Origin of the sequence: Bradyrhizobium sp. SZCCHNS3002, from assembly GCF_032377435.1 — a bacterium.
Lineage (GTDB): Bacteria > Pseudomonadota > Alphaproteobacteria > Rhizobiales > Xanthobacteraceae > Bradyrhizobium.
In genome coordinates, this window is record NZ_JAUHHY010000023.1 from 1 (window position 1) to 102,836 (window position 102,836).

The following is a 102,836-nucleotide window of genomic DNA, read 5'->3' on the forward strand; positions in this document are numbered from 1 at the left end:
TCCCTCTTGCTGCCACAGGTCATCCTCGGAATGCCTGTCACTGAGATTATCGTGTCTCACTTGAGGGGTGCAGTCCATTAGAATCGCGAGGCATTCGGCGAAAACCACAGCAAGTGGAAACCGCCGCTGAAAATCCTGATCGTCTGCGACCGGCTACTGACTGGCTTCGATGCGCCGGTCGAGCAGGTCATGTATCTGGACAAGCCACTGCGCGACCACAATCTGTTGCAAGCCATTGCCCGAACCAACCGCCCGCTGCCAGCGATGAATAAGCGCACCGGCGTTGTAGTGGATTACTTCGGCGTGTTCAGCAATCTCACCAAGGCGCTAAACTTCGACGAGAATATCCGCGAAGAGGCGCTGATCGACTGGGACAAGCTCAAGGCCACGGTCCCAGGCGAGGTAGAGCGCTGCATAGAAAGCTTCAAGGACATCACAATTGCGGACACGCGCGAATGCCTGCTGGCCGCCCTGCGAGCGATCAAAGACCCGGACGCGGCCAAGATTTTCGAGCACAACTTCAAGAGCCTGGAACGGCTATGGGAGGCGGTGTCGCCCGATCCCGTGCTGTACGAACACCGCTACACCTACAACTGGCTATGCAGCGTCTATATCGCTCACCGCCGCAGACAGAGGGGCGCGAGCAAGCAGGGTACCTATGGCGAGCTTTCGGCCAAGACGCGGGCGTTAATCGAACAAAACACCCAATTCATGGACCTGGCCGACTCGTTGCCTGTGTTCAAGATCGATAAGGATTACGTCGCCAAGCTTGAGGAGCTACCCAGTCCGGCAGACAAGGCCGCGGCGCTGGAAGCGATTTTGACGGCGGAACTCGCCGAGGACGATGGTGGCGGCTTCACCTACCGGCAGCTTGGCGAGCGGCTTGCGCGTTTGAAGACGAGAAAGGACGCGGCTGACAAGGCCGCCGAGGAACGCCTCAAGGAATTGCAAGCCATCGCCGACGAAAAGGCCACGGCCGACGAGGAGCCCGAACGGCTGGGTCTAACGCAGCCGGGCGAATATGGCCTGTTCACGGTGCTCCGTGAATACTCCGCCAGCAAAGACGAGGCATACCTTGCCGATTGTGCGCGGCGCATGGTGGCGCATTTGCGGGGCAATCAGTTGCTTCCCGCTGGCTGGAGCAATTCCAAGGGTGGGCGGATGCGCGTGGAACAGTCGCTATTGGCGGAATCATGGAATCCGACCTACACCGCGTTGGGCTTTGATGCGGACGATGCAAATCCGCCGTTCCTCGGGCCTGCGATCGAAGAACTGGTGAATAGCGATGGCCTTGGCTGAAAATGGCCGTACGGTCGCACTCCACCGCCTTCTGCTCGACGGGCAGGTGGTGGAGTGGAAGCTCGTGCATTCCCCCACGGCCAAGAAACTTCGCATCAAGGTGGGCCCTGATGGTGTCGTAGTCGTCCTGCCTGAAGGGCGCGACGACTGGGAAGCCACGGCTTTCGTTGACAATCAGCGCGCGTGGTTGTCTGGGCAACTGATGCGGGTTCGTCAACTGCATGCCTTGCGCCGACCATTAGTGCGGGATGATGAACACATTCTGTTTCAGGGCGATAAGGTGGCAGTGCGAGTCGTGCGTTCGCAGAATTGGCGCGCCCCGAATAAAGTCGCGATCAAGCACGACGCAATAACGGTCACTTGTAACCCGGGTAGTAGGACGGCCCCCGCCCGATCACTCGAAAATTGGTTGCGCAAGCAGGCGCGCGAACGCATCGAGCAACACATCACCAATGTAGGCAAACGGTTGAAACGCGCGCCGAACCGCATCTACGTGATGGGCCAGCGAACCAAGTGGGGCAACTGCTCTGCGCTCGGCAATCTATCGTTCAACTGGCGGCTTGTGATGGCTCCGGAATTTGTCATGCGCTACATCGTCACGCACGAAATGGTTCACCTGGCCGTTCCCGACCACTCCCGGAAGTTCTGGCTGACGGTGCAGAGCCTGTGCCCTGAGACAGAGCGCGCACGTCAGTGGCTGGTGGCAAATGGCCCACGGATTCAGTTGATGCAACCAGCAGCAGGGACCGACTAACGTAGGCAGAACCGCAAGCGGTCTATCAAGGCGGCGTGTGCGCTACGCTTGCCCGCCCCCTGCGTTGGTGAATTCGGCGCTCTCCAAAGCGGCCTTCCGCGCCCCCATCCTCAATCTGCCCGTCGTGCCAGTTTGTCGCATTCCGTCGGGCAAATCCGGCCTTGTGTCGTCGGGCAAATCAGATCGACACTCTTCGCCGTCTCCTGCTCACAGAAGGGGCGTTTCGCGATCGTCACGGACCGTGGAGCGGGAGATGCGGTGGCCGCCTGGGGTCGCAGTGCGCGTTTCGCGTGCGGACGAACGAACCCTGGACGGACGGTCAAGCCGTGTGGTCCCGACACCCCGACGCTGGTGTCTTGGTCGGTGACATCCCGATGACGGGGGCAAGCAAGCCCGGTCCCCTGGGAGAGCACGGAGCAGCCGTAACCCATCGCGCAGGGAAGGCCGGTTGTTCGGCCAATCCTGTGGTGACTGCCGCCTGCTTTTCTTTCTGCAGGCGGGCCATGGGTGCGGCCTGCACCCGGCCTTCCCTGCGCCCTTCTTTATGAAGGGTGCCTCGATGAGCAAAGCTCGGACGCGAATGTGCGCCGCGAGGCCGAGGAGCCGCGCGCGCAGGTCGGAGAAATTTGTGTTGAGCGTCGGTAATGGCGCTCCCCAGTGGGGCTTTATGACCTTAGCTTTGCAACAACTGAAGAGTGCCGCCATGGCAAAGCTGGGAGGCTGGACATGAGTAGTGACGATAGTCTCATTCCAATTCCGGACGAGCAGGCAAAGCTCGGCCAGGAGGCGCTCAAAACACTTCAAGGTGTGGGCGGGTTTTTGAAAGAGACGTTCGGAACAACCCCGCAGGACATCGTTGCGCTGCTGGGTGGCAACTACCTCAAGGTCAAGCGCACAGAGAATCTAATACGCACAATCGACAAGGCGAAAAAGCGCTTGGAAAGGGATGGCATAAAGGAGCCTGATGCGTCGCCTGCCCTAAGCATCCCGATCATCGTTGCCGCGGCGGATGAGTCTCGCGATGAGCTTCAGGATATATGGGCCGCACTTCTCGCAGCCGCCGCAAGCCCGGAGGGCAGCCGAAGGTTCCGCCTGAAGTTCATCGAGATAGCAAAGAAGCTGGATGCCGTGGATGCGGGTATGCTCCGAGAGATTCAAGCAAATGGTGGGCAGGAAAACGGCGCGACGCGTGGCAACGCCAAGGTAAAGCTGGGCATTGGAGAGGATGAGGTATCGATCTCCGTGGCCAACCTCCTGGACTTGGGCATCCTGGCTTCACCTAGCGGGTCGATATTTCTGACGCCACTCGGGCGAGAGTTCCTAAAAGCGGTGAGCTAGGGTTGGACCAGAACACAGGCGGTCCCACTGCGGCTCGAGGCGGGACGCCACTGAGAAAAGCCGCTGATTAATCGACGTGAAAACTAATGGCGCTCCCTAGGGAAGAGTAAAAATGCCAACAATTCAAAACGTTTGCCAATTTTTTCAGCCAGAGTTCCGCCACTGAGCCACAACGACTATTTCGGCGATTGGCAAACAGGTTCGCTCGGCGATCTCACCCGGTTTGCCGCACCTCCGGCCCAGGCGCAGTCAACCTGCGACGCCGCGGGTCTCCGCAGACTGCTGTGCCCTCAGCCTTCTTCTCGGATCCACGGATCTTGAGCCCTTCCGGCGCCTCTTGGGGCTTCAACGGAGTTTGGCGGCCCAAGACCACCCGCCAGAGCCGCTTCAGTCTCCTCGGCCCGCGCTACGGCTTTAGGGATATGGTCAGGGGCGTTGAGGCGAAACACCAAGTCGGATGAAATTTCGTTTCAGACTCGACGGCCTCGCCCCGCGCTCTGCCTGGCGTGGATCATCGGCCGACACCGCAACGGTCAGAACCGGTCAGGGGCTCTGGAGCCGACAGCAGCGATCACCTCTTACCCCGACGGCCACCCAGCACATGCAGGTATCGGTTCCGGAGCTCAATGATCGCCGCCCGATCGAGCTCACCCCGTCTGAAGCGTTGGCGTAGCTCAGCCCGCTCTTGATCCGGAAGCGCGGCTATCAATTCCCAACCTTCAGCGACGTCGTCGAAAAGCCCCACGATCGCCGGATCGAGCCGAGCCTCGTCGTCCTGGAGCTGGTCAAGCCGATCTTGCGTCACGCCGATAGCGTTCGACCAAACGTCAGGTGCAAAGGCCGCCGGTGGAGAGGGTCTGTTTTTATCTAGTTCTTTATAGGCAGGTCCCTTAGGGCCCCGCGGCGAGTCTTTATACGCAGGTCCCTTTTGGACCCGCGGAGCCGCAGGTCCCTTTCGACCCCGCGGACGCAACGACTTATCCACAGGCACAGGCACGTCATGGACGACATAGTCGAGCTCGCCGAACCGGTGTCCGTCGACGAAGCGTTGCGCTTCGCGGGCGACATAGCCGGCGGCGATTAACTCTCGAAAGATGCGCTGCAGCTTCTTGCGGCCAACGACCAGGGTCCGCCCGACGTGATCCAAGCGGACGTGCCATTTGTGGGGACGCGACAGCAGATAGCCGAGCACGCCCTTCGCCTCGACAGATAGGCGGGGATCCGCGAAGACAGCGTTCGGTACAATGGTGAATTGCGCCCTGTGCTCGCGACGGACGATCGTCACTGGCGGTCGACCATCCAGGGGTGTGCGTCCAGATCGCTGCAATCTTCAGCCGGCCGGAGGGACCCCTCTCTCCCTGCAGGATGGCGTGCGAGGCTTACACGAGTATTCGCCTCTTTCAGGAGTTTGCCGGATCTCGCATTCCCGGATATACGCAACTCACTCCTGCGATGGCAGCCCGGCAACATAAGCCGATTGTGCCATATCAATTGCGGGCTGGCATATCGCCGAGTATTCGCTGTGCTCCGCCGCTATGCGATTGGGCTGTCAACGTCCAACCGAGGGATACGAACAGCATCAGCCGCATTGAAGGCAGTCGGGACGAGGCCCGTGCATAGAAGGTGAGCGGACAGACGAATAGCCGCGTCAGTGGCCGTACAAGCCTCAAACTACGGCGCGTGTACCGCTCGGAGAGGGATCCACTTGCTGCCTAGCCGGCTCGTCCACCGCAATTCCAAACGTTCTCGTCTAGGAAGGCGGCTTCAGCAGATCGGAGGGCTCAACGCCCAGCGCTACGGCCAGCGCCTGGACGTTATCGAGGGTGAGATTAATCAGCCCTGCCTCAATTTCGCTGATGTGCGGCTGGTCGAGCTCGGTCAGCTCTGCCAAGCGTTCTTGGCTAAACCGTTTTGCTTTGCGAAGCCGCCTAACATTCTCGCCGAGAACGCCGCGCGCCGCCTTTGGGTCCGACCAGTTCATCTGGACGGTAGGACCAAAGCAGGGCTGGAAATTCTATAGGTTATAACCTATAATACGAAAATACCGCCGCCTCTTTTGGATTGGTGGGGCGAATTCCGATGGGCCGCATGCCCCCTTTGAGCTCGGAGGCAGAGCGATGATGCAGAGGCGCGAAGGTCAAAAAGCTAGGCTCACGAGGAGACCGGGGGTCGGCACAACGGCCCAACAGCAGCAGGCAACAGCAGCCTAAGCGAATATTAGCCACCATCGGAATCGCAAGGGCCCAACGGCTAGGGCGATCCACGACTGTGAGGGCGTGCGCCGCCCGCGACTTTTCCGGAGCTCAAATGGACACGCGAACATCGTTTAACAGTCTTGATTCTGGAACTTCGTCGGACCCTGATGCTAGTCTCAGGGCTCTTGAAGAACAGCTTATTGCGCTGGCGGCAGAACTCGATCGCAGCGTTTCCGACCTGTCGAAGCGAGCTGACGAGTACGTTACCGCACATGACGAGGCGTTGCTGGCCCGCCTTGATCCCGTCGAACGAGCGATCATGGAAACGCCCGCCAGCACTTTGAAAGGCCTGAGCATAAAGGCGCGCCATTTGGCCTACGTCCTATCAGAGTATTGGGAATCTCCGATCGATCAAATTGATTGGCAAGGGCGAGCGGTACGTCTCCTCGTTGAGGAGATCTGTAAGATTGCGCACGTGCCCGTAGACATTCGCCAACCGAACTTCGGCGAATAGCGCCGCCTTCTCCTCGTCTTTGGCTAGCCGCGGCATAGCGAACATCCGCAAGGCGGCTAGTTGTTTATGAGGAGGGCGGATTTGTCGGCGGCGGCTCGCCTGACGTTGCTCCCCGCAGGTCGGCCCTGCCCTGAGACAATCTCTACTCCGCTAATCGCCTTGAAGACGACCACCCCCTCCGATTTCGGATAGTGTGATCTTCGTTGCCAACTCCTCAAACCGGCAGAAGCCGCTCGCCCAGGCCATCTGCTCGGGCGTGCGGCAATCGGGTTCGAAGAGACGTGGATTCGCAACAACAATGACTATGCCGCGCGCCCGGCTAGTCGCCACATTGTACCGATGCGGGTCGTAGAGGAACGCCATTCCGCGCGGTGCGTCCTCAGGTGAGGAACTTGCGCATGAATAAATTACTACTGGCGCTTGCTGACCCTGAAATTTGTCGACAGTCCCGACGCGAACTACATTAAAGCCGGCGAGTGCACGCCTCAGCGCACTTACTTGAGAATTGTAGGGAGCGACGACTAGGATGTCTTCCGGCTCCAAAAGGCGGCGTTCTCCGTCGGCGTTTGTCCACGTGTTGCCGGGTTGCAGCAACGAACGAGCGATCGCAACGACAGCCTCAACCTCTTCAAGAGATTGGGCTTGGTTGCCTTGATGGGCCACCTCCACCAGGAACAGCCCTGCACCGGCGAACAGCGTGGCGCCATCGATACATTGGCGCTCTAAACCGCGATGAGACTGCAGCCGCCCTTCGTAATAGGCCTCCGACGTGAACGCGCAAATGGCGGGGTGTAGCCGGTAAGTGCGGTCGAGGAACAGGCCTTGGTCGGGGCGCAGGGTCGCCTGCCCGGGACCTAGCAGGTGCACCAGTGCGGCAACGTCCGCGCCGTCTTCGTGGGCGCCCCGCGTGGGCTGTTCAAGCTGCTGCGGGTCACCGAGCAACAGCAGATTTCGGGCCGCGCGCGCGGCCGCGAGCGCCTGTGCAAGAGCCATCTGTCCAGCCTCGTCGATGACCAGCACGTCCAGGCGGCCGATAGCGTCAGGATGCGCCCACAGCCAAGCGGTGCCGCCGACGATGGTGCCCGGGGCAATGCGATCGAGCGCCTCGCCTGACGATTTAGCAAATTCAATGCCGTCCACACCGTCGTGCTCATCATCCTTGTGCACCAAGTGCAGATTTTGGAGGCTGTGCGATCCGCGGTTAGCTTCGCCCACGGCAACCAACAGGTTGTCAATGACTTTGTGGCTGACCGCTGTAATACCTATCGTCTTGCCCGCCGCGGCAAGCGCCAGGATGGCATTGGCACCTTGCGTCGTCTTGCCGGCTCCTGGCGGCCCCTGGACGGGCAGCACGCCGCCTTCGATTTCGTTACACAGGCGCACCAGCGCCCGGCCAGCCTCTTCCTCGGCACCGCGGAGCTCGTAACCGACGCCAGCGATCCGGCGCGGCGGACGCGCTCGCAAGAGTTCACCAGCAACGGCGTAGGGGCTGTCGTGATCGAACCCGCTGTTGCAGACATACTCAGCGAAGGCCAGCACCGCTTCCTCAAGCGCCTTGGCACCGACCACCGGATCTTTGAAAACCGAAATAGGGAGGGACTGCATGGCCTTTTCGCTGATACTCAGCACGATGGTTCGGTCATCAAGATCAACCGCTTCGACCGCGGCCCTGATTGTTTCGGGTTCCCGACCCGGCTCTGCTGGGAGCGGCCATACGACGTTGTCTCCGGGCTCGACAGCGGTTTCCTGGATGGGGAAACGGAAACGGCATCGCGCATTCCGCTCGCGCCCTTTTTTCGGAAGACGTTCGACGAACTCAAGCCCGGAGAGCATATGGCGCTCGTCGAGGTGTTCATCGTCGGGAAGATCGCGAAGCCGAAAAAACTCCCACCAGGCGTTCTTTTCTTCCTGACGGAAGTACCCGAGCATCGCAGCGAGGAGCGCTCGCGCCCTTTCGTCCGCCGTCCAGGTTTCGAGGTCCGCCGGCAAGCCCTGCCGCAAGACGTCCCTGAGCGCCGCAATGCGCTGATCGCGGGCGCTGACGTCCTCACTTGGCGCCAGCGTGCCGGGCACCGGCCGATCAATGTACTGGCCGCGCGCGAGACAATCGTCGCGCTGGCGCTCGAGCCAGCCACGCAGGCTCTCCGTCGAGAGGCAGTCGTCCGCGTTGTACGCAGCGACGCGGTCACGAACTTCGTCTGGGAGGACTTCGATATTGCCCAGTTCAAGCGCTAGTTCGAGGTCACGCCGTGCGATGCCGGCGTCTCGAAGGTCCAGCCGCCGCTGAAAGCCATGCAAGGCTTCCAGCTCCTTGAGACCGTAGCGCTCCACGCCTATGCGAAAGCTCTCGCGCACGACGGCGTGCAAGTCCACAAATCGCCGGCCGCGCAGCAATTGGTCCAGCTCAGATCCCCGGGTCGCATGACGGGCTGAGAGCCTTTTCAGGGCCGCGGGCTCGTAAGCGCCGTAGTGATAGACATGGGTCCCGGGGTGCTCCTGCACGCGAGCCAGCGCAAAGTCGATGAAGGCCTCAAAAGCAGCCTTCTCCTCGCCCGTCTGTAGCGCCCACTGTTGGTTGAACTCGACGTTTCCGGCCTTATTGGCGAAACACACCCCGGTGAGGTACTCCAGGCCGTGCGGGGCGACGAACGGATCGCCCTCAAAGTCGAGGAAAATGTCGCCGGCCGAAGGCTCTGGTAATCTTGCCAGCCCGCGGCCTGGCTCAAGCGCAAGCGCCTCGATCTGAGGCATCTCGGCACCTCGGCTTGCCACTTGCAACCGGGCTTGTTGTCCGAGCCGTCGGTAGGTTTCTTCAGCGCCTCGCTTGGGCTTGTCAGGAAGCCGCCCCTCTCCTTCGGCAATGGCAGTCACCGTGAGAAGTCCCTGCTGCTGGAACTCACGCACTTGAGCGCCGCTGATGCCTGCGACCAAGGAAGGGTGGTCGTCAGCACGCCTCTGCTGGTCGCAATAGCGCCAATAGGTGCAGACGTCGCAGTGAGCCACAGGTTGCGGATACGTGCTCGGCGCCGGAACTGCGCTTACTGCGGTCAACAGGCGGGTACGTACCAGACGGTAGTACGCCGCAAACTGCGCAGTGCGGTAGGTTTCCTGCTGAAGCGGCGTGATGACGTGGATGGATTCGGGTTCCAGCCCCTGCATCGGCTTCAGCAACTCGGCGTAAGTGCACAGTTGGAGAATCGTGCCTGGCTTGGTCTGAAGTGAAAGCTTAGTGTCGGCCGGCTCGTAGGCGTAGCCGGGCAATGACGAAGTCGTGCTGTCGACGCGCAGCAACACGTCCGCAATGCCGCTGAAGACATCATTGGCTAATGTCGCCTGCACGATAGCGTCGAAGCCGGCCTCCATCGCTCGCTGGGTTGCCCTGGGATCGCGCTCGTCACGCAGGTCGCAGATCGAGCGGCCAGCACTCCGCAGCCGCTCGACATAGGCCCCTTCGTGCTGGCGGCCTCGCTCACGGAGGGACTCGAGGCGTGGGTCGGGGCTGTACTCGACAGACAGGAGCCCCTCACGCCTCTGGCGCTCGAGTTGAGTGAGGTGGGGACAAGCCAGATGGGCCGCGAGTTGAGTCGGGGTAAGGTGGCCGGGGCGTCCCTTTGCCGACGGATTAAGGATGGCGAGCTGGTCCTCCAGCTGGTTCTGTGCCGGTGCTGTTCCTTGAGCGTCCCGCGTCTCTTCCATGGGCTTTCCCGGCCACAGTTAGGGCGCCAATCAAACTACAAAGGCGCTGATAGACTTTACCTCAAGCTCACTGCTCTCGACACTTTCCAGTCGTCAACAGCACCGCAAATTCTGCGCGGCCTCGGCCCGAAGTCGGACCAATAGAAATTGAGCCGCCGCCGGGATTGCTGGCCTCGGCCGGCACAGAAGGAGCCCTGCTATGCCGGAGAATCGCCCTGACCAGCTCACGGATGAAGCACCCAACACTGCTAGGGACCGAAGTTTTGAACCAGCGCCTTGGACATGGCAACGATGGCGTCTGCAGTTTCGGCCGGACTGAGAGTCGGGTGAAGATGCGTCCCGTCCAGCCGTACGACCGGCCAATCGCGATGCCGGGCTTCAGCAGCCGAATGATTATGGATTGCTGATGTTTGAATGAACCCAGCCGGGATGTGGTCCCACTCGGAAAGCTCGATGATATCGTCGAACTATTTGATCGAAAGCTCAGGCAGGTCGCTTTCGAAGGCAGCTAGCGCGGAGGGGTCGCGCCCTAAAATATCGAGCCCAAGGAGAGCATCTCGTCGTTGATCCCCCTGCCACCTGGACCAGATCGGAAGCGTCCCATCTGGTCTTGCGAACCTCTCGATGAGCTCACGCAATGCCGGTCTAATCGGGGCGGCCGCTCCCTTCGACGGCGGCACTTCGCCGTCGACCATGATCAAGCAGCGGCACGGCAGTCTCACTGCCAGATCGGCGATCAATGCGGTACCGGAGCTGTGCCCGACAAGTACGGACCTCGGGCTCAGGTCCAAGAGGGCCGCCAAATGGAAGGTCCACTCCCTCCAGGCGGGTGGCGTATGCCGATGCGCCAGAACATCGGGCAGCTGAATACGATGTCCCAGTCCCTCTAAATGGCACGCGGTTGGCTCAAGGCTAGACGCACGAACCATGGGTCCTGGCACAAGAACAAATTCCATTGGCATAGACCTCGGCGGATTGCATTCGGCGTGCGGAAAAGCTCCAATCATACCACAGAAAGCGAGCGTGACGCACTGCCCGCTCGGCATCGGCTGCGGCCCCGTTGCGCCGGTTACGTCAGAAGGCAAATGGGCAAGCAGACTCCTTTTTCATTGCTGGTGAGCCCTTGTGACGGCTCGGTCGTCACAGCCTTCAATGAGCCGTGGCCGTTGAACGTCCGCCGCTCGCGCTGAAGATCCGCACTATGAACGATCTATATGAAATTTGAACGGCCGTTTCGCGCGCCAATGAGCGATCTGCACCAACGTACGCCCGACTTCGCCAATCTACTACGAGTGCCGTTCGGGAGCTTGAATCCTCATCGCTTTCTTCTGTTAGCAACACCGCCATTCCCGGAATGGTGCCACGCTGTAAGAAAACGAGACAAGAACTTACGACCGCCGATTCTACGCCGCGGAGAGGCGCTTTTATCTTGCCGGGAGTAATCGGGCGCTTCTCCGCGTTCTGCTCCGACATGATCGTCTCCTCTGCTTGATATTATACGGCTGCACACGAGCGGTCGACAACGTGGCATTGGTCCGGCTTTCGTCATGATCTCGGGGTGATGACATCTGGTGGTCCATCCAGGAGTTCGTGCTCAGCCCCACTAGCCATGCGGGCGCACATGTCGTCGTCAGGATCGCGGGGCAACACAGACACAGTAGCGCGCTCGACGTCTCAATCGAGCTGTCGTCGCCGGCAAGATAACGTGCTCTCCGCATCCGCTTCGATCCACCAAACGCCTCTCCGCCGACCGGCGGAAGCTCAGCCAATCTTCTGTCGTCGCACTGTCTGTCAGACGGCGCTCGCCAGAGCTCTCACATAGCGGCGGCGAGCGCCGTCGGGTTGCTAAAACTCGGTTCGGCTGCACTTTCATCTTCGGCTGCGAACCGGAACACAGATCCATCGATCCACATGCGATGCATGACCACCGCCAGCTTACGCGCGACGGCCACCACCGCGCGTTTGTGGCCACGTTTGGCTGCGATCCGAACACCCCAGGCCTTGATGCCGCACCATTTCTTGGAGCGCACCAGCATCGCGCTCGCAGCCTCGTAGAGCACGGTACGAACCTCCCCATCCCCGCACTTCGAGATGTGCCCTTCGATGTCGATCGATGTGCCCGTCTGTATGCGGCGGGAGGTCAGCCCAAAATGCGCCCCCACGGTCTTGGACTTGCTGAACCGGTGCGGATCGTCGATCGCTGCCTTGAAGGTCAAAGCAGTCACGGGACCAACGCCTGGAATGGCGCAGAAGCGCCTGCAGAGCTCGTCCCGGCCGACCATTTGAACCAGCAAGTCGTGCAGCCTCTTGTACTCGGCCCATAGTGCTTCCCAGGCCCGCAACATGCATTCCGTTATGCCCCCAATCAGACTGTCATGAGCCACCAGGTCTCGCACCCGCGCTGTAAACGAGGCCCGCTGAACCCGCGGTCCAACCAACAGACCGAACACCTTCAGCGACTGTCTGATCTCGTTTTCGATGTCGAGCAGCTTGCGCTTGAGCGTCCGGCGGTGAGCGAGGAGCAGCCGTAGTTTATGGCTCTCCGGGCTCTTGACGTGGACCGGCCGATACCATCCCGCCCTCACCAGATGCGCCAGACCGCGCGCGTCATTCTTGTCGGTCTTGTTGCGCTGGGCCTGCAGGGCAGCCGCTGCCTGCCGTGCTTCCAACAGCACCATGGGAAGGCCCAGGGACACGAGCTCACGGTGCAGCCAAGGTGCTACACTGCCTGCTTCATGACCGACCTTGTCGAGCCGCGGCAGATACGGCGCAAGCGCTTCAAAGATGATCGCCGGATCTGTCAAAACGCTGGATTCGAACACGATGTTGCCGTCGCGGCTGTTCATCACGCAGATCGCGGTCTTGGTGCTCGAGGTGTCGAGTGCTGCTGAGAGTTTCATCGGCGGACGTCCTCTTCGGCGAATCAATGTTGATTCACCGCAATGCTGCGCCTTTGCCGCCAACACTGTCTCGTCTTGCGCGCGCCCGATTACGCCGACAGAGTAATCGGGCGGTAACCGTCCGGTCTCTGCACATCTTCCCCCTCGTGTGTTGTCGTTCCATTTCGAGTTCTCTGCTGCTGTGGAAAATCTCCGGTGGGATCCAAACATTTCGAGAACAGAGCGCGCCGCGAATGGTGGTCGCTGCACATCGAAGCGTGGCGTCGCAGTGGTCTCGGGATCCGCAAATACTGCCAGCAGCAACGTCTCACCGAGAACACGTTGCGGCGTTGGCTGAAGCGGCTGGCCGGCAACGAGACTGCGCTTAAGCTCAAGAAACATCAGACAGAATTGCGCCGCGAGCGCGCCCGGGAAGAGCGAGAAAAGGCGCTCCGAAAGGAGAAGCAGCGCAGGTTCACGATCACCTCGGATGTACGCAATCGAGCGTCCCAGGCGTTCTGGGCGATGCATGTCGAGGCGCTGAACTGGAGCGGGATGGAGCTCCGCGCCTACGCCGCGGCGATGCAGCTGTCGCCGCATTCGCTGCGCAAATGGCGCGACCGACTGGCGGCCGGCGAGATCACGATCGACTGGTGCGCCCATCTTCATCCCTCCGCCCGTCCGGCCGTTAGCACTAGTGCTAGGAACTCACAGCCCGAACGCCGCTTGACAGCCGCCGAGATCGGCGATCCGACCGCGCCAAAAATGCCAGCCCGCCGCTTCTTCAGCGACGAGGAAAAGCTCGCGATCGCCAAGGAAACCGAGCTACCAGGCGCCAAGGTCTCTGCCGTCGCCCGCAAGCATGGGATCGTCACCGAGTTGCTGTTCCGCTGGCGCGCGCAGTTCGGCATCGCGCAAAAGAAGCGATCCAAGCTCGCCCGTGTCGTGCTGCCCGACGACATGCCGGCCGCACGCGCCCTGCGCGATCTCGTGCGTCCACCGGAGGGCATGATTGCCGTCGACCTCGCTGACGGGCGGCGTGTCTTCGCTCCCGCCGGCAGCCATCCGGACGCCGTGCGAGCGCAGATCGAAAGCGGAGAGACAGCATCATGATGTTCGTTCCAGCGGGCGTGAAAGTGCACCTGGCGCTCGGCTAGGCCGACATGCGCAAGGGCATGGACGGACTTGCGATTCTGGTCCAGGACACGCTGAAGAAGGATCCGTTCTCCGGTCATCTGTTTGCCTTCCGCGGCAAGAAGGCATCGATCCTGAAGGTCCTGTTCTGGGATGGAATCGGACTTTGTCTGTTGACAAAACGCATCGATCAGGGCGGGTTCGTGTGGCCAGTGATGACTGGCTATGACGGCTCGATAACGCTCACCGCGCAGCTCGCAAGGGCATCGACTGGCGCGCGCCAGAGCGTGTCTGGAAGCCAGCGATTGCAGGCTGATCTGCAAAATCCAGTGCTGAACTGAGTTGCGATTCTTCTCCGAATCAGCATGTCCGAGTACCATCGGACATGCAGCTCGATCTCACCAACCTCCCGTCCGATCCTGAGCTTCTGCAGCGCTTGGTGCGCGATATTGCTGCTGCGATTGATCACCGTGACACCGAGATCGAGCGCCTCAAGTCCATCATTAAGCAGCTGCAACGAATGCAGTTCGGCCGCAGCTCCGAGCGCATCGACCCCGACCAACTCGCACTCGGTCTCGAGGACCTCGACAGCGACATTGGTCGCATCGAGGAAGCGCAACCGAAGGTCACTCGGGAAGCCAAATCTCCGCCGCGACGTCGTGTGCTGCCCGATGACCTGCAACGCGAAGACGTTCTACTTGATGTGGAGGGCCGGATCTGCAGCTGCTGCGGCGGTGCTCTTCATTTGATTGGCGAGAGCGTCAGCGAGATACTGGATTGAAGCCCGGCGCAGCTTCGCGTTCTGCGCACCACGCGTCCGAAATACGCTTGCCGGACCTGCAATAAGGTGGTGCAAGCCGATGCACCGGAACGGCTGATCCCTGGCGGCCTGGCGACGCCCGCGCTGCTCGCGCACGTGTTGATCAGCAAATACTTCGATCACCTTCCGCTCTATCGACAGTCGCAGATCTTCGACCGTCACGGATCGATCTTTGCCGCTCGACGCTCGCGGGCTGGGTTGGTGATGCATGCTGGTGGCTCGAAACTTTGCACGGGCGGCTGTGCAAGAACGTGTTCGCCTCCAACCATCTCTTTGCTGGCGACACGCCAATCCCGGTGCTCGATCCTGGCCGCGGACGAACCAAGATGGGACGGCCCTGCGTGTACGCCCGCGACCAGCGGCAATGGAGCGGCCCGAACCTCCGGCTACCATCTATCTGTTCGCGCCGGATCGCAGGGCGGAGCGACCGGTCGTACACCTTGCTGCCTTTAAGGGCATCCTGCATGTCGACGGATGCGCTGGCTTCGAACAGCTGGCCGACAAGGAGGGCATCACGCTCGCAGCGTGTTGGAGCCACTCGCGACGGAAGTTCTACGATGTGGCCGAAGCCACGACGTCCCCTGCAGCAAAAGAAGCCCTGCGCCGGATCAGCGAGCTCTATGCGATCGAGGCGCGGATCCGCGGTCGGCTACCTACCGACTTGCCGAGCACAGGACGTTCTCCAAGCCAATCATCGACGCACTGAAAGTCTGGCTCGATGCACAGCTCCGCCTGGTCTCCGGCCGCAGACGCTTGCCGAGGCGATCCGCTATGCGCTCTCGCGCTGGCATGGCCTGACGCGCTTCTTGAACGATGGCCGCGTCGAGCTCGACACCAATCCAGTCGAGCGCGCGATCCGTCCTGTCACCCCTCGGCCGCAAGAAGCACCTTTTTGCCGGCAGCGACGGTGGTGGACATCGTTGGGCGGTCGTCTCCTCGCTCATCACGACGTGCAAATTGAACGACGTCGAGCCCCACGCCTAGCAGCGGGGCGTCCTGCAGCGGATGATCGACGGATACGCCGTCAACCGCCTCGATGAATTACTGCCGTGGAGCTGAAAGCTGACTGATCATGTCAAGAGCTGGGCCACGTGCAGTGGCGGGACGCTCACGGGCATTCGTAAGCGTTCGACTTCTGCAAGTCTCAAGTTTGATCCGCCGGGGGCGCTTCATCTGCTGAGCGCTGACGATCTGCGCAGGCGTGCGGAAGATCTACGGAACTTGTGCTAGAAACAGCCTCGACAGCTGCCGAAGAGGCGCAGTCCAACAAACCCAAGGGGCGTTAGCGCAATCGCTACAGCATGCGGAAGGATATCAGTAGCTGTCCAGGCGTTCTGGGTCTTCATTGTTGAAGCGATGAATTGGAGTAGCATGGGGCACGCCAATTATGCCGCAACGCACCAAATGATGGCGGCCCCGAGTACGAGTGTCTCCGGGCGATACTCTATCGTGCGAGGGATCGATGCCGGAAGCCGGGACGCGCGACAGCGGCTCGGTCAAGTCAGTGCTATCGCCGGCCAGCGGATGAGCCATGTTAACCTACGGATTTTGAGTATCCAGAATACTCCTTTCGCAAGAATCGCTTGACCTATCGAAGGTTGTATAAAAAGATCGACTATCTCTGGGGGGAGCTGCAATGGACCACGTTCGCCTGGGTATTGAAGAGGTTGGCTTTGGACCTAAGCGACTCGAATTCCACTTCTCGCTGCCTGACGATAGGAAGCAGTATCTGAAGGATATAGTACTCTCGATCGTAACAAAGCCTGGCCCCAATTTCAACGGAGCCGGTGCCGATAATGTTCGTTTCTACATTGATGGCCACGATCTCACCGACGCGATTATCGCCGAGATCAAAGATCTCATCGATTCATGGGACCAAACTGTGGCACGGCAAAGTTATCGAGCCGCGATGTCTCGCTGGCTCAAATTCGCCGACGCGCTTGGCGCGGGAGAATACGGAACAGCACTTCAGCCTGAACATGATCGCGCCAATGTGCTGGGTCAAGTTACGCCTCTATCGTCGCTAGTAACTAGAATAGGCGATGACCGCCATGGCTGGAGTGGCCATCTGCACATCCTGAACTTTGTCGATCAGTTCGGCTTACCAGCGGATATAAGCCTTGGAAGCGTTCTGCGACGCTATAATTCTAGTTCAGGCCAGCCACCACTGACGGCCGTCACAGTCAAACAACTAACGATATCGTCAGGGCCATCGCCCAGTTTCGACCCGGCATTCAGTGCTCATCCCGCCGCACCCCGCGGAGCAGTTCTGATGCGGTTCGAAATGATTTATCACGACCCGCTCGAAGACGAGATAAAGGCACTGCGCGAGCAATTCGAGCAGCTCAGAGACAGGATCGACCAACAACTCGCTCTGATTGCTCAAGCCGTATCTTCCGGCGGACCAATCCAACGCAGACTCAATTCCGTGGAGCAACAAGTTACAGCAGCAAGGCAATTGGTCGAGAAGGCTGGAAGAGACGTTATTAGCCAGGAGCAACACATGACCACCCTCGAGCATACACTAACCGAGATAAAGAATACCGTTCAAGGGCTCTAGTTTTGGTTAGGATCGACCGTGGATTTTCCCGATTGGCTCATCAACCTTGGCCAGAAACTGGATAGCATTCAGACTTCGTTGACTGAGTGCGAGAATCTCGCGGGCGCCGAATTGACGGCAGCCCAGGCATTTCGAAATACCGCCATCTTGATCGCAGCAACCACGACGGCCGCGGAAGGCCGCGATGGACACCTATATGCTTGCAACACGCTGGCATTAGCTAGTCTGATCGATCTGTTCCAACTGTACCATGACGTGGAAATGGTGGCGTCCTGGGACTACGTGCTCAACAAGGCCGGCGTTAATCCCGATCGCGTTATAGCGCCAATCTCCGGCAATATCGGCGGCGGGATGGGCTACAAGCTCGAACAGAGTGGTCGATTGAGCATTTTTCCTTCACCAGGAACAGCCGGTGATGTCGTTTCACCCGGAGAGGCCGGGTTAGGCGTTCCAATAGACCTTCAGATTCTCAGCCGCAACATGCAGGCACGACTGAGTATCTCCTGCGATATCTTCACGGCGAATGCATCGCCGGCGATTGTGGCGCTTGGTTTGGGCCGATTACCCCGCCTCTCATCCAGTGAAACGCTTGCGCCTGCTTTGGTATTTCAGATCGAGGATCGGGCGAAAACTGAGATCGAGGGATCCTTAGCCCGGGCTCGAATGATAACACCCATGCTCGATATTCTCCCGAGACAGCCTCAGTTCTGGGGAGCCTACAATGACGGCCTTATACGCGTCGTCGGGCATGTTGGAAGGCGCAGCAAATCTCGCCGTCCGTTCATCTCGGCCCTTCCTACGGGCTTTCCGATCGCTCTCCGATTTGACCTTTCGATTGTTACCAATCTGATCTCGCAAGAGATTTCCTCGCTCGGAGTTAGCTTGTTTGCCGGGCCTTTCGTGACTTCCGACAAAACATTTCGCTTCGTCGCGGGCATTCGAGAATCCATCAGCCTCAAAATCGGCTGTGAGGTTGCATCGGCCACGGTAACGGTCAGAGTTACGGTTGACACCTCTCTCTCCGTTCGGTTTGGCACCAGCCTTGTAATCGAAGCGCACCCTGTCGGAACTCCCGACATCGACGTCGACATCAGTCCGCGCATTCCATTTCTGACCCACTGGGTCGAAGGCCAAATTGCACGCATCGTCAACGGATTCGTTCCCAGCATCGACGGGTTCAGCCGGCACTTCTTTGTTTCCGGCGTCTCAAACTTCGACGTATGGCTTTCGTCCGACCACACTACGTTTGGGATCGTCCCGACTGCCTAGGATTTCGATATGCCCATTGTTTACGAGATCAAAGTACCCGGGAGGCCTTTCAAGGAATCGATGGATGCGATGCGCCATCGCATGATAGAGAGGACCTCGGTTCATGATCCCATCCCGATACAGATATTCTTCGACTATTTTAGGCTCACGGCCAGCAACCAATCCCTGGGCGACAAGCTTCGGGCACGTGGTACTTTTGTTCCGACCGCGAGAGCCTACCGAAACCAAGGAAATCTGGTCGATGAAATCATCCGCGATATTGGTCCGGAGCGGCGTCAAATGACGCTCTACATAGGGCCGATTCTGAACGTTGAAACAACGCTCTCGCCGATCGCCTCGCCCGACACATTGACGTTCGAGTTCACACAAGCCGACGAGAATGACGGCAACAATATCGTGCTAGGCGTCGACGAGTTGCCGCCCGAATTGGGATTCGGCAACACCTTTGTCTTGCGCAGGATCATATGGGATCCGACTGGCACGCGATACATCGCGATCGAAGATGGTGTTTCGGACCACCAGCTGGAGATCTTCGTCGATGCCGCGCTGGAGGACATGATCTTTCTGTCCGGCATTCGCGGGTTCACAGGCGCGATCATCAATCCGGTCCGAATGGTTCCAATGGCACTCGCCGGACAATGTGGGGGTTGTTGTGGAGGTTTCTGTGCCAAGCCTAAGCCCGCCCCTCAAGGCGAACTATGCGTCAATGTTCATGCCAAGATACTCGTCCCCCCCTACCATTCCATCCAGGAGCAGGTGACGGCGACCAATGGCGTCTATAGGGCTGGGAAGCTGACTATCCATCTCGCCTCTGTCGAAACTCTTCATCTGCCTCAATTCGAGGACTTGGACGTGGGAACCTGCGTGAGCAACACGGTCACGGCCGAGCAGGACGCTCTCTTCAGACAGTTCAGGGCCAATGCAGGGCCAACCGATGTTTGCGCTTACTGGGTGCGGACGATGACGAGCAATACTGGAAACACGATTGGCTGCGCCGCGCATCCTCCAGGGGTGCCTGCGGTAGCGCTGATGGGGGCGAGTTCAATGACACCTTGGGTACTGGCACATGAAATAGGCCATGTACTAGGCCTTTCGCACGTCGACCCTTCCGACGGTAACAATCTCATGCGTCCGATCGACTCCTTCTCCAATCCACCGCCGGTTTTGAATGGTGGCCAAATCGACACAATGCGGTGGAGCGAACTGCTCTTTTCATGCTAGGGTAGAACGATGTTAACTCAAGCCGCGATAATTTCCGAGCTCAACGCGATTGAGCCGAATCTGTCCCGCCTTGCCACGACCGCTGATCGTTCGGACGCTTCGACCGTGGAAGCCCTGACCGCGCACGGCGAGGTGCGAACGCGTGCAAACGCGGTGACGCTTATTTCACTGATCGATCCCATGACGTTCTGGAGAGTTCTCCCTCGAACGCTTAAAGATCCCGATGTACTAGTTCGACTTCAATCCGTAAGAGCCCTGGAGAATTTTACTCTCGCCGAACTAGAGCAACACGCCGATCTAGTCGAGCTCGCGCTTAAGGACGCCGATTCCGGCGTCCGAAAATACATTGCGCGCACAGCCGTGAATCTGTCAGCGAGTTCGGTGCGGCAAGCCCTCGAAAGCATGGCAGCTTCCGATCCGGAGCAATTCGTTCGCGACGAAATCTCGCGTTCCTTGAGACCGAATCGTTGATGCTAAGCTCTACATGGTTTAGACCTCAGTCCAATCCTCGGGCTGCGGCAGCTCTCCTCTCCGCGTCGGTGACCGTAGCGTTACTCGCTCTTTCGCCGATACCGACGGCTGTGGCGGCCCCGGCAATCCTGGTTACCGGAACCGCTCTTGCGATCGGTAGTTCGCTTCCTCTCTTCTTGCATCTCTACGTTCGGTCGCTGCTTCACCGCCCAGAACCTAGGCAATGGCGTTGGGGAGTATTCCTCGCGGCCGCTTCACTGCTCTTTCTCGCTGCGTTGGACGGCGCCGCAGACCAGACCCTTGCGGTGGGAGCCATAAGTATCCACGGCTTCTATGCCGCAGGAAAACTGGGATGCGCCAAGTTTGGCTGCTGTCAGGCAGTACCCTACCGGGTTGTAAATGCCACTGTATCTTTGCCCGCTTTTGAGACCGTTACCGCGATCGTTATTTTCGCATATTGTGCGCTGTTTTCGATGCTTGGCGATTACCGGATGGCGATCGCCAGCGGCTTCACTTGCCACTGCGTGACGCGCGCCATCTCCTATTGGGCGCGAGGTACCAACGTGAGCCTTCAGCACCCGTTTCGGACACCCGACGTGTTTGCACTCGGCGTGCTGGTCTTGACTTCCGCAAGTAATATCACTTGAACAAGAAGTCATTCAGTCAATCATCCGAAAGACCGAAAGGGGCTTGTGCGATTCGGGCATTATTGGGTTCGCGCCCCTACCAGGTGGAGGGCCGCATGCTGCTGGCCGGCGTTTAGGAAATCGGCAGCTCGGGCATTCACGGCGGCGTGGAGATCACGCGCTTTGATCGCGACGAGGCGCACCGGCTGCAGCCGCTCGGCGGGCGGGCGTCGTTCGGCATGCTGCGCGAGCTGACGCGGAGCGTCGGCAACGACTGCGCCGTCGAGGTCGACACCAACAGCTACTCGGTGCCGTGGCGGCAGATCGGCGAGCGCGTGGCGGTGACGGTCGCGGCCGGCAAGGCGCGCGTTGACCTTGCCCTCACCAAGTTTTATCTAGGCCTGAGTTCGTTCGGGCGGTTGGATGTGCCCATGCGGGCGGTGGTGGCGGCGGGAGCTGGCGCGGAGCGCTCGACATAGCGCAGCGCCAGATCCCGACGCGGATTGCAGGTGGCGGCGAACTCCGCTGGCGTCTTCCATCCGAGCTGGGAGTGTGGCCGAGCGTCGTTTTGGCTGCAGTATCAGCGGACGATAGCGGGTCGGGACCGCCATCGCGGACACGTTCGAGGCGAAATTCCCCATCATCACGGGTCGCACGGTGACGATCCTGTCGAGCGGCGAAGCACCTGATCGCGTCGCGTTGATCGACGGGATTGAAACAAGGCTTGAGCTTACCTCGGTCAAAGCCGACGGAGCCGAACAGATCATTGAAGAGCTTTTGCGGATCGCGTCCCAAAAACACGAGAGCTACGAACGCCGCGGAATTTTTCGCTCCCGCCCGATAATGCTTTTGTGAGCTTTGGATTGGCTGGCGCAAGATGTTGAAGGCGCTGCGCTTTACGAAGTGCGCGACGATCTCGCAGATGCGCTAAATGCAAGCTACTTTGCCGGCCTCGGCTTTTCCGAGATTTGGCTGATGGACGGTGGCGCCAAATATACCTCGCGAACCGACCCGCGCGCTCCCGCGGGCTTCTTCTGTTTCGCGCCGGCCGGCAAGATGGGCTTCTGGGAGCGCGAAAGAAAGCGGCGCCCCTATTTCGGTCTTGTCAGAGATTTTCTGACCTAGCGATCAGGGCTAGGCCTCACCAAAATCGAACTTCACCAGCTAGGAAATCCGGCTGACGGGACTATATCCAGGGGGCTGCTTGCCGGAGCGAAGGCATGTGCAACGCCCAGAATCACTCGTTAGATTGTCCTTGCGGATTTGGTGGCGACACGGGAGGTGGCGGCCCGCGAGCCGCAGCCCGCGCGCGTTGGTACGCCGAGGAGGTGCTTGAACGCCCGCTGTCTGCCGGATGGACTAAAGACGGCAGAGGGACGGTCGAGAGCTACGTTAACCCAAACGCACACTGTCCGGTGTGCGGGAAGCTGGTCTATTTCTATCGCTCGCCTTATGACGGCCGCGTATTCTTCGACGAGTTGGGCTGGCCTTGGCCGAAGCATGGTTGCACGGACAACGGCCGCCCGCCGCGGCGTGTAACGCACGATTCTGCTGAAGCGAAGGCGCCGAGGCTCGTACCGCAATGGCGGCTTGAAGGCTGGCGGCCGCTTTTGTCGGCAAAGGCCTACGCGACCGCGGAAGGTCAACGCGTGACCGGCGATTTTGGCGATGCGTTTCTCGAGCTACGGGTCGCACGCGCGGAGAAAATCGACGTCAAAGGTCCTGTGCTCCTGCGCGCGGCGAGACCGTATCTGTTCGAAATGACGTTTTTGCACGCGACGGCGCACGGTGTCCTAGAGCGGGTTACGTTCGCCTTCGACCCCAAAATCGCGCCTGTCGGTGAGGAAGTGATCGCCGAAGCCGCGGAAGGCAATCCCACCACAAGTTACGCGGTCGGCGCCTACATCCTATGGCAGCTCGACGATCCTGAGAATGCACGCCCTTACTTAGAAATTGCTGGCGAGGCTGGTGTGCCGGACGCGCTTATCGATCTCGCGGTCCTTGAGCTGCTTTCCGCATAAGAATTCGCTGCGGGCATCGTACTGCAGGCGGCGTCAGATAGCGTTTTTCCCCATCCCACCGCACCTATCGTGTCCTTCTCCGGCCTTATCGCGCCGGTCATCGGCTCATGAATGCAAGTGCCGTTGGCACTCCTCCACTGCGCTGCGGTCGCGCGCGATGCATCCGCCTCCTCCGTCGCAGGGGCCTCCGTCAGAAGGCGGCGATTGGCGCGGTCAAGCGATGGAGGAAGCGATGCTTTACTGGACGATTGCCGAACTGATGCACAAGACCGGGAACGAACTTTGCGATCTTGCCAATTATATCGAACATCTGCTGCCCGATCTCGAGGCAGGTTCGGTCCTGAGGCACTACGCGCTGCTGAACCTTGCCAACATCCGCAAAGTGCTGGCTCTGCGACATCGTGCTCCGAGCGCGCGTCCCCAGTCGCGCGTGGCCTACAACTTGCACGATCCTCGGCGTGTTCGCGTCGGCTGCCGCGGCGATGCCTCTGCAGGCGATTCGATTCCGTCCGGTGCTAATCTCTAAGCCTTCAAGAGCTGAGTGATGAGCTGGTCTATGTTAGCAGCGTCGATGCTACCGTTTTCGCCATCGCGCGTAACAATAAGAACACCGCGCGTGCCCCCGCCCTGATCGCTTGGCAGAATGTCGTTGGCCCGGTACCAGACTAGCTTCTCCTCCCAACGCTTGCGGTATTGAGGGACATGCAGCATGCCGCAATGCTCCCAATAGTAGTTTTCGCCACTTTCCATATCTTCGATCGTGAAGTCGGGATATTTCGTTGTGTTGCCGATGGTGAGGGGTTGCTCGTAAATGTAGTCAATGCCGTTTGCCGCGAGGCGATCTGCGATGATAACCTCAGATTTTGAGCGGACCATTTCGCGGCGCGACGTGCGGTGAATGAGCTTTTCTTCGTAGAAGCGCCCCTCAATCTCGATCGGTTGCGGAACCTCGAATAGGTTTGTGAGGCGCCGAGCCGTCTCCGACTTGTCGTCTGATGAATACTTACGCAATTCGGATCGCGGCCCCTGATGAAGGATAACAACGCGCTCAGTCTGGCGCGTGAGCGCCGTATAAAGCAGCTCACGCGAGAGCAATCGGCACGGGTTAGGCAGTATGAAAAACACCTTCCCGAACTCGCTTCCCTGCGCCTTATGAACCGTCAAAGCGTAGGCCAGTTCGAGAGCTGGATTTCCCTCTTCCTTGAAATCTCGGCTGAGGAAATCGTATTTGAACCCCGGTTGAGAGGAAAATTCCGCCTCAAGCTTCCAGCGGAAGTCAGCCGCTCCATTGCGCCAGAAATAGCCGACTACCATGCCAATCTCGCCATTGGCGATGTAGGCATTGTCTTTGGCGGGATAAACGCGACGATGCTTGTAAAGCCAGATGGACGGATCGGTGTTGATGAGGTTTATGATCTTGTCACCGTAGACGATTTCTTCCGTACCCATTGGCTTGGTGTATTTTCGGTTGCGCTGTTTGCGCGAGACGTCGACTTGTTGCGCGCGAAAGTGGCGATGGATCAAGCGGTTCAACGCGGGAACACCGTGAGGAGCGGTTCGCAGAGGAGATAGAATTTGCCAGCCCTCGGCGATTTGAGCTGCTCCCTTCGTTCCCACGTTGCCGTTCCACGGATTGAAGAAAGAGAGCTCCTTCCACCGCGTCCCGCCGAGCGAGGCATCGAACCCGGCCATGTCGCTGGGGCCGCTCAAGCCAAGCTCTTCAGTTAAAACAACTATAAGCTTCGAGTTGAGGTCGTCCGGCCCCGTCCATTCGACAAAGCGCACATGCTTGCTCGCGCCTTCGCGCACCACTTTATCGAAAACATCGTCTTCACCAGGGGCAATCGGCGAGCCGCTGAACCATTCGGCTAATTGCAGGTCCTCTCGGTCCGCTCCGCCTTGCCGGCGCCGGACGGTTAGCTCGGCGTACCCAGGACCTACGCGCGGAAACTTGGCTGTTACGCCTTCTGGGGTTAAATGCTTGACGATGTCCAGAAATGGACGACCGGCGCCGATTGGCGGCAATTGCCGAGGATCTCCAATCAGGATGAGACGTTGCACGCTCTTGAGCGCTTGAATGAGCGCCGCGAGCATTTCTTCGGTAAGCATGGAGCATTCGTCAACAATAACGGTACGCGCTCCTGGTTCGGCTGGTTTGTCTGACAACCTATATCGGCCTGTCGATCCGTCATACCGATGCGGCTTGAGGAACTGGGCGATCGTCTGTCCTGAGAGAAACGCGGCGGATTGCTCCATTCTCACGCGCGCCTTGCCTGTCGGCGCGAGCAATAAAATGCCGGCCGCCGATATCGTCGGATGCGAGCACAAAACAGACAATAGGGTTGTCTTGCCCGTGCCGGCTGGCCCGATAAGTACCGAAACTCTAGCCTCCGCCAGTTCCTTCAAAGCAGCTGTCTTTTCCTGCCGCGCGCTCTCCTCGAACTCGTCAATTTCTTTGGTGCCCTTTTGCTTCAGATGATCGTCGAGCAATGCCTGCCAGTCGGCATTCACCGCGAGGCGTTTGCCTTTGAGGCGCTTGTCAATCGCATCCCGGATGACGTCAGCGGTCTCCACCAACCGCTGCAGCTGTAAGGCTGGAGCACCATTGGCAAGCGCCGTTTCTGCTATCGTGCCCGGAAGGATATCCTTCGCGACATTCAAAAGATCGCCGTCGACATCGCAAGCAGGCTGGAGGCTCGCACCCCGAATTTTGAGCACGAGCTGGCTTTGCGGCATAAGCGTGCTTCCGTTCGCTGCCGCGTCTTCCAGGACGTTTATGGCCAAAGCGCGAACGCGTCGCGCGTCGGTCCCGGCGTCGAGTGCGCTCGGCTTTGGCAAGGGGTGCTTCTTACGAATGATCTCTTCCGGAAACACCCCGCGGTCTACAGTCCAAACGCTAATTGGATCGGCCGAAAGCCGCGTGCTCTCAAATAGGAGATAGGGGTTCGCAAGTAGTTCAGCATCAGTGCAGTCAATGTTTGCCTTCGCTCTCTCCTCTTGCACATAGGCAAGTGCAGCCTGCTGGGGCTCGATCTCAAACCGGCTAACTAATTTCAGCAAAGCTTTGCGTTCGTCCGGCAGACGCTTCCACTTCTTGCAGAGAGTCTCGCCGACGCCCTCGGCGAGGTGCTGCGGGAGAGTGTGAGCAGGATCTGAGAACATCGCCTCAACGAGCGGCCATGGGTCCTCGTTGTCGCCAGCTTTTGCGGCGATCTCTCGGGCGACAAATGTTCCTAGTCCGAGGCCGAACGCCGAAAGAGCAGCACCAAGTCCAGGAGAGGGACCGCGCGCTTTCCATAGCTCCGCGAGACGCGCATCAATCCATTTGAGGCACTGGCTCCAGGGGCCTGGCAAATGATCCTTTGCCCTGTGCAGGGCATCCGCGCTTGAGAGCAAAGCACCGATCGCACCGTCGTGGGTAACGAGCTCGGATGCGTAAGAAAACTCGCCAAAGCGGTCTTGCGGTACCAGAGCTGCTATATCAGCTGGATCGAAGGTAGAGTCGGTGGCGGCTTTGTCGATCGCGGCGTGATACGGAAAAATGAAGCCATCCTTGAATCCGGGCCGGATCGAATGCTGGATCATCATCTCCCACATCATCGAGCGAAGCTTTCCGGTAAGACTCTTCGTCTTGTACCGGTATTCTTGGGCCGGAGTGGAATGCAGGACGCGGCCTACGCCGATCAGAACTCGTGTACCCGCGGTGTCTTCGACGAAAGGCACCTGCTTGGCGTAGAAAAAGCAGAGAGAAGCCTCGTCCTTTAGGTGGTCTTTGAAACAGTCCAGGAGCGCTTTTTGGTTCTCTTTATTCTGGACCCACTCCTTGCCGAAATCCCCGAGGTCGGGTTCACGTTCTTCCTGCACATCAAGGGCGTGTTCCTCCGCCAATGCGGACATATTGTCCCGCAGGACCCATCGAAACGGAATAGCTGGCGCGGAGTATGCAGGTTGCCGAAGAGGCGTATCGTCAAAATGGCCGTGAGGCGTTTCCGGCCCGTGGTTGTATGGATGGTTGACCGTCCGGATCAGATCAAAGTCCGCGAGGAAGGAAACACGTTCCCCGACGCAGCAAGGTAGTTGATCCTCCGTCAAATCCGAAATTAGTCGCCCTTTGACTTTCCCTTCAGCAGAGTCATTCCTGCTTTGAGCAATGCGCCGTAGCTTGAGGCAACTGCTATTGAGATGTGGATTAGCGCAGACGTGGCCGTCCCAGGCGGTGTCATGCCATGGCACGCGCAAGGAGATGTGACGTAAAGGATACCCCATTGAAAAACCGAGCCCCCCGGACAATGCGCGACCAAGTTACCAGCCCGCAACCTAAAAGCGTAGAGCTAGAGCCGATTCTTTGGTATGATGGATGTCGGCTTCATTCGGCAACCTCAATGATCGTACGGGGACTTACGACAGAAGTTGCTCTAGGCGCTGCTTTCGCTTCCGCCAGTCCGGCATCAATGATTCCAGCAACTCAAAAAAGGCCGCACCGTGATGCGGATGAATCAGATGAACAAGCTCGTGCGTGATCACATAGTCGATGCAGCAGGTGGGTGCCGGAATGAGGTCGGGGTTGAGCGTGATGCGGCCACTGCCGCTCCAGCTGCCCCACCTCCGCGGCATCGCCCGAAAGATCGGCTCCGGTGGACGACATCCCATCTTTACGAACCGCGCCGAAATCGTTGCGAAGCGCTCCGTGATCCGGGCTCGTCCCTTGTCGCGATACCAACCCTGGACAAGCCGTTTTGATAGTCTGAGGCCGGCGATGATCGGCGGCCGTGACGTGGAGGAACCCGCGCTTAAGCTTCACTTCCTCCTCGGCGCCCTTGTGGAGCTTGAGGCGGTACTGGCGGCCAAGATAGAGGTGCGTTTCACCCCCGACGTAGCGGCGCTCGGGTGCGCGCGGCCGGAACTGCTCGAAATGAAAGAGTTGGCGGATGAGCCAACGTGCACGCTTGCGGAGGCGCTTCTCCAAGACTTGTCCTATGGCTTCTCAAGCGTGCCCTCCGGCGCAAGGCGGCGGTCGCCGGGAGCTTACGGCTTGGGCGCCTTCCGTCGTCGATACTTAGATTGGATTCTGGAGAGTACGCGCGTGGCGGATTTCATCAGCTAGTTGGTAAGCAGTACGTGAGGATCGCTTTCCTGACTGCAGCTCGCATTCCCACACGACGAAAACGCGCCAGCCTTGGCTTTCGAGTTCGGCCCTAACGCGGGCGTCACGGCTGACATTCCGGTCAAACTTCTCCTGCCAGTACGGCGTATTCGACTTCGGCGTCGTCGCAATGTTGCAGCCGGGATGGCGGTGCCAGAAGCAGCCGTGGACGAAGACCGCCGCCTTGTGACGCGGGAGGACTAGGTCGGGTTTTCCCGGTAGCCGCTTGTTTCCCAAAGTATAGCGGAGCCCAAGCCGATGGAGCTCTCGCCGCAGCACCAGCTCTGGCTTTGTGTCCCTGGAGCGAATGCGCGACATTCGTTCCGACCGCTGCTCTGGCGTCAGGAAATCAGGCATAGGCTAGTCGCCGGCCTCGCGCGCGCGCAGCTCGAAAAATGGCAGGCCGCGCACGATCTCGCCTTGGACGTCGAATGACTTGTAGAGGCACTGATGATTGCGGAGCATCTTGATTCGGTCCGCAAGCTCGGCAGCCAAAGGGCCGAGGCCAAGCGCTGCCAGCTCTGCCGCGGTCACGCTCGGCACCTTGTGCACGAACCAAGTCAACAACGGCTCGCGATAGTCCGTCGCCCCCGCCTTGAAGTGCCTGAGGTATTGGGAGGCCAAAATCACGCCGCAGCCGAACTCGCGACCCTGGAGGAGCAGCTTGCGAAGGACATCGAACTCGTAGCGCATGATGTTGTCGGCCTCGTCCACCAGCAGGAACGAGTCGATGGCACGAAGCTGCGGCTCAGTGCCAATGAACGGCCGCTTGGGCGTCCGCAGCATGTTCTCGTAGAACATGTTGAGCATGATGGCGACGAGCATGTTCTTGCTCCGGTCGTCCTGCCCGAGCGCGTCCAGGGAAATAACGACTGTGCCGTTCAAGAACTCGCCAAACGTCAGGCACTTGGCCGGATCGGACTCGAAGATTTCCATGTCAACGAGATCGTCGATGATGGACATCGGCGAATCCGACTTCCCGTCCAGCAGCTCTCCATAGGCGGCATGGACGTCGTAGATCGTCGGGCTTTGCCCGCTGGCATAGGCCTGGCGTACGGCCTTCTTGAGCTTGTCCCGCTGCACGGGGCCGATGTTCGAGTAGATCTTGTCGAGCACATCGGCGAAGAACCTGAACCGGTCGAGCCAGGGCACACCAGAATCGCCGATATCGCGCGTATCGAACAGGTTGAGCGGAAGGCGTCGAGGCCGCACGACCCTTGCTCCCGTTGCCTCGACAAAGTCATCGCTGCTGTAGTCTCGCTTGTAGTCGAAGATCAGGACCCGGGGGCGGATTCCCCTGTTAACCGGCGCGGCCGAGCCGATCTGATGAATCAGCGACTTGAGCAACTGCGTCTTTCCGGTCCCGAGATCGCCGACAACTCCCATGTTGAGCTGGTTGAGCCGCGTGTCCGACAGAGCCAGCGTTACCTCGCGGGGCTGGAACCCATCAATCGTTCGGCCGACCTCGATGGCAACGCCGGCGTCGGTCTCGGAGGCAGGCTGCGGCTCGATCGTCGACTCGTTCGCTGGAATAACCTGCACATCTCCACCTCCGGAGCTTGGCCGCAGGAATGGTTCGTCGGCCTCTCCACCGGCAAGGACCCCGTCGTTCGCGTTTCCCGCCGAGCCTTGGGAGCCAACAGGCATGGCCGGAGCGGGCTCGCGGTCCGGAGGCATCAGTCCCCAATCCCCAACCTTAGCCTTCACACCGTCATAGAAGGGCTGGGCATCGCCGGCGACCACCCGGCCCGCGTCCTTGCCGCTAACGACAATGACTTCATCGAAGCCGTCCTTGTCCTTGTCGAACGCATTGCTGACGGGCGAGTCGTCGACAATGACGAGCCTGCCTCGAGGGTCGATGCTCACGGCGTGCGGGTCCGTCAGGATTGCCGAAGCTATCTGCTCATGGAAGGCCGACCAGACTCCCGCCCCGCCGGAAAGATCGTGATGCTGACTGTAAACGCGCATTCCGAAGCCAGCGATCGACAACAGCAGCTGCTGGTAGGCAAGCCGCCAGATTGACAGCTCGCCGTCATCGGCCGCAAGCGTCGAGAGCAACCCCGATAGAGATTTCGCCTGCCCAAGTGCATCCTCAACTTCACCTTGCGGGAATACTGCTCCGAGCCTGCACTTAACCTCGACCGGCGTCAGGTGAATCCTTGCACTTCCTGCTTTGAAGGTAGCGCAAATCACCATTAGGTCTGGGCGCGCAAGAGTGGCGTCGGGTCGCTCCTTGTGCAGCGCTCGGGCGAGATCATCCACGAACCGCCGGAAGGGATCCACTGGGACAACTAGCGCGATCCTCGGGTCGACGATCGTACCGCCAACGACGGGCAGCAAGCTCTCGGCGCTAGCCTCGCCCCTGAAGCGATCTTGCAGCAGCCGCGCAGCCACGAATAGTCCAAGGTCCCCAGCTGCTCCCGTGTCGTCGCCAGCGAGGCCACGAATTGTAGGAATGCCCCGGCGCGCGACCTCAAGCAGAATTGCGGCGACCTGATCATCGTTGAGAGCAGATCCACCTGGAAGCCTCGATAGTACCTTCTTTAGTCCGTCCCGGTCCTCCGATTTGATGCGCGAGAGGAGGTAGTAGCCGTTGGTATCGCCCGCGCGGTGGGAATAGGACGGCAAGTCGTAGTCCCAAAGGTAGGAATTCGGCAGCCAATCCCCGAGGAAGCAGGCCGGGTCGACGGCTGAAGACGAGACGGCGACGTAGTCGGCTTTTTTCTGCTCCAGCATTTCCCCGATGGCATGGACGTCTGGCGCGAAGCGGAGCCCGAGTAGTGTTGGCCCGGTGTTTTCAAGCGCTGATAGGAGCGCTGCGACCTTATCGGCCAGCACCTCGCCGCATTCAGGAGCGGCGAGAGACTGACGAGATTCGGAAAGGAAAGCAGATGGAAGTTGCTTTCGTACCCGGTGCCTTATCAAGCCGCCGAGGCCCAGTGCCGATCGCAACGTGGTCGGCGATGCCTCGGGCTCCGAAGATTCGAGCTGCGCAATGATGCCCAGGTCCAGCGTGCAGTCTGGCTGGGCGCCGACTAGCCACCGCACGCGATTGCCAGTGTCCTCGGAGAGGTTCGCGATGGCAGAGTCCTCAGGCATCTCGCCCGCGCGCCTGCCGTCGAACACGTCGAGGCGGCGTGCGCCGAGCCAGTGCCTCCGGTCAAACCTTTCCGGCTCGCCAAAGCGCTGCGAGGACCAAGCGATTAAGCCCTCGTTGCACGCTTCGGTCGCGCCGCCAGCGCTCGCCACGTGAACCGTCAGACGGGGTTTTGCGCAGAGGACATTGGCTACGTCGTCGAGCGCTCGCACTACCTGACTGGAGCTGAAGCCGGCCGAAATGCCCCCAATCGAGAGACCGAGGGCTGCGCCGAACGGTTCCTTCCCAGCGCGCGCCGGCAGGTTAGAAAGCTTGTTCCCATTCCAGAGCACCGACCAGTAGTCAGAATTCGCCTCCACGGCGAGAAACGGCACTTCGTCGAGCCCTTCCGGGGAGGTCAGGGGCAGGTGCAAGATGTCCGGAACAACGCCCGGATCAAGCACCCCCGCCGCCGGACAAGGCCGATTGCTGGCTGCGGTAGAGACGAGCAGCCCCTGGGCAACAGCATGCCAAGCTAGGCGCAGGGGATGAAGTGGCGACAACAGGATGGCGTCGGGGACTCGGGAGATTGTCCGGCCGCCAGGCTCCAGCGAGGCGATGCAAGTGACGTCGGCCCACCGCGCCGTTTCCGGGCTCGCCTTCAGCCACGATGCATAGGAGTCTACGTAGGTTTCGATGGCCGGCCCAAATCCGTCGCGGGACTTCAGCCATTCGCCCAGAGGGGCGGCTTCGGTCAGGTTCGAGTGCTCTTCGCCGCGGATCATTTCGGCGAGGGCGGCGCGCGACCTTAGGAATGCCGCCGGAGGGCTGAAGGCGCTCGCGGGTGGGCGGGGGTCGCGAAGGTATCGGGCACCAGACAAAATTCGCCCGCACTCTTCAGCCCAGGCAGGCTCCGACCAGTGGTCGCCATAGTCGTCCGCGAGCACTAGTGGCAGGTACGACAACGCAACTGACTGAAGCATCCAACCCTGCAGGGTGCTCGCCCGCGACCGGCTCACCTGGACTACCGGCTTGGCGCCGGTCGTCTCGACTAGACGCCGGTTTAGCTTGATCAACCGCTCAAACTCGCTGCCACAGCCATCCTCGGCAACGTCGTCGACAGACAGGTAGACTCGGCAGGTCTCCGGCTTGGCCTTGCCGCCATCTGTCCTGGAGAGCTGCAGGTCGACTTGGAAAGCGCCATCCACATCGACTTCGAGCTGATGCCGCCCAGCCTGCAGCTCTCGCACTGAGAGAGCAACAGCTTCAGCCGATGCAGTGCCTTCGCCTCCAGTTCCAATTGCCTGGGGCGCGAGCTCAACGCCATCCGCTAACAAAAGTAGGAGCTCGTAGCGGCCTGGCCCCGGCAGCGCGATGCTGGTCTCCAGCGCCACGTCGCGAGCCCGTCTACTGGGCGCCTTTGGCGGAACAACTTTTCGGGCGAGTCGGCACGCGACAACAATGCCGGGCGCCCAGCTGGCGAGGGAAATGACCTTTGTCGATGCCGGGCGATGGCCGTCGGCAACCCCCTTGTACTGGATGGGCGACCTGTGGCGTGGAGGTGTGGCGTCCACGTGCTCGGCCTCGCTGACGAACTCCAGCTCCAATGGAAAGCCGTCGCTAGTCTTCCCGGGCGACCGCTCAATGCGAACCGTGACGGGACCATCCCGCCCGACCGCCGTCCGAATAGCGAGCTCGATTGTACTCTCGACAACCAAGGGGACGCCCCGAGCGGGCGGCAAGATAGCGTTCTTGACCTCGATCTGGATGTCGCCCGCGATCTCGGGCTCGTCCGAGAGCAGCGAAGCCCAGACTTCCACGGTCAGGCCGGTCCACCATTGCGGGGGTGCCCCCAGTAGCCAGTCGTTGTTCGGCTGGTAGAATGGCTCTCCTCCACGCTCCAGGGCGGTGGGGACATCGCACACGTTGCGAATATGGCCCAGGAAAGCCTCCAGCCATACGCGCTGGTCGCGGGTTGCGAGCTGCATGGGCCCCTCTAGCCCTGACCGAAACCCATCAGACAAGGCAGCCACGACTCCGTCGAGGCTGGCCTGCTGCTCAGCCGCGGACAGTGTCCCAGCATCCATTGGAGGAACGCCGCAGGCCAAGCTTAGTCCCTCTGCCACCCCAAGGCCGGTTGCGGATACTGAGAATATTCTAGCGAGCAGTCGCCAGACGTTGGCCCGCATTCCCTGCTCTGCGTCGACAGCATCTGCGGCCGCGGCAGCGCGCTCGACAAGCGCCGAGGCCTCGGCCCGCTGCTGGTCATTGAGCTGGAGTGCGTCGAGGGCGGCGCCGACAGCGTCCTGCACAAGGGGCTCCGCCCACCAGTTGCCAAAGGACACGTCGCTGCCGTCGCTTGTCGCTGCCAACCCAAACTCGTCGGTAGTCGACGTCACCGACATGATCGCACGCACCCCAGGAGGCACGAGGGCGAGAAAGCTTGGGTTACTGGGCGAATTGCGGAGGTCAAGGAGGTGGCCCTCCTCGCACCTGCCGGACGCCCCGATCGGCGGGTTCGCCTGTCCAGGCGCGAGCGACGGCACCTGTAGGAGAATTGGTACCGGGATGCTCTCTCCGTCCTTCGCAAGGTCGTCGTAGACCGCAGCTAGCACTTCAAGCGGCGGGCCGTGGAAGATTAGGCGCACCTCGCTGGAGCCCCGCGTCGTCCCGGCGACCCTCCGCCGAACCTCATTTGCAAGCCAAGCTGCAAGCTCCATCATGTCGAGGCCTCGTCGGCGGCGTCAAAGGGAGCAACCAGCAGCATTCCCGTTTCGGCGTCTGGGCTGTCGAGGACGAGTCCGAGCATTCGCAGTTGATGGCCCAATACGTTTCGCGCAATGTCACGATGATTCACCGAGATGCCGTAGGCCGCCATGTGCTGGGCCAGACGCTGCACCGACCTTGGCCCCGCCACTCCTGCCAGGGAACAATGGACGAGAGTCAGGAGGGCGAGGGGGCCGGGCGCGCAGATCCACCGCCCCGTCCTGCCTGCACCTTTCCGGTGAAGCACGAAGCCCTTGTCATACCCCCTAAGCAGCGTGTCCCCGGGAATGCGCTGGTAAAGGACGTGCAGCGCAAATTCCTTGAGGTTGGACCCGATGCCCTTCGAGCAAAGGAGAGTGCGGGCCTCCGATTCCAGGAGGTCATCCACATGGTCGAGAACGGCGCCGAGCTTACCGGCATTCTTGACTACAAGGTCTCGGAGTTGCTCGAGCTCGGATGACGACCCCAACGTGCCTTCAAAAGGGATCCCTGCATCAGCCAAGGACCAAAGCACGGTGTTGATGCCGAGGCGCGCGCGCAGGTACGCGGAAGTTCGGTCCTTCAGCTCGGCCTGCGCTCCCATGCCGAAGGTAAGGAACGCGAGGGAGGATGGATAAAGCTGGTCGCGTAGCGGGGCTGGGTCCGTCCCGCCCGAGAGTGCGCGGCGGAGGATGTCCCACGCTCGCCGTTGAACCTCGCACAGCCAGGCGACGTGGGCGAAGGCAGCGATCCTCACCAGCGCTTCCAGCATGCTCGTCCACTGCCGGCGAGTCATGAGCGGCTTGGCCGCGACAACTGCCTTAAGGTCGCCCGCAAATGTCCGCGCCGGGAAGGGCTTGCCGTCGAGTTCCCCGGGAGGCAGAAGCAGGACTTCGCCCCCTGCCGGCATCTCGGCACTACTACTAAAGCGATGGCCAGTCCAAGCAGCAAGCTCGCGGCTTAGGAACCTCGCAAAGACGTCGTCGCCATCAGTGACCGAGAGTGCCTCGAAGAGGGCTTCCCAAGTCGCGCTCGCTCGCTCCGCCGTCTCCGACCCCAGCCAAACCATGCGGCGGAGCAATGCGCCAGCGCGCCAGGGATTTCCGGCGAGGCGTGCGGAGCCGGAGAACCAAGCGGTCTCACCGACAAGGGGCGTCACCTGGATGAAGCGTTTGGCCGACTGATTCTGGAGCTTGGGACTCTGAAGCACCCCATTGATGAGCGCTTGCGCGGATTCGCCATCGAGCGCCGCGTCAGGCGGCGGCCTTCCCCCATCGCGGGCCTTCGTGATCACCTTGTCTAGCTGCCTGCCATTGCCGGGCACATCGCGTTCCATCACTCCGGGCAGGCCGATGGTCCGATAGAGGCCGGCAAGTAGCACCTCGGCGTTCGCGTACTCCGGCGCCGGCGCGATGGACAGCGCAGACGCCTGGTAGGCAGTATGCGACTTGCTCCACGGCGACGACAGAAACTCAGCGAGGCTCATGAGCGCTGGCCCCTCTTGGTCGCGATAAACTTACCGCGGTGCCGCTCGATTGTCAGGGTATCGCCAATGTGGATTGTCGGGCGCTCCTGGACATGCCGGTCACGGACGATCGACCCCGCCATCTTAGCCCGCGTCATGTCGAGAAGGGCCTGGACGCTGTGGGGCAGCGATGCTGGCGAAAGGCCACGCTCCAAGTCGGATATTGCCTTGAACAGGTCGTAGGTCACTGCGATAGGCTGGGAACTCCCACCTGCCTCGACATCGAGGAAGCAAATGGACGGCGCCGGCCGGCCAGCTACGCACGCGTCGCGCGCATAGACCCTGCGCCTCGGAACTTCAAGGATCGCCCGGCCCCTAGTCGGCGGCATTGGCTGGCCGAACGTGGTGGTCAGCGAGACATCGAAGTTGGCGCCATTGTTCAAGAGGTTCTCGACCTGTATCGCGACCTCGTGCAGCTCATGACCCTGGCCGCCAGTATCGACAACTAGCCGATGGAAACGATCCAGGAGTGCCCCATCCGGGACGGCTGCCTGGCGCGCCCCTATGCTCCGGCGCACCATCCGGCAAGCGAAGTCGCGGGTCGCCCTCTGGATCCTTGTCGCGGCGGTTGGCCGGCGGCTGCGCAGGCGTGGGGTGGCCAGCAGCTCATCGAGCTCCGCGAGGCGCTCAAGGAGTGTGCGCTCTGCGACGCTGATCGAACGGATGCGGACCGCAAAGTCGAGGCCCTCCCTCACCGACCTGCTGAACCGCGCATCAAGGTCGCCAAGCGTTACAGCGCCTCCCCACGCCAGAACCTGCTGGTCCGGCGAGGCCATGGCGGGGTCGAGCAGCCTGTCGAGGTCGTCCAGCAGCGAGCCGATCATCGCCGGCTGATAGCCTGCCGAACGCGACTGCAGGAAGTAATATAGGCCCATGGCGGTGTTATTGGTCTCGTGCAAACCCAGCTCACGCACGTCCTTAAGCAAGGACGCCACGAGAGTTTTGTCCCACGAGTGGAACAGTGTGTGCTGGTATTGCGCGGATACCAGCCAATATAGCGCGGTCGATGTGTTCTTCCTCGGCCGACCGACAGCGGCGCTGTCGGCCTCGACTTGCGCCGCCGCCCACTGGCACGGGTCAAGCGCGCCATCCTTGGGCAACCCAGATCCCGCTAAAATGTGCGAGAACAACGAGAAGAGGTCGCGAAACGCCCAGCGCTTCCCGGTGGCGAGCTCGAACCAGCGAAGCATCTTCAGCAGTGATCCAGCCTCTCTCTTGTTGGACAGCATTTTGCGTGAACCGCAAAAGGGGCACATTGGGCCAGCCGCGCACGCCTGTGGCCATAGCGCTGGGTCGACAGCGCGGCTCAGGATCGCCTCGGCCGGCGGCCGGTCTCCCCAGCTCGTTCGCTCCGCCAGCGACTCCGCATCCATCGGCCATGCAGCCACTCCCTGGAAGCCATCCAGCGGCCAGCACGACGGCGCCCCGGCGGTCTGACTGACGGCACGTGCAACCGCCTCGAGCACGCGCCGTGCACCGACAACGTGGTTGTCGATGGCGTAGATCATCGCGTCGTCGAGCACGCCGCGGTTTACGCAACACAGGTAGGCCGTCGAGGATTGGCTAGAGGTCGCCCTCTCCAGCTCCTCGACCAGTAGCCGGGCGGCAGGGCAGGCCGTGGACCCACCAACCGACGCGTCCTGGACCACCTGCAGCCGCAGTTCGCGCGCAGGGACAGCCAGAGCTCCAGCATCCACCTCGACGAGGCGCCCTACAGGCATGCCCTCCGGTGGATGGAAGCGGGCCGCCAGCGCACGACCTAAAGCGCCGGCGGAGCCGAGCGCCAGATCCAGCTCGCCTATCGTCGCCTCGACGGCCTCCGTCTTGCCGTTGCCGGGTCCGCCGACAAGAAGTACGACCCTCGGCGCATCTTCGTGACCAGTGGCCAGCCGACGGGCCCAGTCCCGGAGGCGGTGAAGGAGGTTGGTCTCAAAGACCCCAGCTCCAGGGCGGCCGCTTGCCCGGTCGAAGAGCCGGCGGACACCCCCGCCCCGGTTTCCAGACCATCCGACGAGCCCCCGCGGGAACTCCTCCGAGGCGATGTTGGGCACGCTGGTGCTGCCGCTGGACATGCCTATGCCGCCAGCTTGCGCGCAACGGCACGCGCCTTCTCGTACGTGATGAGGACCTCGCCCCACATCTCGGCAATGAGCGGCGGAACGGCGTTTGCCACCTGGGTAAACCTTGGCACCTCGCGAGCTCGAAGATGGCCGCCCGTGGTGTACTTCCCCTTGAACTCGAACCAGTCGGGGAAAGTCTGGAGTCTGGCGTTCTCCCGCACCGTCAAGGTCCGGGGCTCGCTATAGTGCAGCAAGTCGTCCGGCATGCTGGTGATCGTCGGGGACGGAGCCGAGGGATCAAGCACCCTCGTCGCCATCTTCTTGATGCCATGGCGCTCTCTCATCGTCTGATTGAGCTGCACGTTCAAGCGGCCGGCAGCAACGCACTCAGCAATGATCTTCTTGAAGCGCTTTATGATATCGGGGCGGTGGTTCGCAAGCCTTGTGTCGCTGACCTGACCCTTGTGGCCGTCGCGCATCAAGTGCTGGAAATTCGATCGAGGCCGCGCCGTCAGGATTGCCTGGTAGCCCTTGGTGTCGGGGCTTGGGCCGACTCCGGCCATACCTTTCTCCAAATCCGATATCGCCTGCCGCGAGGTAACCTTCGACGTCAGCCCCCGCTTCTCGAGAAAGCGAGCCTTTGCGGCCCGCAGCCTGGCGAAAGGATCTTCTCCGTCGGGAAGCTTCTTGAACTCGGACTTCAGCATTCCCACGAGGAAGAACCTGGGTCGCTCCTGGGGAACGCCAAAGGCCGAGCATCTGATCGTATCTGCGTAGACGTGATACGCCTCACTGAGCCTCTCCACGAGTTCGCCCGCGAAATTCCGCCTGCTCGCAACGTTGTCGCCTGCGACGAAATCATAAGTAATGCCGCGGACGTTCTCCACGAGCACCAACCTCGGGCGCACCAACTCTACGAACTCGAGGTATCGCTCGACCAGCTGGTTACGGGGATCCGCTGTACGCCGCCGCCCGGCGCTCGAGAATCCCTGGCAGGGAGGCCCTCCGGCCAGCAGGTCGACCCGGCCGCGCAGCGCTGACAAGTGCAGGGCGTGCTGTTCCATGAGCGCCTCGATTGTCCATGGTTGCTTTTCAAGCCACTCGGGCCAGTCAAAGGCGTGGCGCGCTTTGTCGCCCGTGAGGTTGGAGCTCAGGGTATCGAACGCGAACGCGTCCTTCTCTATCGCAAAGAGGCCCCTCCATCCTGCGCGTAGGAGGCCAAGGCTAAGGCCGCCACAACCTGCGAAAGCATCGATGAAAACTGGTTTATGATCTCTGGCCTCCACACCCGCCCCTTTCTTGCCCCAGGCCGAATCGGAGCTGGGAGATATTGTGATGACTTAGAGGTTTGCCGCCAAGCAGATTGTGCTTCCATTCTCGCACTAGCGAGCGCCCGCCTTCGCGGCGATCGTCGGACCCAGCTGACTGAGGGAGAAGGTGTCGACTGTCACCGTTGCGATCTGGATATCCTGTTGTATCCAGGCCAACAAGTCGCCTCCCTGGACGTGTTTGACGAATTGATCTTGGGATGATCGCCCGCATTTGTCGATCCATTGATCAACATCGCAAGAGCGCGCATTGCCGGCAGTCCCGTCAGCAGCGCTTGCCAAACGATTCACAGGACTCGGTGACGCTCGGCCAAATTCCACTCGATACTCCTCGATCTTGCGATCAAAGCAGTCGACAGCTTCACCTCAGAATGCGGGTTTGCCAGATTGGCAGAAGACCATTCCGCCAACTCTTGAGCACCTCGATCAAAACGATGAAACGCGCGCCCCCGCGAATCGACATCTTGCCACTTTTGCCAGTTGTATTTGGCCTTGGCGAAATCGAGGCGGCCGCGGCGATCGGCGTCTCCGCGAGTAAGTTCCGCGCGCTGGTCAAAGAAGCTCGGATGCCGCGCCCTCGACGAATTGACCGGCGCTCTGTCTGGGACGTTGATGAGCTGCGCGCGGCGTTCAAGGCTCTTCCTCATGAAGGAGAGAGCGAAGGATCCGACACATGGGCGGACGTGGTATAATCCGGTTGAAATATGTTCACGCGTTTCGTGATCGTACCGGCCGCATGCGTTACTACTTCCGCCGCGATGGAAGGCGTACGCCCCTTCCCGGCTTGCCAGGCTGTCGTGAGTTCATGGACGCATACGCGGCGCTGTTGGCCAATAGGCCAAAGCCTGCTGAGCTACGACGGGCGGCAGCTCCCAAGACCTTCGCCGCACTTGCGATCCTCTATTATGGCTCTCCCCAGTATCGATCGCTGTCCACTTCCAGCCGCACCAACTATCGGCGAGTGATTGACGGCTTCCTGGAAGAACACGGCCACCGACGTGTCGATCAAATGACGAGAGAACATGTCGACATCGTCATCGGCAAGATGGCCGACAGGCCGGGAGCCGGCATAATTTTGCTGAAGCGAATCCGAACCCTGATCCGCTACGCCATGGCGCTGGGCTGGGCAGATCGAGATCCGACTGCCGGCGTGCGGGGATACAAGTCGAAGGAAATTCACACCTGGAATGAAAGCGAGATAGCAGTCTTCGAGCGTCACTGGCCGGAAGGCACACGGGAGCGCCTAACGTTTGCGCTGCTCCTGTACACTGGTCAACGCGGGTCGGACGTCTATCGGATGACGTGGGCGGACATTGCGGATGGCGCAATTCGCGTTGCGCAGCAGAAGACCACAACCAAACTCACTGTTCCGATCCATGAAGCGTTGGAGCGTGTGCTTTCGACCGCGAACCGTGGTCACCCGACAATCCTGGCCACAGCCTACGGCGAGCGGTTCTCAGTGAAGGGCTTCGGCCAGATGATTTCGGCCGCGATCCGGGAGGCAGGGCTCCCCCAGCGCTGCAAAGCCCATGGGCTCCGAAAAGCGGCCGCGCGGCGATTGGCCGAGGCCGGATGTTCTGCAAGCGAGATCGCTGCGATTACCGGGCACAAGACGCTAGCAGAAGTCGAGCGTTACACACGCGCGGCGGACCAAGAGCGGCTGGCGAGACAGGCGATCCAGCGGCAGTCCGAAAACCAAAGTGGCAAACCGCAAATTGGCGAAGTGGCAAACCCCACCGACGAAGCTATAAAGATCAACAGCTTAGCTTGGAATGTGGCGCTCCCTAGGGGAATCGAACCCCTGTTTCAGCCTTGAGAGGGCCGCGTCCTAACCGCTAGACGAAGGGAGCGTGAGGTGAACCGCATAGCCTTGAACGCGCCGCGCCGCAAGACGGGGGATGCAGATTTTGTGGGTGGAGGAGGAGAGAGTGCCCGTGGGGACCCCCACCCCCGACCCCTCCCCCCGCCGCAATCGCGAAGCGATTGTCGGCTGCGGGGAGGGCTCGGGGGTGGGGGCCGCGAGTCCCGCTCGACGTGGCGAGCGTCTGCGTCGCGTACCCTTACGGCTCCACCGCGAAGCGGAGGCGGCCGGTGGGTTTGAGGGTCTTGGCGTCGAAGGTGCGGATCTCGGTGGTGCCCCCCACATCCAGCGTGACGGCCAGGCGGTCACCGGCGGTGCCGGTGGCGACGATGCGGGCGCCCTTCGGGAGCATGGCGGTGAGGTCCGGGCCGGACGCGGAGCTTCCCTCGCCGCGGAAAAGGCGGTAGCCGATGGCGACCAGAAGCACGGCGATCGCGATCGAGGTGGTCACGCCCGCGATCATCATCATGCGCCGCAGCCGCGCCATCAGCTGGGCCTGCTCGGGCGAGGACGGCTCGGGCGCAACGGTAGAGTTCATGGACATCTCGACTTCACAATCCCACGGTCTGATGACGGTCACGGTCGCCGGCGACGAAGGCTCGCCGCGGCTCGATCGCGTGCTGGCAGCCAAGCTGCCGGAGCTGTCGCGGTCCCGGCTGAAGGCGCTGATCCTGGCCGGACAGGTGTCGCTCCGCGCGGCGTCGGTGCGGGACCCCGCTTATCACGTCACGGCCGGCGACACGATCACAATCGACGTGCCGGAGGCCGTCCCGGCCGAGCCCGCGGCCGAGGCGATCCCGCTGAAAATCATCTACGAGGACGACGACATCATCGTCATCGACAAGCCGGCCGGCCTGGTCGTGCACCCCGCGGCCGGGCACGAGACCGGCACGCTGGTCAACGCGCTGATCGCGCATTGCGGCGCCAGTCTGTCCGGGATCGGCGGAGTCAAGCGGCCTGGCATCGTGCACCGGCTGGACAAGGACACCACCGGGCTGATGGTGGTCGCCAAGAACGACCACGCCCACGCCTCGCTGAGCGCGCAGTTCGCCGATCACGGCCGCACCGGCGCGATGGAGCGCGGCTATCTCGCCTTTGCCTGGGGCGTGCCGCACCGGCCGCATGGCACCATCAACGCGGCCATCGACCGCCATCCGCATGCCCGCGACAAGATGGCGGTGCGGCCCAAGGGGCGCGAGGCCGTCACCCATTACGAGGTGCAGGAGAGCTTTACCGGCCGCGACGGCAAGCCGGTGGCGTCGCTGATCGCCTGCCATCTCGAGACCGGGCGCACCCACCAGATCCGGGTGCATCTCGCCCATCTCGGGCATCCGCTGATGGGCGATGCCGTCTATGGCCCGCATTTCAAGACCAAGGCCAACCAGCTCGCGCCGGGCGCGCGCGCGGCGCTCGAGGCGCTCGGGCGGCAGGCGCTGCACGCCTATCTGCTGGTCATCGAGCACCCCCGGACGGGAGAAATAATGCGTTGGGAATCGGAGCTTCCGGAGGATCTTTCTCTTTTAGGAGATGCCCTGCGAGCGGCGCTATGACGCAGGACCTTCAGAAAAACGCAAGCATGTCAAAAACTTAATGGAGCCACACGGGGTCGTGACCCCCGGAATCCTTCCACCGGGGGGCGAAAATGGTGTATGTTGCGCCTGCGTCGAATGGTCGACGCATGGAACGTCGCAAACCGGCCGGCTTTAACCAAGCGACCGCTTTGCCTGGCCCGCCGCTATCGGGGGCCTGAACCAACTGGAGGGCGCTCGATGGCCCGTACAGCTACTCTGCCGGTTCTCAACGGAGAATCGGGACTTTCACGCTACCTCGCCGAGATCCGCAAGTTCCCGATGCTGGAACCGCAGGAGGAGTACATGCTCGCCAAGCGTTGGCGCGAGCATGACGACAGCGACGCAGCGCATAAACTCGTGACCAGCCACCTCAGGCTCGTGGCCAAGATCGCCATGGGCTATCGCGGCTACGGCCTGCCGATATCCGAAGTCGTTTCGGAAGGCAATGTCGGCCTGATGCAGGCGGTGAAAAGGTTCGAGCCCGAGAAGGGCTTTCGCCTCGCCACCTACGCCATGTGGTGGATCAAGGCGTCGATACAAGAGTACATCCTGAGATCGTGGTCGCTCGTGAAGATGGGCACGACCGCGAACCAGAAGAAGCTGTTCTTCAACCTGCGCAAGGCCAAGAGCCGGATCAACGCGCTGGATGAAGGCGATCTGCACCCGGATCAGGTCAAGCTGATCGCGAAGCGCCTCGGCGTGACCGATCAGGACGTGGTCGACATGAACCGCCGCCTCGGCGGCGACGCCTCGCTGAACGCGCCGATCCGCGACGACGGCGAAGCGGGCGAATGGCAGGACTGGCTGGTCGACAACTCGCCCAACCAGGAAGCCATCATGGCCGAGCACGAGGAGTACGACCACCGGCGGCAGGCGCTGAACGGCGCGATCGGCGTGCTCAACGCCAGGGAGCGCCGCATCTTCGAGGCGCGGCGCCTGGCCGACGAGCCGATGACGCTCGAGGACTTGGCGGCCGAGTTCGGCGTGTCGCGCGAGCGCGTGCGCCAGATCGAGGTGCGTGCGTTCGAGAAGGTGCAGTCCGCCGTCAAGGGCGCCATCGCCAAGCAGGAGGCGGCGGCGCTGGAGGCCGCGCACTAGGTGCACGGCTTGCTTGAAGGTGGTCTTTGGATGCGATCGGAGCCGGCGGAGACGCCGGCTTCTTTGTTAGGTGCGATCAGTCCGGCGCGGCGCGGGCGAGCCCGGCGAGCGCACAGCCCTCGCAGTAGCGGGCGTCCTTGTAGTCGATCCAGTTGTGCGCATAGATCCGCTCCCGCGGGATGTTGTAGCGCAGCCGGAGCAGCTTCGAGAGGATGCGCCAGGCGGCGATCTGGGCCTCGGTGGGAGGCGTGGTGACGTCGGGATAGTTGCCGGCGAACTCCACGCCGATGGAATTGTCGCGCACGACCTTGCGATAGGTCGGGCCGTTGTCGATATAGCGGTTGTCGTTGCGGTTGGCGCCGTCGCCATGCAGCGTCACCAGGGTTTCCGGCACCGCCCAGTACACGGTGCCGTCGGTTTCCACCCACAGGGTGACGCCGCGCCGTTTCGGGTTCTTGGCCTGCGCCAGCGCCCCCGCCCGCGCCGACCCCGCCGGCCCTTCGGTCTGGTGGACGATGATGTTGGTCCAGGGATGAGCCTGGTGCGGATCGCCCCATGGCGCCAGCCAGACGATTCTGAGCCCCGGGATCTCCGGCGTGCCGGATGATCGGGCCAGTGCGGCGAGCTCCTCGGCCGAGGCCGGCGGAGGGAGAAGATTGAGAAGCAGCGCGAGCGCTGCGCGGAGGGAGAACAGGACCGGCCTCATGGCCGGCAATGATAGCACCGCCTACCCGGCGGCGGCATCCTGGCGGCGCGGCGCTGCCACCAGCGGCTCGATCTGGTCCGGGGCCAGCGCCGGCGTCTCGTGGTCAGGAGTGACGACGGCATACCGGTTCTTGCCGTCCTTCTTGGCGACATACAGCGCCTGGTCCGCCCGCGCCATCAGCCGGTCGGGGAATGCGCCGACATCCTCGGTCCATTCGGCGACGCCGATCGAGACCTCGATCGGGACCTCGGCGCCGGCACAGGCCTCGGCATCGTCGCGGCAGACCTGCAGGATGCGCCGCGCGATCATCGCGCCCTCGCGCAGCGAGGACGCCGGCAGCACGATGCAGAATTCGTCGCCGCCGGTGCGCGCCAGCATGTCGCCGGGGCGCAGTCGGGTCTGGGCCATCAGCGTGAAGTGCTGCAGGCAGGCATCGCCAGCGGCATGGCCATGGGTGTCGTTGATGATCTTGAAGCCGTCGAGGTCGATCACCAACAGCGCGAACGGCCGTCGCGAGCGCTCGGCGCGCGCGCACTCCTCGCTCAGGCGCTGCATCAGGTGACGGCGGTTGGCGACGCCGGTGAGATCGTCGAGCAGCGCGAGATCGGCGACCTCGTTGCGCAGCCGGTCCACCGCCATCAGCAGGAAGCCGAAATTGAGCGACATCGACAGGAAGATCAGCAGCAGCACCGCGGCGGCCTGGCCGCTGGTGGAGTGGCTGAAATTGAAATCGGCGCCGATGAACGCCCCGATCGACCGCGCAGCAAACACCGCGATGATCAGAACGGACAGCAGGCCGGCCAGCCGCGCTCCCGGATTGATGGGCCCGCGCCTCGCATCCAGCACCAGCCGCGCGATGATCGCCATGGGGACCGCCTGCCCGATCGAGTAGCACAGGATCCTCAGCGGACCGTGGTCGTATGCGTATTGGAAAAATGCGATCGACGCGCAGGTCATCGCGACGACGGTCAAGCTCAGCCGCCACGACGCCCTGTAGCCGTAGAAGCGCTCCACGCCCATCGCCGCGAGGCAGATCGCGAAGGTCATCAGCGAGCCGCCGGCCAGCAGCGGAACGAACGAGCCGAAATAGAACCGCGTCAGCGCGAATGTCGCCGCCGGCGCGCACATGAACGCAGATGCCGTCCAGTACCGTGCCGAATCCAGATTGGGATAGCTGCGCATCACGTAGGCCCAGATCAGGCCCAACGCGAGGAAATTGACCACGAAGGCGGTCCACAGCGTCGGAACGTTCAGCATCCCGACAGCAGGACGCCGCAGGCCCTGTCCTCGATGTTCAATAACGCCACGCTCATGAGCTACTCTGTTGTTCGGGGCAACATGGGCGCGGCGCAGTTAACGGTTCCTCAAGGGCGCAACCAAGATTGCGCCTTGGTTTTGAATCAATGAAGACACTTTTCACAATCCGCTAACCTTGTCAGGACCCGAGCGCCAGCGGCGCAACTGGCCGGCCAATGCATCGAGCTGTGGATAAGCGCAACGGCGCTGGTGACGGCGTGAGGCAGAGCTTCGCGAATCTGCTGGGATCGACACCCGAGGCTGATGCATGGCTGGCGTGCGCCAGCAAAGCCTCGAAGTCGCGTTGCAATCCATCAAACTCCTGACGAGGATTCCATGGCGAAGAAGGCGAAGAAGGCCGCAAAGGCCACCAAGAAAGCTGCGAAGAAGACCAAGAAGGCTGCCAAGAAGAAGTAGTTGCACTTCCCGGGTGGGAGCGCGGCTTCCACCCGGCTCTCAGTTGGCTCGACCGCTAGCCGATTCTACTACGTCTCCACCGGTCGGCGTTTGCCACGCATCACCCTTTGAGCAACGCTGGCGGCGCGAGACCTTGCCTCATCCGATATCGGGCGTGCGCTCGAGCGTCACCTCGGCCTCGCGCAGCACGTCCAGCGGCGCCCACGGCTTGCTCCAGAACTTCGTGCCGCCCGGCAGCGGCTGCGACAACGGGCGGCCAGACGTGACGACCACATTGATGTGGGGGTGACGCGCCTTGGCGACATGGGCAAGCTCGACCCCGTTCATGCGGCCCGCCAGATTGACGTCGGTCATCAGCAGCACGATGCGATGCCCCGGCTTGTTCAGGACGAGTTCGGCGGCCTCCGCGCTCTCACACGCGATCACGTCGTACTCGCTCTCTTCGAGCAGCAGCGTGATCATCTCGCGCTGCGCCAGATCGTCTTCCACGATCAGTGCGGTGGCGCGAAAAGGTTGCGACTGTCCCATGCAGGTCCTCCACGAATGTGTGCTCGTAAAGTAATGTGAGTTAAAAGCTGAACCGCCGGATGGTTCGGTTCCAATCAGAAAAAGTGGCAGAAAACCCAGCTGCAATTCAACCAGGCACGTGGAACCGGTCCATCAGGGGAGTGAAGCGACAATGACGATCATTCGAGGCGCAGCTGCCGCCGTGACAGGCGCAGCCAGCGGTATTGGCCGTGCGCTGGCGCAGGAGCTGGCGGCGCGCGGCTGCGATCTCGCACTTGCCGATCGCGATGAGGCGGGCCTCGCAAGCCTCGCCGCCGAGCTCACCGCAAGCGGCCGCAAGGTGACCACGCACCGGCTGGACGTCAGCGATGTGGCTGCGGTCACGCAGTTCGCCGAGGACGCGACCCGCGCGCATCCCGGCCTCAACATCGTCGTCAACAATGCCGGCGTGGCACTGTTCGGCAGCTTCGCCGAGATCGATCAGGCGGAGATGGACTGGCTGTTCAATATCAATTTCTGGGGCGTCGTGCACGGCACGCGCGCGTTCCTGCCGCATCTTTCGCGCCGGCGCGAAGCGCATGTCGTCAACCTGTCCTCGATCTTCGGCATCATCGCTCCGCCCGGCCAATCGGCCTACGCCGCGGCAAAGTTCGCGGTAAGGGGATTTTCCGAGAGCCTGCGCCACGAGTTCACAGCCGCCGGCAGTCCGGTGCGGCTGTCGGTCGTGCATCCCGGCGGGATCGCCACGGCGATTGCGCGCAATGCTCGCGCTGGCCACGGCATGACCGACAATGCGCGCCGCGTGCAGGCCATCGAGCGGTTCGAGCGGCTCGCCAGGACCAGCCCGCGCGACGCCGCGTTGCGGATCATCCAGGGCATCGAGCGCAATGAGCCCCGCATCCTGATCGGCAGCGATGCCCGCTTCATGGATCTCCTGCAGCGGTTCATGCCGGGCACCTATTGGCGCGTGATGGCGAAGCGGCTCGAGAAGGCGGCCGCGAAGCAGGCGTGAGCCACGGGACAGGAGGCCCCGCCCCGGCTCGCGCCCGTGGCGGATACGCCGGAGCGATCGGCGTGTCGGCAACCTTGATACGTCAGCCGCCCAACGAGCGGTCAGGCCGCTCTGATATGGGCCAGGAACTGGTTGACCTCGCTGCGCAGCCGGGTCGACTGCTGCGCGAGTTCGCCGGCCGCCGACAGCACCTCGTTGGCGGCATGGCCGGTCTGCACGACGCCGGACGTGACGCCCGCGATGTTGCGCGTGACGTCCTGGGTCTTGCCGGCAACGACGTTCACACTGCCGGCGATCTCGCGGGTCGCCGCGTCCTGCTGCGCGATCGATGAGGCGATGATGGTCGAGATCTCATCGACCTCCTGGATCGTGGCGCAAATCATGCCGATGCTGTGGACGGCAGCGGCGGTTTCGGCCTGAACCGCGGCGATCTGAGCCCCGATCTCTTCCGTTGCCTTGGCCGTTTGGGTCGCCAGCGTCTTCACTTCGCTGGCGACGACGGCGAATCCCCTGCCCGACTCGCCGGCGCGCGCGGCCTCGATCGTCGCATTCAGCGCCAGCAGATTGGTCTGGCTGGCGATCTGGGTGATGAGCGCGACGACCTCGCCGATCTTGCCGGCCGCGAGGTTGAGCCGCTGCACCTTGTCGTTGGATTGCTGCCCTTCGTCCGCCGCCTTGCGAACCACGGACGACGCACGCTCGAGCGTCTTGCTGATCTCGTTCATCGAGGATGACAGCTCTTCGGCCGCCGAGGCAACGGTGTTGACATTGTCCGATGCGGAGCCGCACGCCTGCGATACCGTCAGGGCCTGCTGTTTCGACTGATCGATCGTCACCGACATCGAACGGGCGGTCGCCTCCATTTCGATGGCCGCAGCCGACACTGCGTCGACGACGCCGCGGACGCTGGCCTCGAAGCCATCGGCCACCTCCATCAGCATGCGGCGCCGGTCTTCCTCGGCACGAGCCTGGGCCTTCTCCTGCTCCGCCTGCAGATCCCTCATCCGGACGGCGTTGTCCCTGAAAATCGAAACGGCGCGTGCCATCTGTCCGACCTCGTCCTTGCGCCAGTCGGCCGGGACGCGAACGTCCAGGTTGCCGTCGGCGAGCTCGCGCATCGCGCTCGTCATCTGGACGATCGGGCGGGAGATGCTGCGCGCGATCAACAGCCCGGCGAGCGCGATCAGCACGAGGCCGGCCAGCGTCATCCCGATTGCCAACGCCCCGGCGCGATTGCGAGCCTGGATGAACTCGCTGTTGTCCATGACGATCTCGACGGCACCGATCGGCTTGCCGGAGAAATCCTTGATCGGGCCCAGCAACGCGACGACCGGAACACCTTTGAGCTGTCCTTGGCGCGACAGGAAGCCGCCGGCCGACGCCTCCCGATAGTCGCCGCTTGCGAAGAAGGAGGTCTCCCCGATCGTCGTCGCGAACAGCTTGAAGCCGGTGTCGCCAGCCAGGCGGAACGCGACGTCGACACTGCGGCTGCGTTTGAACTCGTCGAAGAAGTTTTGGCCAAAGGTCAGGCCGAACTCGACCGAGCCCAGATGTTTGCCGGCGGAAACGATCGGTACGACGCCGCGGAGGCCGAGGCCGGCAACGCCGCCCTCCAGCCCGACGATCGGCTTGCGGTCGGTGTTGGCGGCCACCACCGTCTTGCGGAATCCCGACAGATCGTCGCCGAACTTGGCCGGCTGGTGCACCCGCAGGAAGGACATCGCCGGCGGCGTATGAAACTGAAACTGGTCGACACCGTAATCGGCCTTCAGGCTGGCCATGCCCGCACCGAACAGCCGCATCAAGGCGTCGCGGTCGTTCTGCGCCATGGCGTCCTGGACCGCCGGGATCTTGGCGACCACCGCGCTCATCGCTTCCGCGCGGGTCGACTCCAGCTGCAGGCGCGAATTGAAGGCGTCATATTGGGCGTGGAGTTCGCGCTCATTGGCGCGGTCGATGATGCCGCCGATGATCCACATGGCGACCAGCAGCACGAAGAGGGCCGTCGCTGCCGCACCGATCACCAGAGAAAGGGTGATCCGGGTTCTCAAGCCAACAAACTTCAACATGCGATCCTCGAACGTCGACTGGTGTCCGAGTATTGCAGCGCTGCAACTAATTATTCCTGAACGAGTCAGCCATTGTAGCGGACTAACAGCAAACTCTCGCGACGGGGCGGCGCGACGTTGCTAGCGAAACTCCCGTCCCCCGACTTGTTATTAACCTGCCGCAATCCCCGTTGATTGCAGACATGCCGACGTTCAACTTCGCATATCTTCGATCTCAGGCCATGACATCGCTGAATGTCGGGCTGGTCGGACAGTACGAGCCTACGCGACAGGGCCGCCCCGCGCCCGCCAGCCGCTCATGCCGCCGGCATAATGGCGGATATCTTGCCGCCCGGCCGACAGCGCCCGCCGCAGGGCGGTGGCCGAGCGGCCGCCGGCCTGACAGATCAGAACCACCGGCTTGTCGTGCACGAGGTTGCCCGGGTCGAAACGCGACAGCGGGTGATTGACGGCGCCCGGGATGTGGCCGCCCTTGAACTCATGCGGCTCGCGCACGTCGACGATGACGCAGCTTCGCTGCTGATGCGCCCGCACCAGCTCATCATGCTCGATCGCCGGCACGCTGGTCGACCCCGTCAACCTGCTGAACAGTCCTGATAGCATGGGAGGAACCTCTCACTGTTTGACGTAGGGGCACTCGGGCGACTCAGCCTAGCCCTGCGTCCGCTTCGCCTTGGCCTCGGACGCTTCGACCCAGAAGAAGAACGCACCTGCGCCGATCGCGAGCGCGGCGAACCAGACGCCATCCGGCACGCCGGTGATGTCGGGCAGCCGCACCTTGCCGAGCGCCCAAACATTCAGGACGTGGGCCTTCACCCAGTCGAAGCTCAGCGCGTAGAGGATCGCGCCGACGATCATGCCGAAAGCGCCGACTGCGGCATGCACGCTGCCGCTGGCGATGGCGCCGAGCGCGGTGCCCGGGCAGTAGCCGTAGACCACCATGCCGATGCCGAAAAGCGCCGCGCCGAGCGCGACCGCGAGCATGTTGGCGTCCTTGACGTAGTATTTGGTGTTGCCGGTGTCGACCAGCAGCAGCACGCCGATGCCGCCGACGACGATCGCGGTGCCCATCACCTTCAAGACGGTGAAGTCGCGCAGCCGGAACTGATTCTCGATCACGTTGCAGCTCGTGACCTTGCCCTGCTGTAGCAGATAGCCGAACACGGCGCCCATCAACAGCGGGCCGGCGATGCTCATCAGCGACGTCATGGCCCTTCTCCTACGCTTTGCGGAACATGAGGCGCGACACGAAAAGGCCGGTCGCGAACATCACGGCGAGGAACAGCCAGCTCGACAGCGCCAGTTGCAGACCGCCTGAAATGCCGTGTCCGCTGGTGCAGCCGCCGGCCAGACGCGCGCCATACATGATGACGATGCCGCCGAGAAACGCAGCGACGAAGCGCTTGAACACCGACGGACCAAAGCGCTCCCTCCAGACCTCCGGCACCAGCTCGAGGCGCCACGTGCCGGAGATGACCGCCGACAGGAATGCGCCGAGCGGAATGCCGACCAGAAACCAGACGCCATAGTCCCATTTCAGCGGCATCGACTTCCAATAGCTGTTGGCGGCGACGGCGTCGGATCCGATCACCGGCGCGGCGAACAGCGCCGCGATGCGCGAGAACGCCGTCGTCACGCCGAGCGGGTCGCCGAACCCGGCAAAGGCCACCCAGCTGAGGATGCCGATGCCGGCGCCGACCAGATAAGGCGACCAGTCGATCCCCCGGGACGTGCCCAGATCCTTGACCATGACGTCGTTCATCATTGCCACGACGGGTCCTCCTGCTGACGCGGCCCAGCGCCGCGACCGACGTACGCCACTATATGCATATATTCGAATTTATGCAATTATAATTCAGCGGGTGCCGATAGGTGACGATGCCGATAGGTGAAGAGGCGGGGCTCTGCGGCAGCGTGACGGTGAGGAAACAGCGGCACTGACGACTTCGGGAACGGCAGCCCCGCGCAAGCCGCGGCGGAGCTTGATCCGCCGCGGCCCCACGCGCTCTATTCATGTCGGCGCGGGCCTCGCAAGCCCATCGTCACCACGCGACTCGGTCGCGCAGCTTGCCGCGGCCGCAGGGAGAAGTCATCGAGATTGGGCTCGCAGGCCAACGCAGAAGCGATGGCCGGCGAGGGGTGGCCGGGGCCTGCGCACCTGTCCAGCACCCCCGACGCGGCCCGGCGAATGGCGGCGAGATCGGATCTCTGCGGCTCTCGGTCGCTGCGAGCTCCTAGGCGGCTCTCACGCCGGCGATGAACTTCTTCACTTCCATGCTCAGTCTGGCACTGTCGTCGGCCAGCGATTTCGCGGCGGACAGCACCTGGGACGCGGCGGTTCCGGTATCGACGGCGCCGCGCTGCACATCCGCAACGTTGGCCGAGACCTGCTGCGTTCCCGCCGCCGCGTGCTGGACGTTGCGCGAGATCTCCTGCGTCGCGGCGCCCTGCTGCTCCACGGCCGATGCGATCGTCGACGAAATCTCCTGCAATTTCTCGATGGTGATGCTGATGTCGCGGATGGCACCGACCGATTGCTGGGTGGCGGACTGGATGCCGGAGATCTGCTGGCCGATCTCGCCCGTGGCCTTCGCCGTCTGCTCGGCCAGCGCCTTGACCTCGGATGCGACCACCGCAAATCCGCGGCCGGCCTCGCCGGCGCGTGCGGCCTCGATCGTTGCATTCAGCGCGAGCAGATTGGTCTGTCCGGCAATCGTATTGATCAGCTCGACGACGTCGCCGATGCGGGCAGCGGACTTCGAAAGCTCGCTGACCTGTTCATTGGTCTTGCGGGCCTGTGCCACCGCCTCATTGGCCATCCGGGCCGAATCCTGGACTTGCCTGCTGATCTCGTTGACGGACGCGGAGAGCTCCTCGGTCGCAGATGCCACCGACTGCACATTGGTGCAGGCTTCCTCGGAAGCCGCGGTGACGGACGTGGCGAGGTTCTGGGCTCGGCTCGCCGTGTTGCTGAGCCCGCCGGCGTGACCCTCCAGAGTGCTCGATGCCGTGGACACGGTGTCGACGATCTCGCCGACCACGGCCTCGAAGCGGCCAGTGATCTCGTCGAGCCGCCGGCTGCGTTCCAGTTTCACCTCCGCCTCTTTCGAAGCGATGTCGTCGGCCTGCTTCTTCGCAATCAGGGCGGTCTTGAAGACCTCCAGGGCGTCGGCCATCATGCCTACTTCGGTCTTCTGGCCGCGATAGGGGATCTCCATCGCCAGGTTGCCCTCACCGAGCGCCTGCATCGGCCTGATGATGGAGGCGATGCACCGGGAAATGTCGCGAACGAACCAGCTTCCGATGCCGATGCCGGCGAGAACGGCAAGGACGATGACCGTCGACATCAATTCAAATGCCTCCGCATAGCCATCCGCGGCGATCTTGGTTTCGGCGTCGGCGCCACGATTGTTGAGGTCAATCAGCTTCCGAAGAAATTCGTCCGACTGATTGGCGACGCTCCGGACCGTCTTGTTGAACAGATCGCTCGCCTGCTTGGTCGTATTGCCGTTCCCTGCGCGCAGCACCTCGAGCACACCATCGGCAGCCTTGACGTATTGCTCCCAGCCCCGCGACCAGCTCTCGAACAGGCTGCGCTCCTCGGCCGACGAGATCATCGCCTCATAGGAGCGGCGCGCCGTCGCGATGACGACGAGCGTTGCCTTCATGTTGCGGTCGAGATTGTCCTTCTCCTCAGTCGTATCAGCCGTCATGTAGGCCCGGAGCTGCGCCCGATTGAGGTTGATCGCCGAACGCAACTCGCCGAGCACGCGCACGCTTGGCAGCCAGTTCTTGGCGATCATTTCGGTATGCGTATTGATTGTCTGCATGCCGCGGACGGCCAGCAATCCGACGATGGACATCGCCACCAGCAGCAGCGCAATGACGGCCGCCATCTTTGCTCGAATGGAGAGTTGCGACATCTCGCGTGCCTTTCGTCGTCCCGGCGATTCGTATCGGTCCGCCGCATGATTGCGCCGTCCCCCGCGCGACGGTAACACCCGACCTTCGCAAATTGGTTAACATGCGGGATCTCCAGAATGGGATCTACCAACGTGATGTTCGGGCGTGATGGTCCGAATGCCGTGTTCGGCGCGCATCTCCTGTAGCCAACCGCGGACTACGCGATCTGCGCGCCGGCGTGACGACGCAAAGACGCGTGTCTTCAGGTTCGATCCGATCTGATCAGACAGTATTTTTCGTCAGAGGCTGGAAGTGCGCCGACACACCAGGCATCGACGAGCCTGTGACCGGAGATTCATGAATGCTGCTCTTTGACGCTACATTTGCAATGCCGCTCGGCAGAGGCAGGCTCGCTTCCGCAGGATGCCTCAAGAAGGCATGGCGGAGGGCGACTGAACCGGGCTCTGCGCCGGCTTGGTGGCGAACAGCCAGCGGTCGACGACAAAATCGGTGACGGCCGCACCCAACCACATGCCACCGAGCACGATCCACGCTGTGAGCGCGAACACCGATGCCCCGGTCACGCCGGCGCCAACGGCGCAGCCGCCCGCCAGCATCGCGCCGAATCCCATCAGGACGGCGCCGATCATGTAACGGCGCATGCCGCGCCCATCCGAGAAGCCTTCGAGATTGAGTTCGCGCGCCAGCGCGGCCGCAACGAACGAGCCGATGAACACACCCGGAATGATGCCGAGATCGAAGCCCGGCTTCAGTTGCGGGCTGGCGAGCACCTGCATCAGCAGCTCCGCCGAAGGACCGCTGAATGTCAGGCTCTTCAGCGGCACCGGCGAGAACGAGGCCTGGCCGAGCTGATAGGTGAGGAGCCAGCCCCCGGCGACCGCCGCGCCCGCGGCCACCGCCGAGCGCAGGATCTTCGGGCCAACCTGAAACTTCGACACGGCGGCGAGCCCGGCCAGGAACCACAGCATGCCGAAGCCGAGCTTCTCGGGCGTACCGCCGCCGAACAGGCTCATGATGTCGCGCGACGGTCCGCCGTCAACGAGCCAAAGATTGGTAAGCCACTCGCGTGCCGGCGCGAGCAGTCCGCGATAGGCGGACTGCGCCGTCACCGCGAAGATGAGACCGGACAGCAGCGCCCGCAGATTGCCGTTGGCCGAGAGCACCAGCAGACGGCTGGCACAGCCTCTCGCGAGGATCATGCCGCAGCCGAACAGCGTGCCGCCGATCATTGCGCCGGAAATGCTGCCCTGCTGCGCCAGCTGGCGCGCTTCGGACACGTCGAGCAGGCCCATCGCCACCAGCGCCTGGGTGCCCAGCAGCGCCGAGGCGAAGGTGAGGAGCCAGACCGCAAGCCGCGGACCGCCCTGCCCGCGCGCGAACTCGATCGTGGCCGCCCGGAGGCAGAAGCGGCTGCGCTGGGCGAAGAAGCCGAACGCGCCGCCGGCCGCGAGCCCGCACAGCAGCGACACCAGCTCCTCACCCAGAAGGTCGATCAATGCGGTGAGCACAGGCGCTCCCGTCGTTCAGGCCGGCCGCTCAACCTGCCGGGCGGCATCGGCAAGGACGCATGTGCCCGTCACGGGCGCAGGTAGGCGTATCCACTCTGCTGCAGCTCGGTGAGGCGCACGACGCCGCCCTTCTCCGCCACCGCAAAGCCCGGCAAGAGATCGTCGAGCTTCACGCCCTGCGCCTTCATGGTGTTCGCACAGGCCTCGAAGCCGACGCCGGCCTTCATGAGGCGCTCGGCCAGAGCCGAGATGGTCTGGTCGGCCGAAATCGCATGAAAGGCCCGCAAGCCCGGACCGTGGATCACCAGGCGAATGTCTGCGCGTCCAGGTCCTCCGGTGCCATCGACGTGGTTCTGGAGGTTGCCGAGAACGAACAGGGCGCGGTCCTGATCGGCGAGATGATAGGCGACGCGCTGGCGCGGAGATTCCGTCGCCGCGCGTGCGCTGCTGACACCGAAGATTCCAAACAGGCTGGCAAGACCAGCTTGCATCAAAGATCGACGTTCCATGGTGGCTCCTAGCGCGCGGCTGCAATGAATCCTGCGATGCGATCAGCGGCATCCTCGGCGGCGAGATCGCGAAAGAAGTGATCTGCGTCGTCAATCGTCTCCAGTCGGACACGGCTGCCGGCGCGTGAGGCCAGCGGCGCGAACGACGCTGCCACGTCCGGCACCGTCTTGTCTTGCGCTGCCGCAAGCACCAGAACCGGCAGGCTCACATCGGCGATCAGCGCCGCCGTATCCTGGCGCCGGTCGGCGCGATAGAAGGCTGCAAATGCGCGCGCCGTCACCTTGGCATCGCGGCAATAGATGAAGCCCGGCACGGACATCCAGTCGCCACCACGGCCTGTTGACACAGCGGCTTCAGCCTTGTCGAGCAGCGGCGCCAAGGGCTGGCCATAGCTCTCTGCATAGGCCGCCTTCAGGCCGGTCTCGATGCCCACTGTGGCCGGTGCCAGCAAGACCGCGCCTTCGATCGCCGCTTTCGGGTTGGCAACCAGATAGCGTGCGAGCTGATTTGCGCCGCGCGAATGCCCGAGCACGAAAATCCGCGTCGAGGTCTTGCGCGCCTCGGCGAGCCAAGCGGCGATCTCTTCGATCGCATCATCCGGCGCGTAGTCGTGCGGCTTTGCGCAATCGTACATGCCAGTGCGGCGATCGAGACCGAGCACGAGATTGTGCGCGAGCGAGGCGATGCCCCGCTCGGCCAACGCCTTGGACAGGCCCTGGATGGTCTCCATGTCCTTGTGCGCGAGCGTGCCGTGCGTCATCAGCACCAGCGGCACATCCGGTCCAGACTGCGCCGGCAGTCGGAGCGTGCCGAGCGCCGTACGCCCGCCGATCGTGAGTTCGCGCGGCTCCTCGGCCGCGAATGCGATCGACGCAATGAACGAGACGACAAGAGCGAGCCACCACCGCATCGCAAATTCCTCAGGGACGCACGATCGTCCAGTTCTTCTCGGACAGCTCCAGCAGGGTCGCGACCCCGGTCTTGACGACCGTGACACCATCGAGCAGAGGCGGCCGCCGTCCCTCCTTGCTCGCGAGCGTCTCCAAGGTATTGCCGCAGGCGATGAAGCTCACATTGGGCATCGACTTGGCGAAGCCGAGCACCCGCTCCTTCACCGGCGAGCGGTCGGCCAGCAGCATGTCGAGGCCGCCATTGAACGCGACGATCACGATCTCGACCTCCGCGCCCTCGCCCGAATAGTGGCGGGAGACATTCGCGGCGACGTCGAGCACCGCGCGCATCTTGGCCGGATCCTCGTCGCTGATCTGCAACGCGAGCCTATGTGGCTCGGCTGCAGCGGCGATGGATGCAACCCCGCTTCCGGCCAGGGCGACGGATGCGGCCGCCAACAGCATCTCGCGGCGGCTGCATCCGGCAATCCTCACTCGACGCCTCGCGGCTTGCCGTCCTTTTCTTCCGGCGTGACGTCGACCGCCGTCGCGCGTCCGGTGATCTTGACCGGCGCGATGCAGTTCTTCATGCAGGGATCCTTCTGCCAGAACGCCTTCTCGCTCGTGGCCCGGTCATCCATGATGAACCCGCCCTCGTTCGGCATCTTGATCGTGGCGAGATTGCTGTTGCTCAGCTCGAAGTTCTGATCGGTGATCACGTCGTTCAGATAGAGCACATAGGCGACCAGCGCATAGTACTCGTCGACCTTCAGCGACTGCGGGCTGCCGAACGGCATCGCGTGGCGGACGTAGTCGAACAGCGTCGAGGCATAGGGCCAGTAGGAGCCGACCGTCTTGACCGGATTGTCTGATGTCAGCGATCCCTTGCCGCCGGCAAGCACCGGCCAGCGGCCGGCGCCCTCGCCGAATTCGCCATGGCAACTGGCGCAATTGTCCATGAACAGCTTCTCGCCCTGGGCGACGGTGCCCTTGCCGACGGGCAGCCCCTGTCCGTCCGGACGCACGTCGATATCCCAGCCGCGAATCTCCTCGGCGCTCGGAGCTCGGCCGATGTTGAAGCGCTGCGGCGCCTTTACATCAATCTTGGCCTCAGTCTTCTCGCCCGGGCCGCCGGCGAATGCCACCGAGCCCGCAAGGGTTGCGAGCGCTGCGGCGGCAATGATGAGCTTAGGCGACCTCGACATTCTCGACCTCACCGTTTGCCTGCACGTGCCAGGTCTGGATGCCATTGTTGTGATAGATGGAATTGTAGCCGCGCACCTTGCGCAGTTCGGCCTTGGACGGCTGGACGTAGCCGGTCTCGTCCTGGACCCGCGACTGCAAGAGCAGCGGCTCGCCGTTCCAGTCGAACTCGTAGTAGAAGCGCGTCAGCGCCTTGTCGAGCACCGGGCCGTCGATCCGCGCCGGCCACCAGTTGCGGCCGCCATCGAGCGAGACGTCGACGCGCTTGACCTTGCCGTTGCCCGACCACGCCAGGCCCGACACGATCGTAAAGCCCTTGCCATGCTTGATCGGCGCCTGCGGGCTCGGGCTCGTGATCACCGACTTCGCATCCATCGCCCAGGTGAAGCGTCGCGCCTTGCCGTTCGGCAAAAGATCCGTGTACTTCGAGGTCTCCTCGCGGGTGTGCCAGGGCTGGTCGCCGACCTTGATGCGGCGCAGCCATTTGACCCAGAGATTGCCCTGCCATCCGGGGACGACCAGACGCATCGGGTAGCCCTGCTCGGGATACAGCGCCTCGCCGTTCATCTTGTAGGCGATGATGCAGTCGTCGAGCGCCTTCTCGATCGGCAGGCTGCGATCCATCGACGCGGAGTCGGCGCCCTCCACCAGCAGCCATTTGCCGTTGGTCTTGACGCCGGCCTCTTCGAGCAGGGTGCGCAGCGACACGCCGGTATACTGCACGCAGTGGATCATGCCGTGCGTGAACTGGCAGCCGTTGAGCTGGGCGCCGCGCCATTCCATGCCGGAGTTGGCGGCGCATTCCATGAAGTGGATCCGGTTGACGCGGGGATAGCGCTTGAGCTCGTCGAGCGTCAGCAGCAGCGGCCGCTCGACCAGGCCGTGGATCATCAGCCGGTGATCGGCCGGATCGACGTCGGCCACGCCGCCGTGATGGCGTTCGAAGCACAGCCCGTTCGGCGTGATGATGCCTTCGAGCTCATGCAGCGGCGTGAAGCTGACCGAGGATTCGCGCGACGCCGTCAGCCATTCCACGTCGCGGCGGATGACGTCCTTCTCGAACTTCGACGGCTTGCCGTAGGGCCGGACGGCGACGCCCTCGCCGAGGGTGCGCGTCCATTCCGGCACGTTCGGCGGCTGGTTGGCGGGATTGCCGGCGCCGGCACGCGCCTGCGAGGCCAGCGCCGTGGCGGCAAGACCGCCGGCCGCAGTCAGGAAGCCACGGCGCGAGGCGCGTGGGGCTGAGGGAAGTGATTTGTCCTTGGACATCGTCGTCACACTCCGGAGACTTTGACGGCCCGATTGGGCTCGAGACGAACGGTTTTCTGGCGCTGCAGATAGCTCGACACGACCTCCCAGATCGGCGGCCCCTGCGTGCCTTCGTTGACGCTGGCCCAGCCCGCGACCTGATACTCGCGCGCCGGATCGATCGCGGCGCCGGTCTTGATCAGGCGCATGTCGGAGATGCGCTGTCCCTGCGGCTTGTTGACGTCGATCGCGTAGGACATGCCGCCGATGCGGACCATGTCGCCGCCCTGCTGGTAGTAGGGATCGACGTTGAACAGGTTGTCGGCGACGTCCTCGATGATCTCCTTCAGCCGCGTGCCGGTCATGCCCATGCGATAGACGGCCGGATAAGTGATCGCGGTGGCGTTGGTGACGTCCTCGAAGGTGATGTCCTGGCCCGGCATCACGCTTGTGCCCCAGCGGAAGCCCGGCGACAGCGCGATCTCCGCATCGCGCTCCTGCAGCAGCGCCTGGCAGATGAGGTCATCGAACGTGCCGTTGAAGTTGCCGCGGCGATACAGCAGCGTCTCGGTCCGTCCCAGGGGGCGGGCGAGATCGGCGGCAAACGGCTTGCGTACCTCGGCGATCTTCGCCGCCATCGCCGGATCCGGCGTGATCACGTCGGAGAACAGCGGGATCAGCTTGTAGCGATAGCCCTTCACCTCGCCGTCCTTGACGTCGAGATCGAGCCGCGAGACGAACTTGCCGGACGACCCTGACGCGATCAGCAGCGTCTTGCCGACCCTGACCGCTTCAGGCAGCGCATCATGGGTGTGACCCGTGAGAATGACGTCGAGACCCTTGACGCGGCTGGCCAGCTTGCGGTCGACGTCGAAGCCGTTGTGTGACAGCAGCACCACGAGGCCGGCGCCGTCCTTGCGCGCCTTGTCGACCTGGGTCTGAACATCCTCCTCGCGCACGCCGAACGACCAGTTCGGAATCATCCAGCGGGGATTGGCGACGGGCGTGTACGGGAACGCCTGGCCGAGCACCGCGATCTTGACGCCGCCGCGCTCGATCATGGTCGAGGCCTCGAACGCCGGCTCGTTCCATTCGGTGTCGCGGATGTTGAGGCCGAGGAAGGGGAAGCCCAGACCATCGACCGCCTGCTTGACGCGCTCGGTGCCGTAGGTGAACTCCCAATGCCCCGTCATCGCATCCGGCTTCAGCAGCGCCATGCAGTCGATCATGTCCTGGCCGCGGGTCTTCAGCGACGACCACGATCCCTGCCAGGTGTCACCGCCGTCGAGCAGCACGACCTTGTCGCCGCGCTCGGCACGGATGGCCTTGATGACGGTAGCGGCGCGGTCGAGCCCGCCGATCCGCCCGTAGGTCTTGGCGAGCGCCTCGAAATCCTCCGAGGTCAGCGCATAGGCCGACGACGAGCCCGGCGCGATGCCGAAGCGGGTGAGGAAATCCTTGCCGGTGACATGCGGCGGCTGGCCCTTGGCGTCGCCGACGCCGAGATTGGTCGACGGCTCGCGGAAATACAGCGGCATCAGCTGACCGTGGATGTCGGTGACATGCACCAAGGTGACGTTGCCGACCGGATCGAACGCCAGCAGTTCCTTCTCGGTCAGCTTCTGCTGAGCAAAGGCGCGGGTCGTACCCGCAAGACCGGAGCCACCCGTCAAGGCAGCCGCCGCCAATGCGACCTGAACGAATTCGCGACGCGATATCATGATGTGTCTTCCTTGTGGCCGCGGCTAGTTGCGGACCGACGGTGTCTCGACGGGCAGACCGATGCCGCGCCAGGCGACGTAGACTTCGAGCGCGAGGAACTCGTCCGACAGCGGCTTGTAGGGCACGCCACGAACGTCGAACATGCAGCCCTCGAACCGCTCGTGCAGCGGGACCAGGCGCTGATCGCGCAGCCGGTAGGTCGGGAAGCCGTTGGTCTGGCCTTGGCTGAGAAAATCGGCGCGCATGAACTTGCCGTTGTTCTTCTCGTGGCAGGAGGCGCAGGCGAGATCGAGCTGGCCGACCCGCGTGTAGTAGATCTCCTTGCCCTTCTCGAACCATGGCGACATCGGGCCGTCGGTCTTCACCGCCACAGGCATGCCGCGCGACTGATAGCGGACGAAGGTCGTCATGTCCGTCAGCTCCTTGGACTTGAACGGCCAGGGCTGCGCCTTCATGTGTTCGGTGCGGCAGATGTTGATCTGCTGCTCCAGATTGACCGGCTTGTTGAGCTTCTCGCTCCATTTGGGCATGGCCGCGCCGACGCCCTTCATGGTCTTTTCCGCCTCGCCGTGGCAGCTCATGCACGACTTGCCTTCGCCGCCATCGACCGTCTTCCAGACGTCGGCGGCCCGCTCCACCGCGAGGAAACCGGGATTCTCCAAGTCGTCATCCTGGAGCGCGCGCGTTTCCTTGGTGCGGAACTGATAGCCCGAGATGATGGTCTTGAAGACGTGGCCGGGAGGCGCCGGAATGCCCTTCCGTTCGGCCTCCTGGCCGAACGTCGCGATGGCCGACAGGGCCAGCGCAGCCGAAGCCAGGACGGCGAGAGAACCGTAGCGAATGGACATCCGTCACTCCTCCTAGCGATCACACGCTACCGATCAGGCCTTCAACGCGATCTTCTCTTCGGCCGTCACGACGGAGCCATCGTCATCCGTCCACGCGAACTTGAACGTGCCTTCCTCGTCGATCCTTGCGTCGAACTGGATGTACGGGTTGGCGGAGATCGCCGGCTCCAGAGCGCAGGAGAACACCGGCTTGCCGTTGAACTCGCAGGTGAACTTGTTGATGATCTTGCGCGGGATCGGCTTGCCCTGCGCATCCTTGCGCTGACCCGATTCCATCAGATGCGAGACCAGCGTCTTGATCTGGATGATCTCGCCCTTCTTGGCTTCCTTCGGAAGCTTGATGCGCGGCTTGTCTGCCATGTTCGTCTCTCCCCTGTCTCAGCCGCCGCAGCCGCCGATGGTGACCTTGACGGTCTTGCGCTCTGTGAAGAGCGAACCGTCACTCATCTTCGCGACCGCGATCACGTTCTGGGTCTGCGCCAGACGGATACGGATCGACGCCTCGGCCTTGCCGGACATCGGCGTGAACATCAGCGTGGCGACGCCGCCGTTCGGATTGCCGTCGGCCACGAACAGCACTTCCTTGACGTAGTTCTCGGCGGTCATCGGACTTTCGACCGAGAGCGCGAGCGGCACGGTGTTGCCGTTCTCGGCGATCTCAGGCAGATCGAGCGTGATCTTGCCCTTGGCCGCTTCCTTGCCGCCGGTGAACTTCTTGATCATCTCGGCCGCGTCGTTGCTCGGCTCGGCGTTTGCGGCCATCGGCAGCACCGTCAAAGCGACGAAACCGCCGCCGAGAAGGAACGCCTGTCGTCTGTTGATTGCGCCCATGCATCATCCTCCAGAGGCGGTTATTTCAATGTTTCGAGATAGGCGACGACGTCCTCGACCTGCGCGGCGGTGAGGACGGGTTTGCCGACGAACTCAGGCCTGACGCGATTGAGTCCGTCGTTCTTGTAGAAGGCGGGCATCACCGTGTCGGTGAAGATGCGCTTGGGATCGGCGACGATCAGGCGCAGTTGCGCCGTGTTGTAGCGGGTCGCGACGCCGTCGAGCGACGGACCGAACTCGCCGTGAAACTCTTCCGACTTCAGCGACGACACCTGATGGCAGGCGAGGCAATTGCCCAGCGTCCGCGTCAAGAACACCTTCTTGCCGGCATCGGCATTGCCGGGCGCGCCCGTCAGCGATTTCGGAATGGCGTAGTCGACGACATCGAGCCTGATCGGCTCGTCACCTCGCGCGGTTGCCGACAGCAACACGCACAGCAAGGCGGCCGGAATCAAACGGCGCATGTTTCCACCCTGACCGACGAGGCGTCCCCTCGCCTTACGATGACACGACGGACTTACGATCCATCATATTCAAGAATTATGATTTGATAATGTGATTGGTGTCAAGCGTATTTCGATGCCGCAGTGCACTCAACCCTTGGTCGAAGCGAGATAGTCGCGGAATGTGCCGCGCTCATAGGCCCTCTCGCGCACGAAGCGGAACATTGCGAGGAAATGCGGCGGCTTGAGATAGCCCGGCGCGCGCGCCACCTCGCGCGCGAGCGGCTCCTTCGTAGAGACGCCCTCGGCCGATGGCGGAAAGAACTGGAACGTCGGCGTGAAGCGGATCGCGTAGCGCTCGGCGAGCTCCTTCTCGGCGAGCTCCTTGCCGTCGAAGTCGATCACCTTGCGCGCGCCGAGCAGGTTGAGCTGCAGCACTTCGAAATTGGCACGGATGTAGTCCGCGATCTCTTGATCGGCAAAGTTCACCAGATGCGTCTCGCGGCAATACGGGCAGCCGCGCAGCTCCCACATGATCGCAAGCCGTTTGCCTTCCGATGCCGCGCTTTCGAGATCCTCGCGCAGGTCCAGGAAGCTGTTGAGAAACCAGGACTGGTGATAGAGCCCGTCGTCGCCCAGCACCGCGTCGGCCTGCGCCGGCGCTGAGGCCAGGCCGACCGCCGCCGCGGCAGGCAGCAGCGCAACCAGATTGCGCCGTGTCATCGTCCGGTTCGTCGTCATCAGCCTGCTCGCGCGCTTTGCCAAGTCACTGGCACCAAGTCCACTTTGCCAAGTCCACGGAATTTCGATACATGATATTCGAATAACAGAATGTGAAAAGGACATTCGATGCTGCGCCGCGTCATGATGCTGTCGCTCGTGCTGTCATGCCTCACGCATGGCGTCCGTGGGCACGCCGAAGGGAACGCGGATGTTGCTGCCTTCATGCACTCGGCGATGGCCAGCCTGCGCACAGCCGCGAGCTATGGCCGCACCGGCAATGTGGGCCTGGCGCAGATCGAGCTCGACGACGCCCGGATCGCCTGGGGCAGGCTCAGCCGGCTCGCCGAGCGCTCCCATGCGCCCTATTCGGCCAGATCCTTTGCAGAGCTGATCGCCACCGGCAACGATCGCCTGAAGCAGGCGGACGAAGCGCTGACCGCAGGTGACGGGGCACGCGCTGCGGCGGCCATTGCCGCGTTGCGCCGGTCGCTTCACGCCCTGAGGCAGGACGCCGGCGTGGTCGAGCTCAGTGATTGCGTGTTCGACCTGTCACCCGTCATGGACGCGTTGCGCAACGCCGCGGCGCGGTTCGCAGCGGGCAAGGCCGAGCCTGGCGAGGTCGTCCAGGCCGGCACAGCGCTGCGCGAGCGGCTGCAACGCTGCAACGGCCTCGCCACGCCCGACGTGGCGAGTCAGGCCGAATTCCGCCGCCTGATCGACGGCGCCACGACGAGTGCCAACGAGATCGGCCGTGCTGCGCGCGAGAGCGACGCCGGCCTGGTGCATCGCTATGAGATCGAACTGCAGTCCTTCGTCAATCTATTGGACTTCCGCTTCGGCTGATCAGCCGATGGTGGCGAGCGACGGAAAGCGCTCGAAGATCCATTCCGACATCCGTGGGATCACGCCGGCGAGAAAGGCAGCGCCGGTCAGGACGAGAAAGCCGCCCATCGTCTTCTCGACCAGGGGGAGATGCGGCTTGATGCCCTTGAGCATGGTCATGAACTGCCCCGTAAAGGCAGCGGCGATCAGGAACGGGATGCCGGTCCCGACCGAGTAGGCGGCGAGCAGCAGCGCGCCCTTCCCCACCGTCGCCTCCGCGCCGGCCATCATCAGCACGGCGGCCAGGACCGGCCCCGCGCACGGCGTCCAGCCGAAGGCGAAGGCCAGTCCCATCACGAACGCACCGAGCAGGCCGGCCGGCTTGCGTCCGACGTCGATCGTCGCGCTCCGGTACAGCAGCGGAATCCGGAGCACCCCGAGGAAGTGCAGCCCCATCGTGATGATGACGAGGCCGGCGAGGATGCCGAGCTGGCTGAGATGGCCGGCGATAAACCGTCCGAACACCGACGCGGTGGCGCCGAGACCGACGAACACCAGCGAAAAACCGCCGACGAAGCACAGCGCCGTCAGCACCGTCCGCCGCCGCTGGGCCATGCTGGTTTCGCCGATCGCGTCGGCCGCCGAGACGCCGGCCATGTAGCACAGGAACGGCGGGACCAGCGGCAGAATGCACGGTGACAGAAACGACAACAGACCCGCGGCCAGCGCGGCGCCCAGCGTGACGTCGAGATCCATCTTTCCTCCCGGTCGGCCAGCGCTGCGTGCCCGGCCTGCCGGGCGGGATTCGGAAATCGCGCACTAGTACATATTCGAATTTAATGATAGATTGACCGACAAGTCCAGAGAGGATCTCGGCATGACCGGCAGAACTGCATCGCGCGGATTCGCAACGCTCGCAGGAGCGGTGGTGACCGGCATTTGCCTCTCGTCGCCGGCTTTCGCCTCCGAGCTCGTGATGTTCGAACGTCCGGGCTGCGGCTGGTGCGCCCGCTTCAACGCGGAAATCGGTCCGATCTACGACAAGACCGACGAGGGGCGCGCGCTGCCGCTGCGACGGGTCGACCTTGCCAAGCCGCTGCCGACGGACCTGTCCGGTATCGATCCGGGAGCGTTCACCCCGACCTTCGTGGTGGTCGATCAGGGCCGCGAGATCGGACGCATCCGCGGCTATCCCGGCGACGCGTTTTTCTTTGGGATGCTGGGTCGTATAATGAATGCTACAAGCGGGGCGCCGGCCCGCTCCTGACGCCAACCGAGGGATCCCGAATTCATGCCGCTGCCGAACTTGAAGGACATCGAAACCTCTGCCGAGCTCGAGCAGATGATCGAGAAGGCGCGGGAAGCCAGCGAGATGCTGAAGGCGCTGTCCCACGAGTCCCGGCTTTTGCTGCTCTGTATCCTCGCCGAAGGCGAAAAATCCGTCACCGAGCTCGAGCAGTTCCTGGGCGAGCGGCAGTCGACCGTCTCGCAGCAGCTCGCCCGTCTCAGGCTCGACCGGCTGGTCACGACGCGGCGCGACGGCAAGACGATCTACTACAGCCTTGCGAGCGAAGATGTCCGCAAGATCCTGACGGCGATCTACGACGTCTATTGCGAGCCGGTCCGCAAGCGCCGCCGCTGACAGGTTCGCCCTCGCGGTCTCGGGCTTCGCATCGGCGCGCCCTGTAGCGGCGCAAGAGGTCTGGCGTCCCCGCCGTTCCTGGAGCACAATACCGGGAAACCAACGAGGACGTCGGAGAGGAATGCTCGGCCCGTCAGCACTGACGTTCATGTGTGGGCTGCTCGCGGGCGCCGTCCTCGGCGTCGCCGGCCGCGCCGGCCGCTTCTGTACGCTCGCGATGCTGGAGGACGCGTTCTTCGGCGCCGATACCCGCCGGCTCAAATCGTTCGCGCTCGCGGCCGCGGTGGCGCTGGTCGCAACCCAGTTGCTCGCCAGCTTCGGCCTGATCGACCTGTCGCGCTCGATCTATTTGACATCCTCGATTCCGCTCGGCGGCGCCATCATCGGCGGCTTGTTGTTCGGAATCGGGATGGCCCTCGTCGGCACCTGCGGCTTCGGCACGCTGGTCCGGATCGGCGGCGGCGACCTGCGCGCCATCGTCGTGTTCCTGGTGCTGGGCGTGTCGGCCCTGGCCGCGATGCGCGGGCTCACAGGATTCCTGCGCATCTCGCTGATCGAGCCGCTCTCCATCCGCCTGCCCGAGACCATGACCCAGGGCATGGATGCGCTGCTGTCGTCCGCACTCGGCTCATATGCGCGGCCGCTGACCGTATCCGTCGCAGCAGTTGCGCTCGCGGCCTGGGCACTGGCCGACGGGCGCCTCGTGAGATCGCCGCGCCTGCTGCTATCCGGCCTCGCCGTGGGCTTCGCGGTGGCGTTCGGCTGGTTCGCCACCAGCTGGCTCGGCAATGACGATTTCGATCCGGCGCGCGTGGCATCCCTCACCTTCGTTGCCCCGCTCGGCAACACCGTGCTCTACATCGCCACGCTTTCGGGCACGCACGCCGACTTCGCGATCGGCTCGGTCGCCGGCGTGATCCTGGGCTCGTTCGTCGCGGCGATGTTTTCGCGCGTCTTCCGCTGGGAAGCCTGCGACGACGCGCGCGAGCTGAAGCGTCACATGACCGGCGCACTGCTGATGGGCACCGGCGGCATCATGTCGATGGGCTGCACGATCGGACAGGGCCTCTCGGCCTTCTCGACGCTGGCGGTCTCGGCACCGCTGACGATGCTGGCGATCACCTGCGGCGCACGTCTCGGCCTCGAATACACCATGACCGGCGAATGGCGCCCTGCCGTGCGCAACCTGCTGCGTCTGACATCGTGACGGGCGGCTACGCTCGCGCAAGGTGCGAACTTGCTCCCACGCCTGGCCAATGACGCTGTGCCGCAGGCAAGCGGACCGTGGATTTCGTCCGTTCCCTCGACGCTTTCAGTTCAACGCAAGCTTCGCAAATTGACTGCCCACTCCCAGTGGCCGTCTGGAGCGCAGTCCCCCTGATAATCCTCGGATCGTCCGACGCCGCGCTTCACGAGGCGGCACCGTCCTCCTCAGCTGCACAGCAGCTTACGGGGATGAAACAGGGATGCAGAGGCACAAACCAAAACTCCCGCAGCCTCATCGGCTACGGGAGTGTCGGTCTCAATGGTTGCGGGGAGGTGCAGCCACTGCTGGCATAACAAGACTACTTCTTTGATTTTCCTGGGTATTAGAGAATTCAAGGATACCCATCAACTCGCCGCGCAGCTCGGCATGGACCTCGCCACGTTTCTTGCCGGGAGTGAGTACGATCTCGCCGATGAGCGAGCGGAGCGCCTCGGCGGCCTCGCGTCCGCCATCCGGATCGGCGAGCGCCTCGGTGAACCGGCCGACGTTCTTGCGGTAGACGTTGGCGATGTTGGGATGCATGTCGGGAATGTCGGCGGGAGCCTCTGACAGGCGCTGTGTGATCTCCGCCTTCTGCCGTTCAAGCTCGTCGATCCGCGCCTTCATCGACGGCTGGTAGAGGCCGTCCTCGATCGCTGCGATGATGCCGGCAACGGCCCGCTCGATCTTCTGAAGCGCACGGTGGTCTGTTTCCGCCCGTGCCCGCCGGTCGTGGTTGAGGCGGTTCATCTCCTCGGCATAGGCACGCACCGCTTCTGCGACCGCCTCGGAGGAGACGAGGCGATCCTTCAGTCCCGCCAACACCCGCGCCTCGATCTTCTCGCGCATGATGGTGCGGTTGTTGGCGCAAGTTCCGCGACGATGATGGTTGAGGCAGCCATAACGATTCGGCGTCAGTATGCCGATCTTGCCGCGGCAGCAGCCACAGGTGAGAAGGCCGGAAAGGAGGGAGACGGGCCGGTTGGCGAGGTGCAGCCGCTTGGCCCTGCCCTCCCGCGTATTGGCCGGGTTGGGGCCAAAGAGTGCCGAGATTTGCTGCTGCCGCGCCCGCGCGGCCTGCCACAGTTCATCGTCCACGATCTTAAGATGCGGCACCTCGATCCTGATCCACTGGCTTTCCGGATTCGGCCGTGACACGCGCTTGCCAGTCGCTGGATCCTTGACGAAACGCTGCCTGTTCCAGACCAGGACTCCGGCATAGAGTTCGTTGTTGAGGATGCCGGTGCCGCGCGAGACGTGGCCTCGGATGCTGGTGTCGCCCCAGGCCCGGCCGAGCGGGCCGGGAATGCCGTCCTTGTTCAGTTCGACCGCGATGGCCTTCGGGCTTTTGCCGGCGGCAAAGGCGCGGAAGATGCGTCGGACAATCCTCGCCTCCTCCAGGATGATCTCGCGATCGCCCCGGATCGGCTCACCGTTGGCGTCGAGCCCCTTCATGACGTTATAGCCGTAGCAGAGGCCACCGCCGGCCTTGCCCTTCTCCACTCGGCCGCGCAAACCGCGATGGGTCTTGAGGGCGAGGTCCTTGAGGAACAGGGCATTCATAGTGCCCTTGAGGCCAACGTGAAGCTCGCTGATCTCGCCTTCGGCCAGGGTGACGATGGAGACGCCCGCGAAGCGCAGATGCTTGAACAGCGTGGCGACATCCGCTTGGTCACGAGAAATCCGGTCCAACGCCTCGCCCAACACGACATCGAACAGACCGCGTTGCGCATCCTGCAACAACAACTGGACGCCGGGCCGCAGGATCATGCTCGCGCCCGAAATCGCGGCGTCGTGATAGGTGCTCGTAACCTTCCAGCGCTCGCGCCTGGCGTGCTCTCGGCAGAGGCGGAACTGATCCTCGATCGAGCTTTCTCTCTGGTTGTCGGACGAATAGCGGGCGTAAAGCGCAACGCGGGGCATAACGGTCTCCGTTCTGTCTAATCCTTGCCGGCCTCGTCCTCCGCATCGTTCTTGGCTTGAGGCCTGTTATCATTGGCGGCGCTGAGCGCCGCGAACTGTCTCCGTGCAATCCGGCGTCCGATCAGCCGGGCAATGGTCAACGTCACCTGCTCCAACTGTCGCCGCGTCTTGTTATCCGGCTTGCTCGTTCCATCCTCCGGACCTTGATTGTCGTTGGCCGGTCTGATGTCGTCCAGCTCCAGTTCTGTGTCATCTGCCATGCCGTCGCTCGCCCGATTGGTGAAGTCAAACGAGCATCAAGCGGACGAATTCAGGAACAGAAGACCAATAATCCTGCCATCGTACGGGAGCGCGCAGATACTTACGAACGGCCGTTTTGGCGTAGATTTCGAACGCATCACACAGCCTGCAAAGCCTTCTGCACTGCCTTCGGGCGCGCTGGATCGCGAGAAGATACACGCGTGTCGGCCCCTCCGGCTGTCGCGACCTTGCTCCGAATGGCATAGCGTATTGAGCGCTGAATCCGAAGCGAGCTGCGAACTCTTCCTGCGTCATGTCTAGGCGCACCCGGATTGCCTTCACGTTGATCTTGTTCTTCGTCCTTTTGTGGAGCCGAGATGTGGCACGATGGTCGTAGGTCGCAGATATCCGTTAAACCGCCTTCGTCTGGGGGGGGGGCGTCGCGGTTCGACCAGGACTTCGTTTCCACATCCCGCTCGTAGGAAGACGCGCAATCGTTAGCCAGGATCAACAACACGATGCGGAATAGCGAGACCAACGGCCGCACAAATCGCGCGTTCAGTCGAGAGCAGCAGCAGCCGGTAGCCATCCTCCTCGTAAAGGGGGTACTGGCCAACTTCATAACACTCGCGCACATACTTTAGCGCCGCGGCCGCGCCTTTGAGGCTTCCCGGCACGATGCCGGCGAGCTGACGCGAGGCCTTCATCTCAGCCCGGCCGAGTGCGCCTTCAGCCTCGCAGAGGCCACTTAACTTGGCCTCCAGCTCGGCCCGCCTGCTGCAGGGCGCACGGCGCAGCTCGCGCTCGGCAGCATCCTGCTCGGCGAGCAGGCGCCCCAGTTCCTCAAAGACTCGGCGGTGGCCCTCGATGGCATCGAGGACCGGGTCGGGCAAGGTCGAAACGCCAACACTTTCAGCCCGTGAGGCCGTGATGACCCCGGCCAGGATGGCGGCGCCGCCGGTGACAAACTGCCGGCGCCGAACGGCCGGGCTGGCAGGAAAGATTGAACGACTCGTGGTATAGGCAGAATCAGCCTGAGACATGGCACTCTCCATGTTGAGGGTTAGGCTCGTACAGGTGTCTTCAGCACCTGTGCGGGCCGCTTGCCTGGCCTGTAGCGGCCAGTGCCGCGAATCGAATCACGGCCGATTCGTTACGTCAATGGATATCCGGTTTTCACTCACGGCCAGGCCGTGTACCCATAAACCCTGCGGCGCGATGCGACTAAAGCAATGTCTGCTTTGTCCCTATAGCGACCGACTTCGTGCAGAACCGCAATATGTCGCGATGGGTCGATCGCGACGGCTTTGCCCGATCTCTGGCAGGTACGGTCTACTCCCTCACTCGCGTGGCGGTGACCTGCGCGACACTCGGGCCCTGAAACCCTCGTCGCCAACACAATCGCGGAGCGCGCGACGCTGGACAGCGTCGGGCAGGTGATCGTGGCCGAGTGTCGCGCGGCTTTGCGCGGACGGATCGGTGTTCGGCCGTTTGATCCCGCGCACGGCAAGCCCGTGGTGCCGCCGAAGGGGCGGCTGCGGGATCGTTCTCTCGCTTCGTCCTTCGCGAAAATGATCCCCCTGCAATAAACAATTGGTTGGCGAGTCTTAGGGCGACTGGTTGCGGCGCAGACCAGATGTGGTAACAATTGACATCGGTCGCTTTTTCTCCGGACGTGGTCTAGCTCCGAGATTGCTATGATTAATATCATCGCGAGTGTCTTTGGCTTCGCCGTTTTCTTAGTGACAATTATTGGCTTTTCGTTCTTCGCGCTCGACAAGTTTCTTAACTCTCAAAGCAAGGCTGGCCTCAAGCAACGGGTTATAGAGTTTTGGTATCGCACTGCCTCGCTCGAATTCTACCAACAGTTTACCGAAGCTATGAGGTCACGCTATAGCCAAGTTCGTCAGTTGCGAAGGGTGTTTTTGGTGGCTTTTGCTCTAGTTGCCGTTGCAATAGCGCTGCTAAATGGAATTGCCGCGTTTATTGCGCCACCCGACCAGACGATTTCGTATTATGAGGCGCGTTCAGAACAGTACTTTAAGAGTATAATCGAGACGGCTATCTCAACAGAGATCAACGCCGATCTAACAGATGAGTGGCCCCCAGATATTGGCTTAGGAAGCACAGGCGACCAATGCACGAAGGCCATGGGCACTTATTTTACTTGGGTGCTGTACTCGACACTAGAAAAGCGTGCGTCCTTTCGACGTTTCTTTGATGCCCATCGCAACGATAAATGGTCCATTCGACTTTTCGGTGGAGTGGTCAATTTCACCAGCCTTCTGTTATATTCTCTACCTTTGTTAATTGGCCTTCTTGCTTCGTTGAATCTAACCGTCTGGATCCTTTCGCGCATAGTTCAATCAAAGCTCGCATTCATTTTCATTCTATTCGCAGATCTCTTGCTTGCCGTTGCTGTGCCCGCTCTTCTTTCATCGGTGATGATAGTTTCGATGGTGGGGGGATGGAACGCAGCGTTGTTCGTTTCGAGGGTCTCTTCCTCTATGAACCCTTCGTGGACAACAATAGGACTTTCTAAGATCCAGGACGACGCGCTTCAAAATGCGCACAGTGCGCGCTTGGTTGTAGAGCTGGCGAGTGGATTGTTTTCGATCGCTGAACTAAACGTCGCCCAAAGATTCTGGCAGTTTACGGCCGGAAACATAGCGTTGTTCTTTAGTCACCTTAGCCGTGTTATGTCGTTCGACTTGGCGATTAGTCCGCATAAGGCGTTGGTCAGCTATGCTATCGGGATCGATCTACTATTCTCGCTCTTATACGTAGTACCGTGTTTCTTCCTAGTTCTGATGCGGCGCAGTCAATTTTCGCGAGCGATCTTCCTCAATTTTGTCCAGTGGGTGGCGGAGCATCCGAAAGGCGTTCTCTTGGCGCTCGAGGAGACTTGTACCTCGTTTACCCGATATATCAGCGGCATCGGTAAGCGATGACCTAAGTTTCTTTGTCTAACTTCGAAGTGCGGTTTCGCGGAACCTCCAGCCAAACAATTTCGTTACAATGCCTGATATTTCTTTTGATCCCGGTATGAAATTCCACCAGAGGAGGCCCGATTGGTCTCTCGCGTCGCGATGATATGCGACAGTCTCGGGTTATGGAAACTCGCGTCGTCAACACCATCCCTGAGTGGCGCTATCAGGCCGCCGTCATCGCCCGCCTCCACGACATGGAGCACCGTGGCTTGCCCTTCACATGTGCCGGTGACATGAACCGCGCTAAGCGCAGCCGTCGCGAGCGCATGGAGGCCAAGGTCACGGGGAGGACTGCCGGTGAGGCCGACGTGCGGGTCTATATGTTCGGCGGCCGTCTGCTCTCGATCGAGCTGAAGACGCCCGCCGGGTCGCGCTCGAGGGCGCAGAAGGATCGGCACAAGAAGCTGATCGCGCTCGGCTTCACCATCGTCACGCTCAAGGCCGACACCCCCGAAGAGATGGCGGACATGGTGGAGCAGATCGTGCGGGACCGTCGCTGATGCAACTCACGCTGAAGCTCGATGACGCGGAGTGGCGCAAGCGTATCGAGCATTTGCGCACGAGCAGCGTCAACACGGCAACGGCGAAGGCCCTCACGTTCACCGCGAAGAACGCCCAGGCTACGTTGAAGGCGGAAGTGACCGGCCTGTTCGTGCTTCGCCGCAACTGGATTCTCACCGGCATCCGCATTCGGCCTGCCAACGGCAACAAGCTCACCGCCGTCGTCGGCTCGATCGACATATACATGGAGCGCCATATCGTCGGCGCGAAAGCGGACAAGCAACCGGACAACAAGCTGTCGATCCGGAGCAGGCGAGGCCCATCAACCGGACGCCTCGCCGCCGGCGGCATCCTGATCAAGCCCTACGGCTCGATCGCCAGCGCGCCGATTAGGCCGTCCGGCGGGATTCCCACTGATACCTTTGGGGAAAGGTCTGGCTCCCAGAGGCGTTTTTCCTTTCTTGAACGTCAACTTCTGATAGCTTTCTGCTTGAGCCGATCATTTCACGTCAAATCCTATTTTGGCAAGTTCAAGAGACTGCTCATGCTCGTTCCGGTGAATCTCCCTGACGGCTCTCAAATACAGACCGATAGCGATAATCCTATTGTTCTGCTCGGACCCAACGGGGTTGGAAAGACGAGATTCGCGGTGGATCTCGCGCAACGAAATAATCCGAATACGGATAGGATTTCCGCCAACAGATTTATTGGCCTAACGGATTTGCCTCGCCAAGCCGATAGCGACCTCAAGAACAATACGCAGGGCGCGCTCCAGCGCCAGCTTCATCAATATTGGGACGTACATAATGAATACACTTACCTCATGTCCCAAATTCTTGAGGAAGATAAGTCACGAGCGCAAGACTACCGAGCGCATCATCTAGAAGGCAGAGAGATTCCAAAGGAATTATCCGACACGCGCCTTCGCACTATCACTCGTCTGTGGGAACGTCTGTTTCCCAACCGAACGCTCAAAATGGACTATACGCCAACAGTCACAAGGTCCGGGTCCAATCCCTACCCGACCGCGCAAATGAGCGAGGGAGAGCGAACAGCGTTGTACTTGATCACCCGCCTTGTCAGCTCCAGCGCATCGATCGTCATTGTGGACGAGCCGGAAATCCATTTTCACCCGCTGTTGGCGCGGCGCTTTTGGAACGAAATGGAGGCTCACAAGAAAGACACCCTGTTCGTCTACGTGACGCATGACATCCCGTTCGCCCTTTCACGCTCTCACCCGAAAATCTACGTCGTTAGATCGCCAGGAACGTTTGATGAAATCGCGGACACCCAGATCCCAGATGACGCGATAAATACAATACTTGGTGCAGCTTCATTCTCAATCACGGCAACTCGGCTGATATTTTGCGAAGGCGGCCTCGACGATGAAGATCATCGACTGCTCAAGGCTTGGTACGACTGCCCCAACACAGCCGTGATTCCAGTCGGCGGCTGCGGCAACGTTAAGCAGTGCGTTGACGTCTTCAACAGCAATCGAGCAACGAAAAACGTCGAAGCCTACGGTCACATCGACCGCGATGATTGGTCGGAGGCATACCTGACCTCACATCATCGTATCAAAGCACTCCCCATCAACGAGATTGAGGGAATTGTATGCTACGAACCAATATTTAAAGCACTAGCAGCTTTTTACAATCTAACCGACATCGACGGGCGCTATCAGGCTTTCCTTACTGCAGCCAGAAACTCTGTTCGCGGCTTCATTCTGAACAAGCATGCCCTGAACCGAGCTAAACTGGTGCTTGAACTCGAACAACAGCAAATGCGCAACTCAGTAGCGCCCAACTCTGATCTCGCGGTTATGAAATTGGCGTTTTCATCGGGGGTTCCGGCAGCGTCAGAACCTGAGCGAATACTTGATCAAGAAATTCAGCAGTTAACCGCAGCCCTTAATACTGACGAGCTGCTCAAAAAATTCCCAGCAAAAACCTATCAGGCAGGATTTCAGCACCAGATGCAGGTGACGACAAAAAAAGCGTTTGATGATGTGTGCGCAATCCTAGGCACGAGCGATGCCGACTTATCGCAAGAAGCTAGCAAGGCAGCCCTCAAAACGGCCCTCATCGCAGCATTGGAGCCACACCTTTTCAACCGCGTTGTCTAGCAGATTCAAAATGAAATCACTTACACTTCCTGGGTGTCCAGATGTTCGACGATTCACCTGTATTGGCTACATAAGCTTTTGCGTTTCATGTGGTACTGCAAAACCGCTAGCTTTGGATGTCCCGCGCGGATATCCTACGCGACCAGGTTTGTATGGCCTGCCATGAAAGAACGGCCGCCCTTGCTGCAATAGCGTGTGTCGGTTTCCTCCGGAACAGATCGCGGCCTGCGATGCGTTGAACGTCCGCTGTTGTGAAGGGTTTCGGATGCCGGCCGCTTGATGGACGGCGCCGCGTGTTCGGCGGCCGGCGTCCGAAAGCCTCCAAAGGAGGAAACCGCGCTGGGGGGACGCTAGGACGATGCCGCATAATCGAGCTAAATCGCGTCAAACAACCTTCAGACGATCAGTAAGGGCGCCTATGGGATTTAGTGTTTGGCGGCACCTGTACTTTCAATGGCTTGGACGTGGTAAAAATGCCAACTCAACACAACCTAAACGCTAGTCAATCGATTTTCGAATCTCCTGAGGGAAACTGATCTCTATCGATCGGGAAAGCCCGCGGAGCTACCGAGCCGAAACTGTTTCGAGTTGCTCGTCAAGAGCATCACTGGACTGGGTCCAACGAGCGCGATGGTGCACACAATCACGGTCGAGAATGCCGGATTCGAGTTGGCTCTTGTGCAAGGGGGGGGTGCTCCGCAACGAACTTCCAGATCAGCACGTCCTCAATCATCGGATCATCGCCAGCTACGGGCTAATTGCGCCGCTCGTCACGATGAGCCGTCGCCTATTGCTTCGCCGTGTCGCAAACTGCGGCGTTCTACCGCGCGAGCGGTTTAGTCCTTTGACCACGAACGGACATGCGGGAGTGGCGCGGAACTCTCCTTGCATGGTCGCAGAGGGTTGGCAACGCGGTATTATGGCGCAAATTCGGCAAGCCTCACGGCGGCGGGACGCGAGCGCCGATGACGATCATCAAAACGTCTCGCATCGTCTCGTCCGGGTGGCTTTGGCGATCCCGGTTAACTTCAATCACCATCGGGATGTTGTGTAGTGCGTTGCCCAATGCGAGTGCCGCAGCGGTTCTTTGGGCTTCCTGTGCGGTGCACAGCTCACCGCGTGTTCGGATTGGTTGGCTCCGGCCATGACGCAGGCCATCTTCGGCCCGCTTCCCGAATGGTTGATAAGTCGGAGGATACGATGATCGATGATGAATGGCTTCGCGCGTTGGGGCAGGCCGTGTTGTATTTTTCGTTCCTTGAGACGGCCGTCGTCGCGATCATAAGCTCCTTAACTCCCACTGATCCAAGCTATATGGAGAAGGCCTTAGACGGCAGAAAGACCGCGGGCCAAGTTGGAAAAGACCTCAAGAGGTCTATCGACAAATTGCCGAAAGGAAACCGTCGATCTGAGTTAGAGCAATTAGCCACCAGATTTGTCGCCGCCGTGGACCGACGGAACGATATGCTTCACGCGATGCCCGCTTCGCTTGGAGGAGAGCACACCCATCTGGTCCGTCTAACTCGGGACAAATTTGTGGTGTGGTCGACATCCGAGCTTTTAAGGGCGGCGAATGAATTCGAACAGCTCGCAGATGATCTCAACGCCGCGCACTTCCAAACTAAAGCTCCGTAACCGAATAGGCGCGCATGGGCCGTTAGCTAATGCGTTGAAGCTGAGTGCGGCTCTTGGATCGCGCGGAATTGTCGGGTGGTCTGCCTGATGTTAGTGGCCGGGCAACGTCCGATAAGGGCTGGAAGGGGACGCTGCTGACTTGATCGAAGATTCAGCTTCGGGTCAGATGTCGCCTTTCGGTCCTGCCGTGCACTACTTCCGGTTGGCTCCCGGAGCGGGCATCGCCCGTGCAGGCGACGGACAGGCATGTCGGACGCCACGCCGCGGGATCGGCGATCCATCTGTTGATGTCAGATTCCCGCCAGCCTGCGCCGTTGACGCTGATCCTGAGTTGGGCCGGGAATGTGCCTTCGCCGATCTTGCGGTAGATGGTGGATCGGGACAGGCCGGTACGGGCAAGAACGGCTTTCAGGCGGACGATCCGGTCTGGTTCGCGCATGGCTGCGCTGCCTCCTGCTGACTGCTCCTGATCTAGACAGAGCAAGCAGTCGCGCGCGCAAGAGCGTTTTTCAAGGCGTCGTACTGTGGCGTGCAGACGGCGGCAAACAGGTCGGGTCAACGTTCGAGGCCTCGGTCTCTTCCAAAGCTTATGCCGTGAGCGAGGGCCAATTGCTGGCCGAGCCGGCCACCTGACTCGAAGGCGATGCCGAGGTCTTTCCTGCGGCTGGCGAGGATGGACTCCAGTTGCGGATCGCGTTCGAGGCCTTTGGCCATGTCGCCCATCGCCGCGCGCGTCGCCCTGTAGCCGGACATGTCGCCGGCCTGATACTGTCGCTGGCTGGTGTGCTCGAGCTTCTGCCAGCGCTCCACGAAACGGGCGGCGCAGCGGCTCGGATCGATGCGCAGTTCGGTCTCGAGCTGGAGCGCGCGGATGGCGCGGTTGAGGCGTCCGCCGGCGGCCTCGCGGACCAGCTCGGGGTTCTTCTTGTAGGCGGCCTCAGCGTCGTGGGAGCCATAGGGACGCACCTTTTCGAAGGCCTGGCGGGCGGTCTGTAGCTCCTTGACCTGTTCAGGGCTCGCTCTGCCGCCCATCTCATGCGTCGCGAAGATCGCATCCACGGCGCGAGCATGGCGCACGAGCGCTCGGGTCCGCACGCGACGGGCTTCCGCTTCGGGATCTTGCGCCACGGTCCTTGCCGGCACTGCGGCTTCGCCCCGGTCGGCTGCCGTGCCGATGTTTTCTCTTTCGGGTGATCCCCGCTCGGGCCGTCGTCCGCCATCCCGGTCGAGCACCTCTCCAGGAACGCTAAGGCCGTCGAACATGCCGCGCAGCTTCTCCGGCACGACCTTGCGCACGATCTCGGCCACGCGCTCGCGAAACGTGATCCCGCGCCGCTCGGCGTAGCTCTGGACGGGATCGGCACGGTCGTAATCCGAGGCCATGTCCTTCGACCGGTCGCGCGACAGGGCACGGTTGAGCCGATCTGCATCGGTGAAATCGTCGCGGCCATAATGCAGGTCCACGCTGTAGCGATGCCGCGACAGGGCGACATAGCTGCCGTGGGCGTCCATGCCGGGCGTTGCCAGTACATGGACCCGGTCGACTGTCATACCCTGCGCCTTGTGGATCGTCGCGGCATAACCGTGGTCGATCCGGTTGTAATCCTTGAGGTCAAAGCGCACGGACCGGCCATCGTCAATCTGCACGGTCATGGATTGCGCGCTGACCAGTTCAATGGTCCCGAGTGTACCGTTCTTGACGCCAAACCCACGCTCGTTCTGCAGGAACATGATGCGGTCTCCGCCGGCGAAGCTTCTCGCGCCGCGCTCGACCGTCACACCCACCTCATTGCCCAGGGCGCCGGCTGCCCGCATCCGTCCGCGCGCCGCCTCGTTCAGCGCGCGTACCTCGTCATTGGTATGGGTCAGGATGATCCGGCTCCGGTCCGGCGAGACCTGCCGGTCGCGGTCCCAGCGCGCGATCAGATCGCTCCTCGCCTGCTCGCGGGTCGTCGCCTCATGCACCATGCCATTGGCCCGATAGGCTTCCAGCGCATGGCCGACTTTGCCGGTCGCCAGATTGCGCGTGGCGTCGCGCTGCCAGTCTTCGCGCTGACGGCGTATTTCGCCGATCTCCGCCCCGCCATGACGCTCATGGATCGCCCGGAAAGCTGCGCCCGCCTCGATGGCCTGCAGCTGCTGCGGATCGCCGACCAGCACGACCTTGGCGCCCGCCTCGGCAGCACGGGACATCACGCGCTCGAGCTGGCTTGTGCCGACCATGCCCGCCTCGTCGATGACGAGCACCTCGCTCGATTTGAGTAGATCACGGCCCTGTTCCCAGCCATGCTCCAGGCTGGCAATCGTGCGCGACGCAATGCCCGATCCGCCTTCGAGGTTTTCTGCGGCAATGCCGGACAGTGCCACGCCCCGGACCTCGAAGCCTGCCGCTTCCCAGGCCTCCCGCGCAACCCCCAGCATCGAGCTCTTTCCCGTCCCGGCATGGCCGACCACGACGCTGAGACCGCGTCCATCCGTAACGTGCGCCAAGGCGTCAACCTGCTCGGATGACAGCACCAGGCCGCGTGCTTCCGCGCGCGCCAAAGCGCCATGGCGAGCCGCGTCGCGGACGTTATGGCGCTCACGGTCCGCTAGCAGCTCAGCAGCGCGATGCAGGCGCTGTTCTGCCTCGACCATTTCGCGGGTTGTGAACCGATCCTCGCCGCGGGCATCCTTGCCCAGCTCGACCAAATCGGGCGCGCCCTGAATCGCGCCCACCACCTCGTTGAACTGGTCGAGCCCGTCACTGTGCCGATGCGCGAACTTTGCAAGGTCACGGCGTGTGAAGGTCGATTGCTGCTGGGTGATCGCGTCCAGTCCAAGGAAGGGATCGGCGATGATCCTCCAGCCGTTGTTTCGCGCGATCTCGCGGTGCATCTCGGCCCGGTCAGCCTCAGCGCCCTCGCCTCCGAGGCCCCGCCCCTCAATGCGCTTGGCGGGTGCGCCGATCTGGCTTTGCGGCTCGAGCGCAATGCCCTGGTCTTCCAGACGGCGGTGGTCGATCCGCGCGTCGATGTCGAGCTCCGCCAGCCGCTCGTTGGCAAGCTCCGCCCAGCGTTCACGCCAGCGCTCGACCAGCTCGGTACGGTTCCAGACCCGCACCTTCTGGCCAAAACCGTTCTCGTCGATCGCGCGCATCGTCAGCATGACATGGGCATGGGGCTTGGGCAGTCCGTCCTCGGCCCCGTCCCAATGCACATTGAGGTCGGCGACCATGCCGAGACCGACAAACTCGCTCCGAACGAAATCGCGGGCAAGCTCAATGCCCTGCTCCTCACTCAGCTCGCGCGGAAGGGCAAATTCGACCTCGCGGGCCAGCTGGGAATCTTTCCGGACTTCGAACGCTTCGACAGAATTCCAAAGCCGCTCCCGATCGCGCCAGGCTTCCGGCGCATTGTCTGGCAGCATCACCTCGGAATGGACGACGCCGCGCTTCCCGGAAAAATCCTGATCACGGCCGAGCCGCTCGTCGCGCAGTCGTGAGGCCGAGCGGTAGGCCGCCGATGCCACCGCGCTGCTCCCGGCCTTTCGGCCGATGACCTTGACGTGAAGATGATAGATCGCCATAGCGGCCAAATCACTGGCACAGCGAAGCGCACGTCGGAACGACGTATAAGCGCGCCCTCCCTCGAAAAATTCTCGGGAGGGATTACACCGTATCAAGCCGTCCTGAAGACCTTACAGCATTCTGTCGGGTGCCCAGCTATCATTTCTCCATCGACACTCATGGAGATGCGCAAACCACGGGATTTTGATGCGGACCTGAAGGCACTCGAGGACAAGGCGCGAGGCCTGAAAGCCCGTAAGGTGCGCCAGCTCGGCGAACTGGTAATCGCTACGGGAGCCGACGCGCTCAGCGCCGACGAACTCGTGGGCGCGCTCATTGTGTTGGCCGAGACGAAAGAGGCCGGAAAGATGGAGGCATGGGCCAAGCGCGGGGCCGCGTTCTTTCAAAGCCGGGCGCGGCGAAACGCGCCAACAACTGACCGAAACACGGACGGCACTCCTGCGCAACCGGGCGGCGCGCAACCGGCATCAAGCCGCAAAGGCGCGACATGACATGCGCACCTGGCAGGTCGAGCGCCGCAAGCGCACGCGGCATCTGATCGAACTCGGCGGCCTCGTCGTCAAGGCCGGGATCGTGGATCTGACGGGCGACGACCGCACCATGATCTACGGCGCACTGCTCTGGATGGCTGACAAGCTCCAAAGCGATCAGGGCGAACGCATGCGGGTGCTCTGGATCGCGAAGGGGAAACAGGCATTCGAGAATGGCTCAGTAACGCCAAACGACACGCCCCCTTCGACGAGTATCGCGGTAGTGGAAAGAGAGTGCGCTCCAAGCATCCGCTGGCTCGCGCCGCTTGGCATTGGAAAGTTCGAGGATATCTCATGTCGGACTTCAAAGGTCGCCGGTGTAGTCGGCATCGCCCGTCAGCAGGCGGATCGTCCGCTGGCGAGCGTAACAAGCACAGTCAACCCGCTGTCATCGCCGCGGAAATGGCTCAGCGTTCCGCGACCGAGGCCAGTTTTCGCTGCCTGAGCATGTCCGCAAAAGCCGGTCTATCTTGTTGTTGGTAAGACTTAGAGACCAAGCAATACCGCGATCCCTCGCTTGACTGCCTAGGACACGAGCACCCATTCTGGACGCATGAATTATGACTTTTCAAGTTTGTCCCACAGCGAATTTGAAGATCTGGCCCGCGACCTCGTCGGGCGAGAGATAGACCTGCGCTTCGAGGCCTTTCCAGCAGGCCCGGACGACGGGATGGACGGTCGCCATACGCGAGCCGACGGATCGATTGTGCTGCAGGCGAAGCATTACCACGGGTCCGGCTTTGCAGCGCTGAAGTCAAAGATGGCAAAGGAGCGGCCGTCGATCGATCGGCTGGCAGCGACGCGCTATATCCTCGTGACATCGGCGCCGCTCACGCCGAAAAACAAGAGCGCGTTAGCGCAGATCATCGGTCCGTCGCTGCAAACGCCGGGCGACATTTTCGGGCCCGGCGACCTCAACGCACTGCTTCGAAAATATCCAGAAATCGAGAAAGCCCATCAAAAGCTTTGGGCGCAGAGCACCTCGGTTCTAGAAACGGTTGTCACCGAAGCAGTTGGAAAGGCTCTGTCAAGGCCGGGGGTGGTTCCGGCAGTTCTTGCAAGTCTCCTTCCGCCTGCGGAGGCTACCGGGAATGCAGCGCCTATCGAGAAAGTAGCACGAGACACCATATTCCTGATCAAGGCGTCGCCGATCGACGACGAATTTTCACTTTGGCTCGCGCCCAAGCTTGAGGCCGAGGGGTACCGCGTGTTCGCCGACATCCTGACGCTTCAGCCCGGCGACCGATGGCGCCGGCAGATCAACGAGGCGTTGCAATACCGGGCTGTGAAAGTTCTGCTCATCTGCCGCGATGCCACGCTTGCTGACCCTCATGTCCAGGATGATCTCGACATCGCGCTGGAGTTGTCCAAGGAGCTCGGCGATTCCCGGTTCGTTATTCCGCTCCGGCTCGAACCGGGAAAGAAGGTCAAGGGCGTCGGGGATGCCGTGACCGTCGATTTTGTGCGCGGCTGGGGAGAAGGCGTCGGTCTCCTACTTGACGCGCTGCAGCGCCAGAAGGTGCCGCGTCCTTCCGGCCAGCCCATGATCGATCCGAATTGGGAGATTTTCCGGCGGCGTGGCGCGATCCCCCTCGTCGAGGGGGCCGAGCGACTGACCTCGAATTGGCTGCGCGCCGCGGAAGCGCCCGACGTCATCCGATTCTTTGAGAGCACCGGGACGATCGAGGACCGATTGCTGGATCTCGCGCTCGAGGATTTCCTCTATCCGTGCGCGAAACAGGGTGCCGGGATCATCACTTTTGCCGAACAATCCGAAGTCGACGTCGCGTTCGGGTCTGCTGGCCGATTCAAGCTGAAGTACGAGATCCCTTTGCCGGAATTTGTTGACAATGGCTTTCCTGCGCTTCGGATTGAGCGTCAAGTCGCTTCCAACCTGGTCATTGCGATGATTAAGAAGGCTTGGCTGTCCTTCTGCAGAGAGAAGGGTTTCGTCGAGTATCAATATTCCAATGCTGTCGGCTTCCACGCTTCGGCCACGCAGGCACCGACGGGACACCGCATCCCTTGGGGCAAGCAAGGGGACCGGCGGTCCTCGATGCTGCGCAATGTCGCGAAGGGACATATCTGGCAGTTCGGTGTTACTGCGATGCCTTATTTCTGGCCGTTCTGGCATCTGAAACTCAAGTCGAGAGTATTGTTCTCGGTCGACAACAATACGGCCGAGGGGGTCGGCATCGATGACGCAAGAAAGCTACACCGCCTGCGCCGAAGCATTTGCAAGGGTTGGCGTAACAAGCAGTGGCACGGACGCATGCTCGCATTCCTTGAGCTATTGTCGGGCGAGTCGGCCTATATTCGGCTCGCGCTGTCGGCGAACGCTGCGCTCCTAATCGAAGCTGCGCCGATGTTGTTCACTTCACCGGTGAGCACTGCGCTTCCCGATGTTCTCGACGCCGACGAGGAAGAAGCCGACATCAGTACCTTGGGTCGCCCCGACAACGATGACGAGGCCGACGCATGAGATTTCCGGACAAATCGCTTCGGGTCGAACACTTCGGCGAACCGCCGCTGGAGTTTGCGTTTTCGCAGCGCAGTCCGCATCCCAAGGACGGACTGTTCCTGTATGGACCTCACGCCAAGGCGAAGAAAAGCCGGGAAATCCGGGTCGGCGTGGTTGGCACCACTGATGGGATCGCGCATTTTCGTGCATGGGGTCGCAAGCTCAAATTGGCTGTCCGGGTTCCGCCGCCCGGAAAAGGCGAGAAGGCCGATCGGTTGCACCTTACGAACTTCCCGGGCTTGGATGAAGCGTTCGGCATTTCATTCGATCCGGACGAATGCAGCGCGCTGTCGATTCCGTGGAATGACATCGATCGCGCAACGCGCATCGTCAACCTGAACGAGGCCGTCGACAAGGTCGCACGGCTCTACATCGATCGCGTCAAGCAGCATCTGCGCAACGACGAACGATCGGTCGACGTCTGGGTCCTGGCTCTGCCCGAAATCGTCTACGAGCGATGTAGGCCTCAGTCCAAGCGGACTGGCCTGCCGATGGAAAAGGGCGAGTTCACGAAGCGACAGAAGGCTAAGGAAAAGGTCCCGCTGCTCGCTGCCATGGGCGCCATCGATCAGACAGAGGAGGCGATTTTCGAGGACGTTCCCGATTTCCATCGCAGGATCAAAGCCGAATTCCTGGCGATCGCGCCGACGCAGTTGGTCCGTGAGACGACGATTGCGCCCGACGCTTTCCTGAATAGGGCCGGTTATCCCCTGCGCAAGACACAGGATGCCGCAACGATCGCCTGGAATCTCGCGACCGGGCTTTACTACAAGACGCAGCCCAAGCCGCCGTGGCGGCTGGCCGACGTTCGACCGGGGGTCTGTTACATCGGCATGGTCTACAAGAGCCTGCCGAACGACCCCGATGGTCATGCCTGCTGCGCGGCGCAGATGTTTCTCAACGAGGGAGACGGTGTTGTCTTCCGCGGTGCCAACGGACCCTGGAAGACCGGAGACTACGAGTTTCATCTCAAGGCGCCTGCTGCGAAAAACCTGCTCGCTTTGGTGCTGAAGACCTACGCCGAGACGCATGGCGGCCCACCTAAGGAGCTTTTCATCCATGGGCAGACCTATTTCAACGACGAAGAGTGGAACGCCTTTGTCGAGGCGGCGCCGAAAGGGACAAACATCATCGGCGTGCGCATTCGATCGACAGGCGGTGAGACTAAGCTTTTCCGCGATGGCGACTATCCCGTGCTGCGCGGGACCGCACTCCTGCTCGATGATCAGACGGCCTATCTCTGGACGACGGGTTATGTGCCACAGCTCGATACTTACATTGGGCCAGAGACACCCAATCCGCTGCATATCACCGTCATGAAGAGCAAGAACGCAAAGCCCGACATCCACACGGTGCTCGCAGACATCATGGGTCTCACCAAGATCAACTACAATTCCTGCAATTTCAATGACGGCCTGCCGGTCACTGTCCGGTTTGCGCGGATGGTCGGAGACGTCCTCACCATGGGGTCGGCAAAAGGAGAGGAACGTCAGCCATTCAAGTTCTATGTTTGAGCGTGCGCCAGCTTCCTTGCGACTGGGGTCACGGGCGCAGTGCATTGGCAATCCGACATGATCAGCTTTGAAGAAGACGACCGAGGATTAGTTCTCCTGTACGAAGTCGAGAACAACGATCCTGAGTGGGCCTCGAAACGGCTGAAGGACGACGGCAAGGTCACCGTAAGCAATGGCTTCACCTTTGAAGCCGCCGACCTGTTGAAGGCTCCTTCGAAGCGCGGCGGCGAGGAACCGATCTACGAATTCCATTTCGCGGAGAAGAAAGCCGGCTATTATCGAATTCCGGGCCGGATTTTGGGGTGCGACCACGATGTACTGATTGCGGTCAACGGCCTCCGCCTTGAGCGGAAAACCTTCATCGCGGAGCGCAACATTCGCATTTTCCCGCGCATCGAGAAGGTGAAGCGAACCTCCGGCGAAATCGTCGTCGGAGGTTCACGGCAAGACGGAATACCGGTCGAGATTTTTCGCGAGCTTCTGGCAAAATTCCCAAACTCGACCGAACTCGATCGCTATGCCAGCGCGCGAGTCGAGGCGATCGTGGGGGAGATCCTCGATGGCAACGCGGCCGCGAGAGAAAAATACGAAGCCTATCTCGAGCGGCGAGGTTCGGCCGTGTCGGCCGCCCCTTTGGATGAGCCTGAACTTATCCAGGCCGAAATCGACAAATACGTGCTGTTGCGCGACACCATTTTGGCTTGGCTCGCCGACGCGACAGCTTACAGCGAAAAGGACTGGCAACGGCTGATCATCAAAGTGATCCTATTGCTGTTTCCAAAATACATTGCTGTACTCGAAGGCGTCACTGTCGCAGATTTTTATTCCAGGCCTGGAACACGGAAAAACAGGTTTATCGATATCTGTCTCATCGATGCCGGGGGAAGTATCGATGTCATCGAAATCAAGAAGCCGTTCAACGACGTGCTGTTGAGCCGGGGCCTTTATCGGGGCAACAACATCCCCACGAAGGAGCTGTCTGGAACGATCATGCAGGCCGAGAAATATCTCTTCCACCTTTCGAAATGGGGCGTCGAAGGTGAGCGGCAGCTCACCAGAAAATATGCCAACGTGCTCCCGAACGGCATGCAGATCCGGGTGACCAGCCCGAAAGCCATGATCTTATTGGGACGCGACAAAGGAGCTGACGGGAAATCTGCGCTTGCGGACGATCAGCTATTCGATCTCGAGGTGATCAAGCGCAAGTATTCCAACATGATGGACATCCTCACGTATGATGACTTGGTGCGCCGCCTTGATAATGTTATCGTGTCCCTGTTCCGACGCCGAGGCGCGGGTAGTTTTGTAGCAAAAAGCCTGAAACGCTAGGATCGGAACAATTGCTCAATGTGTGGCTAGTGCATGCGAGCAACGGCGAGGGCTCCAGATCGCTGTCCGGACCGAGCTTCAGAGGTGCAACACGCCATCACAACGCCCGCTTAAGGTGCCCCGAAGACGATCAAGGCCTTGGGGGTCTCGGACGCTGTGGGCTTGATGGTCCGTCCGAACAGCGGCTGATCTGGAATCGTCGGGACAAACGAGAAATCGATTGGATCGAGTGTGTGTGTGTAGTCCTTCAGGAGTTCCGGGACAAAGGGCGCCAAGTTGAGTGTCATGCCGTTGACCAGTTGCGCCGTGACCGGACAGGCCAAGTAGAAATTGATGTTCTGAAGGACGAGCGACGTTGGGCTCGGCTCGAAGTGTAAGCGAATGGGCGACGTCTTCAACTGCCCACGGTATTCGGGCCCGCCAGGCGAGCGTGCCAGGGTAACATCAACGCCAATCGACTGGGACGGTACGGTCACGTGAATATTCTTGTCCGCCGTCCACGGCAACTGACAGAGAATGTGGCCCGCGACATCGAGCGGCGTAAATTTGAAGCTGGTATCGAGGCTTGCTGAACCGGTCGTCTCAAGCTTCATCGAAAGCTTAGCGAGGTCGGCGGCGAAGGCCACATCGCGGAAACATATCCGGAGGTCACCCGTGCCAGAAATGCTGCCATCGAAGTTCCCGACATTGCCGGTGCGATGCAGCGCGTCGACCGCACCTTTGTAGGTTTCGCAGGCACCCTTGAGAGCTGTCTTCTGCGCCTCGCACAGGCCCTTCTTTGTCGCCTTTTCCGCTTCGCACTGAGCCTTCTGGGTGGCATAAAGGCCGTTCTGGGTCGCCTTTTGGGCTTCGCAGGCAGCATCATAGATGGGACCCAAGTTTATGCAGGCTGCATAATCCGCGTCGTAGGCCACGTTTTGTGAAGCTTTCGCCGCTTCGCAAATCGGATCATTGGCACAGACACCCACGACGCATTTGCGGCACTCACGCGTATCATGATTGTGCTGGCAGCTGCGAGAGCGGCGGCAATCGCGGGTATCTTCCTGCAGGTCACATGCCTGGGTCGGCGTGCAGTCACCCTTCGGAGTGCAATCAATTGCTGAGACATCCGGTGTAGGGATCTTCTGCTCGAAGGTCTGCTTCGGGATGGCGCCCGCACCTGCGATGCAGGCCTTTGCCTGTGCGAATGCGCTGTTGAAGCTGTCGGCAATCAACGCCTTCGCAACCGCAACCCACGCACCGGTTGATGCCTCACGAACATCAAATCCATCCGACATACGGCGCACGAAGCCGGCAGCAAGATCGCTGAACGCGCCCTTCGACGCCGTCTTTGCGGTTAAAGTGTTTGCGGGCGGCGTAAGCTGCGCAAGCACTATCACGCGGCTGTTGTCGATGAGTATCGCTGCGCTTCCGAGTTCGTAGGGGCTGCGGACGGGTTGCGACGAAAGCGTGAGCTTGAAACTGCTTCCGGATGCAGGGTTGATTCTGATCGGCCCCGACGGATCGAATTGATCCTGAAGGCTGGCGGGCAACTCGGCATTAAGGACCGGCGCGTTCGTCAGCGTGCCGATGATGTTGTCGGCATAACTCTCGAGAAGGCTCGCAAGGAACGCGCCGGCAGCGGTGGCATCGTAACGCTCCGCGAGCGTTATCTTGTTGATGTGAAGCGATTTGAATGCCGGCAGGAGTTTCACCTGTATGGCGCGCCTTGGTGCGGTGATCATGGCGGTGGTGGCGCTCAGAAAAAGTTCAGCCCCCCCGGCGAGTTGTGGCTTGAGGCGTTCGATCCACGCACGCTTTTGAGGATCGTTACCCGCGTCTTCGGGACGCAAGGAGAGATCGAAAGCTGCCGTCACCTTTAGGAGTTGGCGTTCGGTCTCGACCGACAATTTTGTGACGCCTTTGCCCTTGAGCAACTCACCCGCGATCATCTCGATCGTTTTGACGTCGACACCCGCAGCGATGTTGGGACTCGGCATCGCCTCTAGGGCGCTAAGCGCACCATCGATCGCGGTCTGGCGCTGCTGCTCAGACGTCACCGGAGGCCAATGCGCGTTGACGATATCACGAAGATTATCGCCTGACAGCGCGTACCACATGCCAGCGCCCGCGAGGACGCCAAGAAGGAGGAAGATACCCCAACGCATTGCCTCGGCCCGCAATCAGAGAGTGCAAATTGCAATCCTTACAGTATCCGCATGCAGCGCCCAAGGGCGCGCCACCCCTTGTCGACAGCTTTGCACAGCCCCCCGTGCCTAAGTCGAGCTCAAAATGCCGCTAACGCGGGCTGGCCTATTCAACGTGCTTAGGGCTTCGCCGGAAGACGGCACGCCAGTGTATCACCAAGGCTAGCACTGCCACCGCGGTCAACATAGCGAACAGGTTTGGCTCCAATCCCGGCAAAAGGGTGGCGTTTTTCTCGCACGTCATTTTGCCGCCCTCGCGGATAAGGTCGGTGCAGATGCGCGCGGGATCATCGAGCGTGGCCAGCGCGGACCAGTCCCAGATACTGCTCACGGGCTTTGGCGGATCATCGGTCGTGACGACCTTGGCGCTGTTGAAGATGCGCCAGAAATGAATGAGGACCGCTGCGGGAAGAAGGGAAAGAAGAAAGAGCATCACCCCTTGATAAACTTTGCCTTCCGGCGAATTCGTCACGATGCTTTCGAAGCCGACGATCGGGATACGATCGTGCCAGTGGCCGGGCGGCGTCCGCTGGGCGTAGCGCAGTCCAACAAGGGAATTCACAAGCAGAACGATGCAGGTTACGGGAATGCCCCACATCGCGGCGGGAACGCGGTTGCCGACAATCAACTTGGCGCCGAAGATCTCTTGCCCGCCCTGAACAACAATCCAAGTATTGAGCGCGTAATAGAGCAGAAAGAGGCCGACGACCGTCCATATCTTGCTGAGTTGTTGCTGAGTCATCCCCGTTTCTCACTGTGGGCGGTCGTTTGGAAGCAGAGAGTAGACAAGTAAGAATACGTCTACGCAACGGAGAACTCGCAATTCGAGAGCTCACCGCGGAACTAAATCCTGTCGATGACCAGAAAACGATGGAGCGTATTGTTGCCGGAGTTGCGGCGGCTCTCCAAAGACTTGTTCTCGACTTAAGAAGCAACCGCACGAACCGCGAAGCCCAATTGGGCTTGAACCTCGAAGCCACGCCGCACGTCCTTGCTGGTGGTCAGAACACTGCGGCGCGGACGCCCGTTGCCAAACTGTCGCCCCGCGCTAGTCTTGGCAAAATGCGAGGACCTGCAGCTCGATCCAGTGCGCGGGGACAGCGACCTTGACGAGTTTGTGCACAAAGCCATATGCCCAAAACCGCACCTCTTGGTATATTGCAGCCCATGTCGAAAGAGGGCAAGCATCACTACATACCGATTTTCTATCTCAAACAGTGGGCCGGAAAAGACGGCCGACTGTGCGAGTACAGTAATCCATACGACAGGGTAAGGGTGCGGAACGTGCACCCAGGCGGCACCGGATTTGTGCACGGCCTCTATAGCGTGCCGGGATTGCCTCCTGACGCGTCACAGTACGTCGAGCGTACCCAAATGCAGCACTTCGACAACGAGGCTGCAATTGCCCTGCGGGCATTGCTCGATCAAAAACTCGGCGATCCGAATCTCTCTTGGGAGGTGAAAATCTGGTGGGCGGCTTTTCTGTACGGCTTGGTGCTGCGTACGCCCGAATACGTGGCAAAGCTCCAGGAGCGAATCACGAAACCGTTCATTGCCGATCGCATCCGGCTGGAGCGTGACGGCACTCCGTCCGCTAAGCAGCCTGAAATTCCGTTGCGTGCCCCGATCGCTGCGGTAGAGATGCTGCCCGAAATGTTCAAGTCCAAAGAACTCATTCAGGGCATCAATAAAATGGACTGGTACACGCTCCACATGAGCGGCCAGAAGCATTCACTCCTCACGTCCGATCGTCCCATTATCATGAGTAACGGTCTGGCGCGCCCGACCGACTTTCTGATCATTCCAATATCGCCGACCACCCTTTTTGTTGCAGCCAATTCGCCGAAGATCGAGAAGCGGCTGAAAGATATGGATATTGATAAGCTTGTGGTCGCCGTGAACGACCGCGTCGCGAAGCAAGCCGTCGACTATGTGTATGGGATCGATAACAGCCACCTTTTGTTTGTGAGCAGGCGGCTCGGGAAGCGGTTGAAATCGACGCCGCTTGGTTAGAAGGCAAACGCTTCAAGCGCGCGGCGTACCACCTCCGCCTGTCGTTTCGCGCCACGGAGGCGTTTGCCAAATGAAGCGCACTTTCAAGCTGACAGTCACCGAGGAAGTGGAGATCTTGGAGACTCCCCCTCCGCCGCCGCGAGGTCTCTTTGCTCACTTTTGGTGGCAAATTTGCCGAATAACAATTTCCATTGTCGCAACCTTTCACGGCGGCCACTAAGCCGCCGTGACTTTGTCCTCTGGCGTCACTCGTCGAGTCTTCGTGGGTTGGGATTGGGCGAGATGGGTGGCACTGTTCGCCAGCGGGTTGGCATATTCGGCCCATCTTCACCCCAACCCAAGAAAGGTCCCCTTCGTTAGACAATGCTGCAGCCGCAGCGGCTGGAGAAAATCCTCTCCGCGGTGCTCGACCGCCGCCACTAGCGGGCCGAGCGCCGCCGAGGCCACATCGCCGGTCTGCGCAAGCGGGCGGCGGAAGCCGAGGCCCGGCTCAGGCGGCTCTACGATGCTATCGAGAGCGGCGTCGCCGAACTCACGGACCCGTCGCTGAAGGACCGGATTGCCGAGCTGAAGGCCATGCGCGACCAGGCCCGCCTCGATGCAGAGCGGGCCGAGGAGACGCTGATTCGTTCGGGGCCAACGATCACCCCGCAAGCGCTGAAGGCGTTTGCCAGAGCCGCCCGGAAAGGGATGAGGACCGAGGGTGGCGGCTACCGCCGCGACCATCTGCGCGCGCTCGCTCAGCGCATCGAGGTCGAGGCGAAAGAAGTGCGCATCATGGGAGACAAGAGCGTGCTCCTGCGCACGCTCGTCGCCGCGTCCGGCGTAAAATCGGCTGCTCCGGATACATTGGTAGGAGCACAGCGCGCGGCGGGAGCAGTTCGATCGCCCGGCCCCTCATTGCGCGAGATCACCGCCCCGGCGGTTAGACCGGGACGGTGAGCGAGTTATGACAGAAGTGGTTGCGGGGATAGGATTTGAACCTATGACCTTCAGGTTATGAGCCTGACGAGCTACCGGGCTGCTCCACCCCGCGTTAACTTGTGCGTCACCTTCAGGGAAGTGCCGGGCGGTCCTGGCAGACACCTGAGGCGCTGCCGATCCATCCCAAAGGCTTCCTGAGAAGGCTTGAGCCCGTTGGCCTAGCCGGCCGTCGGGTGCGGGCGGTATGTACCAATGCGAGGCCGGTTTGGAAAGGGCTTTCGGGAAGTTTTTTTGCCGGATTGTGACACCGCTTGTCGCGGGACTCATTTCAGAAATTACATCGATATGACAGACGCTTATGTGGCGGCCTGTTTGCCGGCCGGGACCAGGGGCACGGCGCGGGCTGGGGACAAGGAAAAAGTTCCTCGAAGGGCGGCGGCAGGGACCGACGACACTCGCCCGCCAAATGGATCGGCTCCACGCGCGCGCCAGGCGGTGCGAAACCGACGCCGCGCTTGCCAAGGGTTCCGCAACGCGGCAGCTTTAAGCCAACCAGAATGACGGCCCTGCACGCGGCCGCGCTACACGCGAGGAGACGTCCATGGACCAGTCCCTGAAGAGCCCCGCCCTCTCGGCGCTCGACAACGCGTTCCACACGCAGGTCGAAGCCTCACGCAATGCGCCTCCGCCCGCCCTCGCAGCACGGCTGGACGGCCTGAAGCGGCTGCGGGCCATGCTGTCGGAGAATGAGACCCGCCTGGAGCAGGCGATCTCAGCCGATTTCGGCCACCGCTGCGCGGTCGAGACGACGATTGCCGAGACGCTGTTCCTGCAGGCTGAGATCAAGCACACGCTCAAGGCGCTGCCGCGCTGGATGGCGCCGCGACGCATCGCCACCGCGCTGCAGTTCTGGCCGGCGCGCAACCGCCTGATGCCGCAGCCGCTCGGCGTGGTCGGCATCATCGCGCCCTGGAACTACCCGCTGCAGCTGACTCTGGCCCCGGCAATCGGCGCGCTCGCCGCCGGCAACCGGGTCATGATCAAGCCGAGCGAGCTGACGCCGCACTTCTCCGCGCTGCTCAAGGAGCTCATCGCGGCGAATTTCGATCCGGCCCAGCTCACCGTCACCGGCATCGAGGACGGCGTCGCGGAGGCCTTTGCCGGGCTGCCGTTCGATCATCTGGTCTTCACCGGCTCGACCCGCGTCGGCCGCATCGTCGCCGAGGCCGCCGGGCGCAACCTGACCCCGGTGACGCTCGAACTCGGCGGCAAGTCACCGACCATCGTCGACGTCTCCGCCAACATCGACGAGGCCGCCGAGCGTATCGCCTATGCCAAGCTGCTCAACGCCGGCCAGACCTGCATCGCGCCGGACTACGTGTTCGTGCCCGAGCAGCACGCGGACGCGTTCGCGAGCAAGCTGCACCGGCACATGCTGCGGATGTTCGGCACCAACCCGGCCAATGCCGACTACACGTCGATCATCTCCGAGCGGCACTATGCCCGGCTGGAAGGATTGCTGCGCGACGCGATCGCGCGCGGCGCCAGCACGCTGAGCACGACCAGCCCGGAGGATCCGGCCTGGAAGAAACTGCGGAAGTTTCCGCCGACGATCGTGACGGGTGCGAGCGCGGACATGGCGATCATGCAGGAGGAGATCTTCGGCCCGCTGCTGCCGATCATGCCCTATCGGCAATCCGACGACGTCATCCGCCACATCAATGCCCACGACCGGCCGCTTGCGCTGTACTGGTTTGGCAGCGACGCGGCGGCGCGCGACGCGGTGCTGGCGCGCACCGTCTCCGGCGGGGTCACCATCAACGACTGCCTTCTGCATTTTGCGCAGATGAATCAGCCGATGGGCGGCGTCGGCGCCTCCGGCATCGGCCACTATCACGGCGAATGGGGCTTCAACAGCTTCAGCAAGCTGAAGCCGGTGTTCTACCGCTCGCCCTTCAACCGCATGAAGGATCTCTATCCGCCCTATGGGGCCAGCATCGCCCGCATCGAGAAGCTGCTGCGGTTTCTGAGCTGACCCGTTCGGTCATTCCGGGACGCGCGGCGCCCCGGATGACGACCAAATAAAAAAGCAAATCAGGGAGAGACAGCACGTGACGGACGAGGTCGATTTCATCGTCGTGGGCGGCGGCAGCGGCGGCGCAACGGTCGCCGGCCGCCTGTCGGAAGATCCGGCGACATCCGTCGCGCTGCTCGACGCCGGGGGGCGCAACGACAACTGGATCGTGACAACGCCCTACATGCTGTTCCTGATGGTCGCGGGGCCCGTCAACAACTGGTCCTTCACCACCGTGCCGCAGAGGGGCCTGGACGGGCGCAGCGGCTATCAGCCGCGCGGCCGCGGGCTCGGCGGCTCCTCCGCGATCAACGCCATGGTCTACATCCGCGGCCACCGCGCCGACTACGATCATTGGGCTTCCCTCGGCAATACCGGCTGGTCGTATGACGACGTGCTGCCCTACTTCAAGCGCGCCGAGAACAATGCCGAGTTCAACGGCGCGTATCACGGCCAATCGGGACCGCTGCCGGTCAACCGGCTGCGCACCGACAATCCCGTGCACGACATCTTTCTCCAGGCGGCGCGCGAAGCGCAGTTTCCGGTCCGCGACGATTTCAATGCCGAGACGCAGGAAGGGCTCGGCCTCTATCAGGTCACGCAAGCCAATGGCGAGCGCTGGAGCGCGGCACGGGCCTACATCCAGCCGCACATCGGCAGCCGCAGCAACCTGCGCGTCGAGACATCGGCGCATGCGTCGATGATCCTGTTCGAGGGCAAGCGCGCCGTCGGCGTCAAGTACCGCCAGGGCAAGGAGGTCAAGCAGATCCGTTGCCGCCGCGAAGTGATCCTCGCCTCCGGCGCGTTCCAGACCCCGCAATTGCTGATGCTGTCCGGCGTCGGAGATGCAAGCGCGCTGGCGCGGCTCGGCATCGCCAGCATCCATCATCTGCCCGGCGTCGGACAGAACCTGCAGGACCATCCGGATTTCATCTTCGCCTACACCTCCGACAACCCCAACTTCTCCTCGCTGTCGCCGAAAGGCCTGCGCCGGCTGCTGGCGGGCATCGGCCAATATCGCCGCGAGCGCCGTGGCGTCCTGACCTCGAATTTCGCCGAATGCGGCGGCTTCCTGAAGACGCGGCCTGATCTCGACGTGCCCGACATCCAGCTGCATTTCGGCATGGCCGTCACCGACGATCACGGCCGCAAGCGCCACGGCAACGGCTTCTCCTGCCACTTCTGTCTGCTCCGGCCGAAGAGCCGCGGCACGGTGGGACTGAAGAGTGCCGATCCGCTGGCGCCGCCGTTGATCGATCCGAACTTCCTCGGCGAGGCCGACGATGTCGAGACCATGGTCGCCGGCTACAAGACGACGCTGCGGCTGATGGAGACGCCGGCCATGCGCAGCCTCGCCACGCGTGACCTGTTCACCTCGGATGTCAGGACCGACGACGACATCCGCGCCATCCTGCGCGCCCGCGTCGATACGGTCTATCATCCCGTCGGCACCTGCAAGATGGGCGTCGACGATCCGCTCGCCGTGGTCGATCCCGAATTGAAGGTGCACGGAACGTCCGGCCTGCGCGTGGTCGACGCCTCGATCATGCCGACCCTGATCGGCGGCAACACCAATGCGCCGACGATCATGATCGGCGAGAAGGCCGCCGACATGATCAAGGACGAGCTGAAGGGCTGAGACCGCTCGCCATCGTGGGAAATCAACCTGCGGATCAGCCGGGCCTCACGTCAGCAGGAAGCCGCCGTCCACCGTCACCACGCTGCCGGTCATGTAGCGCGAAGCGTTGGACGCCAGCAGCAGGATCGCGCCGTCGAGGTCGCTCTCATGGCCGACGCGCCGCTGCGGAATGCGCTTGATCAGCTTCTCGCCCGCCGGCGTCTCCCAGACCTCGTGATTGAGGTCGGTGTCGATGTAGCCCGGCGCCAGTGCGTTGACGCGGATGCCGCTCGCCGCGAGCTCCAGCGCGAGCGCCTTGGTCGCCTGTACCACGCCGGCCTTGGAGATCGCATAGGGCGAGATGAACTTCACGACGCTGAAGCCGAGCACCGAGGCGATGTTGATGATGTTGCCGCCGGCCTTGCGCGCGGCCATGCGCCGCGCCGCTTCGGTTGCGGCGAAATAGGCGCCCTTGAGATTGGCGCCGATCACGGCGTCCCAATCCGCCTCGCTCTGCTCGACCGCGAGCTTCTCCACGGCGATGCCGGCATTGTTGATCAGCACCGTGACGGGCCCGAGCGCGGCCTCGGCGGCGTCCATGCCCCTGGCGATCGACGCCATGCTCGTCACGTCCATCTCCACGGCGGCAGCGCGACCGCCCGTCGCCCTGATCTCCGCCTCCAGCGCCTTGAGCTTGCCGGTCTGGCGTGCCGCGAGCGCGACGGCGGCGCCATGCGCCGATAGAACCCGGGCGAACTGCCGCCCGAGACCCTGGCTCGCGCCGGTGATCAGGATCACCTCGCGGCTGACGTCGAACAGCTCGGACATGGTTCCTCCCACGATTTGCTCATTTGTTGCGGCGCATTGATACAGACGATTTGAAGCAGCGCAAACCGGAATCGTTTACCGGGCGCGGCCTACAACCGCGGCGGAGCAACCATGAACGCTTTCGACCTCGCCGCTTGTGCCGCACTGATGGTTGCCGTCTACAGCGGCTTCTCGACCGGGCTGTTGCGCAGCGCCATCACGATTCTGGCCTATCTGCTCGCGATGCCGCTGGCGATGGGGGCGGTCGCGGCGATGAGCCCGCAGCTGCAAGACGCGCACGGCACTCCGCTGGCCCAGAACTGGCTGCAGTTCTTCGCCGCCTTCGTCGTGATCGGCATGGCGCTGGGCAAGATCGGTCGCATCCTGCTCGACGAGGCAATAGGTTCCGAGGCCGGCTTTGGCGACCGGCTCGGCGGCGCGCTGCTGGGCGCGGTCCGCACCGGCATGGTCGCGACCACGCTGGTGCTGGTGTTCGACAGGATCGTTCCTCCCGAGCGCCAGCCGCGCTTCCTCGACGGATCACGCCTGCGTCCGATGCTCTCGCTCGCAGGCGCAAAGGGCTTCCGCTCGCTGCCTCCGGAGGTCGCAAGCCTGATCGACCGGCTGAAGCAGGAACGGCGCATCTGACCGACCCGGCGGCGCCTCTCCCGTCATAGCGAGCCATGCAATTCGGCACAGGCCGGCTGCTCTTATCAGCGGCAATGCCGTTGGCTAGAATGCGCCCATCTTCCTTTCAGCCTCACTGACATATCGGAGTGATCAATCGTGGATCTCGGGATCAAGGGCCGCCGCGCCATCGTCTGCGCCTCCAGCAAGGGTTTGGGCCGCGCCTGCGCCATCGCGCTCGCCAATGAGGGCGTGCATGTCACGATCACGGCGCGCGGCGCCGAGACGCTGGCCAAGACCGCGGCCGAGATCCGCGCGGCCAATCCCGGCATCACCGTGACGGAAGTGGCGGGCGACATCACCACGCCGGAGGGCCGCGCCGCGGTGCTGAAGGCCTGCCCGGACCCGGACATCCTGATCAACAACGCCGGCGGCCCGCCGCCCGGCGATTTCCGCAACTGGACCCGCGACGACTGGATCAAGGCGCTCGATGCCAACATGCTGACGCCGATCGAGCTGATCAAGGCGACCGTCGACGGCATGATGGCGCGCAAGTTCGGCCGCATCGTCAACATCACCTCGGCCGCGGTGAAGGCGCCGATCGACATTCTCGGCCTCTCCAATGGCGCCCGCGCCGGCCTCACCGGCTTCGTCGCCGGCCTGTCGCGCAAGACCGTGATCAACAACGTCACCATCAATGCGCTGCTGCCGGGGCCGTTCGAGACCGACCGCCTTCTCTCCACGGCAAAGGGCGAAGCCGAAAAGCGCGGCGTCACGCCGGAGCAGATCCTGGCCGACCGCGCCAAGACAAACCCTGCGGGTCGCTTCGGCGATCCCGAAGAGTTCGGCCTCGCCTGCGCCTTCCTGTGCGCCGCCAAGGCCGGCTACATCACCGGCCAGAACATCCTGCTTGACGGCGGCGCGTTCCCGGGCACGCTTTAAGCGGCGTATTGCGGGAAACGTTGGAGTGCAGAGGTCTCTCGCGACTTGCTCGCTCTGCGCCTCTCCCCGCGTGCGGGGAGATGTCGGATCGCATCGCCAGATGCGATCCGGGTGAGGGGGTACAGGCCTCACCACGAACACTCCCCGAGCGTTTGCCCTCTGACACCTCCCGTGCGGCTGCCCCTCACCCCACCCCTCTCCCCGTGAAGAACGGGGAGAGGGAGCGCACCGGCGTCGCGGAGAGCGCTCGACTCTTAGCTGGAAAGCCTGCGGTCACTATTGCGTAGTAGTTACCTGCCCTGATCTGCAAAGACCTACCGCTTCGTGATCTCGTCCTCGTCGCGCTGGCTCGGGCTCGACGAATCCGCCGTGGTGCGGCCTTCGGTCCAGTCGATGCCGAACGCATCGAGGCCCTCGGCCAGCAGGTCGCCGAGCATCGGCTCGCCCAGCAGATAGCGCGCGGTGTGGCGGTCGCGCTGGCCGGCGGCCTCGCGGCGCAGCTCGTCCCACTCGTCGATATCGCCGTCGCCGCGACCGAGCCGCATCAAGGCGACGAGATCGGTCTGCTCATCCTCGGTCATCGCGTTGATGAAGCCGGTGATCTCGCGCACCACGGGATCATCGCCGCTGTCCTGGAGCACGTCGACCATGTCGTCATCGGCGGCATTCGAGCCGGAATCCTCATCGGTCGCCTGCTCCTTGACGTCGAACTCGCGCGCCTTTTCGATCAGGAAGGCAACCTTCTCGGGCGATATCGTCAGCTCTGGCATGGCGTTCTCCTCATGGACGGACTGCAGCAACGCCTGTTCCGGGCAGTTGATCCATTGCGCCGGAACAAGCCGCGCGGCATCGTTACCGGCATCAAGAATAAGACGAGGAAGCGCGCATGTCTTGGACGATCGGCCGGGTCAGGATCACCAAATTCGTCGAGCTGGAGACCGTCGGCGGCACCCGCTTCATCCTGCCGCAGGCAACACCCGAGACGATCCGCGAGCTGTCCTGGCTCACGCCCGATTTTGCGACCGATGAAGGTCGGCTGAAGATGTCGATCCACACCCTGGTGCTGGAAACACCGACGATGCGGATCGTGGTCGACACCGGGCTCGGCAACGACAAGCAGGGCCGCAGCGTGCCAATCTGGAACAACCGGACCATGCCCTTCCTCGAGACGATAAGCGCGTCCGGCTTTCCGCCTGAGAGCATCGACATGGTGATCTGCACGCATCTCCACGTCGACCACGTCGGCTGGAATACGAAGCTGGTCGACGGCCGCTGGGGGCCGACCTTTCCCAATGCGCGCTATGTCTTCGGCCGCGCGGAATATGAGCATTGGCGCGATCACAGCGAGGCCGCCGACGAGACCGCGACCTTCGCCGATTCCGTCCAGCCGATCGTCGCGGCCGGACGCGCGGAGCTCGTCGGAAGCGAGGATGTGATCACCGACGAAATCACGCTGATCCCGACGCCGGGGCACAGCCCGGGTCACGTCAGCCTGCACATCCGCTCGGAGGGAGCGGAGGCCGTGCTGACCGGGGACGTCGCCCACCATCCCTGCCAGATGGCGCATCTCGATTGGAGTTCGACGGTCGATTCCGATCCGGCGCAGGCGGCCGCCACGCGCCGGGCGCTGTTCTCGCGCTTCGCCGACACTGAGGCGCTGGTGATCGGCGGCCATTTCGATGCCGGCCATATCCGGCGCAACGGCGCCACCTTCCGCTTCCAGGCAGTGCCGGGCCGCGGCAGCGCATAGCCCGCGAGGTTGAATTTCGCCCCGCCATGCTCCATGACAGGGCTCTGGAATACCAAGGAATTGAGGGAGAGAAACCAATGAAGCTTGTTCGCTACGGCGAGAAGGGCGCGGAAAAGCCGGGCCTGATCGATGCATCCGGCCAGCTGCGCGACCTGTCCGCGCATGTGAAGGACCTCGACGGTGCGGCCTATGCGCCGGAGTCCCTGAAGAAGCTCGCCGCGCTCGATCCGGCCTCCCTGCCCGCCGTCGCCGGCAAGCCGCGGCTCGGCGCCCCCGTGACCGGCATCTCGAAATTCGTCGCGATCGGCCTCAACTACTCCGACCACGCCAAGGAGACCGGCAACCCGATCCCGGCCGAGCCGATCTTCTTCCTGAAGGCCAACACCGCGCTGTGCGGTCCCTATGACCAGGTCGAGAAGCCGCGCGGCTCCACCAAGCTCGACTGGGAGGTCGAGATCGCCGCGATCATCGGCACCCGCGCCAAATACGTCTCGGAGGCCGAGGCGCTCAACCACGTCGCCGGCTACACCGTCTGCAACGACGTCTCCGAGCGCAACTTCCAGATCGAGCGCCTGGGCCAGTGGACCAAGGGCAAGTCGCACGACACGTTCGGTCCGGTCGGCCCGTGGCTCGTCACCAAGGACGAGATTCCGGACGTGCAGAACCTGTCGATGTGGCTCGACGTCAACGGCCAGCGCCGCCAGACCGGCACCACCGCGACGATGATCTTCTCGATGGCCAAGTGCATCTCCTACGTCTCGCAGTTCATGACGCTGCTGCCCGGCGACATCGTCACCACCGGCACGCCTCCCGGCGTCGGCATGGGAATGAAGCCGCCGACCTTCCTCAACGTCGGCGACGTCGTCACGCTCGGCATCGAGCGCCTCGGCGAGCAGCGCCAGGAGATCATCGAGGCGTAACGTCACCTCACCGTCATTGCGAGCGAAGCGAAGCAATCCAGGGCGTCACGCGCGGCTCTGGATTGCTTCGTCGCTTCGCTCCTCGCAATGACGGATAACAATCCGCATCGAGCCAACAGGAAGACGCCGATGAAACTCACCTTTTCGCCCGCCTCGCCGTTCGCCCGCAAGGTGCGCATCGCCGCCATCGAGCTCGGACTGATCGATCAAATCGAGTTCGTGCCTGCGGCCGTGGTGCCGGGCCAGGCCAATGAGGAATATTCGAAGATCACGCCGCTCAAGAAGCTGCCGGTGCTGATCCTCGACAATGGCGACGTCATCCTGGATTCCTACGTGATCGTCGAATATCTCGACGAGCTCGCCGGCGGCAACAAGCTGATCCCCGCCTCCGGCCCGTCGCGCTGGAAGGTCAAGAGCGAGCATTCGATGCTGCAGGGCATGCTCGATTCCATGCTGCTGTGCCGCTACGAGGCGATGGTGCGCCCGGAGGGAATGCGCTGGCAGGCCTGGTCCGACGACCACTGGAACAGAGCCTGGATGGGCATGGCGCGCTTCAATGCGCAGAGCGACCTGATGACGCGCCCGTTCGACGTCGCCGCGATCGGCCTCGTCTGCGTGCTCGGCTATGCCGATTTCCGCTTCGCCGATTGCGGCTGGCGCAAGGCGTTTCCGGCGCTCGACGCGTTCCATAACAAGATGCTCGAACGCGAATCGGTGAAGATCTCGGTGCCACCGGCGGCTTGATCCCCGAACAGGAGCTGCCGTGACGCTGACATTCTCGGTTGCAGACACGACCATTCATCGCATCATCGAGCAGGAAACCACGTTCCTGCCGGCGCGCGAGATGTTTCCGGAGCTGACGCCGGAGATGCTGGCGGCGGAACGCAGCGCGCTGCAGGCGGCCGGCGCCCTCGATGCGCAGGACACGCTGATCCTGTGCTTCCAGTCCTACGTGGTGAGAACGCCTCACCACACCATCCTGATCGACAGCTGCATCGGCAACGACAAGCCGCGGGCGCGGCCGGTCTGGAACATGAAGAGCGACGACAGCTACATGAGGGCGCTCGCAGCCGCCGGCGTCTCGGTCGACGACATCGACGTCGTGATGTGCACCCATCTGCACACCGATCATGTCGGCTGGAACACGCGGCTCGACAATGGCCGCTGGGTGCCGACCTTTCCGAATGCGCGCTACGTCTTCGCGCAGCGCGAATATGATTACTGGGTGGCGCAGAACGCCAAGGCCGAGGTGCCTCCATTCGCCGACAGCGTGCTGCCGGTGGTCGAGGCCAAGCGCGCCGACATCGTCGGCGACGAATTCTCGATCGGCGATCATATCCGCCTGCTGCCGACGCCGGGGCATACGCCCGGCCATGTCGCAATCGCCGTGGGCAAGGGCCGAGACGACGCGGTGTTCGCCGGCGACCTGATCCACACGCCGTTGCAGCTCGGGCTTCCCGAACTGTCACCGAAGTTCGACGTCGACCCGAAACAGGCGGCTGTCACGCGACGAACGTTCCTGGAGCGTTATTGCGACACCGCGACGCTGTGCTGCACGGCGCATTTCCCGTCGCCCTCGGTCGGCCGCATCAGGCGCAAGGGCAGTGCCTTCGCCTGCGAGGCGGTCTGACGCCCGAGCCTGGCGTCCGCCGCGCGCTTTCGCATCAATCGAACAGGCTCGGCGTATAGTTCACGGCGGCGCCTTCGATCGCCAGCATCTTCAGCTTGGTCTCCACACCGCCGTTGGCGGAGAAGCCGCCGGGCTTGTTGCCGGCCGCGAGCACGCGATGGCAGGGCACCACGATCGGGCACGGGTTGCGCCCCAGTGCCTGGCCGACCTCGCGTGACAGCTCGACTCCGCCGAGCTGCTTGGCGATATCGCCGTAGGTCAGGGTCCGGCCCGGCGGGATCCGGCGCGCAATCTCGTAGACGCCGCGCTGGAACGCGCTGACGCCGTCGAGATCGAGGTCGACATCGCTGAGATCATCCGGCTCTCCGGCAAGCAGCGCCGTGATCCGCGTGATGGTGCGCCGCACATGCGGCGGCGGGTCGGCCTCGCCGATGCCGTCGTAACGCTGCTGCATCCGGATGCGGATCTGCGCGACGCCGCCCATCGGCAGTTGCACCGCATTGATGCCGCGCGCTCCCCATGCGATCGCGCAAGGGCCGATCGCGGTTTCGAAAATCGCAAAGCTGTGCTCTGACATGACGGACTCCATCGCCGCTCTGCCCCGTATCATCTGCCAGTCAAATTAGGCTTGGAGAATGTTGCGATCCACCCGGATTCTGCCAATGTCGACAGCGGAAGCGCCGTGATGCCCATCGGCAGGCCGAAAGGATGGGAGCACGGCACAGGGGCAGCCCGCCGCAAAGAGCGGGCGCCTCATCCGAGGAAACCAAGGCGAGGGAGAAGGCCATGAAGCTGACGCCGGAGCAGATTGCATTCTTCAATCGCGAGGGCTGGCTGTTCCTGCCCGAGCTGTTCAGCCCGGAGGAGACCGCGTTCCTCGCCCGCGAGGCGGAGGCGATCTATGCCGCCGACAGGCCCGAGGTCTGGCGCGAGAAGAGCGGCGCGCCGCGCACGGCGTTTGCCGCCCACCTCTACAACGGCGCCTTCCGCGTGCTGGCCGCGCATCCGCGCATGATCGAGCCGATCGAGCAGATCTTCGGCGAGAAACTCTACATGCATCAGTTCAAGATCAACGCCAAATCGGCCTTCACCGGCGATGTCTGGCAATGGCACCAGGACTACGGCACCTGGAAGCGCGACGACGGCATGCCGGAGCCGCGCGCGATGAACATCGCGATCTTCCTCGACGAGGTGATGCCGATCAACGGCCCCTTGATGCTGGTGCCGCGCAGCCAGCATGCCGGCGATCTCGAGGCCTCGCATGATCTCGCGACCACGTCCTATCCGTTGTGGACCTTGGACGAGGCCACGGTGACGCGGCTGGTCGCGGAAGGCGGCATCGTCGCGCCAACCGGAAAGCCCGGCGGCATGCTGATGTTCCACGGCAATCTTGTGCACGGCTCCGCCGGCAACATCACGCCCTACCCGCGCAAGATCGTGTATCTCACGCTGAACGCCGTCTCGAACCACATCCGCACCCCGACGCGCCCGGAGTACATCGCGCATCGCGACTTCACGCCGATCGAAACCCTGCCGGATGATGTGTTGCTGCAACTCGCGCGAGCGCATCGCGAGGCGGCGGAGTAAGCCATATCGCCATCACGAAAGCAGGTCGTCATGCCCGGGCTTGACCCACGGCTGTCCGGTTCAGCTTCCGCATATTGCGAGGCTCAACTGTTGTGGGTTTTTGGCAAGTTG

87 protein-coding genes, 2 tRNA genes and 4 pseudogenes are annotated in these 102,836 nt (G+C 62.1%); 45 read left to right on the forward strand and 48 right to left on the reverse strand.

From position 1 onward, the window contains the following. The first annotated feature begins 135 nt into the window (after nucleotides 1–135). The 3 genes from QW845_RS31685 to QW845_RS31695 all read left to right on the forward strand — a co-directional run bounded on the left by QW845_RS31685 (nucleotide 136) and on the right by QW845_RS31695 (nucleotide 3,391). Nucleotides 136–1,299, forward strand: coding sequence for a UvrB domain 3-containing protein (locus QW845_RS31685; RefSeq protein ID WP_409997993.1), 1,164 nt, complete (start codon nucleotides 136–138; stop codon nucleotides 1,297–1,299). Continuing rightward, nucleotides 1,286–2,053, forward strand: a complete 768-nt coding sequence (locus tag QW845_RS31690; RefSeq protein WP_315805445.1) for a SprT family zinc-dependent metalloprotease — start codon at nucleotides 1,286–1,288, stop codon at nucleotides 2,051–2,053. The genes QW845_RS31685 and QW845_RS31690 overlap by 14 nt, the downstream gene beginning before the upstream one ends. A gap of 726 nt (nucleotides 2,054–2,779) precedes the next feature. Further along, nucleotides 2,780–3,391, forward strand: a complete 612-nt coding sequence (locus tag QW845_RS31695; protein WP_315805446.1) for an Abi-alpha family protein — start codon at nucleotides 2,780–2,782, stop codon at nucleotides 3,389–3,391. 571 nt (nucleotides 3,392–3,962) lie between these two features. Here QW845_RS31695 and QW845_RS31700 read toward each other — a convergent pair. Then, a complete protein-coding gene (locus QW845_RS31700; RefSeq protein WP_315805447.1) occupies nucleotides 3,963–4,676 on the reverse strand; it encodes a hypothetical protein in 714 nt (237 codons plus the stop codon). 465 nt (nucleotides 4,677–5,141) lie between these two features. Beyond that, nucleotides 5,142–5,372, reverse strand: a complete 231-nt coding sequence (locus tag QW845_RS31705; protein WP_315805448.1) for a helix-turn-helix transcriptional regulator — start codon at nucleotides 5,370–5,372, stop codon at nucleotides 5,142–5,144. Between the two features lie 326 nt (nucleotides 5,373–5,698). Here QW845_RS31705 and QW845_RS31710 point away from each other — a divergent pair, with 326 nt between their 5' ends. Next, nucleotides 5,699–6,100 carry a hypothetical protein gene (locus QW845_RS31710; protein ID WP_315805449.1) on the forward strand — a complete coding sequence of 134 codons (402 nt, stop codon included), beginning with the start codon at nucleotides 5,699–5,701 and terminating at the stop codon, nucleotides 6,098–6,100. Between the two features lie 150 nt (nucleotides 6,101–6,250). On the opposite strand, the gene QW845_RS31715 is transcribed toward QW845_RS31710, so the two are convergent. The 3 genes from QW845_RS31715 to QW845_RS31720 all read right to left on the reverse strand — a co-directional run bounded on the left by QW845_RS31715 (nucleotide 6,251) and on the right by QW845_RS31720 (nucleotide 12,696). Beyond that, a complete protein-coding gene (locus QW845_RS31715; RefSeq protein WP_315805450.1) occupies nucleotides 6,251–9,796 on the reverse strand; it encodes a TM0106 family RecB-like putative nuclease in 3,546 nt (1,181 codons plus the stop codon). A gap of 467 nt (nucleotides 9,797–10,263) precedes the next feature. Next, a complete protein-coding gene (locus tag QW845_RS34235) occupies nucleotides 10,264–10,842 on the reverse strand; it encodes an alpha/beta fold hydrolase (protein WP_409997990.1) in 579 nt (192 codons plus the stop codon). A 768-nt stretch (nucleotides 10,843–11,610) separates the two neighbouring features. Further along, a complete protein-coding gene (locus QW845_RS31720) occupies nucleotides 11,611–12,696 on the reverse strand; it encodes an IS110 family transposase (RefSeq protein WP_315805451.1) in 1,086 nt (361 codons plus the stop codon). 195 nt (nucleotides 12,697–12,891) lie between these two features. Here QW845_RS31720 and tnpA point away from each other — a divergent pair, with 195 nt between their 5' ends. From tnpA to QW845_RS34240, 8 genes and pseudogenes are all read left to right on the forward strand, one after another. Beyond that, complete coding sequence (tnpA, locus tag QW845_RS31725) at nucleotides 12,892–13,788, forward strand: IS66 family insertion sequence element accessory protein TnpA (RefSeq protein WP_315805452.1); 897 nt, start codon at nucleotides 12,892–12,894, stop codon at nucleotides 13,786–13,788. Between the two features lie 50 nt (nucleotides 13,789–13,838). Further along, complete coding sequence (gene tnpB, locus QW845_RS31730; protein ID WP_409997991.1) at nucleotides 13,839–14,150, forward strand: IS66 family insertion sequence element accessory protein TnpB; 312 nt, start codon at nucleotides 13,839–13,841, stop codon at nucleotides 14,148–14,150. A gap of 44 nt (nucleotides 14,151–14,194) precedes the next feature. Continuing rightward, nucleotides 14,195–15,688, forward strand: a pseudogene (tnpC, locus tag QW845_RS31735) (IS66 family transposase). A gap of 577 nt (nucleotides 15,689–16,265) precedes the next feature. Further along, the gene (locus QW845_RS31740) at nucleotides 16,266–17,189 is read left to right on the forward strand and encodes a hypothetical protein (RefSeq protein ID WP_315805453.1); all 924 of its coding nucleotides are present in this window, start codon (nucleotides 16,266–16,268) and stop codon (nucleotides 17,187–17,189) included. Between the two features lie 18 nt (nucleotides 17,190–17,207). After that, nucleotides 17,208–18,458 carry a hypothetical protein gene (locus QW845_RS31745; protein WP_315805454.1) on the forward strand — a complete coding sequence of 417 codons (1,251 nt, stop codon included), beginning with the start codon at nucleotides 17,208–17,210 and terminating at the stop codon, nucleotides 18,456–18,458. Between the two features lie 9 nt (nucleotides 18,459–18,467). Further along, on the forward strand, nucleotides 18,468–19,679 hold the full coding sequence (locus QW845_RS31750) for a reprolysin-like metallopeptidase (RefSeq protein ID WP_315805455.1): 1,212 nt from the start codon (nucleotides 18,468–18,470) through the stop codon (nucleotides 19,677–19,679). 9 nt (nucleotides 19,680–19,688) lie between these two features. Continuing rightward, a complete protein-coding gene (locus tag QW845_RS31755) occupies nucleotides 19,689–20,150 on the forward strand; it encodes a HEAT repeat domain-containing protein (protein WP_315805456.1) in 462 nt (153 codons plus the stop codon). Nucleotides 20,151–21,015: 865 nt separating this feature from the next. After that, nucleotides 21,016–21,255, forward strand: a complete 240-nt coding sequence (locus tag QW845_RS34240; protein ID WP_409997994.1) for a Mu transposase domain-containing protein — start codon at nucleotides 21,016–21,018, stop codon at nucleotides 21,253–21,255. On the opposite strand, the pseudogene QW845_RS31765 reads toward QW845_RS34240, so the two are convergent. Further along, nucleotides 21,174–21,344, reverse strand: a pseudogene (locus QW845_RS31765) (IS3 family transposase); the annotation flags it as partial. The gene QW845_RS34240 and the pseudogene QW845_RS31765 sit on opposite strands and share 82 nt — an antisense overlap. Nucleotides 21,345–21,433: 89 nt before the next feature. Between QW845_RS31765 and QW845_RS31770 the strand changes: the two are divergent. From QW845_RS31770 to QW845_RS31785, 4 genes are all read left to right on the forward strand, one after another. After that, nucleotides 21,434–21,631, forward strand: coding sequence for a hypothetical protein (locus QW845_RS31770; RefSeq protein WP_315805457.1), 198 nt, complete (start codon nucleotides 21,434–21,436; stop codon nucleotides 21,629–21,631). A 3-nt stretch (nucleotides 21,632–21,634) separates the two neighbouring features. Next, entirely contained in the window at nucleotides 21,635–21,901 is a 267-nt protein-coding gene (locus QW845_RS31775) for a hypothetical protein (RefSeq protein ID WP_315805458.1), read from the forward strand. Between the two features lie 95 nt (nucleotides 21,902–21,996). Continuing rightward, nucleotides 21,997–22,797: a hypothetical protein gene (locus QW845_RS31780; protein WP_315805459.1), complete on the forward strand. Its 801-nt coding sequence runs from the start codon at nucleotides 21,997–21,999 to the stop codon at nucleotides 22,795–22,797. A gap of 232 nt (nucleotides 22,798–23,029) precedes the next feature. Further along, nucleotides 23,030–23,323: a hypothetical protein gene (locus QW845_RS31785; RefSeq protein ID WP_315805460.1), complete on the forward strand. Its 294-nt coding sequence runs from the start codon at nucleotides 23,030–23,032 to the stop codon at nucleotides 23,321–23,323. Here the strand turns inward: QW845_RS31785 and QW845_RS31790 are convergent. From QW845_RS31790 to dcm, 8 genes and pseudogenes are all read right to left on the reverse strand, one after another. Continuing rightward, nucleotides 23,320–27,063 carry an ATP-dependent RecD-like DNA helicase gene (locus QW845_RS31790; RefSeq protein WP_315805461.1) on the reverse strand — a complete coding sequence of 1,248 codons (3,744 nt, stop codon included), beginning with the start codon at nucleotides 27,061–27,063 and terminating at the stop codon, nucleotides 23,320–23,322. The genes QW845_RS31785 and QW845_RS31790 overlap by 4 nt on opposite strands. A gap of 132 nt (nucleotides 27,064–27,195) precedes the next feature. Further along, nucleotides 27,196–27,558, reverse strand: a complete 363-nt coding sequence (locus tag QW845_RS34245) for a M48 family metallopeptidase (protein ID WP_409997995.1) — start codon at nucleotides 27,556–27,558, stop codon at nucleotides 27,196–27,198. Nucleotides 27,559–27,583: 25 nt separating this feature from the next. After that, nucleotides 27,584–27,763: pseudogene (locus tag QW845_RS34250) on the reverse strand (YgjP-like metallopeptidase domain-containing protein); the annotation flags it as partial. Nucleotides 27,764–27,853: 90 nt separating this feature from the next. After that, nucleotides 27,854–28,297, reverse strand: a complete 444-nt coding sequence (locus QW845_RS31800) for a very short patch repair endonuclease (RefSeq protein WP_315805462.1) — start codon at nucleotides 28,295–28,297, stop codon at nucleotides 27,854–27,856. 3 nt (nucleotides 28,298–28,300) lie between these two features. Further along, nucleotides 28,301–33,739 carry an ATP-binding protein gene (locus QW845_RS31805; RefSeq protein ID WP_315805463.1) on the reverse strand — a complete coding sequence of 1,813 codons (5,439 nt, stop codon included), beginning with the start codon at nucleotides 33,737–33,739 and terminating at the stop codon, nucleotides 28,301–28,303. Beyond that, nucleotides 33,736–35,247 (reverse strand): hypothetical protein, encoded by a 1,512-nt coding sequence (locus tag QW845_RS31810; RefSeq protein WP_315805464.1) that lies wholly within the window; start codon nucleotides 35,245–35,247, stop codon nucleotides 33,736–33,738. Before QW845_RS31810 ends, QW845_RS31805 begins: the two co-directional genes overlap by 4 nt. After that, nucleotides 35,244–37,358, reverse strand: a complete 2,115-nt coding sequence (locus QW845_RS31815) for a hypothetical protein (protein ID WP_315805465.1) — start codon at nucleotides 37,356–37,358, stop codon at nucleotides 35,244–35,246. Before QW845_RS31815 ends, QW845_RS31810 begins: the two co-directional genes overlap by 4 nt. Nucleotides 37,359–37,360: 2 nt before the next feature. Then, complete coding sequence (gene dcm / locus QW845_RS31820) at nucleotides 37,361–38,632, reverse strand: DNA cytosine methyltransferase (protein ID WP_315805466.1); 1,272 nt, start codon at nucleotides 38,630–38,632, stop codon at nucleotides 37,361–37,363. A 242-nt stretch (nucleotides 38,633–38,874) separates the two neighbouring features. Between dcm and QW845_RS31825 the strand changes: the two genes are divergently transcribed. Continuing rightward, nucleotides 38,875–39,366: a hypothetical protein gene (locus tag QW845_RS31825; protein WP_315805467.1), complete on the forward strand. Its 492-nt coding sequence runs from the start codon at nucleotides 38,875–38,877 to the stop codon at nucleotides 39,364–39,366. A 419-nt stretch (nucleotides 39,367–39,785) separates the two neighbouring features. After that, on the forward strand, nucleotides 39,786–40,490 hold the full coding sequence (locus tag QW845_RS34255; RefSeq protein WP_409997996.1) for a tyrosine-type recombinase/integrase: 705 nt from the start codon (nucleotides 39,786–39,788) through the stop codon (nucleotides 40,488–40,490). Here QW845_RS34255 and QW845_RS31830 read toward each other — a convergent pair. Next, a tRNA-Glu gene (locus QW845_RS31830) sits at nucleotides 40,450–40,524 on the reverse strand. The genes QW845_RS34255 and QW845_RS31830 overlap by 41 nt on opposite strands. 210 nt (nucleotides 40,525–40,734) lie before the next feature. Beyond that, a complete protein-coding gene (locus QW845_RS31835; RefSeq protein ID WP_315805468.1) occupies nucleotides 40,735–41,073 on the reverse strand; it encodes a hypothetical protein in 339 nt (112 codons plus the stop codon). A gap of 31 nt (nucleotides 41,074–41,104) precedes the next feature. Here QW845_RS31835 and QW845_RS31840 point away from each other — a divergent pair, with 31 nt between their 5' ends. Together QW845_RS31840 and rpoH are read left to right on the forward strand one after the other, a co-directional pair. After that, nucleotides 41,105–42,085 carry an RluA family pseudouridine synthase gene (locus QW845_RS31840; RefSeq protein WP_315805518.1) on the forward strand — a complete coding sequence of 327 codons (981 nt, stop codon included), beginning with the start codon at nucleotides 41,105–41,107 and terminating at the stop codon, nucleotides 42,083–42,085. Between the two features lie 219 nt (nucleotides 42,086–42,304). Then, entirely contained in the window at nucleotides 42,305–43,204 is a 900-nt protein-coding gene (gene rpoH / locus QW845_RS31845) for an RNA polymerase sigma factor RpoH (RefSeq protein ID WP_315805519.1), read from the forward strand. A 76-nt stretch (nucleotides 43,205–43,280) separates the two neighbouring features. On the opposite strand, the gene QW845_RS31850 is transcribed toward rpoH, so the two are convergent. The 3 genes from QW845_RS31850 to QW845_RS31860 form a co-directional block, all read right to left on the reverse strand. After that, nucleotides 43,281–43,910 (reverse strand): peptidoglycan recognition family protein, encoded by a 630-nt coding sequence (locus QW845_RS31850; protein ID WP_315805469.1) that lies wholly within the window; start codon nucleotides 43,908–43,910, stop codon nucleotides 43,281–43,283. Between the two features lie 21 nt (nucleotides 43,911–43,931). Beyond that, the gene (locus QW845_RS31855) at nucleotides 43,932–45,167 is read right to left on the reverse strand and encodes a GGDEF domain-containing protein (RefSeq protein WP_315805470.1); all 1,236 of its coding nucleotides are present in this window, start codon (nucleotides 45,165–45,167) and stop codon (nucleotides 43,932–43,934) included. Nucleotides 45,168–45,761: 594 nt separating this feature from the next. Beyond that, nucleotides 45,762–46,151: a response regulator gene (locus QW845_RS31860; protein WP_315805471.1), complete on the reverse strand. Its 390-nt coding sequence runs from the start codon at nucleotides 46,149–46,151 to the stop codon at nucleotides 45,762–45,764. A 151-nt stretch (nucleotides 46,152–46,302) separates the two neighbouring features. Here QW845_RS31860 and QW845_RS31865 point away from each other — a divergent pair, with 151 nt between their 5' ends. Next, nucleotides 46,303–47,142, forward strand: coding sequence for an SDR family NAD(P)-dependent oxidoreductase (locus tag QW845_RS31865; protein ID WP_315805472.1), 840 nt, complete (start codon nucleotides 46,303–46,305; stop codon nucleotides 47,140–47,142). Between the two features lie 101 nt (nucleotides 47,143–47,243). Here QW845_RS31865 and QW845_RS31870 read toward each other — a convergent pair whose 3' ends face one another. The 17 genes from QW845_RS31870 to QW845_RS31950 form a co-directional block, all read right to left on the reverse strand. After that, nucleotides 47,244–49,211 (reverse strand): methyl-accepting chemotaxis protein, encoded by a 1,968-nt coding sequence (locus QW845_RS31870; protein WP_315805473.1) that lies wholly within the window; start codon nucleotides 49,209–49,211, stop codon nucleotides 47,244–47,246. Between the two features lie 261 nt (nucleotides 49,212–49,472). Beyond that, on the reverse strand, nucleotides 49,473–49,814 hold the full coding sequence (locus QW845_RS31875) for a rhodanese-like domain-containing protein (protein ID WP_315805474.1): 342 nt from the start codon (nucleotides 49,812–49,814) through the stop codon (nucleotides 49,473–49,475). A 48-nt stretch (nucleotides 49,815–49,862) separates the two neighbouring features. Continuing rightward, complete coding sequence (locus tag QW845_RS31880; RefSeq protein WP_315805475.1) at nucleotides 49,863–50,420, reverse strand: YeeE/YedE thiosulfate transporter family protein; 558 nt, start codon at nucleotides 50,418–50,420, stop codon at nucleotides 49,863–49,865. A gap of 10 nt (nucleotides 50,421–50,430) precedes the next feature. After that, a complete protein-coding gene (locus QW845_RS31885) occupies nucleotides 50,431–50,973 on the reverse strand; it encodes a YeeE/YedE thiosulfate transporter family protein (protein ID WP_315805520.1) in 543 nt (180 codons plus the stop codon). Between the two features lie 472 nt (nucleotides 50,974–51,445). Further along, on the reverse strand, nucleotides 51,446–53,134 hold the full coding sequence (locus tag QW845_RS31890) for a methyl-accepting chemotaxis protein (protein ID WP_315805476.1): 1,689 nt from the start codon (nucleotides 53,132–53,134) through the stop codon (nucleotides 51,446–51,448). Nucleotides 53,135–53,542: 408 nt separating this feature from the next. Next, entirely contained in the window at nucleotides 53,543–54,643 is a 1,101-nt protein-coding gene (locus QW845_RS31895; RefSeq protein ID WP_315805477.1) for a YeeE/YedE family protein, read from the reverse strand. Nucleotides 54,644–54,711: 68 nt separating this feature from the next. Further along, nucleotides 54,712–55,152: a DsrE family protein gene (locus QW845_RS31900; RefSeq protein ID WP_409997992.1), complete on the reverse strand. Its 441-nt coding sequence runs from the start codon at nucleotides 55,150–55,152 to the stop codon at nucleotides 54,712–54,714. Nucleotides 55,153–55,160: 8 nt separating this feature from the next. After that, nucleotides 55,161–56,063 (reverse strand): alpha/beta hydrolase, encoded by a 903-nt coding sequence (locus QW845_RS31905; RefSeq protein WP_315805478.1) that lies wholly within the window; start codon nucleotides 56,061–56,063, stop codon nucleotides 55,161–55,163. 10 nt (nucleotides 56,064–56,073) lie between these two features. Then, nucleotides 56,074–56,508, reverse strand: a complete 435-nt coding sequence (locus QW845_RS31910) for a hypothetical protein (RefSeq protein ID WP_315805522.1) — start codon at nucleotides 56,506–56,508, stop codon at nucleotides 56,074–56,076. Between the two features lie 26 nt (nucleotides 56,509–56,534). Further along, nucleotides 56,535–57,293, reverse strand: coding sequence for a cytochrome c (locus QW845_RS31915; RefSeq protein ID WP_315805479.1), 759 nt, complete (start codon nucleotides 57,291–57,293; stop codon nucleotides 56,535–56,537). After that, nucleotides 57,232–58,515, reverse strand: a complete 1,284-nt coding sequence (gene soxC, locus QW845_RS31920; RefSeq protein ID WP_315805480.1) for a sulfite dehydrogenase — start codon at nucleotides 58,513–58,515, stop codon at nucleotides 57,232–57,234. The genes QW845_RS31915 and soxC overlap by 62 nt, the downstream gene beginning before the upstream one ends. Nucleotides 58,516–58,520: 5 nt before the next feature. After that, entirely contained in the window at nucleotides 58,521–60,215 is a 1,695-nt protein-coding gene (gene soxB / locus QW845_RS31925; protein WP_315805481.1) for a thiosulfohydrolase SoxB, read from the reverse strand. Between the two features lie 24 nt (nucleotides 60,216–60,239). Further along, complete coding sequence (soxA, locus tag QW845_RS31930; protein ID WP_315805482.1) at nucleotides 60,240–61,064, reverse strand: sulfur oxidation c-type cytochrome SoxA; 825 nt, start codon at nucleotides 61,062–61,064, stop codon at nucleotides 60,240–60,242. Between the two features lie 33 nt (nucleotides 61,065–61,097). Continuing rightward, on the reverse strand, nucleotides 61,098–61,424 hold the full coding sequence (gene soxZ / locus QW845_RS31935) for a thiosulfate oxidation carrier complex protein SoxZ (protein ID WP_315718309.1): 327 nt from the start codon (nucleotides 61,422–61,424) through the stop codon (nucleotides 61,098–61,100). Between the two features lie 18 nt (nucleotides 61,425–61,442). Continuing rightward, nucleotides 61,443–61,895, reverse strand: coding sequence for a thiosulfate oxidation carrier protein SoxY (gene soxY, locus QW845_RS31940; RefSeq protein ID WP_315805483.1), 453 nt, complete (start codon nucleotides 61,893–61,895; stop codon nucleotides 61,443–61,445). A 20-nt stretch (nucleotides 61,896–61,915) separates the two neighbouring features. Next, nucleotides 61,916–62,359 (reverse strand): sulfur oxidation c-type cytochrome SoxX, encoded by a 444-nt coding sequence (gene soxX / locus QW845_RS31945; protein WP_315805484.1) that lies wholly within the window; start codon nucleotides 62,357–62,359, stop codon nucleotides 61,916–61,918. 129 nt (nucleotides 62,360–62,488) lie between these two features. After that, complete coding sequence (locus QW845_RS31950; RefSeq protein ID WP_315805485.1) at nucleotides 62,489–63,079, reverse strand: thioredoxin family protein; 591 nt, start codon at nucleotides 63,077–63,079, stop codon at nucleotides 62,489–62,491. 108 nt (nucleotides 63,080–63,187) lie between these two features. Here QW845_RS31950 and QW845_RS31955 point away from each other — a divergent pair, with 108 nt between their 5' ends. Beyond that, nucleotides 63,188–63,904 carry a hypothetical protein gene (locus QW845_RS31955; protein ID WP_315805486.1) on the forward strand — a complete coding sequence of 239 codons (717 nt, stop codon included), beginning with the start codon at nucleotides 63,188–63,190 and terminating at the stop codon, nucleotides 63,902–63,904. On the opposite strand, the gene QW845_RS31960 is transcribed toward QW845_RS31955, so the two are convergent. Further along, nucleotides 63,905–64,639, reverse strand: a complete 735-nt coding sequence (locus QW845_RS31960) for a cytochrome c biogenesis CcdA family protein (protein WP_315805487.1) — start codon at nucleotides 64,637–64,639, stop codon at nucleotides 63,905–63,907. Nucleotides 64,640–64,760: 121 nt separating this feature from the next. Here QW845_RS31960 and QW845_RS31965 point away from each other — a divergent pair, with 121 nt between their 5' ends. The 3 genes from QW845_RS31965 (at nucleotide 64,761) to QW845_RS31975 (ending at nucleotide 66,732) form a co-directional block, all read left to right on the forward strand. Then, nucleotides 64,761–65,150 carry a thioredoxin gene (locus QW845_RS31965; protein WP_315805523.1) on the forward strand — a complete coding sequence of 130 codons (390 nt, stop codon included), beginning with the start codon at nucleotides 64,761–64,763 and terminating at the stop codon, nucleotides 65,148–65,150. A gap of 24 nt (nucleotides 65,151–65,174) precedes the next feature. Then, nucleotides 65,175–65,525 (forward strand): metalloregulator ArsR/SmtB family transcription factor, encoded by a 351-nt coding sequence (locus tag QW845_RS31970; protein ID WP_315805488.1) that lies wholly within the window; start codon nucleotides 65,175–65,177, stop codon nucleotides 65,523–65,525. 121 nt (nucleotides 65,526–65,646) lie between these two features. Beyond that, the gene (locus tag QW845_RS31975) at nucleotides 65,647–66,732 is read left to right on the forward strand and encodes a YeeE/YedE family protein (protein ID WP_315805489.1); all 1,086 of its coding nucleotides are present in this window, start codon (nucleotides 65,647–65,649) and stop codon (nucleotides 66,730–66,732) included. A 315-nt stretch (nucleotides 66,733–67,047) separates the two neighbouring features. Here QW845_RS31975 and QW845_RS31980 read toward each other — a convergent pair whose 3' ends face one another. The 3 genes from QW845_RS31980 to QW845_RS31990 all read right to left on the reverse strand — a co-directional run bounded on the left by QW845_RS31980 (nucleotide 67,048) and on the right by QW845_RS31990 (nucleotide 69,977). After that, complete coding sequence (locus tag QW845_RS31980) at nucleotides 67,048–68,694, reverse strand: recombinase family protein (protein WP_315805490.1); 1,647 nt, start codon at nucleotides 68,692–68,694, stop codon at nucleotides 67,048–67,050. A 17-nt stretch (nucleotides 68,695–68,711) separates the two neighbouring features. Then, on the reverse strand, nucleotides 68,712–68,954 hold the full coding sequence (locus QW845_RS31985; RefSeq protein ID WP_315805491.1) for a hypothetical protein: 243 nt from the start codon (nucleotides 68,952–68,954) through the stop codon (nucleotides 68,712–68,714). A 477-nt stretch (nucleotides 68,955–69,431) separates the two neighbouring features. Then, the gene (locus QW845_RS31990; RefSeq protein ID WP_315805492.1) at nucleotides 69,432–69,977 is read right to left on the reverse strand and encodes a hypothetical protein; all 546 of its coding nucleotides are present in this window, start codon (nucleotides 69,975–69,977) and stop codon (nucleotides 69,432–69,434) included. Nucleotides 69,978–70,631: 654 nt separating this feature from the next. On the opposite strand from QW845_RS31990, the gene QW845_RS31995 reads away from it, so the two are divergent. The 4 genes from QW845_RS31995 to QW845_RS32010 all read left to right on the forward strand — a co-directional run bounded on the left by QW845_RS31995 (nucleotide 70,632) and on the right by QW845_RS32010 (nucleotide 76,185). Then, nucleotides 70,632–71,885, forward strand: a complete 1,254-nt coding sequence (locus QW845_RS31995) for a hypothetical protein (protein ID WP_315805493.1) — start codon at nucleotides 70,632–70,634, stop codon at nucleotides 71,883–71,885. Nucleotides 71,886–72,046: 161 nt separating this feature from the next. Further along, on the forward strand, nucleotides 72,047–72,424 hold the full coding sequence (locus QW845_RS32000) for a hypothetical protein (RefSeq protein WP_315805494.1): 378 nt from the start codon (nucleotides 72,047–72,049) through the stop codon (nucleotides 72,422–72,424). Beyond that, nucleotides 72,424–74,550 carry an ATP-dependent nuclease gene (locus tag QW845_RS32005; protein WP_315805495.1) on the forward strand — a complete coding sequence of 709 codons (2,127 nt, stop codon included), beginning with the start codon at nucleotides 72,424–72,426 and terminating at the stop codon, nucleotides 74,548–74,550. The genes QW845_RS32000 and QW845_RS32005 overlap by 1 nt, the downstream gene beginning before the upstream one ends. 1,200 nt (nucleotides 74,551–75,750) lie before the next feature. Then, entirely contained in the window at nucleotides 75,751–76,185 is a 435-nt protein-coding gene (locus QW845_RS32010) for a hypothetical protein (RefSeq protein ID WP_315805496.1), read from the forward strand. A 250-nt stretch (nucleotides 76,186–76,435) separates the two neighbouring features. On the opposite strand, the pseudogene QW845_RS32015 reads toward QW845_RS32010, so the two are convergent. Beyond that, nucleotides 76,436–76,624 (reverse strand): annotated as a pseudogene (locus QW845_RS32015) (helix-turn-helix transcriptional regulator); the annotation flags it as partial. 116 nt (nucleotides 76,625–76,740) lie between these two features. Then, nucleotides 76,741–79,752 carry a Ti-type conjugative transfer relaxase TraA gene (gene traA, locus QW845_RS32020; protein WP_315805497.1) on the reverse strand — a complete coding sequence of 1,004 codons (3,012 nt, stop codon included), beginning with the start codon at nucleotides 79,750–79,752 and terminating at the stop codon, nucleotides 76,741–76,743. A 165-nt stretch (nucleotides 79,753–79,917) separates the two neighbouring features. Here traA and QW845_RS32025 point away from each other — a divergent pair, with 165 nt between their 5' ends. The 5 genes from QW845_RS32025 (at nucleotide 79,918) to QW845_RS32045 (ending at nucleotide 85,647) form a co-directional block, all read left to right on the forward strand. Continuing rightward, nucleotides 79,918–80,244 carry a conjugal transfer protein TraD gene (locus tag QW845_RS32025; protein ID WP_315805524.1) on the forward strand — a complete coding sequence of 109 codons (327 nt, stop codon included), beginning with the start codon at nucleotides 79,918–79,920 and terminating at the stop codon, nucleotides 80,242–80,244. Between the two features lies 1 nt (nucleotide 80,245). Beyond that, nucleotides 80,246–80,728: a conjugal transfer protein TraD gene (locus QW845_RS32030; protein WP_315805498.1), complete on the forward strand. Its 483-nt coding sequence runs from the start codon at nucleotides 80,246–80,248 to the stop codon at nucleotides 80,726–80,728. Between the two features lie 108 nt (nucleotides 80,729–80,836). Continuing rightward, nucleotides 80,837–82,765: a toll/interleukin-1 receptor domain-containing protein gene (locus QW845_RS32035; protein WP_315805499.1), complete on the forward strand. Its 1,929-nt coding sequence runs from the start codon at nucleotides 80,837–80,839 to the stop codon at nucleotides 82,763–82,765. Then, complete coding sequence (locus QW845_RS32040) at nucleotides 82,762–84,318, forward strand: hypothetical protein (RefSeq protein ID WP_315805500.1); 1,557 nt, start codon at nucleotides 82,762–82,764, stop codon at nucleotides 84,316–84,318. The genes QW845_RS32035 and QW845_RS32040 overlap by 4 nt, the downstream gene beginning before the upstream one ends. Nucleotides 84,319–84,375: 57 nt before the next feature. Further along, nucleotides 84,376–85,647 carry a Shedu immune nuclease family protein gene (locus QW845_RS32045; RefSeq protein ID WP_315805501.1) on the forward strand — a complete coding sequence of 424 codons (1,272 nt, stop codon included), beginning with the start codon at nucleotides 84,376–84,378 and terminating at the stop codon, nucleotides 85,645–85,647. A gap of 110 nt (nucleotides 85,648–85,757) precedes the next feature. Here QW845_RS32045 and QW845_RS32050 read toward each other — a convergent pair whose 3' ends face one another. Continuing rightward, nucleotides 85,758–87,746, reverse strand: coding sequence for a hypothetical protein (locus QW845_RS32050; protein WP_315805502.1), 1,989 nt, complete (start codon nucleotides 87,744–87,746; stop codon nucleotides 85,758–85,760). 193 nt (nucleotides 87,747–87,939) lie between these two features. Further along, nucleotides 87,940–88,575, reverse strand: coding sequence for a hypothetical protein (locus QW845_RS32055; protein WP_315805503.1), 636 nt, complete (start codon nucleotides 88,573–88,575; stop codon nucleotides 87,940–87,942). Nucleotides 88,576–88,964: 389 nt separating this feature from the next. Between QW845_RS32055 and QW845_RS32060 the strand changes: the two genes are divergently transcribed. Together QW845_RS32060 and QW845_RS32065 are read left to right on the forward strand one after the other, a co-directional pair. Continuing rightward, the gene (locus QW845_RS32060) at nucleotides 88,965–89,846 is read left to right on the forward strand and encodes a DUF4238 domain-containing protein (protein ID WP_315805504.1); all 882 of its coding nucleotides are present in this window, start codon (nucleotides 88,965–88,967) and stop codon (nucleotides 89,844–89,846) included. Between the two features lie 576 nt (nucleotides 89,847–90,422). After that, nucleotides 90,423–90,788, forward strand: coding sequence for a hypothetical protein (locus QW845_RS32065; protein ID WP_315805505.1), 366 nt, complete (start codon nucleotides 90,423–90,425; stop codon nucleotides 90,786–90,788). Between the two features lie 17 nt (nucleotides 90,789–90,805). Here the strand turns inward: QW845_RS32065 and QW845_RS32070 are convergent. After that, nucleotides 90,806–90,882, reverse strand: a tRNA-Met gene (locus QW845_RS32070). 489 nt (nucleotides 90,883–91,371) lie between these two features. On the opposite strand from QW845_RS32070, the gene QW845_RS32075 reads away from it, so the two are divergent. Both QW845_RS32075 and QW845_RS32080 read left to right on the forward strand, forming a co-directional pair. Further along, nucleotides 91,372–92,805: a coniferyl aldehyde dehydrogenase gene (locus tag QW845_RS32075; protein WP_315805506.1), complete on the forward strand. Its 1,434-nt coding sequence runs from the start codon at nucleotides 91,372–91,374 to the stop codon at nucleotides 92,803–92,805. A gap of 76 nt (nucleotides 92,806–92,881) precedes the next feature. After that, nucleotides 92,882–94,483 (forward strand): GMC family oxidoreductase, encoded by a 1,602-nt coding sequence (locus QW845_RS32080; RefSeq protein ID WP_315805507.1) that lies wholly within the window; start codon nucleotides 92,882–92,884, stop codon nucleotides 94,481–94,483. Nucleotides 94,484–94,528: 45 nt separating this feature from the next. Here QW845_RS32080 and QW845_RS32085 read toward each other — a convergent pair whose 3' ends face one another. Beyond that, a complete protein-coding gene (locus QW845_RS32085) occupies nucleotides 94,529–95,290 on the reverse strand; it encodes an SDR family oxidoreductase (RefSeq protein WP_315805508.1) in 762 nt (253 codons plus the stop codon). A 111-nt stretch (nucleotides 95,291–95,401) separates the two neighbouring features. Here QW845_RS32085 and QW845_RS32090 point away from each other — a divergent pair, with 111 nt between their 5' ends. Together QW845_RS32090 and QW845_RS32095 are read left to right on the forward strand one after the other, a co-directional pair. After that, nucleotides 95,402–95,917, forward strand: a complete 516-nt coding sequence (locus QW845_RS32090) for a CvpA family protein (RefSeq protein ID WP_315805509.1) — start codon at nucleotides 95,402–95,404, stop codon at nucleotides 95,915–95,917. A 138-nt stretch (nucleotides 95,918–96,055) separates the two neighbouring features. Beyond that, complete coding sequence (locus QW845_RS32095) at nucleotides 96,056–96,838, forward strand: SDR family oxidoreductase (protein ID WP_315805510.1); 783 nt, start codon at nucleotides 96,056–96,058, stop codon at nucleotides 96,836–96,838. 314 nt (nucleotides 96,839–97,152) lie between these two features. Here QW845_RS32095 and QW845_RS32100 read toward each other — a convergent pair whose 3' ends face one another. Next, nucleotides 97,153–97,608, reverse strand: coding sequence for a DUF3775 domain-containing protein (locus QW845_RS32100; protein WP_315805511.1), 456 nt, complete (start codon nucleotides 97,606–97,608; stop codon nucleotides 97,153–97,155). 116 nt (nucleotides 97,609–97,724) lie between these two features. Between QW845_RS32100 and QW845_RS32105 the strand changes: the two genes are divergently transcribed. The 4 genes from QW845_RS32105 to QW845_RS32120 all read left to right on the forward strand — a co-directional run bounded on the left by QW845_RS32105 (nucleotide 97,725) and on the right by QW845_RS32120 (nucleotide 101,138). Further along, entirely contained in the window at nucleotides 97,725–98,588 is an 864-nt protein-coding gene (locus tag QW845_RS32105) for an MBL fold metallo-hydrolase (RefSeq protein WP_315805512.1), read from the forward strand. 77 nt (nucleotides 98,589–98,665) lie between these two features. Next, nucleotides 98,666–99,508: a fumarylacetoacetate hydrolase family protein gene (locus QW845_RS32110; protein WP_315805513.1), complete on the forward strand. Its 843-nt coding sequence runs from the start codon at nucleotides 98,666–98,668 to the stop codon at nucleotides 99,506–99,508. Nucleotides 99,509–99,637: 129 nt separating this feature from the next. After that, the gene (locus QW845_RS32115) at nucleotides 99,638–100,252 is read left to right on the forward strand and encodes a glutathione S-transferase family protein (RefSeq protein WP_315805514.1); all 615 of its coding nucleotides are present in this window, start codon (nucleotides 99,638–99,640) and stop codon (nucleotides 100,250–100,252) included. Between the two features lie 19 nt (nucleotides 100,253–100,271). Beyond that, entirely contained in the window at nucleotides 100,272–101,138 is an 867-nt protein-coding gene (locus QW845_RS32120) for an MBL fold metallo-hydrolase (protein WP_315805515.1), read from the forward strand. Nucleotides 101,139–101,172: 34 nt separating this feature from the next. Here QW845_RS32120 and QW845_RS32125 read toward each other — a convergent pair whose 3' ends face one another. Then, nucleotides 101,173–101,715, reverse strand: coding sequence for a methylated-DNA--[protein]-cysteine S-methyltransferase (locus QW845_RS32125; RefSeq protein ID WP_315805516.1), 543 nt, complete (start codon nucleotides 101,713–101,715; stop codon nucleotides 101,173–101,175). Between the two features lie 209 nt (nucleotides 101,716–101,924). Between QW845_RS32125 and QW845_RS32130 the strand changes: the two genes are divergently transcribed. Continuing rightward, entirely contained in the window at nucleotides 101,925–102,725 is an 801-nt protein-coding gene (locus QW845_RS32130; protein WP_315805517.1) for a phytanoyl-CoA dioxygenase family protein, read from the forward strand. Nucleotides 102,726–102,836 lie beyond the last annotated feature (111 nt).

Coding starts and splice junctions, on each gene's coding strand:
- QW845_RS31690 (WP_315805445.1), top strand. CDS start 1,286: ATGGCCTTGGCTGAAAATGGCCGTACGGTCGCACTCCACCGCCTTCTG.
- QW845_RS31695 (WP_315805446.1), top strand. CDS start 2,780: ATGAGTAGTGACGATAGTCTCATTCCAATTCCGGACGAGCAGGCAAAG.
- QW845_RS31705 (WP_315805448.1), bottom strand. CDS start 5,372: ATGAACTGGTCGGACCCAAAGGCGGCGCGCGGCGTTCTCGGCGAGAAT.
- QW845_RS31710 (WP_315805449.1), top strand. CDS start 5,699: ATGGACACGCGAACATCGTTTAACAGTCTTGATTCTGGAACTTCGTCG.
- QW845_RS31715 (WP_315805450.1), bottom strand. CDS start 9,796: ATGGAAGAGACGCGGGACGCTCAAGGAACAGCACCGGCACAGAACCAG.
- QW845_RS34235 (WP_409997990.1), bottom strand. CDS start 10,842: ATGCCGAGCGGGCAGTGCGTCACGCTCGCTTTCTGTGGTATGATTGGA.
- QW845_RS31720 (WP_315805451.1), bottom strand. CDS start 12,696: ATGAAACTCTCAGCAGCACTCGACACCTCGAGCACCAAGACCGCGATC.
- tnpB (WP_409997991.1), top strand. CDS start 13,839: ATGCGCAAGGGCATGGACGGACTTGCGATTCTGGTCCAGGACACGCTG.
- QW845_RS31740 (WP_315805453.1), top strand. CDS start 16,266: ATGGACCACGTTCGCCTGGGTATTGAAGAGGTTGGCTTTGGACCTAAG.
- QW845_RS31750 (WP_315805455.1), top strand. CDS start 18,468: ATGCCCATTGTTTACGAGATCAAAGTACCCGGGAGGCCTTTCAAGGAA.
- QW845_RS31755 (WP_315805456.1), top strand. CDS start 19,689: ATGTTAACTCAAGCCGCGATAATTTCCGAGCTCAACGCGATTGAGCCG.
- QW845_RS34240 (WP_409997994.1), top strand. CDS start 21,016: ATGCTGCGCGAGCTGACGCGGAGCGTCGGCAACGACTGCGCCGTCGAG.
- QW845_RS31780 (WP_315805459.1), top strand. CDS start 21,997: ATGTGCAACGCCCAGAATCACTCGTTAGATTGTCCTTGCGGATTTGGT.
- QW845_RS31785 (WP_315805460.1), top strand. CDS start 23,030: ATGCTTTACTGGACGATTGCCGAACTGATGCACAAGACCGGGAACGAA.
- QW845_RS31790 (WP_315805461.1), bottom strand. CDS start 27,063: ATGGGGTATCCTTTACGTCACATCTCCTTGCGCGTGCCATGGCATGAC.
- QW845_RS31800 (WP_315805462.1), bottom strand. CDS start 28,297: ATGCCTGATTTCCTGACGCCAGAGCAGCGGTCGGAACGAATGTCGCGC.
- QW845_RS31805 (WP_315805463.1), bottom strand. CDS start 33,739: ATGATGGAGCTTGCAGCTTGGCTTGCAAATGAGGTTCGGCGGAGGGTC.
- QW845_RS31810 (WP_315805464.1), bottom strand. CDS start 35,247: ATGAGCCTCGCTGAGTTTCTGTCGTCGCCGTGGAGCAAGTCGCATACT.
- QW845_RS31815 (WP_315805465.1), bottom strand. CDS start 37,358: ATGTCCAGCGGCAGCACCAGCGTGCCCAACATCGCCTCGGAGGAGTTC.
- QW845_RS31825 (WP_315805467.1), top strand. CDS start 38,875: ATGATCGCCCGCATTTGTCGATCCATTGATCAACATCGCAAGAGCGCG.
- QW845_RS34255 (WP_409997996.1), top strand. CDS start 39,786: ATGGCGCTGGGCTGGGCAGATCGAGATCCGACTGCCGGCGTGCGGGGA.
- QW845_RS31835 (WP_315805468.1), bottom strand. CDS start 41,073: ATGAACTCTACCGTTGCGCCCGAGCCGTCCTCGCCCGAGCAGGCCCAG.
- QW845_RS31840 (WP_315805518.1), top strand. CDS start 41,105: ATGACGGTCACGGTCGCCGGCGACGAAGGCTCGCCGCGGCTCGATCGC.
- rpoH (WP_315805519.1), top strand. CDS start 42,305: ATGGCCCGTACAGCTACTCTGCCGGTTCTCAACGGAGAATCGGGACTT.
- QW845_RS31850 (WP_315805469.1), bottom strand. CDS start 43,910: ATGAGGCCGGTCCTGTTCTCCCTCCGCGCAGCGCTCGCGCTGCTTCTC.
- QW845_RS31855 (WP_315805470.1), bottom strand. CDS start 45,167: ATGCTGAACGTTCCGACGCTGTGGACCGCCTTCGTGGTCAATTTCCTC.
- QW845_RS31860 (WP_315805471.1), bottom strand. CDS start 46,151: ATGGGACAGTCGCAACCTTTTCGCGCCACCGCACTGATCGTGGAAGAC.
- QW845_RS31865 (WP_315805472.1), top strand. CDS start 46,303: ATGACGATCATTCGAGGCGCAGCTGCCGCCGTGACAGGCGCAGCCAGC.
- QW845_RS31870 (WP_315805473.1), bottom strand. CDS start 49,211: ATGTTGAAGTTTGTTGGCTTGAGAACCCGGATCACCCTTTCTCTGGTG.
- QW845_RS31875 (WP_315805474.1), bottom strand. CDS start 49,814: ATGCTATCAGGACTGTTCAGCAGGTTGACGGGGTCGACCAGCGTGCCG.
- QW845_RS31880 (WP_315805475.1), bottom strand. CDS start 50,420: ATGACGTCGCTGATGAGCATCGCCGGCCCGCTGTTGATGGGCGCCGTG.
- QW845_RS31885 (WP_315805520.1), bottom strand. CDS start 50,973: ATGAACGACGTCATGGTCAAGGATCTGGGCACGTCCCGGGGGATCGAC.
- QW845_RS31890 (WP_315805476.1), bottom strand. CDS start 53,134: ATGTCGCAACTCTCCATTCGAGCAAAGATGGCGGCCGTCATTGCGCTG.
- QW845_RS31900 (WP_409997992.1), bottom strand. CDS start 55,152: ATGGAACGTCGATCTTTGATGCAAGCTGGTCTTGCCAGCCTGTTTGGA.
- QW845_RS31905 (WP_315805478.1), bottom strand. CDS start 56,063: ATGCGGTGGTGGCTCGCTCTTGTCGTCTCGTTCATTGCGTCGATCGCA.
- QW845_RS31910 (WP_315805522.1), bottom strand. CDS start 56,508: ATGCTGTTGGCGGCCGCATCCGTCGCCCTGGCCGGAAGCGGGGTTGCA.
- QW845_RS31915 (WP_315805479.1), bottom strand. CDS start 57,293: ATGGCATCCAGACCTGGCACGTGCAGGCAAACGGTGAGGTCGAGAATG.
- soxC (WP_315805480.1), bottom strand. CDS start 58,515: ATGTCCAAGGACAAATCACTTCCCTCAGCCCCACGCGCCTCGCGCCGT.
- soxB (WP_315805481.1), bottom strand. CDS start 60,215: ATGATATCGCGTCGCGAATTCGTTCAGGTCGCATTGGCGGCGGCTGCC.
- soxA (WP_315805482.1), bottom strand. CDS start 61,064: ATGTCCATTCGCTACGGTTCTCTCGCCGTCCTGGCTTCGGCTGCGCTG.
- soxZ (WP_315718309.1), bottom strand. CDS start 61,424: ATGGCAGACAAGCCGCGCATCAAGCTTCCGAAGGAAGCCAAGAAGGGC.
- soxY (WP_315805483.1), bottom strand. CDS start 61,895: ATGGGCGCAATCAACAGACGACAGGCGTTCCTTCTCGGCGGCGGTTTC.
- soxX (WP_315805484.1), bottom strand. CDS start 62,359: ATGCGCCGTTTGATTCCGGCCGCCTTGCTGTGCGTGTTGCTGTCGGCA.
- QW845_RS31950 (WP_315805485.1), bottom strand. CDS start 63,079: ATGACGACGAACCGGACGATGACACGGCGCAATCTGGTTGCGCTGCTG.
- QW845_RS31955 (WP_315805486.1), top strand. CDS start 63,188: ATGCTGCGCCGCGTCATGATGCTGTCGCTCGTGCTGTCATGCCTCACG.
- QW845_RS31960 (WP_315805487.1), bottom strand. CDS start 64,639: ATGGATCTCGACGTCACGCTGGGCGCCGCGCTGGCCGCGGGTCTGTTG.
- QW845_RS31965 (WP_315805523.1), top strand. CDS start 64,761: ATGACCGGCAGAACTGCATCGCGCGGATTCGCAACGCTCGCAGGAGCG.
- QW845_RS31970 (WP_315805488.1), top strand. CDS start 65,175: ATGCCGCTGCCGAACTTGAAGGACATCGAAACCTCTGCCGAGCTCGAG.
- QW845_RS31975 (WP_315805489.1), top strand. CDS start 65,647: ATGCTCGGCCCGTCAGCACTGACGTTCATGTGTGGGCTGCTCGCGGGC.
- QW845_RS31980 (WP_315805490.1), bottom strand. CDS start 68,694: ATGCCCCGCGTTGCGCTTTACGCCCGCTATTCGTCCGACAACCAGAGA.
- QW845_RS31985 (WP_315805491.1), bottom strand. CDS start 68,954: ATGGCAGATGACACAGAACTGGAGCTGGACGACATCAGACCGGCCAAC.
- QW845_RS31990 (WP_315805492.1), bottom strand. CDS start 69,977: ATGTCTCAGGCTGATTCTGCCTATACCACGAGTCGTTCAATCTTTCCT.
- QW845_RS31995 (WP_315805493.1), top strand. CDS start 70,632: ATGATTAATATCATCGCGAGTGTCTTTGGCTTCGCCGTTTTCTTAGTG.
- QW845_RS32000 (WP_315805494.1), top strand. CDS start 72,047: ATGGAAACTCGCGTCGTCAACACCATCCCTGAGTGGCGCTATCAGGCC.
- QW845_RS32005 (WP_315805495.1), top strand. CDS start 72,424: ATGCAACTCACGCTGAAGCTCGATGACGCGGAGTGGCGCAAGCGTATC.
- QW845_RS32010 (WP_315805496.1), top strand. CDS start 75,751: ATGATCGATGATGAATGGCTTCGCGCGTTGGGGCAGGCCGTGTTGTAT.
- traA (WP_315805497.1), bottom strand. CDS start 79,752: ATGGCGATCTATCATCTTCACGTCAAGGTCATCGGCCGAAAGGCCGGG.
- QW845_RS32025 (WP_315805524.1), top strand. CDS start 79,918: ATGCGCAAACCACGGGATTTTGATGCGGACCTGAAGGCACTCGAGGAC.
- QW845_RS32030 (WP_315805498.1), top strand. CDS start 80,246: ATGCGCACCTGGCAGGTCGAGCGCCGCAAGCGCACGCGGCATCTGATC.
- QW845_RS32035 (WP_315805499.1), top strand. CDS start 80,837: ATGAATTATGACTTTTCAAGTTTGTCCCACAGCGAATTTGAAGATCTG.
- QW845_RS32040 (WP_315805500.1), top strand. CDS start 82,762: ATGAGATTTCCGGACAAATCGCTTCGGGTCGAACACTTCGGCGAACCG.
- QW845_RS32045 (WP_315805501.1), top strand. CDS start 84,376: ATGATCAGCTTTGAAGAAGACGACCGAGGATTAGTTCTCCTGTACGAA.
- QW845_RS32050 (WP_315805502.1), bottom strand. CDS start 87,746: ATGTGGTACGCGCTGTCAGGCGATAATCTTCGTGATATCGTCAACGCG.
- QW845_RS32055 (WP_315805503.1), bottom strand. CDS start 88,575: ATGACTCAGCAACAACTCAGCAAGATATGGACGGTCGTCGGCCTCTTT.
- QW845_RS32060 (WP_315805504.1), top strand. CDS start 88,965: ATGCCCAAAACCGCACCTCTTGGTATATTGCAGCCCATGTCGAAAGAG.
- QW845_RS32065 (WP_315805505.1), top strand. CDS start 90,423: ATGCGCGACCAGGCCCGCCTCGATGCAGAGCGGGCCGAGGAGACGCTG.
- QW845_RS32075 (WP_315805506.1), top strand. CDS start 91,372: ATGGACCAGTCCCTGAAGAGCCCCGCCCTCTCGGCGCTCGACAACGCG.
- QW845_RS32085 (WP_315805508.1), bottom strand. CDS start 95,290: ATGTCCGAGCTGTTCGACGTCAGCCGCGAGGTGATCCTGATCACCGGC.
- QW845_RS32090 (WP_315805509.1), top strand. CDS start 95,402: ATGAACGCTTTCGACCTCGCCGCTTGTGCCGCACTGATGGTTGCCGTC.
- QW845_RS32100 (WP_315805511.1), bottom strand. CDS start 97,608: ATGCCAGAGCTGACGATATCGCCCGAGAAGGTTGCCTTCCTGATCGAA.
- QW845_RS32105 (WP_315805512.1), top strand. CDS start 97,725: ATGTCTTGGACGATCGGCCGGGTCAGGATCACCAAATTCGTCGAGCTG.
- QW845_RS32110 (WP_315805513.1), top strand. CDS start 98,666: ATGAAGCTTGTTCGCTACGGCGAGAAGGGCGCGGAAAAGCCGGGCCTG.
- QW845_RS32115 (WP_315805514.1), top strand. CDS start 99,638: ATGAAACTCACCTTTTCGCCCGCCTCGCCGTTCGCCCGCAAGGTGCGC.
- QW845_RS32125 (WP_315805516.1), bottom strand. CDS start 101,715: ATGTCAGAGCACAGCTTTGCGATTTTCGAAACCGCGATCGGCCCTTGC.
- QW845_RS32130 (WP_315805517.1), top strand. CDS start 101,925: ATGAAGCTGACGCCGGAGCAGATTGCATTCTTCAATCGCGAGGGCTGG.